At 71.4% G+C, this 114,402-nt stretch carries 101 protein-coding genes, 1 pseudogene and 2 riboswitches (1 of these 104 running past the window's edge); of the genes and pseudogenes, 59 read left to right on the plus strand and 43 right to left on the minus strand.

Going from position 1 to position 114,402, the window contains the following annotated elements; translation table 11 throughout:
* Positions 1-155: 155 nt before the first annotated feature.
* From sucB to ACZ4VI_RS22040, 3 genes are all read right to left on the minus strand, one after another.
* Entirely contained in the window at positions 156-1,919 is a 1,764-nt protein-coding gene (gene sucB / locus ACZ4VI_RS22030; RefSeq protein WP_468001534.1) for a 2-oxoglutarate dehydrogenase, E2 component, dihydrolipoamide succinyltransferase, read from the minus strand.
* 61 nt (positions 1,920-1,980) lie between these two features.
* Complete coding sequence (lpdA, locus tag ACZ4VI_RS22035; protein ID WP_468001535.1) at positions 1,981-3,369, minus strand: dihydrolipoyl dehydrogenase; 1,389 nt, start codon at positions 3,367-3,369, stop codon at positions 1,981-1,983.
* Positions 3,370-3,659: 290 nt separating this feature from the next.
* Complete coding sequence (locus tag ACZ4VI_RS22040; RefSeq protein WP_468001537.1) at positions 3,660-5,174, minus strand: leucyl aminopeptidase; 1,515 nt, start codon at positions 5,172-5,174, stop codon at positions 3,660-3,662.
* Between the two features lie 319 nt (positions 5,175-5,493).
* On the opposite strand from ACZ4VI_RS22040, the gene ACZ4VI_RS22045 reads away from it, so the two are divergent.
* Genes ACZ4VI_RS22045 through ACZ4VI_RS22060 form a run of 4 tightly spaced genes read left to right on the plus strand, consistent with a single transcriptional unit; the run spans position 5,494 to position 11,226 of the window.
* Positions 5,494-7,554: a hypothetical protein gene (locus ACZ4VI_RS22045; RefSeq protein ID WP_468001538.1), complete on the plus strand. Its 2,061-nt coding sequence runs from the start codon at positions 5,494-5,496 to the stop codon at positions 7,552-7,554.
* Positions 7,555-7,585: 31 nt separating this feature from the next.
* Positions 7,586-9,106 carry a GT4 family glycosyltransferase PelF gene (gene pelF, locus ACZ4VI_RS22050; RefSeq protein WP_468001540.1) on the plus strand — a complete coding sequence of 507 codons (1,521 nt, stop codon included), beginning with the start codon at positions 7,586-7,588 and terminating at the stop codon, positions 9,104-9,106.
* Positions 9,103-10,584, plus strand: coding sequence for a hypothetical protein (locus ACZ4VI_RS22055; RefSeq protein ID WP_468001542.1), 1,482 nt, complete (start codon positions 9,103-9,105; stop codon positions 10,582-10,584). Before pelF ends, ACZ4VI_RS22055 begins: the two co-directional genes overlap by 4 nt.
* A gap of 9 nt (positions 10,585-10,593) precedes the next feature.
* Positions 10,594-11,226, plus strand: coding sequence for a spherulation-specific family 4 protein (locus tag ACZ4VI_RS22060; RefSeq protein WP_468001544.1), 633 nt, complete (start codon positions 10,594-10,596; stop codon positions 11,224-11,226).
* On the opposite strand, the gene ACZ4VI_RS22065 is transcribed toward ACZ4VI_RS22060, so the two are convergent.
* Complete coding sequence (locus ACZ4VI_RS22065) at positions 11,223-11,993, minus strand: adenosylcobinamide-GDP ribazoletransferase (protein ID WP_468001546.1); 771 nt, start codon at positions 11,991-11,993, stop codon at positions 11,223-11,225. The two genes, ACZ4VI_RS22060 and ACZ4VI_RS22065, sit on opposite strands and share 4 nt — an antisense overlap.
* 67 nt (positions 11,994-12,060) lie before the next feature.
* On the opposite strand from ACZ4VI_RS22065, the gene ACZ4VI_RS22070 reads away from it, so the two are divergent.
* Positions 12,061-12,855: a hypothetical protein gene (locus ACZ4VI_RS22070; RefSeq protein WP_468001548.1), complete on the plus strand. Its 795-nt coding sequence runs from the start codon at positions 12,061-12,063 to the stop codon at positions 12,853-12,855.
* Here the strand turns inward: ACZ4VI_RS22070 and ACZ4VI_RS22075 are convergent.
* The 4 genes from ACZ4VI_RS22075 to ACZ4VI_RS22090 form a co-directional block, all read right to left on the minus strand.
* On the minus strand, positions 12,768-13,505 hold the full coding sequence (locus tag ACZ4VI_RS22075) for a hypothetical protein (RefSeq protein ID WP_468001550.1): 738 nt from the start codon (positions 13,503-13,505) through the stop codon (positions 12,768-12,770). The two genes, ACZ4VI_RS22070 and ACZ4VI_RS22075, sit on opposite strands and share 88 nt — an antisense overlap.
* A complete protein-coding gene (locus ACZ4VI_RS22080; RefSeq protein ID WP_468001552.1) occupies positions 13,502-15,280 on the minus strand; it encodes a phosphatidylglycerol lysyltransferase domain-containing protein in 1,779 nt (592 codons plus the stop codon). The genes ACZ4VI_RS22075 and ACZ4VI_RS22080 overlap by 4 nt, the downstream gene beginning before the upstream one ends.
* 97 nt (positions 15,281-15,377) lie before the next feature.
* Positions 15,378-16,466 (minus strand): nicotinate-nucleotide--dimethylbenzimidazole phosphoribosyltransferase, encoded by a 1,089-nt coding sequence (gene cobT / locus ACZ4VI_RS22085; protein ID WP_468001554.1) that lies wholly within the window; start codon positions 16,464-16,466, stop codon positions 15,378-15,380.
* 48 nt (positions 16,467-16,514) lie between these two features.
* On the minus strand, positions 16,515-17,717 hold the full coding sequence (locus ACZ4VI_RS22090; RefSeq protein ID WP_468001556.1) for a bifunctional adenosylcobinamide kinase/adenosylcobinamide-phosphate guanylyltransferase: 1,203 nt from the start codon (positions 17,715-17,717) through the stop codon (positions 16,515-16,517).
* 91 nt (positions 17,718-17,808) lie between these two features.
* Between ACZ4VI_RS22090 and ACZ4VI_RS22095 the strand changes: the two genes are divergently transcribed.
* Complete coding sequence (locus tag ACZ4VI_RS22095; protein WP_468001558.1) at positions 17,809-18,018, plus strand: hypothetical protein; 210 nt, start codon at positions 17,809-17,811, stop codon at positions 18,016-18,018.
* Between the two features lie 565 nt (positions 18,019-18,583).
* Here the strand turns inward: ACZ4VI_RS22095 and ACZ4VI_RS22100 are convergent.
* The 3 genes from ACZ4VI_RS22100 to ACZ4VI_RS22110 form a co-directional block, all read right to left on the minus strand.
* Positions 18,584-19,648, minus strand: coding sequence for a S1C family serine protease (locus ACZ4VI_RS22100; protein WP_468001560.1), 1,065 nt, complete (start codon positions 19,646-19,648; stop codon positions 18,584-18,586).
* A gap of 144 nt (positions 19,649-19,792) precedes the next feature.
* Positions 19,793-20,569: a methyltransferase domain-containing protein gene (locus tag ACZ4VI_RS22105; protein ID WP_468001887.1), complete on the minus strand. Its 777-nt coding sequence runs from the start codon at positions 20,567-20,569 to the stop codon at positions 19,793-19,795.
* Positions 20,570-20,607: 38 nt separating this feature from the next.
* Positions 20,608-21,204, minus strand: a complete 597-nt coding sequence (locus ACZ4VI_RS22110; protein ID WP_468001562.1) for a DUF3043 domain-containing protein — start codon at positions 21,202-21,204, stop codon at positions 20,608-20,610.
* Positions 21,205-21,473: 269 nt separating this feature from the next.
* Between ACZ4VI_RS22110 and ACZ4VI_RS22115 the strand changes: the two genes are divergently transcribed.
* From ACZ4VI_RS22115 to ACZ4VI_RS22135, 5 genes are all read left to right on the plus strand, one after another.
* Positions 21,474-22,271, plus strand: a complete 798-nt coding sequence (locus tag ACZ4VI_RS22115) for a PspA/IM30 family protein (RefSeq protein WP_468001564.1) — start codon at positions 21,474-21,476, stop codon at positions 22,269-22,271.
* Positions 22,272-22,290: 19 nt separating this feature from the next.
* Positions 22,291-22,569 (plus strand): PspA-associated protein PspAA, encoded by a 279-nt coding sequence (pspAA, locus tag ACZ4VI_RS22120; RefSeq protein WP_468001566.1) that lies wholly within the window; start codon positions 22,291-22,293, stop codon positions 22,567-22,569.
* A 111-nt stretch (positions 22,570-22,680) separates the two neighbouring features.
* A complete protein-coding gene (locus ACZ4VI_RS22125) occupies positions 22,681-23,922 on the plus strand; it encodes a sensor histidine kinase (protein ID WP_468001568.1) in 1,242 nt (413 codons plus the stop codon).
* Positions 23,919-24,611 (plus strand): response regulator, encoded by a 693-nt coding sequence (locus ACZ4VI_RS22130; RefSeq protein WP_468001570.1) that lies wholly within the window; start codon positions 23,919-23,921, stop codon positions 24,609-24,611. The genes ACZ4VI_RS22125 and ACZ4VI_RS22130 overlap by 4 nt, the downstream gene beginning before the upstream one ends.
* A gap of 157 nt (positions 24,612-24,768) precedes the next feature.
* On the plus strand, positions 24,769-27,882 hold the full coding sequence (locus tag ACZ4VI_RS22135) for an efflux RND transporter permease subunit (RefSeq protein WP_468001572.1): 3,114 nt from the start codon (positions 24,769-24,771) through the stop codon (positions 27,880-27,882).
* 66 nt (positions 27,883-27,948) lie between these two features.
* Here ACZ4VI_RS22135 and nadA read toward each other — a convergent pair whose 3' ends face one another.
* Positions 27,949-29,130: a quinolinate synthase NadA gene (gene nadA / locus ACZ4VI_RS22140; RefSeq protein WP_468001574.1), complete on the minus strand. Its 1,182-nt coding sequence runs from the start codon at positions 29,128-29,130 to the stop codon at positions 27,949-27,951.
* A gap of 258 nt (positions 29,131-29,388) precedes the next feature.
* Between nadA and ACZ4VI_RS22145 the strand changes: the two genes are divergently transcribed.
* Entirely contained in the window at positions 29,389-29,745 is a 357-nt protein-coding gene (locus tag ACZ4VI_RS22145) for a HesB/IscA family protein (RefSeq protein ID WP_018848827.1), read from the plus strand.
* Between the two features lie 69 nt (positions 29,746-29,814).
* Here ACZ4VI_RS22145 and ACZ4VI_RS22150 read toward each other — a convergent pair whose 3' ends face one another.
* Positions 29,815-31,191 carry a hypothetical protein gene (locus tag ACZ4VI_RS22150; RefSeq protein ID WP_468001576.1) on the minus strand — a complete coding sequence of 459 codons (1,377 nt, stop codon included), beginning with the start codon at positions 31,189-31,191 and terminating at the stop codon, positions 29,815-29,817.
* Between the two features lie 70 nt (positions 31,192-31,261).
* On the minus strand, positions 31,262-31,468 hold the full coding sequence (locus ACZ4VI_RS22155) for a hypothetical protein (protein WP_468001578.1): 207 nt from the start codon (positions 31,466-31,468) through the stop codon (positions 31,262-31,264).
* A 132-nt stretch (positions 31,469-31,600) separates the two neighbouring features.
* On the opposite strand from ACZ4VI_RS22155, the gene ACZ4VI_RS22160 reads away from it, so the two are divergent.
* Positions 31,601-32,575 (plus strand): carbohydrate kinase family protein, encoded by a 975-nt coding sequence (locus ACZ4VI_RS22160; RefSeq protein ID WP_468001580.1) that lies wholly within the window; start codon positions 31,601-31,603, stop codon positions 32,573-32,575.
* A 30-nt stretch (positions 32,576-32,605) separates the two neighbouring features.
* Here ACZ4VI_RS22160 and ACZ4VI_RS22165 read toward each other — a convergent pair whose 3' ends face one another.
* Positions 32,606-33,991: an aminotransferase class V-fold PLP-dependent enzyme gene (locus ACZ4VI_RS22165; protein WP_468001582.1), complete on the minus strand. Its 1,386-nt coding sequence runs from the start codon at positions 33,989-33,991 to the stop codon at positions 32,606-32,608.
* Between the two features lie 289 nt (positions 33,992-34,280).
* Here ACZ4VI_RS22165 and ctaC point away from each other — a divergent pair, with 289 nt between their 5' ends.
* The 4 genes from ctaC to ACZ4VI_RS22185 all read left to right on the plus strand — a co-directional run bounded on the left by ctaC (position 34,281) and on the right by ACZ4VI_RS22185 (position 38,750).
* Positions 34,281-35,246, plus strand: coding sequence for an aa3-type cytochrome oxidase subunit II (gene ctaC, locus ACZ4VI_RS22170; protein ID WP_468001584.1), 966 nt, complete (start codon positions 34,281-34,283; stop codon positions 35,244-35,246).
* Entirely contained in the window at positions 35,243-36,979 is a 1,737-nt protein-coding gene (gene ctaD / locus ACZ4VI_RS22175; protein WP_468001586.1) for an aa3-type cytochrome oxidase subunit I, read from the plus strand. The genes ctaC and ctaD overlap by 4 nt, the downstream gene beginning before the upstream one ends.
* Positions 36,976-37,374: a cytochrome c oxidase subunit 4 gene (locus ACZ4VI_RS22180; RefSeq protein WP_468001588.1), complete on the plus strand. Its 399-nt coding sequence runs from the start codon at positions 36,976-36,978 to the stop codon at positions 37,372-37,374. Before ctaD ends, ACZ4VI_RS22180 begins: the two co-directional genes overlap by 4 nt.
* Before the next feature lie 122 nt (positions 37,375-37,496).
* Positions 37,497-38,750 carry a L,D-transpeptidase gene (locus ACZ4VI_RS22185; protein ID WP_468001590.1) on the plus strand — a complete coding sequence of 418 codons (1,254 nt, stop codon included), beginning with the start codon at positions 37,497-37,499 and terminating at the stop codon, positions 38,748-38,750.
* Between the two features lie 3 nt (positions 38,751-38,753).
* Here the strand turns inward: ACZ4VI_RS22185 and ACZ4VI_RS22190 are convergent, their stop codons facing one another.
* A complete protein-coding gene (locus ACZ4VI_RS22190; protein WP_468001591.1) occupies positions 38,754-39,155 on the minus strand; it encodes a hypothetical protein in 402 nt (133 codons plus the stop codon).
* A 177-nt stretch (positions 39,156-39,332) separates the two neighbouring features.
* Between ACZ4VI_RS22190 and ctaE the strand changes: the two genes are divergently transcribed.
* The 6 genes from ctaE to ACZ4VI_RS22220 all read left to right on the plus strand — a co-directional run bounded on the left by ctaE (position 39,333) and on the right by ACZ4VI_RS22220 (position 46,456).
* Positions 39,333-39,953, plus strand: coding sequence for an aa3-type cytochrome oxidase subunit III (gene ctaE, locus ACZ4VI_RS22195; protein WP_355109150.1), 621 nt, complete (start codon positions 39,333-39,335; stop codon positions 39,951-39,953).
* 67 nt (positions 39,954-40,020) lie between these two features.
* Entirely contained in the window at positions 40,021-40,830 is an 810-nt protein-coding gene (gene qcrC, locus ACZ4VI_RS22200; RefSeq protein ID WP_468001593.1) for a cytochrome bc1 complex diheme cytochrome c subunit, read from the plus strand.
* Positions 40,827-41,879 carry a cytochrome bc1 complex Rieske iron-sulfur subunit gene (qcrA, locus tag ACZ4VI_RS22205; protein ID WP_468001596.1) on the plus strand — a complete coding sequence of 351 codons (1,053 nt, stop codon included), beginning with the start codon at positions 40,827-40,829 and terminating at the stop codon, positions 41,877-41,879. The genes qcrC and qcrA overlap by 4 nt, the downstream gene beginning before the upstream one ends.
* Positions 41,876-43,501, plus strand: a complete 1,626-nt coding sequence (qcrB, locus tag ACZ4VI_RS22210; protein ID WP_468001598.1) for a cytochrome bc1 complex cytochrome b subunit — start codon at positions 41,876-41,878, stop codon at positions 43,499-43,501. The genes qcrA and qcrB overlap by 4 nt, the downstream gene beginning before the upstream one ends.
* Positions 43,502-43,629: 128 nt before the next feature.
* Positions 43,630-44,694 (plus strand): anthranilate phosphoribosyltransferase, encoded by a 1,065-nt coding sequence (gene trpD / locus ACZ4VI_RS22215; protein ID WP_468001600.1) that lies wholly within the window; start codon positions 43,630-43,632, stop codon positions 44,692-44,694.
* Between the two features lie 97 nt (positions 44,695-44,791).
* A riboswitch (SAM riboswitch) is annotated at positions 44,792-44,908 on the plus strand.
* Between the two features lie 183 nt (positions 44,909-45,091).
* Positions 45,092-46,456, plus strand: coding sequence for an aminotransferase class V-fold PLP-dependent enzyme (locus ACZ4VI_RS22220; protein ID WP_468001601.1), 1,365 nt, complete (start codon positions 45,092-45,094; stop codon positions 46,454-46,456).
* Positions 46,457-46,504: 48 nt separating this feature from the next.
* On the opposite strand, the gene ACZ4VI_RS22225 is transcribed toward ACZ4VI_RS22220, so the two are convergent.
* Together ACZ4VI_RS22225 and ACZ4VI_RS22230 are read right to left on the minus strand one after the other, a co-directional pair.
* On the minus strand, positions 46,505-46,786 hold the full coding sequence (locus tag ACZ4VI_RS22225; RefSeq protein WP_017238849.1) for an Lrp/AsnC family transcriptional regulator: 282 nt from the start codon (positions 46,784-46,786) through the stop codon (positions 46,505-46,507).
* A complete protein-coding gene (locus ACZ4VI_RS22230; RefSeq protein ID WP_468001603.1) occupies positions 46,783-47,532 on the minus strand; it encodes a rhomboid family intramembrane serine protease in 750 nt (249 codons plus the stop codon). The genes ACZ4VI_RS22225 and ACZ4VI_RS22230 overlap by 4 nt, the downstream gene beginning before the upstream one ends.
* Positions 47,533-47,688: 156 nt before the next feature.
* Between ACZ4VI_RS22230 and ACZ4VI_RS22235 the strand changes: the two genes are divergently transcribed.
* The 5 genes from ACZ4VI_RS22235 to ACZ4VI_RS22255 all read left to right on the plus strand — a co-directional run bounded on the left by ACZ4VI_RS22235 (position 47,689) and on the right by ACZ4VI_RS22255 (position 53,073).
* The gene (locus ACZ4VI_RS22235) at positions 47,689-47,931 is read left to right on the plus strand and encodes a hypothetical protein (protein WP_260228851.1); all 243 of its coding nucleotides are present in this window, start codon (positions 47,689-47,691) and stop codon (positions 47,929-47,931) included.
* Positions 47,932-47,966: 35 nt separating this feature from the next.
* Positions 47,967-49,331, plus strand: a complete 1,365-nt coding sequence (locus ACZ4VI_RS22240; protein WP_468001605.1) for an NYN domain-containing protein — start codon at positions 47,967-47,969, stop codon at positions 49,329-49,331.
* Between the two features lie 256 nt (positions 49,332-49,587).
* Positions 49,588-50,616: a C40 family peptidase gene (locus ACZ4VI_RS22245; RefSeq protein ID WP_468001607.1), complete on the plus strand. Its 1,029-nt coding sequence runs from the start codon at positions 49,588-49,590 to the stop codon at positions 50,614-50,616.
* Between the two features lie 185 nt (positions 50,617-50,801).
* Entirely contained in the window at positions 50,802-51,821 is a 1,020-nt protein-coding gene (locus ACZ4VI_RS22250; protein ID WP_468001609.1) for a C40 family peptidase, read from the plus strand.
* Between the two features lie 40 nt (positions 51,822-51,861).
* Entirely contained in the window at positions 51,862-53,073 is a 1,212-nt protein-coding gene (locus ACZ4VI_RS22255; RefSeq protein ID WP_468001611.1) for a hypothetical protein, read from the plus strand.
* Positions 53,074-53,163: 90 nt separating this feature from the next.
* Here the strand turns inward: ACZ4VI_RS22255 and ACZ4VI_RS22260 are convergent, their stop codons facing one another.
* Positions 53,164-54,435, minus strand: a complete 1,272-nt coding sequence (locus tag ACZ4VI_RS22260) for a glycosyltransferase 87 family protein (protein WP_468001613.1) — start codon at positions 54,433-54,435, stop codon at positions 53,164-53,166.
* An 87-nt stretch (positions 54,436-54,522) separates the two neighbouring features.
* Here ACZ4VI_RS22260 and ACZ4VI_RS22265 point away from each other — a divergent pair, with 87 nt between their 5' ends.
* Entirely contained in the window at positions 54,523-55,665 is a 1,143-nt protein-coding gene (locus ACZ4VI_RS22265) for a glycosyltransferase family 4 protein (RefSeq protein ID WP_468001614.1), read from the plus strand.
* Between the two features lie 61 nt (positions 55,666-55,726).
* Here ACZ4VI_RS22265 and ACZ4VI_RS22270 read toward each other — a convergent pair whose 3' ends face one another.
* Together ACZ4VI_RS22270 and ACZ4VI_RS22275 are read right to left on the minus strand one after the other, a co-directional pair.
* The gene (locus tag ACZ4VI_RS22270; protein ID WP_468001616.1) at positions 55,727-56,245 is read right to left on the minus strand and encodes a hypothetical protein; all 519 of its coding nucleotides are present in this window, start codon (positions 56,243-56,245) and stop codon (positions 55,727-55,729) included.
* Between the two features lie 126 nt (positions 56,246-56,371).
* Positions 56,372-58,168 (minus strand): AMP-dependent synthetase/ligase, encoded by a 1,797-nt coding sequence (locus tag ACZ4VI_RS22275; protein WP_468001618.1) that lies wholly within the window; start codon positions 58,166-58,168, stop codon positions 56,372-56,374.
* Positions 58,169-58,424: 256 nt separating this feature from the next.
* On the opposite strand from ACZ4VI_RS22275, the gene ACZ4VI_RS22280 reads away from it, so the two are divergent.
* The 6 genes from ACZ4VI_RS22280 to ACZ4VI_RS22305 all read left to right on the plus strand — a co-directional run bounded on the left by ACZ4VI_RS22280 (position 58,425) and on the right by ACZ4VI_RS22305 (position 63,601).
* Entirely contained in the window at positions 58,425-59,192 is a 768-nt protein-coding gene (locus tag ACZ4VI_RS22280; RefSeq protein WP_468001620.1) for a metallophosphoesterase family protein, read from the plus strand.
* Between the two features lie 105 nt (positions 59,193-59,297).
* Complete coding sequence (locus tag ACZ4VI_RS22285; RefSeq protein WP_468001622.1) at positions 59,298-59,741, plus strand: SRPBCC family protein; 444 nt, start codon at positions 59,298-59,300, stop codon at positions 59,739-59,741.
* 386 nt (positions 59,742-60,127) lie between these two features.
* Complete coding sequence (locus ACZ4VI_RS22290) at positions 60,128-61,243, plus strand: ArsA family ATPase (protein ID WP_468001624.1); 1,116 nt, start codon at positions 60,128-60,130, stop codon at positions 61,241-61,243.
* A 41-nt stretch (positions 61,244-61,284) separates the two neighbouring features.
* The gene (locus tag ACZ4VI_RS22295; RefSeq protein WP_468001625.1) at positions 61,285-61,776 is read left to right on the plus strand and encodes a DUF5304 domain-containing protein; all 492 of its coding nucleotides are present in this window, start codon (positions 61,285-61,287) and stop codon (positions 61,774-61,776) included.
* A 66-nt stretch (positions 61,777-61,842) separates the two neighbouring features.
* Entirely contained in the window at positions 61,843-62,784 is a 942-nt protein-coding gene (locus ACZ4VI_RS22300; protein ID WP_468001627.1) for an ROK family glucokinase, read from the plus strand.
* 73 nt (positions 62,785-62,857) lie between these two features.
* Positions 62,858-63,601, plus strand: a complete 744-nt coding sequence (locus ACZ4VI_RS22305) for an endonuclease/exonuclease/phosphatase family protein (protein WP_468001629.1) — start codon at positions 62,858-62,860, stop codon at positions 63,599-63,601.
* Between the two features lie 376 nt (positions 63,602-63,977).
* On the opposite strand, the gene ACZ4VI_RS22310 is transcribed toward ACZ4VI_RS22305, so the two are convergent.
* Together ACZ4VI_RS22310 and ACZ4VI_RS22315 are read right to left on the minus strand one after the other, a co-directional pair.
* Entirely contained in the window at positions 63,978-64,589 is a 612-nt protein-coding gene (locus ACZ4VI_RS22310) for a hypothetical protein (RefSeq protein WP_468001631.1), read from the minus strand.
* Positions 64,582-65,364, minus strand: a complete 783-nt coding sequence (locus ACZ4VI_RS22315; protein WP_468001633.1) for an alpha/beta hydrolase — start codon at positions 65,362-65,364, stop codon at positions 64,582-64,584. The genes ACZ4VI_RS22310 and ACZ4VI_RS22315 overlap by 8 nt, the downstream gene beginning before the upstream one ends.
* Before the next feature lie 210 nt (positions 65,365-65,574).
* Between ACZ4VI_RS22315 and ACZ4VI_RS22320 the strand changes: the two genes are divergently transcribed.
* From ACZ4VI_RS22320 to ACZ4VI_RS22340, 5 genes are all read left to right on the plus strand, one after another.
* Complete coding sequence (locus tag ACZ4VI_RS22320) at positions 65,575-66,321, plus strand: lysophospholipid acyltransferase family protein (protein ID WP_468001635.1); 747 nt, start codon at positions 65,575-65,577, stop codon at positions 66,319-66,321.
* A gap of 27 nt (positions 66,322-66,348) precedes the next feature.
* Positions 66,349-67,560 carry a MacS family sensor histidine kinase gene (gene macS, locus ACZ4VI_RS22325; RefSeq protein ID WP_468001637.1) on the plus strand — a complete coding sequence of 404 codons (1,212 nt, stop codon included), beginning with the start codon at positions 66,349-66,351 and terminating at the stop codon, positions 67,558-67,560.
* Positions 67,557-68,237 (plus strand): response regulator, encoded by a 681-nt coding sequence (locus ACZ4VI_RS22330; protein ID WP_468001638.1) that lies wholly within the window; start codon positions 67,557-67,559, stop codon positions 68,235-68,237. Before macS ends, ACZ4VI_RS22330 begins: the two co-directional genes overlap by 4 nt.
* Positions 68,238-68,325: 88 nt before the next feature.
* Entirely contained in the window at positions 68,326-69,354 is a 1,029-nt protein-coding gene (locus tag ACZ4VI_RS22335) for a 6-phosphofructokinase (protein ID WP_468001640.1), read from the plus strand.
* 443 nt (positions 69,355-69,797) lie between these two features.
* On the plus strand, positions 69,798-71,540 hold the full coding sequence (locus ACZ4VI_RS22340; protein ID WP_468001642.1) for a hypothetical protein: 1,743 nt from the start codon (positions 69,798-69,800) through the stop codon (positions 71,538-71,540).
* A 6-nt stretch (positions 71,541-71,546) separates the two neighbouring features.
* On the opposite strand, the pseudogene ACZ4VI_RS22345 reads toward ACZ4VI_RS22340, so the two are convergent.
* A pseudogene (locus tag ACZ4VI_RS22345) lies at positions 71,547-71,753 on the minus strand (transposase); the annotation flags it as partial.
* Positions 71,754-72,006: 253 nt separating this feature from the next.
* Between ACZ4VI_RS22345 and ACZ4VI_RS22350 the strand changes: the two are divergent.
* Positions 72,007-73,053 carry a hypothetical protein gene (locus ACZ4VI_RS22350; protein ID WP_468001644.1) on the plus strand — a complete coding sequence of 349 codons (1,047 nt, stop codon included), beginning with the start codon at positions 72,007-72,009 and terminating at the stop codon, positions 73,051-73,053.
* Between the two features lie 15 nt (positions 73,054-73,068).
* Here the strand turns inward: ACZ4VI_RS22350 and ACZ4VI_RS22355 are convergent, their stop codons facing one another.
* The 3 genes from ACZ4VI_RS22355 to ACZ4VI_RS22365 all read right to left on the minus strand — a co-directional run bounded on the left by ACZ4VI_RS22355 (position 73,069) and on the right by ACZ4VI_RS22365 (position 77,998).
* On the minus strand, positions 73,069-74,940 hold the full coding sequence (locus ACZ4VI_RS22355) for an anthranilate synthase family protein (RefSeq protein WP_468001646.1): 1,872 nt from the start codon (positions 74,938-74,940) through the stop codon (positions 73,069-73,071).
* Between the two features lie 100 nt (positions 74,941-75,040).
* Positions 75,041-75,097 (minus strand): trp operon leader peptide, encoded by a 57-nt coding sequence (locus tag ACZ4VI_RS22360; RefSeq protein ID WP_071528813.1) that lies wholly within the window; start codon positions 75,095-75,097, stop codon positions 75,041-75,043.
* A gap of 90 nt (positions 75,098-75,187) precedes the next feature.
* Positions 75,188-77,998 carry an N-acetylmuramoyl-L-alanine amidase gene (locus ACZ4VI_RS22365; protein ID WP_468001648.1) on the minus strand — a complete coding sequence of 937 codons (2,811 nt, stop codon included), beginning with the start codon at positions 77,996-77,998 and terminating at the stop codon, positions 75,188-75,190.
* 166 nt (positions 77,999-78,164) lie between these two features.
* On the opposite strand from ACZ4VI_RS22365, the gene ACZ4VI_RS22370 reads away from it, so the two are divergent.
* Together ACZ4VI_RS22370 and ACZ4VI_RS22375 are read left to right on the plus strand one after the other, a co-directional pair.
* Positions 78,165-79,514 (plus strand): class II 3-deoxy-7-phosphoheptulonate synthase, encoded by a 1,350-nt coding sequence (locus tag ACZ4VI_RS22370; RefSeq protein ID WP_468001650.1) that lies wholly within the window; start codon positions 78,165-78,167, stop codon positions 79,512-79,514.
* A gap of 138 nt (positions 79,515-79,652) precedes the next feature.
* Positions 79,653-79,910, plus strand: a complete 258-nt coding sequence (locus tag ACZ4VI_RS22375; protein WP_468001652.1) for a (2Fe-2S)-binding protein — start codon at positions 79,653-79,655, stop codon at positions 79,908-79,910.
* A 5-nt stretch (positions 79,911-79,915) separates the two neighbouring features.
* Here ACZ4VI_RS22375 and bfr read toward each other — a convergent pair whose 3' ends face one another.
* Positions 79,916-80,392, minus strand: coding sequence for a bacterioferritin (gene bfr / locus ACZ4VI_RS22380; RefSeq protein WP_468001654.1), 477 nt, complete (start codon positions 80,390-80,392; stop codon positions 79,916-79,918).
* Positions 80,393-80,568: 176 nt separating this feature from the next.
* On the opposite strand from bfr, the gene ACZ4VI_RS22385 reads away from it, so the two are divergent.
* On the plus strand, positions 80,569-81,201 hold the full coding sequence (locus ACZ4VI_RS22385) for a sulfite oxidase-like oxidoreductase (protein ID WP_468001655.1): 633 nt from the start codon (positions 80,569-80,571) through the stop codon (positions 81,199-81,201).
* Between the two features lie 35 nt (positions 81,202-81,236).
* Here ACZ4VI_RS22385 and ACZ4VI_RS22390 read toward each other — a convergent pair whose 3' ends face one another.
* The 6 genes from ACZ4VI_RS22390 to thiO all read right to left on the minus strand — a co-directional run bounded on the left by ACZ4VI_RS22390 (position 81,237) and on the right by thiO (position 87,094).
* The gene (locus tag ACZ4VI_RS22390; RefSeq protein WP_468001657.1) at positions 81,237-81,866 is read right to left on the minus strand and encodes a DUF4396 domain-containing protein; all 630 of its coding nucleotides are present in this window, start codon (positions 81,864-81,866) and stop codon (positions 81,237-81,239) included.
* A gap of 83 nt (positions 81,867-81,949) precedes the next feature.
* A complete protein-coding gene (locus tag ACZ4VI_RS22395) occupies positions 81,950-82,801 on the minus strand; it encodes a deoxyribonuclease IV (protein WP_468001658.1) in 852 nt (283 codons plus the stop codon).
* A 6-nt stretch (positions 82,802-82,807) separates the two neighbouring features.
* Positions 82,808-84,727 carry a Stk1 family PASTA domain-containing Ser/Thr kinase gene (pknB, locus tag ACZ4VI_RS22400; RefSeq protein WP_468001660.1) on the minus strand — a complete coding sequence of 640 codons (1,920 nt, stop codon included), beginning with the start codon at positions 84,725-84,727 and terminating at the stop codon, positions 82,808-82,810.
* A gap of 182 nt (positions 84,728-84,909) precedes the next feature.
* Positions 84,910-85,704, minus strand: coding sequence for a thiazole synthase (locus ACZ4VI_RS22405; protein ID WP_468001662.1), 795 nt, complete (start codon positions 85,702-85,704; stop codon positions 84,910-84,912).
* A 5-nt stretch (positions 85,705-85,709) separates the two neighbouring features.
* Positions 85,710-85,922, minus strand: coding sequence for a sulfur carrier protein ThiS (thiS, locus tag ACZ4VI_RS22410; RefSeq protein ID WP_468001664.1), 213 nt, complete (start codon positions 85,920-85,922; stop codon positions 85,710-85,712).
* Entirely contained in the window at positions 85,919-87,094 is a 1,176-nt protein-coding gene (gene thiO / locus ACZ4VI_RS22415; protein WP_468001666.1) for a glycine oxidase ThiO, read from the minus strand. The genes thiS and thiO overlap by 4 nt, the downstream gene beginning before the upstream one ends.
* A riboswitch (TPP riboswitch) is annotated at positions 87,092-87,204 on the minus strand. Its footprint overlaps the gene before it by 3 nt.
* A 177-nt stretch (positions 87,205-87,381) precedes the next feature.
* Here thiO and ACZ4VI_RS22420 point away from each other — a divergent pair.
* The 5 genes from ACZ4VI_RS22420 (at position 87,382) to ACZ4VI_RS22440 (ending at position 91,746) form a co-directional block, all read left to right on the plus strand.
* Positions 87,382-88,596, plus strand: a complete 1,215-nt coding sequence (locus ACZ4VI_RS22420; RefSeq protein WP_468001668.1) for an NAD(P)/FAD-dependent oxidoreductase — start codon at positions 87,382-87,384, stop codon at positions 88,594-88,596.
* A 44-nt stretch (positions 88,597-88,640) separates the two neighbouring features.
* Entirely contained in the window at positions 88,641-89,006 is a 366-nt protein-coding gene (locus tag ACZ4VI_RS22425) for an Rv2175c family DNA-binding protein (RefSeq protein ID WP_158986532.1), read from the plus strand.
* Positions 89,007-89,091: 85 nt separating this feature from the next.
* Positions 89,092-89,760 carry a thiamine phosphate synthase gene (gene thiE, locus ACZ4VI_RS22430; RefSeq protein WP_468001670.1) on the plus strand — a complete coding sequence of 223 codons (669 nt, stop codon included), beginning with the start codon at positions 89,092-89,094 and terminating at the stop codon, positions 89,758-89,760.
* Positions 89,761-89,937: 177 nt separating this feature from the next.
* A complete protein-coding gene (metF, locus tag ACZ4VI_RS22435) occupies positions 89,938-90,855 on the plus strand; it encodes a methylenetetrahydrofolate reductase [NAD(P)H] (protein ID WP_468001672.1) in 918 nt (305 codons plus the stop codon).
* Positions 90,856-90,906: 51 nt separating this feature from the next.
* Positions 90,907-91,746 (plus strand): hypothetical protein, encoded by an 840-nt coding sequence (locus ACZ4VI_RS22440; protein WP_468001674.1) that lies wholly within the window; start codon positions 90,907-90,909, stop codon positions 91,744-91,746.
* Between the two features lie 6 nt (positions 91,747-91,752).
* Here ACZ4VI_RS22440 and ACZ4VI_RS22445 read toward each other — a convergent pair whose 3' ends face one another.
* From ACZ4VI_RS22445 to ACZ4VI_RS22465, 5 genes are all read right to left on the minus strand, one after another.
* Positions 91,753-93,165: a phytoene desaturase family protein gene (locus ACZ4VI_RS22445; RefSeq protein WP_468001676.1), complete on the minus strand. Its 1,413-nt coding sequence runs from the start codon at positions 93,163-93,165 to the stop codon at positions 91,753-91,755.
* Positions 93,166-93,196: 31 nt separating this feature from the next.
* The gene (locus ACZ4VI_RS22450) at positions 93,197-93,826 is read right to left on the minus strand and encodes a DUF4126 domain-containing protein (protein WP_468001678.1); all 630 of its coding nucleotides are present in this window, start codon (positions 93,824-93,826) and stop codon (positions 93,197-93,199) included.
* 277 nt (positions 93,827-94,103) lie between these two features.
* Positions 94,104-94,712 carry a TetR/AcrR family transcriptional regulator gene (locus tag ACZ4VI_RS22455; RefSeq protein WP_468001680.1) on the minus strand — a complete coding sequence of 203 codons (609 nt, stop codon included), beginning with the start codon at positions 94,710-94,712 and terminating at the stop codon, positions 94,104-94,106.
* Positions 94,713-94,755: 43 nt separating this feature from the next.
* Positions 94,756-96,843, minus strand: a complete 2,088-nt coding sequence (locus tag ACZ4VI_RS22460) for a YhgE/Pip family protein (protein ID WP_468001682.1) — start codon at positions 96,841-96,843, stop codon at positions 94,756-94,758.
* Positions 96,815-97,615, minus strand: coding sequence for an ATP-binding cassette domain-containing protein (locus ACZ4VI_RS22465; RefSeq protein ID WP_468001684.1), 801 nt, complete (start codon positions 97,613-97,615; stop codon positions 96,815-96,817). Before ACZ4VI_RS22465 ends, ACZ4VI_RS22460 begins: the two co-directional genes overlap by 29 nt.
* Positions 97,616-97,780: 165 nt before the next feature.
* Between ACZ4VI_RS22465 and ACZ4VI_RS22470 the strand changes: the two genes are divergently transcribed.
* From ACZ4VI_RS22470 to ACZ4VI_RS22480, 3 genes are all read left to right on the plus strand, one after another.
* Positions 97,781-98,311 carry an SAV_6107 family HEPN domain-containing protein gene (locus tag ACZ4VI_RS22470; RefSeq protein WP_468001685.1) on the plus strand — a complete coding sequence of 177 codons (531 nt, stop codon included), beginning with the start codon at positions 97,781-97,783 and terminating at the stop codon, positions 98,309-98,311.
* A 79-nt stretch (positions 98,312-98,390) separates the two neighbouring features.
* Positions 98,391-99,179 carry a class I SAM-dependent methyltransferase gene (locus ACZ4VI_RS22475; RefSeq protein WP_468001687.1) on the plus strand — a complete coding sequence of 263 codons (789 nt, stop codon included), beginning with the start codon at positions 98,391-98,393 and terminating at the stop codon, positions 99,177-99,179.
* A 269-nt stretch (positions 99,180-99,448) separates the two neighbouring features.
* Entirely contained in the window at positions 99,449-99,853 is a 405-nt protein-coding gene (locus ACZ4VI_RS22480; RefSeq protein WP_468001688.1) for a DUF3040 domain-containing protein, read from the plus strand.
* Positions 99,854-99,994: 141 nt separating this feature from the next.
* On the opposite strand, the gene ACZ4VI_RS22485 is transcribed toward ACZ4VI_RS22480, so the two are convergent.
* The 4 genes from ACZ4VI_RS22485 to ACZ4VI_RS22500 form a co-directional block, all read right to left on the minus strand.
* Positions 99,995-102,409, minus strand: a complete 2,415-nt coding sequence (locus tag ACZ4VI_RS22485; RefSeq protein WP_468001690.1) for a transglutaminase TgpA family protein — start codon at positions 102,407-102,409, stop codon at positions 99,995-99,997.
* Positions 102,406-103,779, minus strand: a complete 1,374-nt coding sequence (locus ACZ4VI_RS22490; protein WP_468001692.1) for a DUF58 domain-containing protein — start codon at positions 103,777-103,779, stop codon at positions 102,406-102,408. Before ACZ4VI_RS22490 ends, ACZ4VI_RS22485 begins: the two co-directional genes overlap by 4 nt.
* On the minus strand, positions 103,779-104,798 hold the full coding sequence (locus ACZ4VI_RS22495; RefSeq protein ID WP_468001694.1) for an AAA family ATPase: 1,020 nt from the start codon (positions 104,796-104,798) through the stop codon (positions 103,779-103,781). Before ACZ4VI_RS22495 ends, ACZ4VI_RS22490 begins: the two co-directional genes overlap by 1 nt.
* A gap of 170 nt (positions 104,799-104,968) precedes the next feature.
* Entirely contained in the window at positions 104,969-105,517 is a 549-nt protein-coding gene (locus ACZ4VI_RS22500) for a beta-class carbonic anhydrase (RefSeq protein WP_468001696.1), read from the minus strand.
* Positions 105,518-105,828: 311 nt separating this feature from the next.
* Between ACZ4VI_RS22500 and rsmH the strand changes: the two genes are divergently transcribed.
* The 7 genes in view from rsmH to murD are tightly spaced (at most 15 nt apart) and all read left to right on the plus strand, a layout consistent with a single transcriptional unit that may run on beyond the window.
* On the plus strand, positions 105,829-106,788 hold the full coding sequence (gene rsmH, locus ACZ4VI_RS22505) for a 16S rRNA (cytosine(1402)-N(4))-methyltransferase RsmH (protein WP_468001698.1): 960 nt from the start codon (positions 105,829-105,831) through the stop codon (positions 106,786-106,788).
* The gene (gene ftsL, locus ACZ4VI_RS22510; RefSeq protein ID WP_468001700.1) at positions 106,785-107,345 is read left to right on the plus strand and encodes a cell division protein FtsL; all 561 of its coding nucleotides are present in this window, start codon (positions 106,785-106,787) and stop codon (positions 107,343-107,345) included. The genes rsmH and ftsL overlap by 4 nt, the downstream gene beginning before the upstream one ends.
* Positions 107,346-107,350: 5 nt before the next feature.
* Entirely contained in the window at positions 107,351-109,330 is a 1,980-nt protein-coding gene (locus ACZ4VI_RS22515; RefSeq protein ID WP_468001889.1) for a peptidoglycan D,D-transpeptidase FtsI family protein, read from the plus strand.
* A 15-nt stretch (positions 109,331-109,345) separates the two neighbouring features.
* Positions 109,346-110,995: a UDP-N-acetylmuramoyl-L-alanyl-D-glutamate--2,6-diaminopimelate ligase gene (locus ACZ4VI_RS22520; protein WP_468001702.1), complete on the plus strand. Its 1,650-nt coding sequence runs from the start codon at positions 109,346-109,348 to the stop codon at positions 110,993-110,995.
* Between the two features lie 3 nt (positions 110,996-110,998).
* Entirely contained in the window at positions 110,999-112,423 is a 1,425-nt protein-coding gene (locus tag ACZ4VI_RS22525) for a UDP-N-acetylmuramoyl-tripeptide--D-alanyl-D-alanine ligase (RefSeq protein ID WP_468001703.1), read from the plus strand.
* Positions 112,420-113,490, plus strand: coding sequence for a phospho-N-acetylmuramoyl-pentapeptide-transferase (gene mraY / locus ACZ4VI_RS22530; RefSeq protein WP_393497435.1), 1,071 nt, complete (start codon positions 112,420-112,422; stop codon positions 113,488-113,490). Before ACZ4VI_RS22525 ends, mraY begins: the two co-directional genes overlap by 4 nt.
* Positions 113,472-114,402: the 5' portion of a UDP-N-acetylmuramoyl-L-alanine--D-glutamate ligase gene (murD, locus tag ACZ4VI_RS22535; protein WP_468001705.1), read on the plus strand. Its footprint extends 497 nt past the window's final position; only the first 931 of its 1,428 coding nucleotides appear in the window; its start codon is at positions 113,472-113,474; its stop codon lies off the right edge, out of view. Before mraY ends, murD begins: the two co-directional genes overlap by 19 nt.

Genomic DNA, 114,402 nt, shown 5'->3' on the forward strand with positions numbered 1-114,402 from the left:
GGACGGGACCGATAGGGCGACCCCCTCCCCGTCCCCCCCCTCCCGGGGGGGGGGGCCCCCCCCCCCCCCCCCCCCACCCCCCCCCCCCCCCCCCCCCCCCCCCCCCCCCCCCCCCGCCGCAGGTGAGGCTTGTTACGTTGCCAAGCCCACGTGCCTTACAGGCCGAGCTCGACCTCGAACTCGCCGGCCTCAAGGATCTCCTTGACGGCCGTCAGGTAACGGGCCGCGTCGGCGCCGTCCACCAAGCGGTGGTCGTAGGACAGCGTCAGGTACGTCATGTCGCGGACGCCGATGACGGTGCCCTCCGCGGTCTCGATGACGGCCGGGCGCTTGACGGTGGCGCCGATGCCCAGGATGGCGACCTGGTTCGGCGGCACGATGATCGTGTCGAACAGCGCACCGCGCGAACCGGTGTTGCTGATGGTGAAGGTCGCACCGGCCAGCTCGTCCGGGGTGATCTTGTTGCCGCGGACCTTGCCGGCCAGCTCGGCCGTGGCCTTCGCGATACCGGCGATGTTCAGGTCGCCCGCACCCTTGATGACCGGCGTCATCAGACCCTTCTCGGAGTCCACGGCGATGCCGATGTTCTCCGAGTCGAAGTACGTGATGGTGCCCTCGTCCTCGTTGATCCGGGCGTTGATGACCGGGTGGGCCTTCAGCGCCTGGGCCGCCGCCTTGACGAAGAACGGCATCGGGGAGAGCTTGACGCCCTCGCGGGCGGCGAAGGAGTCCTTCGCCTGGCCGCGCAGCTTCATCAGCTTGGTGATGTCGACCTCGACGACCGAGGACAGCTGCGCCTGGCCGTGCAGCGCCTTCATCATGTTCTCGCCGATGACCTTGCGCATGCGGGTCATCTTGACGGTCTGACCGCGCAGCGGGGAGACCTCCAGGGCCGGGGCCTTCGCGGCGGCAGCCGGAGCGGCAGCGGCGGGGGCCGGGGCGGCCTTCTTGGCCTCGGCGGCCGCGAGGACGTCCTGCTTGCGGATACGGCCGCCGACGCCGGTGCCCTTGACGGACGCCAGGGCGACGCCGTGCTCGGAGGCGAGCTTGCGGACCAGCGGGGTGACGTACGCGCCCTCGTCCTCCGGGGCGGCCGGGGAGACGGCCGGAGCGGCGGGCGCGACCGGGGCCGGAGCGGCCACGGGGGCCGGAGCCGGGGCGGCAGGGGCGGCAGGCGCCGGGGCGGCGACCGGAGCAGCCGGAGCCGGAGCGGCCGGGGCGGCGACCGGAGCCGGAGCCGGGGCGGCGGGGGCCGGAGCCGGGGCAGCCGGAGCCGGGGCGGCGGCCGGAGCGGCACCCGGGGCGCCGATGACGGCCAGCTTGGCGCCGACCTCGGCGGTCTCGTCCTCGGCGACGACGATCTCCAGGAGGACACCCGAAGCCGGGGCCGGGATCTCGGTGTCGACCTTGTCCGTGGAGACCTCGAGCAGCGGCTCGTCGGCCTCGACGGTCTCGCCGACCGACTTCAGCCAGCGGGTGACGGTGCCCTCGGTGACGGACTCGCCGAGCGCCGGCAGGACGACGTCCGTACCGGTGGCGCCACCGGCCGGGGCGGCGGCCGGAGCGGCGGCGGGGGCCGGAGCCGGAGCGGCCGGGGCAGCGGCGGCGGGGGCCGGAGCGGCGGCAGCCGGAGCCGGAGCGGCCTCGGCGGCCGGCGCCGGGGCAGCCGCCGGGGCGCCCGTGCCGTCGTCGATGATCGCCAGCTCGGCGCCGACCTCGACGGTCTCGTCCTCGGCGACCTTGATGGAGGAGAGGATGCCCGAGGCGGGGGCGGGGATCTCGGTGTCGACCTTGTCGGTCGAGACCTCGAGCAGCGGCTCGTCGGCCTCGACACGCTCACCCTCGGCCTTGAGCCAGCGGGTGACGGTGCCCTCGGTGACGCTCTCGCCGAGCGCCGGCAGGGTTACGGAAACCGACATGGTTTCAGTTGCTCCTAACGAATTGCGGAAAGTGGTCGTCGCGCCCGTGATGACGTGAGCGTCAGTCGTGGGAGTGCAGAGGCTTCCCGGCCAGCGCCAGGTGCGCCTCGCCGAGCGCCTCGTTCTGCGTCGGGTGGGCGTGGATGAGCTGCGCGACCTCGGCCGGCAGCGCCTCCCAGTTGTAGATCAGCTGCGCTTCGCCGACCTGCTCGCCCATGCGGTCACCGACCATGTGGACGCCGACCACGGCACCGTCCTTGACCTGGACGAGCTTGATCTCGCCCGCGGTCTTGAGGATCTTGCTCTTGCCGTTGCCCGCGAGGTTGTACTTCAGGGCGACGACCTTGTCCGCGCCGTAGATCTCCTTGGCCTTGGCCTCGGTGATGCCGACGGAGGCGACCTCGGGGTGGCAGTACGTCACCCGCGGCACGCCGTCGTAGTCGATCGGGACGGTCTTCAGACCGGCCAGCCGCTCCGCGACCAGGATGCCCTCGGCGAAGCCGACGTGCGCGAGCTGGAGCGTCGGGACGAGGTCACCGACCGCCGAGATCGTGGGCACGTTGGTCCGCATGTACTCGTCGACGAGGACGTAGCCGCGGTCCATCGCGACACCCTGCTCCTCGTAGCCGAGACCGGACGAGACCGGGCCGCGGCCGATGGCGACGAGCAGGACCTCCGCCTCGAAGGTCTTGCCGTCGGCCAGGGTGACCTTGACACCGCTCTCGGTGTACTCGGCGGACTGGAAGAAGGTGCCGAGGTTGAACTTGATGCCGCGCTTGCGGAAGGCGCGCTCAAGAAGCTTGGAGCTGTTCTCGTCCTCGACCGGGACCAGGTGCTTCAGGCCCTCGATGACCGTCACGTCGGTGCCGAAGGACTTCCACGCGGACGCGAACTCGACGCCGATGACACCGCCGCCGAGGATGATCGCGGACTCCGGGACACGGTCCAGGGTCAGCGCGTGGTCCGAGGAGATGATCCGGTTGCCGTCGATCTCCAGGCCCGGCAGTGACTTCGGTACGGAGCCGGTGGCGAGGAGGACGTGACGGCCCTCGACGCGGCGGCCGTCCACGTCGACGGAGGTCGGGGAGGAGAGGCGGCCGTGGCCCTCGATGTACGTGACCTTGCGGGAGGCGACGAGACCCTGCAGACCCTTGTAGAGGCCCGAGATCACATCGTCCTTGTACTTGTGCACGGCCTTGATGTCGATGCCCTCGAAGGAGGCCTTGACACCGAACTGCTCCGCCTCACGGGCCTGGTCCGCGACCTCGCCGGCGTGGAGCAGGGCCTTGGTGGGGATGCATCCGTTGTGCAGGCAGGTGCCGCCGAGCTTGTTCTTCTCGATCAGTGCGACGTCCAGGCCCAGCTGCGCTCCGCGCAGCGCCGCGGCGTAACCGCCGCTACCGCCGCCGAGGATCACTAGGTCGAAAACGGTGCTGGCGTCGTTCGCCACGTCACGTCCTCCATGCATGTGCGCCGGTCGCCGGTCCGATGACCGGGCGGCGGCTGGTGTTCGGCCGCTTTATATTCGGCCCTGTGGTGGGGGCCCTGTCCTGCCGAGAACCCATCTTCGCACTTGTTGCCGGAAGGCGGGACGCGGGGCCGCCCAGTGAGACCGGTTGATCGTCCGTACGCACCGGTAATCCGGGTGTACGAACGTACGGATTTCGTTGCGGGTGAACGCGTACGGCCCCGGAACCGGGTCCCGGGGCCGTACACGGATCACCGACGGATCACCGACGGTCAGAGCTCGCCGTCCGCCGTCCGCTCCGCCAGCTTCACCAGCGTGCGGACCGCGGATCCCGTGCCGCCCTTCGGGGTGTAGCCGAACGGCGCGCCCTCGTGGAAGGCCGGGCCCGCGATGTCGAGGTGGGCCCAGGTGATGCCCTCGCCCACGAACTCCTGGAGGAAGAGACCGGCGACCAGGCCGCCGCCCATCCGCTCGCCCATGTTCGCGATGTCCGCGGTCGGCGACTCCATGCCCTTGCGCAGGTCCGCCGGGAGCGGCATCGGCCAGGACTGCTCGCCGACCTGCTCGGCGATCTCGTGGATCGCGGTGCGGTAGTCGTCGTCGTTGGCCATGATGCCGAAGGTCCGGTGGCCCAGGGCCAGCACCATCGCGCCGGTCAGGGTCGCCACGTCGACGATCGCGTCCGGGTTCTCCTCCGAGGCCCGGGTCAGCGCGTCGGCCAGGACCAGCCGGCCCTCGGCGTCGGTGTTCAGGACCTCGACGGTCTTGCCGCTGTACATGCGCAGCACGTCGCCGGGGCGGGTGGCGGAGCCCGACGGCATGTTCTCGGCCAGGGCCAGCCAGCCGGTGACGTTGACGGCCAGGCCGAGGCGGGCGGCGGCGACCACCGCGGCGAACACGGCGGCCGCGCCGCTCATGTCGCACTTCATCGTCTCGTTGTGGCCGGCCGGCTTCAGGGAGATGCCGCCCGAGTCGTAGGTGATGCCCTTGCCGACCAGGGCGAGGGTCTTCTCCGCCTTCGGGTGGGTGTAGGCGACGCGGACCAGGCGCGGGCCGCGCACCGCGCCGTTGCCGACGCCGAGGATGCCGCCGAAGCCGCCCTTGGCGAGCGCCTTCTCGTCGAGCACCTGCACCTTGAGGCCGTGCTCCTTGCCGGCGGCGGTGACGATGCCGGCGAACGTCTCGGGGTAGAGGTCGTTCGGCGGCATGTTGATCAGGTCGCGGGCGCGGTTGATCTCCTCGGTGAGCGCGAGCGCGCGCTCCGCGGCGGCCTTGTAGGCCTTGTCGCGCGGCTTGGCGCCGAGCAGGGCCACCTCGGCCAGCGGCTTCTTCGCGCCCTTGCCGTTCGTACTGTCCTGGTACTCGGTGTAGGCGTACGCGCCGAGCAGCGCGCCCTCCGCGATCGCCTCGGCGTCCTCGGGTGCGGTGACCGGCAGCGCGAACGCGGCCTTCTTCGAGCCGTTCAGGGTGCGGGCGGCGGTACCGGCGGCACGGCGCAGGGCCTCTGCCTTGTACGCCTCGCCGTCCTCGGGGGCGGAGCCCAGGCCGACGGCGAGCACGACGGGGGTCTTCAGACCGGCGGGGGCGGGGAGCTTGGTCGCCTCACCCTCGGCACCCGCGGCACCCAGGGTCTCCAGAACGGCGGCGAGCCGGCCGTCGAACGCCTTGTCCACGGCCTCGGCGCCGGGGGCGACGACCAGGCCCTTGCCGGACTTCGCGACACCGACGACGAGGGCGTCCGCGCGCAGCGTCGCGGCGCCGGCTGTGCTGAGAGTGAGAGCAGTCACGGTGGTGAAATCTCGCTTCCATTGAGTTCTGTGGCGGTCGAGGGTTGGGCCGACCGTGCCCGCCGCATCGTATTTCGGCCCGAGGAGCGCAGAGAACGAGCCTACGCTCGCTCTTCGTGTTCGCTCACGGCGACGGTGATTCACTCATCCGTGGTGTCTCTTTCATGTTTACCGCACGGGGCCCGGGCGCTCGTCCACACTCGCCTCATTCGCGCAAGGGCGGCACCCGCCCCTTTGCATCATCCGCATCATCTCCACAGGTCCTCCGTGCCCGGCTCCTCCGTGTCCGGCGAGGCCTGTCGAGGGGGGACACCACCCGATGGACTCTGCCGGATCCCGCCTGCCCAGAACGGTCAGGACCGCCGCCCTGTGCGCCGCCGCGCTCCTCGCCACCGTCGTCCCGTCCGCCGGCGCGAGCGCCGCCGAGACGGTGCCGCGCGTCGACCTCACCGTCCTGGTGATCGACGACGGCGGCAGCGCCGTGGCGGCGATCACCGCCGAGCTGCGCTCCACCGGCGTCCCGTACCGCCGGATCGATCTGGCCGATTCGGGCCGCCCGGTCATCGACGCCGCCTTCCTCGGCGACACGGTCTCCGGGCGCCCCCGGGCCAAGTACCAGGGCGTCGTCGTGCCCCACGAGTCCGCCTTCGGACCCGACTCCGCCGAGCAGGCTGCCCTGAGCGCGTACGAGAGGACCTACCGCATCCCGCAGGTCGACGCGTACACCTGGTCCCACCCCGGGGTCGGCCTCGACTACACCAGCGAGGGCGGCTTCTCCGGGCCCCTGGACGGGGCCACCGCCTCCGTGACCGCCGTCGGCAAGGCCGGTCCCTTCCGCTACCTCGACGGGCCGGTGGCCTTCGAGGACAACGACCCCTCGATCTCCGAGAGCTACGGCTACGCGGGCCGCCCCCGCGAGGGCTTCACCAGCTATCTCGACCTCCCCGTCCAGGGCGGCGGCCGGGCCAGTCTGATCGGCGAGTACGCCCACGACGGGCGGCGCGAGCTCGTCGTCACCTTCGCGTACAACCAGCACCAGCGACAGTTCCGGGCGCTCGCCCGCGGCATCGTCGAATGGCTCACCCAGGGCGTCCACCTCGGTCAGAGCCGGAACTACTTCTCCGTCCACGTCGACGACGTCTTCGCCCCTGACGCCCGCTGGGACACCGAACGCGACTGCACCCCCGGCGACTTCGACTGCCCCGGCGGCGACAGCGGGGCGGCCGAGAACCCGGTCCGGATGACCGCCGACGACGCCGCGTACGCCGCCGCCTGGCAGAAGTCCGCCGGCTTCACCCTCGACATGGTCTACAACGGCGGCCAGGGCGAGCAGTGGAGGACCGAGCACGGGGGCACCGACCCGCTCGCCGCGCGGCTCCTCGCCGACCGCGCCCAGTACCGCTGGATCAACCACACCTACACGCACCCCTTCCTCGGCTGCGTCCAGGACACGACCACCGTCCCCTGGCAGTGCGCGAAGAACGCCGCCGGGGCCACCCTGTGGATGAGCCGCGCCGAGATCGCCGCCCAGATCCGCGACAACCACGACTGGGCCGTCCGCAAGGGCCTCTCCGTCGACCGCGCCGAACTCGTCACCGGCGAGCACTCCGGTCTGAAGACCCTGCCGCAGCAGCCCGTCGACAACCCGAACCTGGACGGCGCGCTCTCCGACAACGGCGTGAAGTGGACCGCGAGCGACAACTCGCGCGAGCCCCAGCAGCGTGCCCTCGGAACCGCGACAGGCGCCGCGAAGACCGTCCCGCGCCACCCCATGAACGTGTACTACAACGTGGGCACGGCCGCCGAGATGGCCGACGAGTACAACTGGATCTACACCTCGCGCGCCGACGGCGGAAGCGGGATCTGCGAGTCGAACCCGGCCTCCACCTGCCTGCCCGCCCCGCTCGACACGGCCACCGGCTACGCCACCCACATCGTCCCGCAGGAGGCCCGCACCGCCCTCTCCCACGTGGTGGCGAACGACCCGCGCCCGCACTACGTCCACCAGTCCAACCTGGCCGAGGACCGCATTCTCTACCCCGTCCTCGACCGGGTCCTCGCCGACTACCGGGGCCTCTTCGCCGACAGCACCCCACTGGTGAACCCGCGTCAGCGCGACGTCGGCATCGAGCTGGACCGCCGTACCGCCTGGGACCGGGCGCTCGCGGCCGGCCAGGTCACCGCGTACCGCGTCGGCGCCACGGTCACCGTGAAGGCGCCCGCCGGGGTGACCGCCCCCGTCACCGCCCCCGAGGGGACGCGCAAGCAACTCCTGCTCGGTACGGCGGTGTTCGGGACGCCCTACGCGGGAGCCCGCTCGGCCTGGACGGCCCCGGAGGCGCTGCAGTCCGCGATCACCCTCAAGCTCCCGACCGCCTGACCAGCACGTCACTTCTGGGGGAGAGGCACCCATGCCGAGCAGTGGCCGTCGTCACGTCACCATGCTCACCGAAGGCACCTATCCGCACGTCCACGGGGGAGTGAGCACCTGGTGCGACCAGCTCGTCCGGGGCATGCCCGAGGTCGACTTCGCCGTCCTCGCGCTCACCGGCAGCGGGCGTGAGCCCGTGACCTGGGAGCTTCCGCCCAACGTGTACCGCCACACCGCGTTCCCGCTCTGGGGCGCCACCCCGGAGCGGGGCCGTGCCCCTCGCGGGCGTGAGCGCCGCCGCTTCATCGACACGTACGAGCGCTTCCTGCTCTCGATCCTCGACCCCGACGCCGGCTGCGACTTCGGCGAGGGCCTCTACGCCCTGGCCGAACTCGCCCGGCGCGGCGGGCTCACCGCGGCCCTGCGCTCCGAGTCCGTGCTGCGCTCCCTGATGTGGATCTGGACCATGCCGCATCTGCCGACGGTCCCGGCCCGGCCCACCGTCCACGACGCCCTCACCGCCACCGACCTCCTCGAACACGCGCTGCGCCCGCTCGCCGCACGGATACCCGACGACTGCGTCGCGCACGCGGTCTCCAGCGGACTCGCGACCCTGCCGGCGCTCGCCGCCCAGCACTTCGAAGGAGTGCCCTTCCTGCTCACCGAACACGGCATCTATCTGCGCGAGCGCTACCTCGGCTACCGCACCGAGGCCCAGCGTCGGCCCGTCAAGGCCCTGATGCTCGGCTTCTACCGGGAGCTCAACACCCTCGGCTATCGCAGGGCCGACCTCATCACCCCCTGCAACCAGTACAACCGGCGCTGGGAGGAGCGCGGCGGCGCCCCCGCCGACCGCATCCGGACCGTCTACAACGGCGTCGACCCGGCCGCGTTCCCCTGGGCGGGCCCCGAGCCGGAGGTCCCCACGCTCAGCTGGTGCGGCCGTGTCGACCCGATCAAGGACCTGGAGACGCTGATCAGGGCGTACGCCATCGTCCGCGCCGAACTCCCCGAGCTGCGGCTGCGGTTGTTCGGCCCGGTCCCGGCGGGCAACGAGGACTACCGGACCGGCCTGGAGAAACTCGCCGCCGAGCTGGGCGTCACCGACGGCGTCACCTTCGAGGGCCGGGTCTCGGATGTGGCCGGCGCCTATGCGGCGGGGAGCGTGGTGGTGCTGTCCTCCATCAGCGAGGGGTTCCCCTTCTCCCTGATCGAGGCGATGTCGTGTGGCCGGGCCACGGTCTCCACGGATGTGGGTGGGGTACGGGAGGCCGTCGGCGACACCGGGCTCGTCGTCCCGCCGCGCGAACCCGCGGTGATGGCCGCGGCCGTCACCGAGCTGCTGCGCGACGGGGAGCGCCGGGCCGAACTGGGGCGTATGGCCCGGCAGCGGGTCGTGGACCGGTTCACCCTGCACCGCTCCGTGGACGGCTTCCGCCGGATCTACGGCGAGCTGGCCGGCGATCCCGTCGGCACGGTGCCCGCCGAAACGACGGACTGGACGGTGCTCCTCACCGACCCCTGGCGCCAGGACCTCGTCGGCGGAGGCTCCCTTTCATGAGCGGCTCGCTCTGGCTGAAGAACGGCACGATGCGCGACACCCTGCCGGTGATCCCACGCCCGCGCGTGCACGGCGTTTCGCTGTGTGCCGTGCGCGGCGGGCGGGGCTCGCCGTCCGCCGAACCCGGAAGGCCCGGGCCTGAGGGGGCGCCGACCGAGGCAGGCGCCTGCACCACGTGTGCCCCGGACCCCCTCGACGAACTCGCCGATCGGCTGCACGCGTTGGCCGCCGACGCCGTGCACCCGGACGAGATAGCCGCGATCCTCGAGTCCGACGGGATGACCGACGACCACATCCGCCTCACCTACGGGCGGGCCGACTCCTTCGCCCTCGCCGAGGACCTCTACGCGCGCGTGGAGCGCCGCCACCCCGAGCCGGAGGCCGCGCCCGCCGGGCCCTGGCACCACGGGCTGGCCGGCTGTCTGCTGCGCGGCCTCGTCTTCGCCCTGCCCGGCCTCGGGTACGTCCTGGGGGCTCCGCTGCTCGGCGGGCGGGGTACGGCTCCGCTGCTCGCGGGGGCCGTGGCCGGGTGGGTGTGGAACCAGGCCCTGGCCCACCGTGCGTACTCCTGGCTCGGCCTCGGCGACCGCGGGGCCGCCACCCGCGCCCTGGCCCTCGGCGCCCCGGCGGGCGCGCTCGCCGGCTCGGCGGTCGCCTTCGCGGCCGCAGGCCCCGGCCAGTGGCCGGTCGTGGCGTTCGCGTCCGGACAGTCCCTCTACCTGGGCGCCGCGACCGTCCTCCTCGTCCTGGGCCGCGAACGCGCCCTGCTCTGCGCGCTGATGCCGCTCGCCGGCGCAGTGCCCGGCTTCTGGTACGACACCCCGCTCCCGCTCCGACTGGCCCTGCTCGCCCTCTCCCTCACGACCACGCTCGCCGTGGCATCAACCGCACTACGCCCGGCCCCCCGCCCCGGCTCGGGCTCCCGCCCCGGCCCCCCGCTCGTCGCGTCCCTCCCGTACGGGCTGTTCGGGCTTGGTACCGGGTTGCTCGTGTTGTACGCCGGAGGCGGGGACGTGCTTGGGGCGGGGGCCGGGCCCGTGGTGGCGGTCACGTTGTCCATGGGGCCCGCCGAGTGGCTGCTGCACCGGTTCCGGAGCGAGAGTCTCGCCGGGTTGCGGAGGCTCACCAGCGCCCGGGCGTTCCGGCGGGCGGCGGCCGGGACCCTCGCTCGCTGCCTCGGGGGCTATCTCGCCGTGCTGCTCGTCCTGGCCACCCTCGGCACCCTGCTGTGGCCCGGGACCGAGGCGCTGGACGGCGTACGGATGCTCGGGCTGCTGCTCGTCGGGGTCGTGCTCTGGCTCGGGCTGCTCCTCCAGGCCTTCGGCGCGGTGCGCAGCGCGGCCGCGGTGTGCACCCTCGCGGCGGCGGCCCAGACCCTCACACCCACCTCCGGCCCGGCCGTCGCCGCCGCGGCCGCCGCCGTGCTCACCGTCCTGACCTGCGCGCTACTCGTCCGCCCGACCGCCCACCGTGCCTGAGGAAGGCCCGTGAACCCCTCCAACCCCTCCCTCCTCGTGCCTTTCTATGAGCATCCCGCCGAGCGGCCCGAGGCGTGGGACGCCGTGGTCGAGGCGGCGCCGTCGCTGTACGGCGTCGTCCTCAACCCCGCGAACGGCGCGGGGGCGGCCCCCGACCCCGCCTTCGCCGCCGTCGCCGAGCGGCTCCGCTCCGCCGGGACCCGCGTGCTCGGCTACACCGACACCGCGTACGGCCGCCGCCCGCACGGCGAGGTCGTCGCCGAACTGCTGCGCCACCGCGACTGGTACGGGGCCGACGGGGCGTTCCTCGACCAGGTGCCGACCACCCCCGAGGCGCTCGCCCACGTCCGCCGCCTCGGCGTCGCCGCCCGCACCGCCGGAGCCCGCACCCTGGTCCTCAACCACGGCGCCCACCCGGACCCGGGCTATGCCGAACTCGCCGACCTGCTGGTCACCTTCGAGGGCCCCTGGGACTCCTACCGCGCCCTCGACCTGCCGGTCGCCGACCACTACTGCCACCTGGTCTACGCGGCCCCCCACGACGCCCGCCCGACCACCCGCGTCCACTGCGCGGTCCCGGGCACGGGCGCCCACCCCTGGGGCACCCTCCCGCACGCGCTGGAGCAGTACGTGTCCGGTTAGCTGACGCCCAGCGTCAGCGCCACCAGCACCACCGTGCCCGCCACTTCCTCCACGGCCCCGAACACATCGCCCGTCACCCCGCCGAACCTCCGTACGCAGCGCCGGAGAAGCAGCGACGCCGCGCCGAGCCCCGCGCCCGCCGCGAGGACGTGACGCAGCGCGTCGTACGGGGAGAACAGCGCGCCCGCCACCGCGCAGCCGGCCAGGACGCCCGCGGTGACCAGGAACGCGGCGCGGGCCGGGACCGTGGCGGCGACCATCGCGCCCAGGCCCTCGGGGCGAGCGGCCGGGATGCCCTCGCGGGAGGCGTGGGTGAGGGCGAGGCGGGCGACGGCCGCGGCGAGGACGGCGCCGACCGTCCCGTACGCCCAGCCCTCCCCGTACAGCCGGTACAACGCGGCGACCTGGGCGAACAGGACGAAGAGCAGCACGATCACACCGAACGGGCCGATGTCCGACTGCTTCATGATCCGCAGCGCGTCCGCGGCGGGCTTCGCGCTGCCCAGCCCGTCGGCCGTGTCCGCGAGCCCGTCCAGGTGCAGGCCCCTGGTCATCAGCGCAGGGACCGCCGCCGTGGCGACCGCCGCGAGCAGCGGCCCGGAGCCGAGGAGCAGGAACACCCCGCCGAGCGCGGCGGCGAGCAGGCCCACGACGAGGCCCGCGAGCGGGGCCCAGAGCATGCCGGCCCGCGCGGCGTCCCGGTCCCAGCGGGTGATGCGGGCGGGGAGCACGGTGAGGGTGCCGAAGGCGAAACGCAGGCCGTCCATCCGGGGAGCGTACGGCAGCGCCTGACGTTGTAAATTGCGCATCACGCGCATATCGGAAGCGGGTGGCATGGGTCACTGGTTCTACCGCAACTTCGTCGAGCCGGGGAAGCTCCCGCTGCTCATCGCCCTGTTCGCCTTCGTCGTGACCTTCCTGGTCACGCGGATGATCGTGCGGATGATCCGGGCCGGGAAGGGCCCGTTCGGCAATGTGAAGTCCGCCGGCGGACTTCACATCCACCATGTCGTGCCGGGCGTCGTCCTCACCGTCGTCGGCGGGTTCGGCGCCGTCGCCAGCGGCCGGGTGGGGGTCACCGCCTGTGTCTTCGCCGCCGTCTTCGGGATCGGCGCGGGCCTGGTCCTCGACGAGTTCGCACTGATCCTCCACCTCGACGATGTCTACTGGAGCGACGAGGGGCGCAAGAGCGTCGAGGTGGTCGTCCTGACCGCCGCCCTGGTGGTGCTGACCCTCGGCGGCTTCTCGCCGTTCGGCGTCGACGAACTGACCGCGGACGAGCGGCAGAACCGGGCCGCCGTCATCCTCACGCTGCTCGTGAACTTCCTCTTCGTCCTGGTCACCCTGGTGAAGGGGAAGTTCCGGCTGGCGGTGATCGGAGCCCTGGTGCCGTTCGTGGCGCTCGTCGGAGCGGTACGGCTCGCCCGGCCCGGCTCCTGGTGGTCCCGGCACTTCTACGGCCGACGCCACCGGGCCCGCGCGAGGTCCCGGCTGCGCACCTACCGGCACGACCGGCGCTGGGACCGGGTGCGCCGACGCTTTCAGGACGTGATCGGCGGCTTCCAGGAACGGGTGCCGGGGCGCACCCCCGGCTCGGGGCCCGATGGGTCCGACGACGGCGGCGGCTGACGGCGCTCGCGCCACGCCGTGACCGCCACGAGCACCAGCACCGCGGCGATCGCCGCGATGTGCTCCTTGCCGGCCAGGTTGCTCTTGACCAGCACCTCCACCACCATCGCGACGACCACGAGCGTGCCGGTCCACCAGGCCCGGTAGCGCCGGCAGACGTAGACGGCGAGGCCGACGACCGCCGCCGAGGGGCCGGTGTCGACGACCTGCGCGTCGGCGGCGGGCAGACCCAGCGGGCTGTCCGGGCCGAGCGCGATGCCGACCCGGGCGTACAGCGTTCCGGCCAGCGTCGCCAGATAGGCGATGGCGAGGGTCCGCCACCGCCCCAGACAGATCTCGGCGATGCCGAACACCAGCAGGATCTGCGCGAGGGCGCCCCACACCGGCAGGTCGAGCGCGGGCACGAAGAGCGAGAGCGGGGTGCGCAGGAGGGCGAGCCACAGCGGGTCCTCCGCCCGCACCGAGCCGATGTTCTGGACCGGCTGGTAGCCCCAGTCCTGGTTCTGCACCAGCTGGAAGAGCGCCGTGAGGCAGACGGCGGCCAGCGTCATCGGTATCGCGCGCCACCGCCGGGTGACGAGCGCGGTCCGTACGGCGGTGTACAGCGGCCCCCACTCGCGGCGCGCGAAGCCCTGGAGAGCGGACCTCACCGCCGGCCCTCCAGATGCTTGCGGTGCAGCCACTTCGGCAGGCCCGGGGCCTCCAGGAAGCCCTCGGCGCGGCCGGCGGCGAGGCCGATGCGCAGCAGGTCGGCGCTCTTCTCGAAGAGCATGAAGCGGGGCTCCCAGATCGGTCGGTACTTGGCATTGGCGCGGTACAGCGACTCGATCTGCCACCAGCGGGAGAAGAAGCTGAGCAGTGATCGCCACATCCTCAGCACGGGCCCCGCCCCGAGCTTCGAGCCACGTTCGAAGACGGACCGGAACATGGCGAAGTTCAGCGAGACCTGAGTGATCCCGATCTCCTTGGCGCGCTGGAGGAGCTCGATGACCATGAACTCCATCAGGCCGTTCTCGGAGTCCCGGTCACGGCGCATCAGGTCCAGCGAGAGCCCCTTGGGGCCCCAGGGGACGAAGGAGAGCAGCGCCCGCAGGTCGCCCTGCTCGTCCGTGCACTCCAGCATCACGCACTGCCCGTCGCGCGGGTCGCCGAGCCGGCCGAGCGCCATCGAGAAGCCCCGCTCGGTGGCCCCGTCCCGCCAGTCGTCGGCCTTACGGAGCAGCTCGTCCATCTCGTCGGCGGGGATGTCGTCGTGGCGCCGGATCCGGACCTCGTACCCGGCCCGCTTCACCCGGTTGTACGCCTGCCGCACCGTGCGCATGGCCCGGCCGTCGAGCGTGAACTCGTCCGTCTCCACGATCGCCTCGTCGCCCAGCTCCAGGGCGTCCAGGCCGTGCCGGGCGTAGACGGTGCCGGCCTCCTCGCTCGCGCCCATCACGGCCGGGATCCAGCCGTGCTCGCGGGCCTCGGCCAGCCACGGCTCGATCGCGCCCGGCCAGGCCTCGGGGTCGCCGATCGGGTCCCCGGAGGCGAGCGAGACCCCGCCGACGACCCGGTAGGCGATGGCGGCCTTCTCACTGGGGGACCACACCACGCTCTTCTCGCGGCGCAGCGCGAAGTAGCCGAGCGAGTCGCGGTCGCCGTGCTTGTCGAGCAGCGTCCGCAGCTTGTCCTCGTCCTCCTCGGTGAGCGGGTCGACCGCCCGGCGGGAGCGGAACGCGGCGTACAGCACGGCGATGATCAGCAGCGTGGACAGCACGTTGATGGTGACGTCGACCCAGCCGGGGGTGGCGATCCCGTCGAAGCGCGAGTCGTCGGCGGCCACGGTGACGAGGCGCATCACGCCGTACCGCCAGCGCTCCAGGAAGGTGGAAGTACCGGTGGTGGAGGTGTTGGTGACGGTGACCAGGACGGCGGCGAGCAGCGAGGTGACCAGGAGGCCGCCGACGGCCACGACGGCGGCGAGCAGCGGGTTGGAGCGGTCGCCCTTCGCGTAGAACTCCTTGCGGCCGAGGATCAGCGCGAGGACGAACGCGGCGGTCAGGACGAGCGAGATCCAGTTCTGCGCGTGCTGCCGGATCTCCGGGAAGGACATCGCGAAGGCGAAGAGGAGCAGGAAGAGCCCGCTGAGGACGACGTTGAGGATCCACGCGGCGCGCTTGCGGCGCCGCATGGTGATCGCCAGGAAGAGGGTGAAGACGCCCGAGGCGAAGCCCGCGGTCAGCATGTACGGCGTGAAGTAGTCGTCCGTGTTGTGCCGACGGAGGTCCTGGCCGAACGAGACCCAGACGGCGCTCAGGAAGTTGATGAACGTGACGGCGCGCAGGTACCAGACGGCGAACGCGGCGCCGCGGCGCGAACGGACGGTGCCACGGGGCGTTCCTTCGGTGGACGAACGGACGGTGGACAAACGGACCTCTCCCATGAAAAGCGATCATATGGGGCATCGCTTGCCATGGCGGGGCGCCGGAAGCGGTCGGCCAATCGTGGCGAGGACCGCGTTCGGTGCCGTGATCCGCGCTCTAGCTCTCCTCGTCCGGAGCGCCGTCCGGCGCGTCCTCCGGAGTGGTCGGTTCCGGTCGCTCGGGCAGCTCCGCCGCCAGTGCGGCCGCGGCCTGGACGAGGGGAAGAGCGAGCAGTGCCCCGGTTCCCTCGCCCACAGTGACGCCGTGGTCGAGCAGCGGGTTGAGTGCCATCCGGTCCAGCGCCTTCGCCTGCGCCGGCTCACCGCTGACCTGACCCGCCAGCCACCAGTCCGGCGCCCGGAACGCCGCCCGCTGCGCCACCAGCGCACAGGCCGCCCCCACCACACCGTCCAGGATCACCGGCATCCGGCGCACCGCGCTCTGCAGCAGGAATCCGGTCATCGCCGCCAGATCCGGCCCGCCGACCGCGGCGAGCAGCTCCAGCTGGTCGCCCAGGACCGGCCGGGCGCGCCGCAGCGCGTCCCGGATCGCCGCGCACTTGCGCATCCAGGCCAGATCGTCGATGCCCGCGCCGCCCCGGCCGGTGACCACGGAGGCGTCGGTCCCGCACAGGGCCGCGATCAGGGTCGAGGCCGGCGTCGTGCCGCCCACGCTCAGATCGCCGAGCACGACCAGATCCGTACCGGAGTCGGCCTCCTCGTCGGCGATCGTCATGCCGAGCCGGATCGCCGCCTCGGTCTCCTCCGCGCTCATGGCGTTCTCGATGTCGATCCGGCCGCTGCCGCGCCGCACCCGGTGCCGTACCACCTCGGCGGGCAGCAGCTCCGGCTCGCAGTCCAGACCGGCGTCCACCACCCGTACCGGCACCCGCGCGCTGCGGGCGAGCACCGCCACCGGGCTCGCCCCGTCGAGGACCGAGCGGACCAGCTCGTACGCGGTGCCGGCCGCGCGGCCCGACACCCCGAGCGAGGCCACCCCGTGGTCGCCCGCGAAGAGCACCACCTTCGGCTGCTCGATCGCCCGCACCTTGACCGAACCCTGCGCCGCCGAGAGCCACTCGCCGAGCTCGTCGAGCCGGCCCAGCGCGCCGGGCGGAACGATCAGCCGCTCCCGGCGTTCCTCGGCGTCACGCCGCACCCCGCCGTCGGGGCGCTCGATCAGATCGGAGAAGTCGTCCAGGTTCAAGGCTCTTCCTCGTGACGTCCGCAGTGGCCATGGTGATCGCCTCGCACCCTACCCGCGCAGCACCAGGGCCTGTCCCGCGACGACGAGGAGCACCTGCTCGCACTCGTCCCCGAAGGCCGCGTTCAGCCGGCCGAGCTCGTCCCGGAAGCGGCGCCCCGCTGCGGTCGCGGGCACCACCCCCGACCCCGTCTCGTTCGTGACGGCGACGACCGTGCGGGACGTGGCGCGGACCGCCGCCACCAGCTCCGCGACCCGCTCCCACAGCGCCTCCTGCCCGCCGTCCGCCCACCGCTCGTCGTCCCAGGCCCCCACCCGGTCCATCGCGTCCGTCAGCCACAGGGACAGACAGTCGATCAGCAGCGCGGGTCCCTCGGCCTCCAGGAGCGGTACAAGATCGGTGGTCTCCTCCGTACGCCAGGAGCCCGGCCGCCGGTCCCGGTGCAGGGCCACCCGCTGGTCCCACTCCGGGTCGCCCTCCCGGGTCCCGCTCGTCGCCACGTACAGCACCTCGGGGAACGTCTCCAGGCGCCGCTCGGCCTCCACCGACTTGCCCGACCGCGCCCCGCCGGTCACCAGCGTGCGACGCGGCACGTCGGGCACGGCGTGGTACTCGCCGACGTACAGCGTCGTGCCGTCCGGCACCGCCCGCGCCCCGGCCGCGGCGAGCCGCCGGTCCAGCTCCGGACCGTTCGGGGCGTCGTGGTCGAGATGGACGGCGATCACGTCCGTCTCCGCCCCCGCCGCCCCGGTCGCCCGGAGGCGCGCCAGCGCGTCGGGCCGGCCCGTGACGTCCGCGACGACCATGTCGTACGGGCGGCGGTGATCCTCCGGCAGACCGGCGGGGGAGCCGCCCGGCGGCAGATAGAGCAGCCGCTCGCCCTCAGGCGACGTCACGGCATACCCCGTACCGGGCGAGTCCATCGGCACGGCCCGCACCCGGTGCCCGCTGATCAGCGTCAGCTCCCGGCCGTCCGGCACCCGCCCCGCCGCAGGCAGCCCGGCCGGCACCTCCACGGCGGGCCCGCCGTGCGGATGCGTGAGCAGCACCTGCCGTACGCCGACCAGCGAGTGCCCGGCCCGGGCGGCGGCCAGCGCGGCCCCCGGCGTCAGGTCGAGCAGCAGCGCCTCGTCCACGAGCAGCGCGGTGGCGGCCCGCGCCCGGTCACCACGGGACGTCGCGCACACGGCGCAGGGGCAGTCGGGGCGGGGGAGCCCGAGGGGGGCGCCGGTGCCGAGCAGAGTCAGTTCCACCCATTGATCCTCCCGCGTCCCCGCGAGCGGTGCGCGCCCGGCTACGCTGCGGGCAGGAAACCGATCATCCGGTGAGCCTCAGGAGGCGGACATGGCATGGACGTGGCGGTTCGAGAAGGCCGACGGCACGGAGACCTCTCCCGCGGTGGAACCGGAGGACTGGACGACCCAGGGCGACGCCGAATCCTGGATCGGTGAGGTCTGGAAGGACCTCCTGGAGGGCGGCGCGGAACAGGTCAGGCTCTTCGAGGACGACACGGAGATCTACAAGATGTCCCTCCGCGAGGCGGCGGAGAGCTAGAGCGCTCGGCGAGGGGGGCGGGTTCCACCGACACGGCGCCCGCCGCTGGGCCGGGGCCCACCCCCCTTCCCTCCGTTGTGGACCCCGCGCCCCGCTGTGGCGGTGCCCACCCACCCCCACCCCCGTTGTGGGCCCCGCGCCCCGCTGTGGCGGTGCCCACCCCACCCCCGTTGTGGGCCCCGCGCCCCGCTGTGGCGGTGCCCACCCACCCCTACCCCCGTTGTGGGCCCTGCGCCCCGCTGGGCGTTGCCCACCCCCGCTACCCCCGTTGTGGGCATACGTTCCGCTGGGGCGGAACGGGTGGGCACAACGGACGGCGCCCTTGCCGGGCCCAGGCTCCCCGTGCCTGCGGTGCCCACGGGTGCGGCGCCGTCGTGGGGTTGTGCCCACCCGTCCCGCCCTGCGGGACGATTGCCCACAACCCGCGTGCGGGTTGAGGGTGGGTGCCGCCGCAGCGGGACGGGTGCCCACAACCCCGGGGGGTGAGGGTGGTGCCGCCGCCTGCGGAGCGGCTGCCCACGATCCCGGGGGGCGAGGGTGGGTGCCGCCCACAACCCGCGCCGCCCTAGATCTCCCCCAGCGTGACCTCCGCCTTCGCCTCGCGCCCACCCCGCTCGTACACCACCACCACCTCGTCCCCCGGCTTCAGTGACGCCAGCGCCTCCTGGAGGGAGGTGATCGTCGTGACCGGCGCGTCCCCGATCCGGGTGATCACGTCCCCGGGCCTGATCCCGGCCCTGCCCGCCGCCCCGTCGGCCGGCGCCTCGACCACCGCGACCCCGGCCGGCTCGTAGTTGTCGTCGAGAACGGTCCGGCCGGTGATGTTCAGGGCCGCCCGGCCCGAGTCGGTGACCTTGCCGTCCTTGATGATCTGGTCGGCGACCGTGCGCACCATCGACGCCGGGATCGCGAAGCCGATCCCGGGCGCCGAGCCGCCGCCCAGCTCCGGATTGGTCGCCGCCAGCGTGGGGATACCGATGACCTCGCCGTCCAGGTTGACCAGCGCGCCCCCGCTGTTGCCGGGGTTGATCGCGGCCGACGTCTGGACCATGTTCCCGATGGTCGCCCCCGTACCGCCGCCTGCACGGCTCTCGCTGACCGTGCGGCCGGTCGCCGAGACGATGCCCTGGGTGACGCTGCCCGACAGACCGAGCGGGGAGCCCATCGCGAGGACGATCTGCCCCATGTCGACCTCGGCCGAGTCGCCGAACCTCGCCGGCTTCAGCCCGTCCGGCACGGAGTTCAGCCTGATGACGGCCAGATCCTGCTCGGGATAGGTGGCGACCAGCCTCGCCGCCATCGGCGCCTTGCCCGTCGCCGCCGTGACCCGGAAGGTTCGCTCCTCGCCGATCACATGCGCGTTGGTGACGATGTGCCCCTTGCCGTCGTAGACGACCCCCGAGCCGAGACCGGTCTGGGCGTCGATCTGGACGACCGACGGCAGGACGTCCTTGATCACGGCCTGGTAGTCGTCCTCGAGCTCGTTGGCGGCGAGCGGGGCCGCGGCCTGCGTGGAGCGCTCGGCCCGTGGCGCGGCGCCGGAGGAGCATCCTCCGAGGAGGACGAGCACCGCCGCGCAGGCGCCTGCGGTCAGGGGGAGGAGAAGGCGTCGGGCACGGGAGGCGTCCATGTCCGGAGTATCACGTTCACCCGATCCGTCCGGCTCGGTGAAGTCGGCCGAATGGAGACGGCCGATCACGGCAAGACGGCCGATCAGGGCAAGACGGCCGATCAGGGGCAGACGGCCGATCAGGGGGCCCCACGGCCCAGGGCCTCAGCCCCGCACCCCGCACAGATGCAGCAGCGCCGCGACCCTCCGGTACGGCTCCGTCCGCCCGGCCCGGTCCTCGGCGGCGAGCAGCCGCTCCAGCTCGTCGGCGGCCGGCAGCCCCACCTCACCCGGCACACCGTCCGTGAAGACCCGCACCCCGTACCAGGCGTGCAGCGGGGCGGCGATCCCCGCCAGCGTCGACGTCAGCGCGTCGAGCCGGTCGGCCCGCACCTTGACCCCGCGGTGATCGGTGTACGTGTCCGAGTCGAAGCCGGTCAGCGCGTCCGACCAGTCCCCGGCCAGGCCCGGCCGCATGGCCAGGGCGTCGGCGTTCCGTACGACCAGGGAGAGCAGACCGCCGGGCGCCAGCATCCGGGCGAGGCCCGCGAGGAGAGCGTCCGGCGCGTCCGCGTACATCAGCACGCCGTGGCAGAGCACGACGTCGAAGCTGCCCGGCAGGAAGTGCACGCCCGTCTCGCGGCCGTCGCCCTCGATCAGCCGGACCCGCTCACGGATCCCGGCCGGTTCGGTGGCCAGCGAGTCACGGGCGGCCTTGAGCAGCTCGGGATCGGCCTCCAGACCGGTCACCGTGTGACCGGCCCTGGCCAGCCGCAGCGCCTGGGTGCCCTGCCCCATGCCCGCGTCCAGGATCCGCAGCCGCTGCCCCACCGGGTAGCGGCCGGCTATCTGCTCGTCGAGCTGGCGCGCGACGAGCTCCTGGCGGACGGTCTCGCGCAGCCCGCCGTACCCGCTCGGCCACGGGGAGGCGGCGGGCAGCAGCGGACGCCCACCCGTACCGGACTCGGAGCTGTCCGCGCTCAGGGCCGCTCTCCGCGCTTGACCTGCGGCTTCGGCAGTCGCAGTCGGCGCATCTGGAGCGTACGCATCAGGCCGTAGGCCACGGCACCGCGCTTCGGCTCGTTCGGGAAGCGCTCGGCCAGCTGCTTCTTCAGACGGAGCCAGATACCGATCGAGTCGATGATGATCATCACGATCACACCGAGCCAGAGCAGCAGCGAGATGTTCTGCAGCGCCGGCACGCGGATCATCGAAAGCACGAGGATCACGACGGCCATCGGCAGGAAGAACTCGGCGATCGCGAAGCGCGAGTCGACGAAGTCGCGCACGAAACGGCGCACCGGACCCTTGTCACGGGCCGGCAGGTAACGCTCGTCGCCGCTGGCGAGGGCCTCGCGCTGACGGGCGAGGTCCGTGCGGCGCGCCTCGCGCTGGCGCTTGGCGGCCTCCTTGCGGTCGGTCGGCACGGTCGTGGCACGACGGCGCTGGGTCTGGGCCTCACTCCGCTTCGGGGTCGGGCGGCCCTTGGGGGCCTCGGGGTCGCGGGGCTGCTTGGAGAGGTCCACGCTCACCTTGTCGGTGGCGGCCTTCTCTTCCTTGGAACGGCTACGGAACACAAAGCCCAGGGTACGTGGTGGGGGGTGTGGACCCCAGAGCGGGCGGGAACGATCTGGTATCGGCCCGCGTCTGTGGGGGTACGTACGGACGACACGCACGGTTTCCCCGAGGTCCATCTACTCCCTGGGCCTGAGGGAGCCCGCTCGCACTCGTCCTTGGGGAGGAGCGCATCCGGCCCCGAACAGTGCGTCAATAGAGACAGGGACCGTAGTGTGGATCCTGTTGGAGTGCTTGAGCCGAGTCCGTCAGAAGGGGGCGCGCGAAGCCCATGAGCGGTGTCATGAAGCGTATGGGGATGATCTTCCGCGCGAAGGCAAACAAGGCCCTTGACCGGGCCGAGGATCCGCGCGAGACCCTCGATTACTCCTACCAGAAGCAGCTGGAGCTCCTGCAGAAGGTCCGGCGGGGCGTCGCCGACGTGGCGACCTCGCGCAAGCGGCTCGAACTGCAGCTGAACCAGCTCCAGGGCCAGTCCGCGAAGCTGGAGGACCAGGGCCGCAAGGCGCTGGCGCTCGGCCGCGAGGACCTGGCCCGTGAGGCGCTCTCCCGGCGGGCGGCCCTCCAGCAGCAGGTGAGCGACCTCGAGGTGCAGCACCAGACGCTGCAGGGCGAGGAGGAGAAGCTCACGCTGGCCTCGCAGCGTCTCCAGGCCAAGGTCGACGCCTTCCGTACGAAGAAGGAGACGATCAAGGCGACCTACACGGCCGCTCAGGCGCAGACCCGGATCGCCGAGTCCTTCTCCGGCATCTCGGAGGAGATGAGCGACGTCGGCGTGGCCATCCAGCGCGCCGAGGACAAGACCGCCCAGCTCCAGGCGCGGGCCGGCGCGATCGACGAGCTGCTCGCCTCGGGCGCGCTCGACGACCAGTCGGGCCTGGCCAAGGACGACATCCAGGCCGAGCTTGACCGGCTGTCCGGCGGTACGGACGTCGAGCTGGAGCTCCAGCGGATGAAGGCGGAGCTGGCCGGAGGGCCCTCGGCCTCGAAGCAGGCCATCGAGGGCGGCACCGCGACGCCTCAGGACCAGCAGCAGCAGTCCTCCCAGCCCCGCTTCGACAAGCAGTAACGAGCCCGAAGGACGCGTCATGATCGTACGGATCATGGGGGAGGGCCAGTGGAAGCTGGCCGACAGTCACTTCGTCGAGCTGAACAAGCTGGACGACGAGCTGCTCGCGGAGATGGAGTCGGGGGACGATGAGGGCTTCCGCCGGACGCTGTCCGCGCTCCTCGAAGCGGTCCGCCGGATCGGCGAACCCCTCCCCGACGACGCCCTCGAACCCTCGGAACTGATCCTTCCGGCGCCGGACGCGACCCTCGAAGAGGTCCGCGAGATGCTCTCCGACGACGGCCTGATCCCTGGCTGAGCCGCACTCCCCGACGCACCCGGTGCCCCGCCCCCTCATCGCAGGCCTCATCGCAGGCCTCATCGCAGGGAGCGGGGCACCGCCGCGACCCACCCCGTACCGTTGCCTGTCGTGACCTCCCTCGACAGCGGCTTCCTGCGAGGCCGGCAGTGGCTGCGGGCGCACCCCCTCGCCTTCGACGGGGCCCTCGCGCTCGGCGTGCTCGCCTGCATGATCACGGCCTCCTTCGCCGACCCCCACGGCAGCCCCAACGGCCCCACCTTCGGCGACCGCACCCCCGACGCGAGCAGCGTGCTCCTCATGGTGCTCGGCGCCGCGGCCCTCGTCCTGCGCCGCCGCGCCCCCCTCGCCGTGCTCGCCTTCACCGGGGCCGTCACCCTCATCGAGCTGCTCGCCGACGACCGCCCCGCCCCCGTCGCGATGAGCGCCGTGATCGCGCTCTACACCGTCGCCTCCCGGACCGACCGCCCCACCACCTGGCGGGTCGGCCTCATCACCATGACCGTGCTCACGGCCGCCGCGATGCTCTTCGGGCCCACCCCCTGGTACGCCCAGGAGAACCTGGGCGTCTTCGCGTGGACCGGGATGGCCGCAGCCGCCGGTGACGCCGTCCGCAGCCGGCGCGCCTTCGTCGACGCCATACGGGAGCGGGCCGAGCGCGCCGAGCGGACCCGGGACGAGGAGGCCCGCCGCCGGGTCGCCGAGGAGCGCCTGCGGATCGCCCGCGATCTGCACGACGTCGTCGCCCATCACATCGCGCTGGTCAACGTCCAGGCCGGGGTCGCCGCCCATGTCATGGACAAGCGGCCCGACCAGGCCAAGGAGGCCCTGGCGCACGTCCGGGACGCCAGCCGCTCCGCCCTCAACGAACTGCGCGCGACCGTCGGCCTGCTGCGCCAGTCCGGCGACCCCGAGGCCCCCACCGAACCGGCCCCCGGCCTCACCGTCCTGGACGAGCTCCTCGCCACCTTCCGCAACGCGGGCCTCCCGGTCGAGCTGGCGCGCGCCACCGACGACACCGCGCTGCCGGCGGCCGTCGACCTCGCCGCGTACCGGATCATCCAGGAGGCGCTGACCAATGTGCGCAAACACGCGGGCCCGGATGCCAAGGCCGAGGTGAGCGTCGTCCGGGTCGGCCGTACCGTCGAGATCACCGTCCTCGACAACGGCACCCCCCAGCCCGAGGCCGACACCGACACGGGCCCCGGCGGGCACGGCCTGATCGGCATGCGCGAGCGCGTCACCGCCCTCGGCGGCACGCTGACCACGGCACCCCGCTACGGCGGCGGCTTCCGCGTCCAGGCGATACTGCCCGTAACGGCCGCAACGGCCCGTACGGGGGAGGACACATGACCATCCGGGTGCTGCTCGCCGACGACCAGGCCCTGCTCCGCAGCGCCTTCAAGGTGCTCGTGAACTCCGAGCCCGACATGGAGGTGGTCGCCGAGGCCGCGGACGGGGCCGAGGCCGTCGCCCTCGCCCGTACCACCAAGGCCGACGTCGTCCTGATGGACATCCGGATGCCCGGCACGGACGGGCTCGCCGCGACCCGGCTGATCACCGCGGACCCGGAGCTGTCCGGCATACGGATCGTCATGCTGACCACCTTCGAGGTGGACGAGTACGTCGTGCAGTCGCTCCGCGCAGGCGCCTCGGGCTTCCTCGGAAAAGGGGCGGAACCGGAGGAACTGCTCAACGCCATCCGGATCGCGGCCGCCGGAGAGGCCCTGCTCTCGCCCGTCGCGACCAAGGGTCTGATCGCCAAGTTCCTGGCCCAGGGCGGACGTTCGGACGGCGAGGACGGCCAGGACTCCGCCGCGTACTCCGAGCGTCTCGCCGCCCTCACCACCCGCGAGCGCGAGGTCCTCGTCCTCGTCGCGGGCGGCCACTCCAATGACGAGATCGCTGAACGCCTCGAGGTCAGCCCTCTTACGGTGAAGACGCACGTGAACCGGACCATGGCCAAACTGGGCGCCCGCGACCGCGCCCAGCTGGTGGTCACGGCCTACGAGTCGGGGCTGGTACGTCCAAGGGTGGAGTGAGGTCGTACTCCGGCGTACTCCAGACGCGGTATGCGCGGACAAGGAATTGGACCCGGGGGCCGAGGACCCGGCGCTCCTCATGGCTGATCGTGTAGTCGGGCACCCCTGGAACCGTCCTGGCGCCCGCCTCCCGAGCACGCCACAGAAACGAGACCCCATGTCCTGGCTGTCCAGATTCAGCCTCGCGCAACGGGCCCTGATCGGGCTGATGTCCATCGTCGCCATCGTCTTCGGGGCGATAGCCATCCCGCAGCTGAAGCAGCAACTGCTGCCGTCGATCGAGCTCCCGATGGTCTCGGTCCTCGCTCCGTACCAGGGCGCGTCCCCCGACGTGGTCGAGAAGCAGGTCGTCGAACCGCTCGAGAGCACGATCAAGGCCGTCGACGGCATCAAGGGCGTCACCTCCACCGCCTCCGAGGGCAACGCCGTCATCATGGCGACCTTCGACTACGGCGACGAGGGCACCAAGCAGCTCGTCGCCGACGTCCAGCAGGCCGTGAACCGGGCGCGCGTGGCGCTGCCCGACGGCGTCGACCCGCAGGTCGTCGCCGGTTCCACCGACGACATCCCGACCGTCGTCCTTGCCGTCACCTCCGACAAGGACCAGCAGGCGCTGGCCGCCCAACTGGAGCGCACGGTCGTCCCAGCCCTGGAGGACATCGACGGCGTCGGCCAGGTCTCCGTCGACGGCGTGCAGGACCTCCAGGTCTCCGTCACCCCGGACGAGCGGAAGCTCGCGGCTGCCGGACTGAACACGATGAAGCTCGCCCAGGCCCTCCAGGCGGGCGGAGCCACCGTTCCCGCCGGCTCGTTCTCCGAGGACGGCAAGAGCCGCACCGTCCAGGTCGGCGGCGGCTTCACCTCGCTCCAGCAGATCCAGGACCTGCGCATCAAGCCCGAGAAGGGCAAGGCGGTGCGCCTCGCCGACGTGGCCACGGTGGAGCAGGAGGAGTCCTCCCGGGTCTCCATCACCCGTACGAACGGCAAGCCGAGCCTCGCCGTGATGGCCACCATGGACAACGACGGCAGCGCCGTCGCCATCTCCGAGGCGGTCACGGACAAGCTGCCCGAGCTGCGCAAGGACCTCGGCGCGGGCGCCGAGCTGACCGTCGTCTCCGACCAGGGCCCGGCCGTCTCCAAGTCGATCTCCGGTCTGACGACGGAGGGCGCGCTCGGCCTCGTCATGGCCGTCCTGGTGATCCTGGTCTTCCTCGCCTCGATCCGCTCCACCCTGGTCACCGCGGTCTCGATCCCGCTCTCGGTCGTCCTGGCCCTGATCGTGCTGTGGACGCGTGACCTCTCGCTCAACATGCTGACCCTGGGCGCCCTCACCATCGCCATCGGCCGGGTCGTCGACGACTCGATCGTGGTCCTGGAGAACATCAAGCGGCACCTCGGCTACGGCGAGGAGCGCCAGGCGGCGATCCTCACCGCGGTACGCGAGGTCGCGGGCGCCGTGACCTCCTCCACGCTCACCACGGTCGCGGTCTTCCTGCCGATCGGGCTGGTCGGCGGCATGGTCGGTGAGCTGTTCGGCTCGTTCAGTCTGACCGTCACCGCGGCCCTGCTCGCCTCGCTGCTGGTCTCGCTCACCGTCGTCCCGGTCCTCTCGTACTGGTTCCTGCGCGCCCCCAAGGGCACGTCGGAGGACCCGGACGAGGCCCGGCGCCGCGCGGAGGAGAAGGAGAGCAGGAGCCGGCTCCAGCGTCTGTACGTCCCGGTCCTGCGGTTCGCGACCCGGCGCCGCCTCACCAGCGTGGCGATCGCGATCGTCGTCCTGGTCGGCACCTTCGGCATGGCCCCGCTCCTGAAGACGAACTTCTTCGACCAGGGCGAGCAGGAGGTCATGAGCATCAAGCAGGAGCTGGCGCCGGGCACCAGCCTCGCGGCGGCCGACGAAGCGGCGGCGAAGGTCGAGAAGGTCCTCTCCACCACCGACGGGGTGAAGGACTACCAGGTCACCGTCGGCTCCTCGGGCTTCATGGCCGCCTTCGGCGGTGGCACGGGCGCCAACCAGGCCTCGTACCAGGTGACGCTGGAGGACTCGGCGTCGTACGAGAAGACCCGCGACGCCATCGACGCGGCCCTCGGCAAGCTCGACGGCATCGGCGACACGACGATCGCGGCGGGCGACGGCTTCGGCAGCCAGGACCTCAGCGTGGTGGTCAAGGCCTCCGACGCGGACACCCTGAAGCAGGCGTCCGAGGCGGTCAAGGCCGAGGTCGCGAAGCTCGACGACGTCACCGACGTCCAGAGCGACCTCTCGCAGTCCGTCCCGCGGATCTCCGTCAAGGCGAACGAGAAGGCGGCGGAGCTCGGCTTCGACGACACGACGCTCGGCATGGCCGTCGCGCAGGCGGTCCGCGGCACCCCGGCGGGCAAGGCGATCCTCGACGACACCGAGCGGGACATCGTCCTGACCTCGGCGCAGCCCGCCACCACGATGGCCGGTCTGAAGGCGCTGCCGCTCGGACCGGTCACGCTCGGCGACATCGCCGACGTGAAGCTGGTCCCGGGCCCGGTCTCGATGACGCGGATCGACGGCGCGCGGGCTGCGACGATCACGGCCAAGCCGACCGGTGACAACACCGGCGCGGTGAGCACCGCGCTCCAGTCGAAGATCAGCGCGCTCGACCTCCCGGAGGGCGCGACCGCGTCCATCGGCGGTGTCTCCGAGGACCAGTCCGAGGCGTTCGTCAACCTGGGGCTGGCGATGCTCGCGGCGATCGCGATCGTCTTCATGCTCCTGGTCGCGACGTTCAGGTCGCTGGTCCAGCCGCTGATCCTGCTGGTGTCGATCCCGTTCGCGGCGACCGGCGCGATCGGTCTGCTCGTGGTCACGGGCACGGCGATGGGTGTCCCGGCGATGATCGGCATGCTGATGCTGATCGGCATCGTGGTCACCAACGCGATCGTCCTGATCGACCTGATCAACCAGTACCGCTCGCAGGGCCTGGGCATCGTCGAGGCGGTTGTCGAGGGCGGCCGCCACCGACTCCGCCCGATCCTGATGACGGCGCTCGCGACGATCTTCGCACTGCTCCCGATGGCGCTCGGCATCACCGGCGAGGGCGGCTTCATCGCGAAGCCGCTGGCGGTGGTGGTGATCGGCGGCCTGATCACCTCGACCCTGCTGACCCTGCTCCTCGTCCCGACGCTCTACGCAATGGTGGAGCTCCGCAAGGAGCGCCGCGCGCAGAAGAGGATGGCGAAGCGGGCGAAGAAGACGGTCACCCCCGCCCCGGCGCCCGAGGAGCCGGTAAAGGTGTGACCACCGGCCCCGCACGCCGAAGGGGCGCCCCCAAGTGGGGGCGCCCCTTCACACGTGCCCCGTTGCCTACGGCAGCGCCAGCATCCGCTCCAGCGCCAGCTTCGCGAAGCTCTCCGTCTCCTTGTCGACCTGGATGCGGTTGACCAGGTTGCCCTCGGCCAGCGACTCCAGTGCCCACACCAGGTGCGGCAGGTCGATCCGGTTCATCGTCGAACAGAAGCAGACCGTCTTGTCGAGGAAGACGACATCCTTGTCCGGGTGCGCGTTGGCCACGCGGCGGACCAGGTTCAGCTCCGTGCCGATGGCCCACTTCGAGCCGGCCGGGGCCGCCTCGAGCGTCTTGATGATGTACTCCGTCGAGCCGACGTAGTCCGCCGCGGCCACGACCTCGTGCTTGCACTCCGGGTGCACCAGCACGTTCACGCCCGGGATCCGCTCGCGCACGTCGTTGACCGAGTCCAGCGAGAACCGGCCGTGCACCGAGCAGTGACCCCGCCACAGGATCATCTTGGCGTTCCGCAGCTCCTCGACGGTCAGGCCGCCGTTCGGCTTGTGCGGGTTGTACAGGACGCAGTCGTCGAGCGTCATGCCCATCTCGCGCACCGCCGTGTTCCGGCCCAGGTGCTGGTCGGGCAGGAAAAGGACCTTCTCGCCGTGCTCGAAGGCCCAGTCCAGCGCGCGCTTGGCATTGGACGACGTACAGATCGTGCCGCCGTGCTTGCCGGTGAAGGCCTTGATGTCGGCCGAGGAGTTCATGTACGAGACGGGCACGACCTGCTCGGCGATGCCCGCCTCGGTCAGCACGTCCCAGCACTCGGCGACCTGCTCGGCGGTGGCCATGTCGGCCATCGAGCAGCCGGCCGCGAGGTCCGGCAGTACGACCTTCTGGTCGTCCGTGGTCAGGATGTCGGCCGACTCGGCCATGAAGTGCACACCGCAGAAGACGATGTACTCGGCCTCCGGGCGCGCCGCCGCGTCGCGGGCGAGCTTGAACGAGTCGCCGGTGACGTCGGCGAACTGGATGACCTCGTCGCGCTGGTAGTGGTGGCCGAGGACGAAGACCTTGTCCCCGAGCTTCTCCTTGGCCGCGCGGGCACGCTCCACGAGGTCCGGGTCGGAGGGCGACGGAAGGTCGCCGGGACACTCCACTCCGCGCTCGCTCTTCGGGTCGGCCTCGCGGCCGAGCAGCAGGAGGGCGAGCGGCGTCGGCTGGACGTCCAGGGGCTGGGCGGTGGTCACGTCACGCACCCTTTCTTTCTGCGGAAGACCTTTTCGTCTAAATGACGCTATCTATCATAACCGCTTCACGTCAGTTTGACGATGTCCATAGTGTCGATGTGACGAATTCGCCCTCCACGCGGCGGCACTTGCCGGTCCTGGTTCGCGAGAGGGTGTGCGAGCATGAAAGGGAAAGACTAGGGCTCGCCCGGAATGAATCCCGGGCCCCGCCGGTTGCAACCGTCGGCAAGCAGTCTCCGTTCTCCGTACAACCCGGGAGAGAAGCAGATGTCCGTATCGGACGAGAAGACCACTGTCAGCGACGGCATCCTCCTGTCTGACGCCGCCGCGGCCAAGGTCAAGGCCCTGCTCGACCAGGAAGGCCGCGACGACCTGGCGCTGCGCGTCGCCGTACAGCCCGGCGGCTGCTCCGGCCTGCGCTACCAGCTCTTCTTCGACGAGCGTTCGCTCGACGGCGACGTCGTCAAGGACTTCGACGGCGTCAAGGTCGTCACCGACCGCATGAGCGCCCCGTACCTGGGCGGCGCCTCCATCGACTTCGTCGACACCATCGAGAAGCAGGGCTTCACGATCGACAACCCGAACGCCACGGGCTCCTGCGCCTGCGGCGACTCGTTCAGCTAAGTCGCCTGCAGTACGTACGAAGGCGGCCGCCCCGGATCCCCGGGCGGCCGCCTTCGGCCGTAAAGGGGATCACTTCCTCGGTACGGGCTGCCCGCTCGCCGCGTCCACGACCGTCCGGCCGCCCAGTGGCTGCTCCAGGGTGACCGTCCTGGTCACCTCCACCGCGATCGCGATGCACGCCCTGCCCGGGTCGATCGGCTTCTCCGTGATCCGCACGGAGACCTTGTCGGCGCTCTCCCGTGCCGTCGCCGTGTACTCGCTGCACACCCCGCCCCAGAAGGTCACCGACAGCTTCGTGCCGGCGCCGTCGACCCGGTACGACTCGATGCGCCGCTCGGGCGCCGTGCCCTCGTCCGGATCCGGCGTCGGGGTCGGGCTCGGCTTCACCGGGGGCGCCAGATGCTCCGGGGCCACCGCCGTCTGTACGACGGTGTACGGCTTCGCCCCGGCCTCCGTCTCCACCTGGAACAGCCAAGACGGCACGAGTGCCCGCTCGCCGTCCACGAACTGCGCCGCGAGACCGAAGACCGCGCCCGTGACCGCCAGCTCCCGCGGCTTCGCGTCCGGCTTGCAGGTCATCATCGGCATGTCCGAACCCGCCGGCGGAGCCGTCGCACAGCCGCCGATGCCGATCGTGCCGGCCGACTTGTTCAGCTCCTCAAGGGCCTTCTCGGCGCTGATCACCGGATAGCTGTCGCCCTTCACCGGGTCCTTCAACTGCCCGCTGCCCGCGACCGGTTCACCGTCCGGACCGACATGGATCCCGGTCGACCAGCCGTACGTCGGCAGCCCGCCCACGACCGGGTCCGCGTTGACGACCCGTACCGAACCCATCAGCTGGCTCGCGTCCAGCTTCGCGTCCTCCTGGCCGATCGCCTTCAGTACGGGAGTGGCCGCCGCCCTCGCCGCCGCCTCGCTCACCGGCCCACCGGCCGGGGGCTTCACCTCACCCGGGGGCGGGCACGCCTTGCCCTTCAGGCAGGTGTCGCCGGCCGGGCCGCCGTCGTACTGCGAGAACGTCCAGCTGCCCGGGGCCTCGGAGGCCACATCGAGCCGCAGCCCCGACCCGTCCTTCTCCGGCGCGATCTTCCAGACCTCGCCCTCGAGCCTCGGCGCGCCCTCGATGCCCAGGGCCTTGGCCAGCCGGGTCACCTCCGCGGAGGTGACCCGGCCCTCGGGCCGGTGGACCGCGGCCGAGGAGGGGCCCTGGGGGAGGGGGCCCCTGGCCTTGTAGACGGCGCCGTCGCCGCTGGGGTCGGGCTCGCCCGGCGCGATGCCCGGCCCGCCGGCCTTGCTGTCGAGGCTCAGCGGCGGGGGAGCGGTGGTACCGCTGTCCGCCGTGGTGGCGAGATACACCCCGCCGCCCCCGGCGAGCAGGACACTCGCCGCCACCGAGGCGACGAGCAGCGGTCGGTGCCGCATCCGCCGGTTCTCCGTACCGCTCACCGCATCGCTCCTTCACTCCTGTCCGCGAGACATCAGTGGGACGGAACGGGGGAGCGGGTGGTTCCGTCCCTCAGGCGCCGTATTCGGAGGTGGCGTCGATCAGCCGCGCCGAGTCGGGCGGGACGACGACACCGTGGATGCGTGCGGGGGAGACCGGAGCGGGCGCCGCGACCGCGGGCACCACCCAGTGCGGAGCCATCCGCGCACTGTCGCCGCGGAGCTGGGCCAGGCTGAACTCGGTCTCCTGATGCTCCCGGGGAGCGGGGTACGTGGACATAGGCGCACCGTACGCACGCCACGGCTCCGGGGAAAAGGCCTACTCTGGGGTAGTTTCCACTGTTCGGCAGGGCGCTTCCCACCCGGTAGCGTGAACTGTCAACCCCTTTCCGTCCCGCAGGAGCGCCCAGCCGTGCGTATCGCAGTCACCGGCTCCATCGCCACTGACCACCTCATGACCTTCCCCGGCCGGTTCGCAGACCAGCTGGTCGCGGACCAGCTGCACACGGTCTCCCTCTCCTTCCTCGTCGACAACCTCGACATCCGGCGGGGAGGCGTGGGCCCGAACATCTGCTTCGGCATGGGCCAGCTCGGCGGCAACCCGATCCTCGTGGGTGCGGCCGGTTACGACTTCGACGACTACCGGGCCTGGCTCGACCGCCACGGCGTCGACACCGGCTCCGTGCGGATCTCGGAGGTCCTGCACACCGCGCGCTTCGTCTGCACCACGGACAAGGACCACAACCAGATCGGCTCCTTCTACACGGGCGCGATGAGCGAGGCCCGGCAGATCGAGCTGAAGGCCGTCGCCGACCGCGTGGGCGGCCTCGACCTCGTCCTGATCGGCGCCGACGACCCCGAGGCGATGCTGCGCCACACGGAGGAGTGCAAGACGCGGGGCATCCCGTTCGCGGCCGACTTCTCGCAGCAGATCGCCCGGATGGACGGCGAGGAGATCCGCACGCTCCTGGACGGGGCGACGTACCTCTTCTCCAACGAGTACGAGAAGGGCCTCATCGAGTCCAAGACGGGCTGGACCGACGAGGAGATCCTGGGCCGGGTCGGCCACCGGGTCACCACGCTCGGCTCGCGCGGTGTGCGCATCGAGCGGGTGGGCGAGGAGAGCATCGAGGTCGGCTGCCCCGAGGAGGAGGCCAAGGTCGACCCGACGGGCGTCGGCGACGCGTTCCGCGCCGGCTTCCTGACGGGCCTGTCGTGGGGCGTCAGCCTGGAGCGCGCGGCCCAGGTCGGCTGCATGCTCGCCACGCTGGTGATCGAGACCCTGGGCACCCAGGAGTACGAGCTGCGCCGCGCGAACTTCATGGACCGCTTCACCAAGGCGTACGGCGACGAGGCCGCGACCGAGGTAAAGACCCACCTGAGCTGACACCTGGGGGCTCCGCCCGGCGCGGAGCCCCTACGCCACCCGCCGCACCACGTACGCCACGCCGCCCTTCGGGGATGGCTCCTCGCCCATGTACTCCTGGCCGCGCATCTCGCACCAGGCCGGGATGTCCAGGCGGGCCGCCTCGTCGTCGGCGAGGACCGTGACCGTGCCGCCCAGCGGAACGTCGCCGATCACCTTCGCGAGCTCGATCACCGGGATCGGGCAGCGCTTGCCCAGGGCGTCGACCACGAGGGAGCCCGAGGGCCCCGGCTCCGTCGCCGCCTCCGGGGCGCCGAGCCGCTCCCGTACCCGCGCGACCACCCCCGGCAGCACCGTCAGGAAGCGGTCCACGTCCTCCTCCGGCGTGCCCGCCGGCAGGGACACCCGGACGTTGCCCTCGCTCAGCACCCCCATCGCACGCAGCACATGGCTGGGGGTCAGCGTCGAACTCGTACACGACGAACCGGACGAAACGGAGAAACCCTCCCGGTCCAGCTCGTGCAGCAGCGTCTCTCCGTCGACATAGAGACAGGAGAACGTGACGAGATGCGGGAGCCGGCGCACCGGATCGCCCACCACCTCCACGTCCGGCACCAGCTCCGGCACCCGCGCCCGGATCCGGTCCACCAGGCCCCGCAGCCGCGCCCCCTCGGCCTCCGCCTCCGCCCGTACCGCCCGCAGCGAGGCCGCCGCGGCCACGATCGCCGGCAGGTTCTCGAAACCGGCCGCCCGCCCCGACTCCCGTTCGTCCGCCGGGCCTTGGGGAGAGAAGCGGACGCCCTTGCGGACCGCGAGCAGACCCACACCCGCAGGCCCGCCCCACTTGTGCGCGCTCGCCGCGAGCAGCGACCAGGGCCCCGTCACCGGTCCCCACCCCAGCGACTGGGCCGCGTCGACGAGCAGCGGCACCCCCGCCGCCCCGCACGCCTCCGCGGCCTCCTCCACCGGCTGCACCGTGCCCACCTCGTGGTTGGCGGACTGCAGACAGGCCAGCGCCGTCCCCGGCTCCCGGACCGCCGCCGCGAAGGCCCCGGCCTCCACCGCCCCGGACCGGCCCACCGGCACCTCCGCCAGCGACCCGCCCGCCGCCGCGTGGGCCTCGCCCGCGTGCAGGACGGAGGAGTGCTCGACCGCCGAGACCACCAGCCGGGCCCCGACACGCCGACGCCCCGCGAGCGCGCCGGAAATTCCGGAATGGACCGCCCGTGTCCCCGAAGGAGTGAACACCAGCTCGTCGGGGCGGCACCCCACGGCCTCCGCCATGGCCTCCCGCGCCGCGTCGAGGAGCATCCTGGCCCGCCGCCCCTCGCGGTAGAGGCGGGCGGGGTCGGCCCAGCCCTCGTCCAGGGAGGCAAGCAGCGCCTGGCGGGCGACGGGGTGGAGCGGGGCGGAGGAGGCGGCATCGAAGTAGGGCACCTCTCCACGCTAACTCCCACTCCTTAATCCCCCGTCAGATGCCCCGCCCGCACCGACGATCGCCCCACGTCCGGGGGGTCGAGGCCGGCCCGCGGAGGCCCGGACTCCACCCCTTCGGGGTGTCGGACGGCGCGTTGGGCACCCTCCCCGCGCGACCCCAAATAGCGTCCAGTAGGGTTTGGTCCGCATAAACATCCAAACCCCTGCCCGCGGCCGGGGCGGCGACCGACCACCGAGACGGACGGCCGTGGCCGACCAGCGCGGGCCGAGACTCTCGGGAAGGCGCTACGTGAGTCCCAACGGCTCCGACCGCTCGTCGCGGCGCCCGATGCGGCGGAAGCTGCCGCAGGTGCTGACTGCGGGCCTGATCCTGGCGACAGCCACGGGCTGCTCGTACAACTGGGAAGACTTCCCCCGCCTTGGTATGCCCACTCCGGTAACGGAAGAGGCGCCTCGGATCCTCTCCCTCTGGCAGGGCTCGTGGGCGGCTGCGCTCATCACGGGCGTCCTGGTCTGGGGACTGATCCTGTGGTCCGTCGTCTTCCACCGGCGCAGCCGCACCAAGGTCGAGGTACCTCCGCAGACGCGGTACAACATGCCCATCGAGGCGCTGTACACGGTCACTCCGCTCATCATCGTGTCGGTGCTCTTCTACTTCACCGCGCGCGACGAGTCGAAGCTCCTCGAGCTCTCCACCAAGCCGGCCCACACCATCAACGTGGTCGGCTACCAGTGGAGCTGGGGCTTCAACTACATCGAGAACGTTCCCGGTGTGACCGGTGACGCCAGGACGGCGCCGAACCTCGACGCCATTCCGGACAAGTACCAGGACCAGTTCCCGGACAACGCCGGCGGTGTCTACGACGCCGGCATCCCGGGCACCCGGAACCCGCAGAACGGCAACCCGGGCCCGACCCTGTGGCTGCCGAAGGGCGAGAAGGTCCGGTTCGTCCTGACCTCGCGTGACGTCATCCACTCCTTCTGGGTGCTCCCCTTCCTCATGAAGCAGGACGTCATCCCGGGTCACACCAACGCCTTCGAGGTCACGCCGACGCAGGAAGGCACCTTCCGCGGCAAGTGCGCCGAGCTGTGCGGTGTCGACCACTCCCGGATGCTCTTCAACGTCAAGGTGGTCTCTCCGGAGCGCTACCAGCAGCACCTGAAGGAGCTGGCGGAGAAGGGGCAGACCGGCTACATCCCGTCGGGCATTGAGCAGACGGACCCGGCCAGGAATGCGGAGAAGAACCAACTGTGAGCATCCTCAACGAACCCAAGGGTGCGGCCGCGGCTGAGGACTCGTACGAGAACGAGCTCCCGGTACGCGGCAGGCAGCCCGGCAATGTCGTGGTGAAGTGGCTGACGACCACCGACCACAAGACGATCGGCACGCTGTACCTGGTGACGTCGTTCGTCTTCTTCTGCGTCGGCGGCGTCATGGCGCTCTTCATGCGCGCCGAGCTGGCCCGTCCGGGTACGCAGCTCATGTCGAACGAGCAGTTCAACCAGGCGTTCACGATGCACGGCACGATCATGCTGCTGATGTTCGCGACGCCGCTGTTCGCCGGATTCGCGAACTGGATCATGCCGCTGCAGATCGGCGCGCCCGACGTGGCGTTCCCGCGGCTGAACATGTTCGCGTACTGGCTGTACCTCTTCGGCTCGATCATCGCGGTGGCCGGCTTCCTCACCCCGCAGGGTGCGGCCGACTTCGGCTGGTTCGCCTACTCCCCGCTGTCGGACGCCGTCCGCTCGCCGGGTGTCGGCGCCGACATGTGGATCATGGGTCTGGCCTTCTCCGGCTTCGGCACGATCCTCGGCTCGGTCAACTTCATCACCACGATCATCTGCATGCGCGCTCCGGGCATGACGATGTTCCGCATGCCGATCTTCACCTGGAACGTGCTGCTGACCGGTGTCCTGGTCCTGCTCGCCTTCCCGGTCCTCGCCGCCGCGCTCTTCGCGCTGGAGGCCGACCGCAAGTTCGGCTCGCACATCTTCGATGCGTCCAACGGTGGCGCGCTGCTGTGGCAGCACCTCTTCTGGTTCTTCGGCCACCCCGAGGTGTACATCATCGCGCTGCCGTTCTTCGGCATCGTCTCCGAGATCATCCCGGTCTTCAGCCGCAAGCCGATGTTCGGCTACATCGGTCTGATCGCCGCGACGATCGCGATCGCCGGTCTCTCCGTGACGGTGTGGGCCCACCACATGTACGTCACGGGCGGTGTACTGCTGCCGTTCTTCTCCTTCATGACGTTCCTCATCGCCGTACCGACCGGTGTGAAGTTCTTCAACTGGATCGGCACGATGTGGAAGGGCTCGTTGTCCTTCGAGACACCGATGCTCTGGACGATCGGCTTCCTGGTCACCTTCACCTTCGGTGGTCTGACCGGCGTCATCCTGGCCTCGCCGCCGATGGACTTCCACGTCTCCGACTCGTACTTCGTCGTCGCGCACTTCCACTACGTCGTCTTCGGCACCGTGGTCTTCGCGATGTTCGCCGGCTTCCACTTCTGGTGGCCGAAGTTCACCGGCAAGATGCTGGACGAGCGGCTCGGCAAGATCACCTTCTGGACGCTGTTCATCGGCTTCCACGGCACGTTCCTGGTGCAGCACTGGCTCGGTGCCGAGGGCATGCCGCGTCGTTACGCGGACTACCTCGAGGCCGACGGCTTCACCCTGCTGAACACGATCTCGACGGTCTCCTCGTTCCTGCTCGGCCTGTCGATCCTGCCGTTCCTCTACAACGTCTGGAAGACCTCCAAGTACGGCGAGAAGATCGAGGTCGACGACCCGTGGGGCTACGGCCGTTCGCTGGAGTGGGCCACCTCCTGCCCGCCCCCGCGGCACAACTTCCTCACCCTGCCGCGGATCCGCTCCGAATCCCCGGCGTTCGACCTGCATCACCCTGAGATCGCGGCGGTCGACATGCTCGAGAACAAGCCGCACGAGGCCCCGGCCCTCTCCGGTGGCAAGGAGGCCGGCAAGTGAAGATCCAGGGCAAGCTCTTCATCTGGCTGAGCGTCTTCATCCTCGCCATGGCGATCCTCTATGGCGTGTGGTCGAAGGAGCCGGTCGGCACCACGGCGCTCTTCCTGGCCTTCGGCCTCTCCATCATGATCGGCTACTACCTGGCCTTCACGGCCCGGCGGGTCGACGCGATGGCGCAGGACGACAAGGAGGCCGACGTCGCGGACGAGGCCGGCGAGGTGGGCTTCTTCGCCCCCCACAGCTGGCAGCCGCTCTCGCTGGCCATCGGTGGCGCGCTCGCCTTCCTGGCGATCGCGATCGGATGGTGGCTGCTGTACTTCTCGGCTCCGCTGATCCTGGTCGGTCTGTTCGGCTGGGTGTTCGAGTTCTATCGCGGTGAGAACCAGAACCAGTAGCACCACCCGCACCACCCCGTGACACCCCGAGGGGCCCGGACACTTCGTCACCCGAAGCGTCCGGGCCCCTCGTTTGCAGTACTAGGCGCGCTGGCCGGATGGAATGTTCTTACGGTGATGTCATGAACGACACGCCGCGCATTCGGACTCTTCTGTGCTGCACCCTTCTGGCCTCCCTCCTCACCGCCGGCGTCTCCGCCTGTGCGGGCTCAGGGGGCCACCCGCTGTCGGCGAAGCCGTACGACGCGGCGCAGCAGGTCTCCTTCAGCGCCCCGGACGACGGCAGGAAGGCCGACCCGGACAAGGCGCTGGAGATCACGGCCAAGGGCAACGACGGCCGTATCACCGACGTGACGGCCGTCGACGCGACCGGGCACCACCTGGCCGGCGAGCTCACCGCGGACGGCCGTCTCTGGCGCTCCACGGGCTCCCTGACGGCCGGTGCCCGCTACACCGTCAAGGTCTCCACGGAGGACGAGGACGGCGCTCCCGGCGCCCGTACGTTCACGTTCGAGACCGCCCCGGCCAAGCGGGCCCTGACGGTCGAGTTCGGCCCGGAGGCGGGCAAGTACGGCGTCGGACAGCCCATCACGGCCGAGCTCAGCCTCCCCGTCAAGGACCGAAAGGCCCGCGCGGTCGTCGAACGGGCCCTCAAGGTGCGTTCCACGCCGTCCGTCGAGGGCTCCTGGCACTGGGTGGACGACAAGAAGCTGCACTTCCGCCCGAAGGAGTACTGGCCCACGGGCGCGGCGATCACGGTCACCGGCAACCTCGCGGGCGTCAAGGTCGGCGACAAGCTCTACGGCGGCGATTCGAAACCGCTCAAGCTGACCATCGGCGACCGGATCGAGGCGGTCGCGGACGCCGGCTCGCACTACATGACCGTGAAGCGCAACGGAAAAGTGATCAACACCATTCCGGTGACCACCGGCAAACCGGGCTTCTCCACACGTAACGGCGTCAAGGTCGTGCTGGGCAAGGAGTACTTCGTCCGCATGCGCAGCACCACCGTCGGCATCGCGGCGGGCAGCTCCGAGTCGTACGACCTGCCCGTCTACTACGCGACGCGGGTCACCTGGAGCGGTGAATACGTGCACGCCGCGCCCTGGTCCGTCGGCTCGCAGGGTTACGCCAACGTGAGCCACGGCTGTGTCGGCATGTCGACCGGGAACGCGGCCTGGTTCTACGAGAACGTCCGCCCCGGCGACATCGTGAAGACCGTCAACAGCCTCGGCGAGACAATGGACCCCTTCGGGAACGGCTTCGGCGACTGGAACATGCCGTGGGACAAGTGGCGCCTGGGCAGCGCCCTGGTGGCCGACACCAAGAGCGCCGCCCACCAGCCCGACCCGAACCGCCTGAAGCCGTCGATCTAGCCGTTACGCGTCGATGGAGAGGCGCTCGCGCAGCAGCCCCGCCAGGGACGCCGCGAACTCGACCGGTTCCACCGGAAGGGTGACCGCGGCGTTCGCGCGGCTCCAGGTGGCCAGCCAGGCGTCCTGCGGGCGGCCGATCAGGAGCAGCACCGGCGGGCAGCGGAAGACCTCGTCCTTGATCTGGCGGCACACGCCCATGCCGCCGGCGGGCACCGCCTCGCCGTCCAGGACGCAGGCGTCGATCCCGCCCTCCTCCAGCCGCTTGAGCACGGCCGGGAGCGTCGCGCATTCGACGATCTCGACCGGTGGAACGTCGGCCGCGGGCCTGCGCCCGGCAGCCAGCCGCACCTGTTCCCGCGTGTTCGCGTCGTCGCTGTAGACCAGGACCGTGGCGCTCGACTGCATCGTTCCTCCGTGAAGGTCATCAACCGATGCGCGGGATGCTACTCCGTCCCACACCCCGTCAACACCGGTACGACACCGGCTGGGAGGCCGCCCCGATGGGCCGTTCGGGCTGGACAGAGGCCCCTGACACTCCGAACGGCACCCCCGGGAGTGAGGGCGGGATAAGCGACCGACATAATGTCGGTCGTGGCGACAGTAACGACAGTAGAAACCGGGCACGCGCACCCGTCGGTCAATCGACCGAACCTCACCAGCGTCGGAACCATCATCTGGTTGAGTTCCGAGCTGATGTTCTTCGCGGCCCTCTTCGCGATGTACTTCACCCTGCGATCGGTGACGGGTGCCGAGTTCTGGGCGGAAAAGGCCGACGCCTTGAACTTCCCGTTCTCGGCGACCAACACCACGATCCTGGTGCTCTCCTCCCTCACCTGCCAGCTCGGCGTCTTCGCCGCGGAGCGGGGCGATGTGAAGAAGCTCCGGACATGGTTCATCATCACGTTCGTGATGGGTGCGATCTTCATCGGCGGCCAGGTCTTCGAGTACACCGAGCTGGTCAAGCACGAGGGGCTCTCGCTCTCGTCGGACCCGTACGGCTCGGTGTTCTACCTGACCACCGGCTTCCACGGCCTGCACGTGACGGGCGGTCTCATCGCCTTCCTGCTGGTCCTGGGCCGGACGTACGCCGCCAAGAGGTTCACTCACGAGCAGGCAACCGCCGCCATCGTCGTGTCCTACTACTGGCACTTCGTCGATGTCGTCTGGATCGGCCTCTTCGCCACGATCTACATGATCAAGTAATCGGGTCCCGGGACCCGAGCACATCCAGCAAGCATCGACGCAGAAGATCCTGACACCGGGGTAATCCGTGAAAAAGCTCTCCGCACGACGACGCCATCCGCTGGCGGCGGTCGTCGTCCTACTCCTCGCGCTGGCGGCCACCGGGGGGCTGTACGCCGCGTTCGCGCCCGCGGGCACGGCGAAGGCCGATGAAACCGCCCAGTCCCTCGCCATCGAGGAGGGTCAGAAGCTCTACGCCGTCGGCTGCGCCAGCTGCCACGGAACCGGCGGTCAGGGCACCTCTGACGGCCCGTCCCTGGTCGGCGTCGGCTCCGCCTCCGTCGACTTCCAGGTCGGCACGGGCCGCATGCCGGCCCAGCAGCCGGGCGCCCAGGTGCCGAAGAAGAAGGTCATCTACTCGCAGGCTGAGATCGATCAGCTCGCGGCGTACATCGCCTCCCTCGGCGCCGGCCCGATCACGCCGACCGAGAACCAGTACGACACCGCCGGTGCCAACATCGGCCGCGGTGGCGAACTGTTCCGCAACAACTGCGCCCAGTGCCACAACTTCACCGGTGAGGGCGGCGCCCTGACGCACGGCAAGTACGCCCCGAACCTCGCAGGCGTGAGCCCGAAGCACATGTACGAGGCCATGCAGACCGGCCCGCAGAACATGCCCTCCTTCCCGGACACGACGATGCCGGAGAAGGAGAAGAAGGACATCATCGCGTACGTCCAGGCTGTCAACAGCGACAAGTCCGACAGCCCCGGCGGACTCAAGCTCGGTGGCCTCGGCCCCGTCAGCGAGGGTCTGTTCGGATGGATCTTCGGTCTGGGTGCCCTGATCGCAGTTGCCGTCTGGGTCGCGGCCCACACCGCTAAGGCCAAGAAGTCATGAGTAGCCAAGAGATTCCAGAAGAGAACCTGCCCGCAGAGCAGGACACCGCGCACGGCGCGGTGAAGGTCCTCGACGACCCGTTCGCGGACCCGGGCCTCCCGCCCCACAAGCCGCGCATCCAGGACATCGACGACCGGGCCGCCCGGCGCTCCGAGCGCACGGTCGCCTTCATGTTCACGCTGTCGATGCTGGCCACCGTCGGCTTCATCGCCTCGTACGTGATCTTCCCGGTCGACAAGATCGTCTACATCTTCCCGTTCGGCCGGGTGAGCGCGCTCAACTTCGCCCTGGGTCTGACCCTCGGCGCGGCGCTCTTCTTCATCGGCGCGGGCGCGGTCCACTGGGCCCGCACCCTGATGTCCGACGTGGAGATCGCCGACGAGCGTCACCCGATCCAGGCATCGCCGGAGACCAAGGCGAAGGTCATGTCGGACTTCGCGGCCGGCGCCGCCGAGTCCCAGATGGGCCGCCGCAAGCTGATCCGCAACACGATGTTCGGCGCGCTGACGCTCGTACCGCTCTCCGGTCTCGTGCTGCTGCGTGACATGGGCCCGCTGCCCGAGAAGAAGCTCCGGTCCACCCTGTGGGCCAACGGCAAGCAGCTCATCAACATGAACACGCACGAGCCGCTGCGTCCCGAGGACGTCCCGGTCGGTTCGCTGACCTTCGCGATGCCCGAGGGCCTCTCGGAGCACGACCACGACTTCCAGGTCCAGATCGCCAAGGCCGCCCTGATGATCGTCCGGATCCAGCCGGAGGACATCAAGGACAGGCAAGAGCTCGAGTGGTCGCACGAGGGCATCGTCGCCTTCTCGAAGATCTGCACCCACGTGGGCTGCCCGATCTCCCTGTACGAGCAGCAGACGCACCACGTGCTCTGCCCGTGCCACCAGTCCACCTTCGACCTCGCCGACGGCGCCCGCGTCATCTTCGGCCCGGCCGGCCACGCCCTTCCGCAGCTGCGGATCGGTGTGAACGACAAGGGCAACCTGGAGGCGCTCGGCGACTTCGCGGAGCCCGTCGGCCCTGCCTTCTGGGAGCGCGGATGAGCACTGTGACCGATACGCAGAAGAAGGCACCCGCCGGTGAGCGGGTCGCCGACTGGGCCGACGGCCGCCTGGGGATCTACTCCCTGGCCAAGGCCAACATGCGGAAGATCTTCCCGGACCACTGGTCCTTCATGCTCGGTGAGATCGCCCTCTACAGCTTCATCGTCATCATCCTCACGGGTGTGTACCTGACGATGTTCTTCCACCCGTCGATGAACGAGGTGGAGTACCACGGCAGCTACGTCCCGCTGCAGGGACAGCTGATGTCCGAGGCGTTCAACTCGACCATGCGCATCTCCTTCGATGTGCGCGGTGGTCTGCTCATCCGGCAGATCCACCACTGGGGCGCGCTGATCTTCCTCGCCGCGATGTTCGTGCACATGATGCGCGTGTTCTTCACGGGCGCGTTCCGCAAGCCGCGTGAGATCAACTGGCTGTTCGGCTTCCTGCTGTTCTTCCTGGGCATGTTCACCGGCTTCACCGGTTACTCGCTCCCGGACGACCTGCTCTCCGGCACCGGTGTCCGCTTCATGCAGGGCGCGATCCTGTCCGTCCCGGTCATCGGCACGTACCTGTCGATGTTCCTGTTCGGCGGCGAGTTCCCCGGCGGCGACTTCGTGGCCCGGTTCTTCGCGGCGCACGTCCTGCTGCTGCCCGGCATCATGCTCGGCCTGGTGGTCGCCCACCTGATCCTGGTCTTCTACCACAAGCACACGCAGTTCGAGGGCCCCGGCCGTACGAACAACAACGTCGTGGGCATGCCGCTGCTGCCGGTGTACATGGCCAAGGCCGGAGGCTTCTTCTTCCTGGTCTTCGGTGTCATCGCGATCATCTCGGCGATCGCCTCGATCAACCCGATCTGGGCCCTCGGCCCCTACCGGCCGGACATGGTCTCCACCGGCGCCCAGCCCGACTGGTACATGGGCTTCGCCGAGGGGCTGATCCGTGTCATGCCGGGCTGGGAGATCAACCTCTGGGGCCACACGCTCGTCCTGGGCGTGATGATCCCGCTGGCGATCTTCCCGCTGGTCCTCGCGGCGATCGCGGTCTACCCGTTCATCGAGTCCTGGATCACCGGCGACAAGCGCGAGCACCACATCGCGCAGCGCCCGCGCAACGCTCCGACGCGCACCGCCTTCGGTGTCGCCTGGATCACCGCGTACATGGTCATGCTCGTCGGTGGTGGAAACGACCTCTGGGCCACCCACTTCCACCTGTCGCTGAACTCGATCACCTGGTTCGTCCGGATCTTCTTCTTCGTCGGACCGGTCCTCGCGTTCATCTTCACCAAGCGGATCTGCCTCGGCCTCCAGCGCCGGGACAAGGACAAGGTGCTGCACGGACGCGAGTCCGGCATCATCAAGCGCCTGCCGCACGGTGAGTTCGTCGAGGTCCACCAGCCGCTCAGCCAGGGTGAGCTGTACAAGCTCACGGCGCACGAGCAGAACAAGCCGGCCGAGCTCGGCCCGCTGGTCGACGAGAACGGTGTGGAGCGCAAGATCGGCCGCATGGAGAAGCTCCGCGTCAGGCTCAGCAAGAGCTACTACGGCGAGGAGAACCAGATCGCCAAGCCGACCGCCGAGGAGTACAAGGAGATCACCAGCGGCCACGGCCACCACTGATCACCTGATCCACTCGACCTGAGGTCGCCACGGCAGGAGCCCCGTCCATTCGATGGACGGGGCTCTTTGCCGTCCCCGTGGATCGATAGGGTGGTGGTGTAACCGTCACGTGATGACCAGGAGCTGCCATGAGCGCTGTGACCCCCGCTGGAGGACCTACCACGGCGGACCGCTCCTGGCCCGTCGTCCTGGACGGTCTGCTGACCGGCCGCGATCAGAGCGCCGAGGACACCGCCTGGGCGATGGACCGGATCCTGCGCGGCGAGGCCACCGACGCCCAGATCGCCGGATTCGTCGTGGCCCTGCGGGCCAAGGGCGAGACCGTCGAGGAGATCACCGGCCTCGTCCGCACCATGTACGAGCACGCCAACACGATCGAGGTGCCCGGGGCCACCGTCGACATCGTGGGCACCGGCGGCGACGGCGCCAAGACCGTCAACATCTCCACCATGTCGGCGATCGTGGTCGCCGGCACGGGTGCCAAGGTCGTCAAGCACGGCAACCGGGCCGCGTCCTCCGCGTCCGGCGCCTCGGACGTCCTGGAGAAGCTCGGCGTCAACCTGGAGCTGACCCCGAAGCGGGTCGCCGAGGTCGCCGAAGAGGCCGGGATCACCTTCTGCTTCGCCGTGAAGTTCCACCCGGCGCTGCGCCATGTGGCGATGGCCCGCAAGGAGCTGGGCATCCGCACGGTCTTCAACTTCCTCGGCCCGCTCACCAACCCGGCCCGTGTCAGGGCCCAGGCGACCGGTGTCGCGGACGCCCGGATGGCCCCGATCGTCGCGGGCGTGCTCGCCGAGCGGGGTTCCTCCGCGCTGGTCTTCCGCGGCGACGACGGCCTGGACGAGCTGACGACGACGGCCACGTCGCGGGTGTGGGTGGTACGGGACGGGGCGGTGCGCGAGGAGGCCTTCGACCCGCGGGACGTCGGCATCGAACTCGTACCGGTGGAGGCGCTGCGCGGCGCCGACGCCTCGTACAACGCGGACGTGGCCCGTCGCCTGCTCGCGGGCGAGACCGGTCCGGTACGGGACGCGGTGCTGCTGAACTCGGCGGCGGCGCTGACGGCGCTCGAGCCGGGGAGCGGCACTCTCGTGGAGCAACTGCGCGAGGGGATCGCGAAGGCGGCCGAGTCGATCGACTCGGGGGCGGCGAGGCAGGCGCTTGAGCGTTGGATCGCGGTCAGCAACGCGTGATTCCAGGAGAGGGCCCCGCTGCGGCGGGGCCCTTTCGCGTCCCGGATTCCGGACTCGGGTTGCGCGTCGGCGATCACGTGGCATACGTTCTGTGCCAGGTCATGAGTGACAGCTACGAAGCCCCGGCTTGCTGTCCGGCAACCCTCCGTCCGTGGCGGGGTGCCCCGGGTGAAGACCAGGCTGTAGGCAACAAGGTCTACGGCAAGCGCGGACCCCTGCGACACCCTGGGGTCCTGGTCCTCAAGGGAGCAGTCTCGTGAGCAAGCGAATGCGTTAGGGCTTCGAAGCCCCTTCTTCGTACCCCCTTTTCCTTTTCCGTGTGCCTCCGCACCCACGCACCCGTGCGTCCCGGTCGCGTTGAGGCACCGAATTCGCCTGCCTTGTACGGGAGTTCGCCATGTCTGTCTCCACCGTTGCCGCCGACCAGTCCCTTTGTGCCCCGCTGCCCGTTCTCGGGCGGGATGTCACCGTTCCGCTCGTGACCGGGGGCGAGGTGACCTACGCCGCGCTCGACTACGCCGCCAGCGCGCCGGCCCTGCAGCGGGTGTGGGACGACGTCGCCGCGTACGCCCCGTACTACGGCAGCGTCCATCGTGGTGCCGGGTACCTCTCGCAGCTCTCCACCGACCTGTTCGAGAGCAGCCGCGTCACCGTCGCCGAGTTCCTCGACTGCCGCCCCGGCGACCAGGTCGTCTTCACCCGCTCCACCACCGACTCGCTCAACCTGCTCGCCGCCGTGATCCCCGCGGACTGTCAGGTCTTCGTCTTCGAGACCGAGCACCACGCCTCGCTCCTGCCCTGGAAGGACGCCCGGGTCACCTACCTCAACGCCCCGCGTACGCCCGCCCAGGCCGTCGAGACCCTGGAGCGCGCCCTCGCCGACCGCGACCCGTACGGACCTGCGCTCGTCTGCGTGACCGGTGCGTCGAACGTCACCGGTGAGCTGTGGCCGGTCAAGGAGCTGGCCGCCGCCGCGCACGCGCACGGCGCCCGGATCGTTCTCGACGCCGCCCAGCTGGCGCCCCACCACCCCGTCTCCGTACGGGAGTTGGACGTGGACTGGGTCGCGTTCTCCGGGCACAAGCTGTACGCCCCGTTCGGTTCGGGTGTCCTTGCCGGCCGCGCCGACTGGCTCCAGGACGCCGAGCCGTACCTCGCCGGCGGCGGTGCGTCCAAGAAGGTCGCCCGCCGCGCCGACGGGGGAGTGGACGTCGAGTGGCACACCACCGCCGCCCGCCACGAGGCCGGTTCGCCGAACGTCATCGGCGTCTACTCCATCGCCTCCGCCTGCAAGGCGCTCACCGAGGCCGGGTTCGACCAGCTCGTCGCCCGCGAGCAGCACCTCGTCGCCACCGTCCGCGAGGGCCTCGCCGAGGTGCCCGAGGTGAAGGCGCTCTCGCTCTTCGGCGACGACGCACCCCGCGTCGGTGTGATCTCGTTCGTCGTCGAGGGCTGGAACAGCTCCCACTTCGCCGCCGCGCTCTCCGCCGAGTACGGCATCGGCGTCCGCGACGGTCTCTTCTGCGCCCATCCGCTGGTCCGCACCCTGCTCGGCAGCGACCCGCAGACCCAGGGCGCGTGCGGGGCCCCCGAGGCCGCGCCCGGCGAGAAGTCGCTCAACGCCATCCGCGTGAGCTTCGGCGCCGGTACGCCCGACGAGCACGTGGAGCGTTTCGTACGGGCCGTGAAGGAGCTCGTCAGGGACGGCGCGCAGTGGAAGTACCGCACCGAGGACGGCCGTTGCGTGCCGGACCGCGGCTGAGCACCCACTCGTACGGGTGAAGGGGGCCTCCTCGCGGGGCCCCCTCCGTCACGACTCCAGGCCGATGGCGAAGGCCGCTTCCAGGTCGTGCTGGGAGTACGTACGGAACGCGACGTGCGTGTCCGTCGCCTCGACGCCGGGGATCTTGCTGATCCGGCCCGGGATGACGTCCGCCAGGTCGTCGTGCCGGGGCACGCGGACCATGGCGATCAGGTCGTACGTACCGGTCACCGAGAAGACCTCGCTGACGCTGTCGAGCGCGGCGATCGACTCCGCGATCTCGGGGATGCGGTCCACGCTGGTCTTGATGAGCACGATCGCGGTGATCACGGCTGGCTATCTCCCTCGGTCGCCGCGGCTGAGGACTTCACTGTATCCCCACCTCGGTGGCGGCCCCAGGCGTAGAGGAAGCCGACGGCGAAGCCCACCACATGCGCCAGATAGGCCACGCCGGGACCCGCACCGGCCGAACGGGCCGCGAGCCACTGGAGCACGAACCAGAAGACCAGCACGATCCAGGCGGGAAACCGCAGCGGCAGGAAGAAGAGGAACGGGAACAGGCTGGTCACCCGGGAGCGCGGGAAGAGATACAGGAACGCTCCCAGGAGGCCCGAGATCGCCCCCGACGCCCCCACCAGCGTCTGCTCGCTGTCCGCGTACGCCGCCGCGTAGCCGAGCAGCGCCAGATATCCGCAGCCCAGGTAGAACAGGGCGAACGCGACGCGCCCCATCCGCTCCTCGGCCATCGCGCCGAAGACGAACAGGAACAGCATGTTCCCGAGCAGGTGCAGCCAGCTGCCGTGGACGAAGAGGGCGGTCAGCGGGGTGAGCAGGGTGCGCGGCTCGCCGCCCATCAGCTCGTCCGGTACGACTCCCCAGCGGTGGAAGTACGCGCTCTGCGCCGCCAGGGCCGTGTCCTCCGTCCCGTACACCGGCTGGAGGCCCGACACCGGGCTGATCAGGAACGTGAGGCAGCAGGCGGCGATCAGGGCGTAGGTCACCGTGGGGCCGCTCCGTGCGCCCCGCCATGCCCCGAGGGCCGCTCCTCGCCAGTTCGTCTGCCGCCAGTCGATCATGGACAGATCATGGCGTAACGGGGCCGACCTGGACAGAGTGCCTCGCCGCGACACGGGGTACCCGCGAAGCCGTAGGGTACGGGGCAGTACCTCCGCAGTTCGACGGCGCACCGCGGCACCCGCATCCGCTTCACGTACATGAAAGAGGACGGCACGATGACGACGGTTCCCCTGCCGACCGCCGAGACCCGCTGGCGCTGCACCCTCTGCGGCAATCTGACCCGGTTCGATGTGACCCGCTCCTCCAAGGTCGTCGAGTACGTCCATCTGGATCTCGCGGGCGAGCCGAAGGTCGAGGAGCGCGAGGTGGTCAGTGAGACCATCGAGTCGGTCCGCTGCCGCTGGTGCAACGCGGTGGATCAGATCGAACTGGTGGACAGGCCCGGCACCGCCTCCTGACGGAGGCGACGCGGACGACAATGGGGTGACGCAACGTGGAGCAGCCCGCGCACGGTGGTGAGCCGGCCGGCGCGGCAGGTGACGCTGCCGAGGCGCTCGACCGCCCGCTGCCTGACGGCGTGCGGCGGAGGGTCGTCGCGCTCGTCTCGGACGCCTTCGGCGGGCTGACCGTCGCGGAACTTCCGGCACCCCTGCGGCAGTACGCCCGCTTCACCGCGAGCCGGCGGGCCAAGTTCGCGGGCAACGCCATGGCCGCCGCCCTGGAGAGCGACCCGGTGTTCCGGCAGCGGATCGGCGAGCGGTTCAAGGAGGCTCAGCCCGAGCTGGCCGGGGCCGTCGAGACCGGCGCCCCGCCGGCCGCCGCCGACCCCGTCGACGTCGCCGCGGCCGCCTATGTGCTGCGCCCCGCCGGCTGGGTCAAGCTGGTCGCCGCCGCGGGCGAGGAGGCCCAGCGGGCGGACGCCGAGCGGGCCGACGAGGCGGGCAGGCGCGAGCTGGAGCGGCTGCGCGAGGAGGTCGCCGCCGCCCGGGAGCGCGGCCGCGCGGAGACCGAGGAGCTGCGCCACGACCTGGAGGCGGCGCGCCGGGAAGCCGAATCGCTTCACCGCAAGCTGCGCAGCGCCCAGAGCGATGTGAAGCGCGGTGAGGCGGCGCTGCGCCGCGCCCATGCCGAGATCGACACGGTCAGGGCGGAGGCGGCGGCGCAGGTCTCGGCCGCCGAGAGCGAGACCCGGCGCCTCAGGGCCCGGCTCGGTGAGGTCGAGGCCGCCCTGGAGGCCAGCCGCCGGGCCGCCCGTGAGGGGCGCTCGGTGGAGGACATGCGGCTGCGGCTGCTGCTCGACACGGTGCTCGACGCCGCTCAGGGGCTGCGCCGCGAACTGGCGCTGCCGCCCGTCTCCGTCCACCCCGCCGACTCCGTCGACGCGGTGCGGCCCGGCCAGATGTCGCCGAAGGACATCGCGGCCCGCGCGCTGTCCGAGACCGACCCGGCGCTCCTGGACCAGCTCCTCGCGCTGCCCCAGGCCCATCTGGTCGTGGACGGCTACAACGTCACCAAGACCGGCTACCCGACCATGCCGCTGGAGAAGCAGCGGCTGCGGCTGCTCGGCGGTCTCTCCGCGCTCGCGGCCCGCTCGGGCGCCGAGGTCACCTGTGTCTTCGACGGGGCGGAGCTGGCCGCCCCGGTGCTCCTCGCGCCGCCGCGCGGGGTGCGGGTGCTCTTCTCCAAGCCGGGTGTCACGGCCGACGAGTTGATCCGTCAGCTCGTGCGCGCCGAGCCGCCGGGCCGCCCCGTCGTGGTGGTCTCCACCGACCGCGAGGTGGCCGACGGCGTCGCCAAGGCCGGTGCGCGGCCCGTCGCGTCCGCCTTGTTGCTCAAGCGGCTTTCGCGCATGTCGTGACACCTTGCAACTCCTGGGCGTAATGCCCGAATTCTGGAGGGCGCACGGTCAAGTGCTCATTACTGCCCGTGTGGTGTGCGGAAATAAAGTGCTCTGTGGGCGAGATTTTGCTCATGAGGATTTGAACTGATCACAAGATGGTCACTAGGGTCGGGCCTCGAACCTTCGCGCGGTTGATCATCCATCGGGGATGGCAGCGGAGGAACCGCCTGACGCAGTTCGGTTGGGCGGCTCGAGGAAGAAGGAGCTCGCCTTCGTGGCGTCCCACCGTCGACCCAAGCAGCCGAGCCGCACCCGTGTGACCGTGCTCACCGCGACCGCCGCCGCTGCCGTTGCGCTCTCCGCCCAGACCGGTGCCCAGGCGGCTCCCAAGCCGAAGATCGACGAGGTCAAGTCGAAGGTCGACAAGCTGCACCACGAGGCCGAGGAGGCCACGGAGCAGTACAACCTGGCCGAAGAGCGCCGCGGCACGCTCCAGAAGGAGATCGGCGCGCTCCAGGACAAGGTGGCGCGCGGCCAGCAGGAGCTCAACACCCTGCGGGACAACATCGGTTCGGTCGCCAGCGCGCAGTACCGCTCCGGTGGCATCGACCCGGCCATCCAGCTCTTCCTCTCCTCCGACCCGGACACCTACCTCGACAAGGCGTCCGCGATCGACCAGCTCGGCGCCAAGCAGGCCGACGTCCTGCAGTCGATCCAGGCCAAGCAGCGCACCCTCGCCCAGCAGCGGGCCGAGGCGACGACGAAGCTCACCGACCTCGAGGACGTCCGCAAGACGCTCGGCGAGAAGAAGAAGCTCTACCAGGGCAAGCTCGCCGAGGCGCAGAAGCTGCTCAACAGCCTGACCGCCGCCGAGCGCGCCAAGATACAGGCCGAGGAGCAGCGCGCCAGCCGCGCCGCCGGCGACCGCGTCGAACTCGGCAACGAGGTCCCGGCCTCCGCCCGTGGCAAGACCGCGCTCAACGCCGCCGCCACCCAGATCGGCAAGCCCTACGTCTCCGGCGCCGAGGGCCCCAACTCGTACGACTGCTCGGGTCTGACGCAGTGGGCCTACCGCCAGGCCGGCGTCCAGCTCAGCCGCACCACCTACACCCAGCAGAACGACGGCGTGAAGATCGGCCGCAGCCAGCTCAAGCCGGGCGACCTGGTCTTCTTCAACAGCCTTTCGCACGTGGGTCTGTACGCGGGCAACAACACGATCCTGCACGCTCCCAAGCCCGGTGCGTCGGTGCGCTACGAGTCGATGGACTACATGGGCACGTTCCAGTTCGGCGTGCGCATCTGACGCGTCCCGACGTGACGCCCGATCGGGTGGTTTGTCGCATCCTTGGCTGACGTGACGCCCCGCCGGTGACCTGTGGTCTCCGGCGGGGCGTCACTTTGGGTGCCCGAAGGCTTCGTTGGACGGGGAGTGATCAACGGCTACTGTCTGCCGCGCCAGCCCGGGCCACACCGAACGGAGCGCGATACGTGGCGTCCCACCGACGACCTGCGAGGGTCACCGTCCTGACCGCCGCCGCGGCCACCGCGGCCACGGCCTTCGGCGCCGTCCCCGCGAGCGCCGACCCGAGCGGCACCCCGGAGACGACGCGCGCCACCGTCGACCGGCTCTTCCAGGAGGCCGAACAGGCCACCGAGGGCTACAACAAGGCCGACGAGCGGGCCGACGCGCTGCGCAGGACGGTGACCCAGGCGCAGGACAGCGTGGCGCGCGGCCAGGAGCGCATCAACCGCATGCGGGGCGCGCTCGGTTCGGTCGCCGGAGCCCAGTACCGCTCCGGCGGCATCGACCCGGCCCTCGCACTGCTGCTCTCCGCCGACCCCGACTCGTACCTCGACCGGGCCTCCCTCCTCGACCGGGTGGCCTCCCGGCAGGGCGTGGCGCTCGGCCAACTCCAGCACGAGCAGCGCCGGCTGAACCAGGAGCGGACCGAGGCCGGCCGGCTCCTCGCCGAGCTGGAGCGCAGCCGCACCCAGGTCGCCCGGCACAAGCGCACCGTCGAGCGGAAGCTCGCCGAGGCCCGCCGGCTGCTCCAGTCGCTCACCGAGGACGAGCGCGCGGACTTCGAGGGCCGCGCCTCCCGTTCGGGCCGGGACACACTCGACGGCGAGCTGCCGCCGCTCGCCGACCTCGGCCCCGCCTCCTCGCGGGCCGCCGCCGCGGTGATCGCCGCGCGCAGCGCCATCGGCAAGCCCTACGTGTGGGGCGCGACGGGACCGTCCGCCTTCGACTGCTCGGGCCTGATGGTCTGGTCGTACCGGCAGGCCGGGATCAGCCTGCCCCGGACCTCGGCGGCGCAGCGGGCCGCGGGCCGCCGGGTGCCGCTCTCGCAGGCGCAGCCGGGCGACCTCGTGACGTACCGCAGAGACGGGAGCCACGTCGGGATCTACGCGGGCAACGGGCAGGTCATCCACGCCCCGTATCCCGGCGCGCGGGTGCGCTACGACCCGGTCGGGATGATGTCCCACGTGACGGTGACGCGGGTCTGACCGGACGCCCGTCCGCTCGTCTGCCCGTACGATCGGGAGCGTGGCAGGTCAGGGGCGTGGGGTAGGGCGAGGGGCGGCAGCCTGTCTGACCGTGCTGCTCGCGTTCGCCGGGTGCGCGGCCCCGGAGCCCGCCGATCCCGCGCCCCAGGAGATCCGGACGCTCCTCGACCGCCACGCGCGGGCGCTGCTTGCCCGCGACGAGGCGGCGTACGCCGTGGATCTCGACCCCGCGCACGCGCCCACCGCGATCGAGGAGTTCGACCGGCTGTCCGAGGTGCCGCTCGCCTCGTGGGGATACCGGCTGAAGGGCGTCGACCGGGCCGGGGACGACCGGGCGACGGTCCGCGCCGACCTGAGCTACCGGATCGCCGGCTACGACTCCGGACCGGTCACCACCGAACGCGTCCTGGACCTGACCGAGCGGGACGGCCGGTGGTACGTGACCGGCGACCGGCCCGTGAAGGGCGCCGCCCAGCAGCTGTGGCAGCAGGGCGAGGTGGAGGCGGTACGGGGAGGGCGCAGCCTCGTCCTCGGCGTCGGGCAGCCGGAGGAGCGGCTCAGGGCGATCGCGGCGGCCGCCGACCGGGCTGTGCCCGCGGTCTCGGGGGCCTGGCCCGGGGACTGGGCGGGCCGGGTCGTGATCCTCGTCCCGGCCTCGCTGGAGGCCATGGGCGGGCTGCTCGGGGCGCCGGCCGCCTCGTACCGGGGGATAGCGGCCGTCACGACGGGGGAGGTCGACGGCGGCCCGGACGCGCCCGCGGACCGGGTGATCGTCAACCCCGAGGCGTACGGGGTCCTGGGCGACTTCGGGCAGCAGGTCGTCCTCACCCACGAGACGACCCACGTGGCCACCCGCACCGCGACCTCCGCGTCCACCCCGGTCTGGCTCTCCGAGGGCTTCGCGGACTGGGTCGCGTACCGCGGCACGGGCCGCACGGCCGCCCAGGCGGCCCCCGAACTGCGCCGCGCGGTCCGCGCGGGCGACCTCCCGCCGGCCCTCCCGGACGACAGGGCCTTCACCTTCGGCAGCGACGCGGACGCCCTGGCCCGGGCGTACGAGGGCGGCTGGCTCGCGTGCGCCCTGATCGCGGAGCGCTGGGGCGAGCAGGAACTCAGGGACTTCTACCGCGCGGTGGGCGCCCATCCGCAGCGCGAGGGCGCAGTGGAGAAGGCCCTCTCCGAGGCCCTGGACACCACCCCGGAGGCCTTCACGGCGGACTGGCGGGACTACGTGCGGGAGCGGCTGGGGTAGGGCGCCTGGCTGCGCCGTACGCCCACGCAAGGTTGGGGTAGCGCGGCCTGGCGGCGTCGCACTGGGGTAGTCACGGGTGGCCGCACCGCCTCAGGCGACCGGCAGGCGCCTCGCGGGCTCCGGCTCCTTCGTCTGCTGAGCCGGGATCTTCACCGGAGTGAGCCGCGGCTCGGTCACCGTCTGCTGCCACAGGATGCGGCAGGCCGAGACCGATGCGGCGACCAGGAGACCGTTGCGTATGAGCAGCAGCCCTATGCCCAGCGGGTCGCTGTCCGTCACGTGCGAGAACCAGACCGGGAACTCGAACTGCGTCACCGCCGTCGCCCACACCACCAGATGCGCCGGCCGCCGCATCCGGCTCGCCCGGTACGCCATGCACACGGCGGCCAGACCGACCAGCCAGAGCATGTACTGGGGGCTGATCACCCGGCTCGTGGTGGTGAACAGCAGCACCGCCACGAACGCCGCGTCCGCCGGAGTCGTCGTCGAGAACGCGCGGGCCCGCACCCGCCACACCAGCAGCCAGCAGAACGCGGCGATGGACAGCATCATGGTCGCCGTGGCGACGGTGGAGACGTACGGGCCGAGGAACTCGATCGAGCCGTAGTTCATCTGTGCCACGCCGTCCCAGCCGAGGTGGCGCGCCACATGGAAGAGCATCGCGCCGAGTGACTCCAGCTCGAGGCCCCGGTCGCGCTGGAAGCCCAGGAAGGCCAGCGCCCCGGGCGCCGCGAGGACACAGAGCAGCAGCAGCCCGGCCGCCGCGCCCGCCGCCGTCGACCACGAGCGGAACGTCGCACGGCCGCGTGGCGTGCCCGCAAGCAGCAGCGCCGGCCAGACCTTCAGCATCGCCCCGAAGCCCGCCAGGGCGCCGAGCACGCGCGGCCGATGCAGACCGGCGAGCAGCGCGGCCACCGCGACCGCGGTGACCATCAGGTCGTACCGGGCGTACGCGGTCGGGCCGAGCAGCGGCACGCCCGCGATCCATATCCAGGCACCGTGCGGGCTCCGGCCCCGCCGCCGTCCCGTGTACAGCAGCAGCCCGAAGACGAGCGCGTCGCACAGGAAGGCGAGGACGAAGAAGGCCGCGGAGTACCCCAGGAACGGCAGCAGCGCGGGGGCGAGGATCGCGAGCGCGGCGAGCGGCGGATACTGCCAGGTCACGTCGTCCAGCGGGTACGTGCCGGTCTTCAGGACCTCGTACCACCCCTGGTAGATCTGCTCGATGTCACTGGTGATGTCCGGCCCGGGGACCGTGACGACCTTGAAGACGCAGAGGAGCAGGATGATCCGGGTGAGCCCCCACAGGAGGACGGGGTTCCTTTTCGCGCGCTCGGCAGCCGTACCCAGTACGCCCGTCATTCCTACCTCGTCCAATCCTGCTAGGTCCGCGCATGCGGAGGGGTGGTGTTGCCGGGCGGGGGGTGCCGTCACGTACATTCGGCGGCGATGCACAAGACCCTGATCGTAACCAACGACTTCCCGCCCCGCCCCGGTGGAATCCAGGCCTTCCTGCACAACATGGCGCTGCGTCTGGATCCCGAGCGGGTCGTGGTCTACGCCTCCACGTGGAAGCGCAGCCGCGAGGGGATCGAGGCGACCGCCGCGTTCGACGCGGAGCAGCCTTTCATGGTGGTGCGGGACAGCACCACCATGCTGTTGCCCACACCTCGGGTCACCGCGCGGGCGACGGCGCTGCTGCGCGAGCACGGCTGCGAATCGGTCTGGTTCGGGGCGGCCGCGCCGCTCGGTCTGATGGGGCCCGCGCTGCGCCGCGCGGGCGCGCGACGGCTCGTCGCGACGACGCACGGGCACGAGGCGGGATGGGCGCAGCTGCCCGCCTCCCGGCAGCTCCTGCGCCGGATCGGCGAGGGCACGGACACCCTCACGTACCTCGGCGAGTACACGCGCGCGCGGATCGCCGCCGCGCTGACCCCGGCCGCGGCCGGGCGGATGGTGCAGCTCCCGCCGGGCGTGGACGAGAAGACCTTCCACCCGGACTCGGGCGGCGACGCGGTACGGGAACGGCTCGGGCTCAGCGACCGGCCCGTGGTCGTGTGCGTCTCGCGGCTCGTTCCGCGCAAGGGCCAGGACACGCTGATCCGGGCCCTGCCGGAGATCCTGCGCCGGGTGCCGGACACGGTGCTGCTGATCGTCGGGGGCGGCCCGTACGAGGCCGACCTGCGGCGCCTCGCCGCCGCGACCGGAGTGTCCGATTCCGTACGTTTCACGGGAGCGGTGCCGTGGGAGGAGCTGCCGGCCCACTACGGCGCCGGCGACGTCTTCGCGATGCCCTGCCGCACGCGCCGGGGCGGCCTGGACGTCGAGGGCCTCGGCATCGTCTACCTGGAGGCCTCGGCCACCGGCCTCCCGGTCGTCGCGGGCGACTCGGGCGGCGCGCCGGACGCGGTCCTGGACGGCGTGACGGGCTGGGTGGTGCGCGGCGACGCCCCCGAGGAGTCGGCGGACCGTATCGCGACCCTCCTCCTCGACCCGGACCTGCGCCGCCGCATGGGCGCCCGCGGCCGCGAGTGGGTCGAGGACCGCTGGCGCTGGAACCTGCTCGCCGAGCAGCTCAAGGAGCTGCTGTAGCCCGCGGGAGACCCCAGGGACCGGCCGTGCCGGCACGCGTGGACGTGCCGGCGGGCCGGCGTCAGACCGGGACGTAGTCGGTCAGCGCGCAGCCGTCGACCAGGAGCTTCTCCTGCCGGTACCCCTCGGGGATCTTGAAGCCCTTCTCGCAGGTGAACAGAAGGGTGCCTGAGTCCATCAGCTCCGCGGCGACCAGCTCTCCGTTCGGGACGAGCGCGAAGTCCTGCCCGATGAAGAACCTGCCGCCCGCCCCCGCGGCCGCCGCCTTCTTGTTCGCCTCCTGGAACTTCTCCATGTCGGCTATGGACAGCAGCGTGATGGTGATCTCGCGGTCGTTCCCGCACACCGCGCGCTGCGCGATGCCCCAGTCCGGGTCCTTGGACTCCCGGCTCATGGCGCCGTTCTCGGCGTCGGTACGCAGGTCGCTGCACATCGTGTGCTTGCTGACCAGCCGCTCGACGCCCGCCATGTCGCCGGTCTTCGGCAGTCCGGCGTCCTCGCCCCAACTGCTGCAGCCCGTGACGGTGATCAGCGTCGCGGTGAGGGCCGCCCCAAGGCCGGCGGTGTGCTTGAGCCGCATGAAACCCCTGCTCCTCGTTATGTGTCGTTGTGCCTGTTGCGCCTGTTGTGCCGGAATCCGCCGACAGCGCGCGAAAGCCCCCGGCGGCCCGTGTCGCGGGCCTGCCGGGGGCGCTCCGAGTGGCCGTCAGGCCCGGTAGATCGCCTCGATCTCGTCCGCGAAGTCCTTCGCCACCACGTTCCGCTTCAGCTTCAGCGACGGCGTGATGTGGCCGGCCTCTTCCGTGAACTGGGCAGGCAGGATGCGGAACTTCCGTACCGACTCCGCCTTGGACACCGCCGCGTTGCCGTCGTCCACCGCCCGCTGGACCTCCGCGAGCAGCTCCGCGTCCTCGCGCAGCGACGCCGCCGTCGAGCCCGCCGGCTTGCCGTGGTCGGCGGCCCAGCGGCCCAGGAACTCCTCGTCGAGCGTGACCAGCGCGCCCACGAACGGCCGCCCGTCGCCGACCACCATGCACTCCGCGACCAGCGCGTGCGCCCGGATCCGGTCCTCGATGACCGCCGGGGCGACGTTCTTGCCGCCCGCCGTCACCAGGATCTCCTTCTTCCGGCCGGTGATCGCGAGGTAGCCGTCCTCGTCGAGCGTGCCGATGTCGCCCGTGTGGAACCAGCCGTCCGCCAGCGCCTCGGCCGTCGCCGCCTCGTTCTGCCAGTAGCCCGAGAAGATGTGCTCGCCGTGCAGCAGCACCTCGCCGTCGTCGGCGATCCGGACCACCGAGCCCGGCAGCGGCTGCCCGACCGTGCCGATCTTCTGCCGGTCCCACGGGTTGAACGCCGTCGCCGCGCACGACTCCGTCAGGCCGTAGCCCTCCAGAACCGTGAAGCCGATCCCGCGGAAGAAGTGGCCGAGCCGCTCACCCAGCGGCGCGCCGCCCGAGATCGCGTACTCGCCGCGCCCGCCGAGCACCGCCCGCAGCTTGGAGAAGACCAGCTTGTCGAAGAGCCTGTGCTTGAGCCGCAGGCCGAGGGACGGGCCCTCGGGGGTGCCCAGGGCACGGCTGTACGCGATGGCCGTGTGCGCGGCCTTGTCGAAGATCTTGCCCTTGCCGTCCGCGTGGGCCTTCGCCCGCGCCGAGTTGTAGACCTTCTCGAAGACGCGCGGCACACCGAGGATCATCGTCGGCCGGAACGAGGCCAGTTCGTCGGTGAGGTTCTTGATGTCCGGCAGGCAGCCGAGCCGGATCGGAGCCATCACCGAGGCGATCTCGACCATGCGGCCGAAGACGTGGGCGGCGGGCAGGAAGAGCATCACGGAGCTCTCGCCCGTACGGAAGAGCGGCTTCAGGCGCTCGACCAGGTTGCCGCACTCCGCGAAGAACGCCCGGTGCGTCAGCACACAGCCCTTCGGGCGGCCGGTGGTGCCCGAGGTGTAGACGATCGTCGCCGGGTCGTCCGCGTTCGCCGTCGACATCCGCTCGTCGAGCAGCTCGTCCGAGACGTCCTCGCCGGTCGCCGTGAGCTGCGCGACGGCGTCCGCCTCGATCTGCCAGACGCCCTTGAGGGCCGGCAGGTCCGCCCGTACCGACTCCACCGACTCCTGGTGTGCCGCCGACTCGACGATGACCAGCGAGGCGCCCGAGTCGCCGAGGATCCACTGGATCTGCTCCGGCGAACTCGTCTCGTACACCGGCACGGTCACCGCGCCCGCGCTCCAGATCGCGAAGTCGAGGAGGACCCACTCGTAACGGGTCCGGGACAGCAGCGCCACCCGGTCACCCGGCTCGACACCGGCGGCGATCAGCCCCTTCGCGGCCCCGCGGACCTCGGCGAGGAACTGCTCGGCGGTGACGTCCGTCCAGACGCCGGCCTCCTTGCGCGCCATCACGCCGACTTGTGGGTGCTGGGAGGCGTTGCGGCGGATGAGATCCGTCAGATTGCCGTCCGAGGGGACCTCGTACAGGGCCGGAAGGCTGAACTCGCGCAAGACTGCTGCTCCTCATCGGGCGCCGGCGCCACGGCTCTGTGTGATGCACCGGTGTGGTCCAAGATCGGGCAGGTGCTCAGTGGGGGTGAGCACGACTGGACTGCCCGGACGTTACCCATCAGTACTGGGTTCCCGATAGGGGGTCCTGGCCAGATGTTCCGTGCGTCACACAGCTGTGGCGGTGCTTCGCGCACAGTAGTCCACAGCTTTGACGACTCGGAAGTAACCGCAGGTCCGACGCCCTACGCTGAACCGCATGAGGATCAACGTGGTCAGTGACGTACACGGGAACGCCGGTGCCCTCGCGAAGGCGGGCCAGGGCGCGGACGCCCTCGTCTGCCTCGGCGACCTGGTGCTCTTCCTCGACTACGCCGACCACAGCCGCGGCATCTTCCCGGACCTCTTCGGCGTCGACAACGCCGACCTGATCGTCGAACTGCGGACCGCCCGCCGCTACGACGAGGCCCGTGACCTGGGGCGACGCCTCTGGTCCGAGCTCGCCGTCGACCGCGACACCGCCATCGAGTCCGCGGTGCGCCGCCAGTACGAGGAGCTCTTCGCGGCCTTCCCGAACCCGACGTACGCGACGTACGGAAACGTCGACATCCCGGCGCTGTGGAGCGAGTACGCCCGCCCCGGGACGACGGTCCTGGACGGTGAGCGGGTCGAGCTCGGCGGCCTGGTCTTCGGCTTCGTGGGCGGCGGACTGCGGACGCCGATGCGGACCCCGTACGAGATCTCCGACGAGGAGTACGCGGCGAAGGTCCAGGCGCTCGGCGAGGTCGACGTGCTGTGCAGCCACATCCCGCCGGACGTGCCGGAACTGACGTACGACACGGTCGCGCGGCGCTTCGAGCGCGGCAGCCGGGCCCTGCTCGACGCGATCCGGCGCACGCGGCCGCGGTACGCGCTCTTCGGCCACGTCCACCAGCCGCTGGTGCGGCGGATGCGGGTCGGGAGCACGGAGTGCGTGAACGTGGGCCACTTCGCGGCGACGGGGAGGCCGTGGACGCTGGAGTGGTGACGGGCCTCTGGTGACGGGCCGCCGGTGAGGGCGCGATAGCCTTCGGGTCGGCACGCTCGTGCCCCTATGACTTCCGCCGGACCGCACAGTGGAGGAACCACCGCGATGGCCGAACACACCAGCTCGAGCATCACCATCGAGGCGGCACCGGCCGACGTCATGAACGTCATCGCCGACTTCGCGCGCTACCCGGAGTGGACGGGCGAGGTGAAGGAGGCCGAGGTCCTGGAGAAGGACGCGGCCGGCCGCGCCGGGAAGGTCAGGCTGGTGCTCGACGCGGGCGCGATCAAGGACGACCACACGCTGGCGTACACGTGGACCGGCGACAACGAGGTCTCCTGGACGCTGGTGAAGTCCCAGATGCTCCGCGCGCTCGACGGCTCCTACCGGCTCGCCCCGGCGGGCGGCGGGGACCGCACGGAGGTCACGTACCAGCTGACGGTGGACGTCAAGATCCCGATGCTCGGCATGATCAAGCGCAAGGCGGAGAAGGTCATCATCGACCGCGCACTGGCAGGCCTGAAGAAGCGCGTGGAATCGGGCGCGTAAGCCTTTTCGCCGGGGGACGCCGCCCTGCCGAGGGCGCTTCCACGTGGGGCGGTGCCCGCCCTACCTCCACCCCGTTGTGGGCATCTGTTCCGCTGGGGCGGAACGGGTGGGCACAACGGACGGTGCCCTTGCCGGGCCCAGGCTCCCCGTGCCTGCGGTGCCCACGGGTGCGGCGCCGTCGTGGGGTTGTGCCCACCCGTTCCGCCCTGCGGATCGATTGCCCACAACCGGGGGGCGGGTGAGGGTGGGCACCGCCCGGAGCGCAGCCCAGCCCGGGGCCAGGGTGGGCACCGCCCGGAGTGCAAGCAGGGTGGGGCGGCGGTCCTAGGGAATGCGGGCCCCGGGGCGGGTCGAGGCGTGCGCCCGGCGGGGTAACGTTCCCGGGCATGGGGATCATGCTCGTCACTGGGGTCGGCGGGGCCGGCCGGACCACCGTCGCTGCGGCCGCCGCGCTCGCCGAGGCGCAGGCCGGGCGCCGCGTCCTGCTCGTTTCGGCCGATGCCGACGAGGGCCTCGGGGTCGACGTCCTCCGCCCCACCCCCGCCGCCGACTTCCGGCGCGAGTTCCTCGCCCTGCAGGAACGCTCCGCCACCGCCCTCGACCTCCTCGGCGCCACCCCCTTCGAGGACGCCGAGCTCACCGAACTCCCCGGCAGCGCCCCCTTCGCCCTGCTCCGCGCCCTGCGCGACGCCGCCGCGCAGGACCGGGACCTCGTCGTCGTCGACCTGCCCCCGCTGCTCGACGCCCTCGCCCTCCTCGCCCTGCCCGAACAGCTGCGCCGCTACCTCCGCCGCCTCCTGCCGCCCGAACGGCAGGCCGCCCGCGCCCTGCGCCCCATGCTGGCCCAGCTCGCCGGCGTCCCCATGCCCGCGCAGTGGCTCTGCGAGACCACCGCCCGCTGGGAGGCCGAGCTCGCCGCCGTCCAGGCCGTCGTCGACGCCCCCACCACCACCGTCCGCCTTGTCGTCGAGCCCGGACCCACCGCCGCCGGCACCCTGCGCACCGCCCGCCTCGGGCTCGCCCTCCACGGCCTCACCCTCGACACCGTCGTCGCCAACAAGGTCCTCCCCGCCGACTCGCCCGACCCCTGGTTCGCCGCGCTCACCGCCCAGCAGCACGAGCACCTGGCCCGGCTCCGTACCGGACACGACGGAGCCGTACACGCACTCCCGCACCTCGGCCGGGACCCGCGCGGCCCCGAGGACCTCGCCCTGCTCGCCGTCGACACGAAACCCGCACCGGCCCCCGAGTGGACCGTCGAGGACCGGCGCGCCGAGGACGGCATCCTCGTCTGGCACATCCCCCTGCCCGGCGCCGTCAAGGACGAGCTCTCCCTCGTCCGCCGCGGAGACGAACTCCTCCTCACCGTCGGCCCGTTCCGCCGCAACGTCCCGCTGCCCGCCGCCCTGCGCCGCTGCACGGTCGTCGGCGCCGGTCTCGTCGACGGCGACCTCAGGATCAGGTTCGCCCCGGACGCCGGTCTCTGGCCGAAGACCCCCTGACGCCGTGTACCGTCGACGGTATAAGCCGTAAGGAGTACGCCATGAGCGATTCGGACGCCTGGGCCAAGGCGTGCGCCGAGGACCTGGAGGCCGAGAAGGCCCGCCGCCGCGCCGCCGCCGGGGAACCCGGCTCGGCGGCCGAGGAGTTCCGCAAGCTCTTCGACGCCGTCGCCGAGAAGGTCTCCACCCTGCGGAACCCGCTGACGGGCATGGCCGCCCAGGGCACCGTGCAGCAGCTCGTCAACCAGGCGAAGGCGGCCGTCGAGCCGATCATCGAGCGCAACCCGCAGGTCTTCGACCACCTCGCGGCGGCCGGCAACGAGCTGCTCGCCGCATACCGCTCGGCGGTCGAGGGCCACGAGACCCGCTGGACGCGCGACGAGCCGGACGACCCACGACGCGACGCGACCCCGAAGAGCCCCGCCCAGGACCGTGGCCAGGACTCCGGCCAGGACCCCGGCAAGGACCCCGGCCAAGACCCCAAGCGCGACGAGGACGGGCCCGGAACCGGGCACCACATCGACCTGGACTGATCAGGACGGTCGCCCCCCTCGGGTACGGTTGGGCCTAGCGGGGCTCGACCGAAAACTGAGGGACACATGGGACTCACCATCGGCGTCGACATCGGCGGCACGAAGATCGCGGCCGGCGTGGTCGACGAGGAGGGCAACATCCTCGACACGCACAAGGTGCCCACCCCGCCGACGCCCGAAGGCATCGTCGACGCGATCTGCGCCGCCGTGTCCGAGGCCGGCAAGGGTCATCAGATCGAGGCCGTCGGCATCGGCGCCGCGGGCTACGTCGACGACAAGCGCGCCACCGTCCTCTTCGCGCCGAACATCGACTGGCGGCACGAGCCGCTGAAGGACAAGGTCGAGCAGCGGGTCGGCCTGCCGGTCGTCGTCGAGAACGACGCGAACGCGGCGGCCTGGGGCGAGTACAAGTTCGGTGCGGGCAAGGGCCACGAGGACGTCATCTGCATCACCCTCGGCACCGGCCTCGGCGGCGGCATCATCATCGGCAACAAGCTGCGCCGCGGGCGGTTCGGCGTCGCGGCCGAGTTCGGCCACATCCGGGTCGTCCCGGACGGGCTGCTGTGCGGCTGCGGCAGCCAGGGCTGCTGGGAGCAGTACGCCTCCGGGCGCGCGCTCGTCCGGTACGCGAAGCAGCGCGCCAACGCCACGCCCGAGCGCGCGCAGATCCTGCTCGGGCTCGGCGACGGCACGCCCCAGGGCATCGAGGGCAAGCACGTCAGCGCGGCGGCCCGGCTGGGCGACCCGGTGGCCGTGGACTCCTTCCGCGAGCTGGCCCGCTGGGCGGGCGCGGGTCTCGCGGACCTCGCCTCGCTCTTCGACCCGTCGGCTTTCATCGTCGGCGGCGGGGTCTCCGACGAGGGCGAGCTGGTCCTCGACCCGATCCGCAAGTCCTTCCGGCGCTGGCTGATCGGCGGCCAGTGGCGTCCGCACGCGCAGGTGCTCGCGGCCCAGCTCGGCAACAAGGCCGGCCTGGTGGGCGCGGCGGACCTGGCCCGCCAGGGCTAGCTTTCCCGGCACACCTCCACCCGCCCGCCGCGTCCTCCGGGGAGCGGCGGGCGGGTGTCGTATGTTGCTTGCCATGGCGATCACTCCGCTGCCCAACTCCCGTACCGAGGCGGACGGTTCGGCCGTCGTCCGGGTCCTGAGCTACAACATCCGCTCGATGCGCGACGACGAGGACGCCCTTGCCCGGGTCATCCGGGCCTGCGCGCCGGACGTCGTCTTCGTCCAGGAGGCGCCGCGGTTCTTCCGCTGGCGCAAACACGCGGCCCGGCTGGCGGCCAAGTCGGACCTGGTGGTCCTGACGGGCGGGGCGACGGCTGCGGGACCGCTGCTGCTGTGCTCACTGAGGGCTCATGTGGAACAGACCGAGGACGTCCTCCTCCCCCTGACCCCCGGCCTGCACCGGCGCGGTTTCGCCACCGCAGTCGTACGGTTCGGGGGCGCCCGGGTCGGCCTGATCAGCTGTCATCTGAGCCTGCGCAGCGACGAGCGGTACGCCCAGGCCGGGATGCTCCTCGACCGGGTGGCCGCCATGGACGCCCCGCACACGATCGTCGCCGGTGACCTCAACGAGCGCCCCGGCGGCCGGAGTTTCACCCGCCTGGCGAAGGAACTCCAGGACGGCTGGGCGGTGAGCCCCTGGGGCGGCGAATACACCTCGACCCCCACGGACCCGCACCAGCGCATCGACGCGATCCTGGCCACGCCGGGCATCGAATTCCTCGCCTGCGGCGTCCCCCAAGACCTACCCCCGACGGACCTCCGCACAGCCACGGACCACCTCCCGGTCGTGGCGGCGGTCCGCATCCCATCGTCCTGACCCGCGAGCCGGGCCCGGGGGAGGGCCCGAGGCCTGGGGCCGGTAGCCCGCGGCCCGGCCCCTGCTGCCGCTAGCCTGCGGCCGGTCGGGCGGGAGCCTTGGGCGGGAGCCCGGGCGGGTGCCCGGGGGAGGGGCCGTGACCGTGGCCGATGGGCCGACGGCCTCCGGCCGGCAGCCAGCGGCCCTTCGGCCCGGAGCCCGCGCCTGCCCCCAGGCCTGCGGCCCTTCGGCCGTTAGCCCCCGGCCCCGGGCCCTGCGGCCGTTAGCCCCCGGCCCCGGGCCCTGCGGCCGCTAGCCCGCGGCCGGGCGGGCCGCAGCCCGCGCCCGGGCGCTGGCCGCGGACGGTTCGTGTGGCAGGGGCCGTCACCCCGCGCGGCTAGACCACCGCGCCGCGGCCCGGGTCGTCGGGGTCGTCATCGTCGTCGTGCTTCATGCGGGCGACCAGCGTGGCGAAGCCGCCCAGGAAGCCGCCTACGCAGAGCGTCGTCAGCCACCACGTCATGTCCCACTGGAGCAGCACGGCCAGCAGCATCAGCACCGGGCCGCCGGCCACGCCCAGCCAGGCGAACTTCGTCGTCGCGTCCGCCTCCGGCAGGGGCGGCGGCTCCGGCGGGACGAAGTGGCCCTCGCCGTCGTCGCTCTTCTTGTCCTCCGCCTCGCCGGACTCGGCGTCCGGGTCCGCCAGCTCGTAGTCGCGCGGGCCGCCGCCTCCGACACCCACCCCGGGGGCGAAGACGATCGAGCTGCCAAGGGCGGGCTTCGCCGGCCCGTCCTCCTCCTCGGAGGCCTCATCGGAAGCCTCGTCGGAGTCCTCGTCGGAGTCCTCGTCCTCCACCGGCTCCGGCAGCGCCAGATCCTCCACCGACCGGAACGGCCTCGCCCCCGGCGGGTCCGCCGGCTCCTCGCCGTACCCGGCGACGATCGCGGCCCAGGCCGCCTGCTCGTCGATGGGCTGCGGCTCGCGCTCGCCGTCCTGCTGCTCAGCCACCGCTCGTGCTTCCCTTCTCACCGACCACGTCCGGAGCGAGCCGGCCGACGAACGCCCAGCTCTCCTCGAAGATCCGCTCCGCGTCATGGTCCAACGTCGCCACGTGGTAGCTCTGTTCCAGCAGGAGCTCCCGTACGTCCGTGGACGAGATCCGGCTGAGCACCCGCGCCGAGTCGGCCGGCGGCACCACGTGGTCCTGCGGGCTGTGCAGCACCACCACCGGCTGCGTGACCTGCGGAAGCTCCGCATCCACGGTCCGGAAGAACTGCCGCAGGGAGTGCGCCGCGTGCAGCGGCACCCGGTCGTAGCCGATCTCCTCCCTGCCCTCCTTGGCGATGTCGCTCGCGATGCCGTTCGTCGACCGGACGAAGTGCCGCACGACCGGCAGCGCGTGCGCCGCGAGCCCGTGCACCTTGTTGGCCGGGTTCACCAGGACGAGACCCTTCACCGCGTCCCCGTGCCTGGCCGCGAGCCGCAGCGCCAGCGCCCCGCCCATCGACAGGCCGAAGACGAAGACCTGCTCGCAGCGGGCGAGGAGATCCCGGAGCTCGCGGTCCACCTCCGCGTACCAGTCGTGCCAGGTCGTGAGCGCCATGTCCTCCCAGCGCGTGCCGTGCCCGGGCAGCAGCGGCACCGACACCGTCAGTCCGCGCTCGGCCAGGTACTCGGCCCAGGGGCGCAACGACTGCGGGGAACCGGTGAATCCGTGACAGAGAAGGACGCCGACCTTGCCGCCCTCGTGGCGGTACGGCTCAGCTCCAGGAAGGACCGGCACCTGGATCTCCTGTTCGGGGGTTCGGCTTCGAGGAGGGCGAGGCTTCGACGAAGCGACGGCGAAAAAGGGGAAGGCCTTCACGGTACGCGACCGGACCGACACACGACCAGGGCCGTTCGCACGAAGGTGCCCGCCCACGGCCGCACCGGCGCGGGCAGGCGGGAAAAGGCGGGATAAGGTCAGTCTCACAGCACACGGAAGGTACTCGAGTTGATCTACGGCGCAATGAAGTTCTCCATCGGAGGGTCACTGAAGCTCGCCTTCAGGCCGTGGGTGGAGGGCCTCGAGAACATTCCCGCCGAGGGGCCGGCGATCCTCGCGAGCAACCACCTGTCCTTCTCGGACTCCTTCTTCCTGCCCGCCGTCCTCGACCGCAAGGTCACCTTCATCGCCAAGGCCGAGTACTTCACCTCGCCCGGTGTGAAGGGCAAGCTCACCGCCGCCTTCTTCAAGGGCGTCGGCCAGCTCCCCGTGGACCGCTCCGGCGCCCGCGGCGCGGGCGAGGCGGCGATCAAGGCCGGTATCGAGGTCATCGAGAAGGGCGGGCTCTTTGGGATCTACCCCGAGGGCACCCGCTCGCCCGACGGCCGCCTCTACCGCGGCAAGCCCGGCGGCCTCGCGCGCGTGGCCCTGGCCACCGGCGCGCCCGTGATCCCGGTCGCCATGATCGACACCGAGAAGATCCAGCCGCCCGGCAAGGTCGTCCCCAAGCTGATGCGCCCGGGGATCCGGATCGGCAAGCCGCTGGACTTCACCCGTTACCAGGGCATGGAGGGGGACCGCTTCATCCTGCGCTCGGTGACCGACGAGGTCATGTACGAGATCATGAAGCTGTCCGGCCAGGAGTACGTCGACATCTACGCGACCGCCGCCAAGCGGCAGATCGCGGAGGCGGAGAAGGCGGCCAAGGAGGCCGTGAAGGAAGAGATCGAGGAACGGCAGAAGTCCGGCTACTGAGCGCCGCGTCTGTTCGGGGTGGGGGAGATGGCCAAGCGCGAGCGTGTCGTGCGCATGTCGGTCGAGCAGCCGCTGTGGCGTGCGCTCATGGCGTACCGCGTCGGGACGATGATCTACGCCGTCCTGATCTTCGTCTTCGGCCGGGACCGCTACGAACGGCCCTCGGTCGCCATCGCCTTCCTCGCCGTCATGTGCGTCTGGACCCTGGCGACCCTCCCCAAGGTGGCGAACGCGGCGGGCTGCACCAAGCGCTTCCTCGTCGCCGACCTCACCCTCGCCCTCACCGGCATCCTGCTGACGCCGCTCGCCGACGAGCACGCGCGGACGATGGACAGCCCCACCCTGCCGTCGATATGGACCGCCGGAGCCGTCCTCGCGTACGCGATCAAGGGCGGCTGGCGCTGGGCCGGCTTCGCCTCCTCGCTGGTCGCCGTCGCCAACATCATCGAGCGGGGCAACCCCACCCGGGACACACTCCACAACGTGCTGCTCGTCTGGGTGGCGTCGATCGCCATCGGGTACGTCGTCGAGGTCGCCCGGGCCTCCGAGCGTACCCTCGCCCGCGCCCTGGAGATCGAGGCCGCGACCCGGGAACGGGAACGCCTCGCGCGGGACATCCACGACAGCGTCCTCCAGGTCCTGGCCATGGTGCAGCGGCGCGGCACCGCCCTGGGCGGCGAGGCCGCCGAGCTGGGCCGGATGGCGGGGGAGCAGGAGGTCGCGCTGCGCACCCTGGTCGCCGGCGGTCTCACCCGGCCGTCGCTGGTCTCCGAGGACGAGTCCGAGGGAGCGGTGGTCCGCGTCGTCGAGGAGCCGGACGACGACTCCCCGGTCGATCTGCGCGCCCTCCTCGCCCCGCGCGCCGGGGCGAGGATCACGCTCGCGGACCCGGGCGCCCCCGTCCTGCTGCCGCCGCCCGCCGCCCGTGAACTGGCCGCCGCGGTCGGCGCCGCCCTGGACAATGTCCGGGTGCACGCGGGCGACGAGGCCCAGGCGTGGATCCTGGTCGAGGACTGGCCGGACGAGGTGATCGTGACGGTACGGGACGACGGCCCGGGCATCCCGGAGGGGCGGCTCGCGCAGGCCGAGGGCGAGGGGCGGATGGGCGTCGCGCTCTCCATCCGCGGCCGGCTGCGGGAACTGGGCGGCACGGCCGAGCTGATCTCGGTACCGGGCCAGGGCACGGAAGTCGAACTGAAGGTCCCGAGGGACACACGGGGGAAGGCGGGAACGAGATGAGCGAGCAGGAACAGCAGCAGATCAAGGTGATGGTCGTCGACGACCACCCGATGTGGCGGGACGCGGTCGCCCGCGACCTCGCCGAGGCCGGTTTCGACGTGGTGGCCACCGCGGGCGACGGCGAGCAGGCCGTGCGCCGGGCCGGGGCGGTCGGCCCCGACGTCCTCGTCCTGGACCTCAACCTGCCCGCCAAGCCGGGGGTCCAGGTCTGCAAGGAGCTGGTCGGCGCCGACCCCTCGCTGCGGGTCCTGGTGCTCTCCGCGAGCGGCGAGCACGCCGACGTCCTGGAGGCGGTCAAGTCCGGCGCCACCGGCTATCTGCTGAAGTCGGCCAGCACGGCCGAGCTGATCGACGCGGTACGCCGCACGGCCGTCGGCGACCCCGTCTTCACGCCCGGCCTCGCGGGCCTGGTCCTCGGCGAGTACCGACGGCTCGCCTCCGAGCCCTTCCCGGCCGCCGGCGCCGACGAGCCCAAGGCGCCACAGCTGACCGAGCGCGAGACCGAGGTGCTGCGGCTCGTGGCCAAGGGCCTGAGCTACAAGCAGATCGCCGAGCGCCTGGTGATCTCGCACCGGACCGTCCAGAACCACGTCCAGAACACGCTCGGCAAGCTCCAGCTGCACAACCGGGTGGAGCTCGTCCGGTACGCCATAGAGCGCGGCCTCGACGACGCCTGACAATTCACTCTTCATGCCGTGTCGGAGTGACCCACGTCACTACTAGCGTGGGCCGGACACCCCGTCCGTCACGGCGAAGGAGAGCTCCATGCACGTCGGCGTACTGACCGGGGGCGGCGACTGCCCCGGTCTCAACGCGGTCATCCGCGCCATCGTCCGCAAGGGCGTCCAGGAGTACGGCTACGAGTTCACCGGGTTCCGCGACGGCTGGCGCGGTCCGCTGGAGGGTCACACCGTACGGCTCGACATCCCCGCCGTCCGCGGCATCCTGCCGCGCGGCGGCACCATCCTCGGCTCCTCCCGCACCAACCCCCTGAAGGCCGAACACGGCATCCGCCGCATCAAGGAGAACCTCGCCAAGTGCGAGGTCGACGCCCTGATCGCGATCGGCGGCGAGGACACCCTCGGCGTCGCGGCCCGGCTGGTCGACGAGTACGGCATCCCCTGCGTCGGCGTCCCGAAGACCATCGACAACGACCTCTCCGCCACCGACTACACCTTCGGCTTCGACACCGCCGTCGGCATCGCCACCGAGGCCATCGACCGCCTCCACACCACCGCCGAGTCCCATATGCGGGTCCTGGTGGTGGAGGTGATGGGCCGTCACGCCGGCTGGATCGCGCTGCACTCCGGTCTCGCGGGCGGCGCCAACGTCATCCTCATCCCCGAGCAGCGCTTCGACCTCGACCAGGTCTGCGCCTGGGTCACCTCGCGCTTCAAGGCCTCGTACGCCCCGATCGTCGTGGTCGCCGAGGGCGCGATGCCCAAGGACGGTGACTTGGTCCTCAAGGACGGCACGCTCGACTCGTACGGACACGTCCGGCTCTCCGGCGTGGGCGAGTGGCTCGCCAAGGAGATCGAGCGGCGGACGGGCAAGGAGGCCCGGACCACCGTGCTCGGGCATGTGCAGCGCGGCGGCACACCGAGCGCCTTCGACCGCTTTCTCGCCACCCGCTTCGGGCTGCACGCCATCGACGCGGTGCGGGACGGCGACTACGGCAAGATGGTCGCTCTGCGAGGCACCGACATCGTCCGCGTCCCGATCTCCGAGGCCACGGCCCGGCTCAAGACGGTGAACCCGGCGCTGTACGCGGAGGTGGGCGTCTTCTTCGGCTGAGCGGACCGCTCCCCGGGGTCGTACAGTCGCCGGAATCGTCTGGTTCCGGGCCCGTCATGCGGAGGGCGTCGTCGGTCACATCGGCGACGCCTGGAGGAGTCGGATCAGGTGGGTGACGTCGTTGGGGTTGCCGCCGGTCAGGGTGGCGGCCCGGTGGCGTTCGCCCACCTTCTGCTGGAGGCGCCTGGCGTCACACGAGGTACAACTTCAGCCCCCAGTGGAAGGCGCACATCACTTCAAGAAAATAATTTCGCTGAGGAAAACCTCGCTCGGCTGATTGGGCGGTACCCGGCGCCAAGAGACTGATTCTTTTGATCCGTCGTTAGCCCGAGCACGACGGAGCCGAAGAATTCAGGCAGTCCTAGAGAGAGGTGACTGCCGTGGGTTTCTGTGGTCGGAGTACTGGTGGGCTGCCGCACAGACTTCGTGCGGCTGGTATCGGCGTGCTCGCCTTGTGCGTCGGCCCCTTGCTTGCCTCGCCGGCGGCCGCGGACGTGAAGGTCTCCGATCGCGCCTACGTCCGCCATGACGGTGGCACCGACCCGACAATCGCCTCGTGCTCGGTCAACAACCGCCAGCAGAACGAGCCGGCAGCCTCCGTTGCCCCGCACAACCCGCAACTGATGACGGCCGGCGCCAACGACTCCTGCGCGGGAGCGACGACCGGCGGAGACACGTGGGCCGGGTTCTACTACTCCGCCGACGGCGGACAGACATGGACCAACAGCCTGGTGCCCGGCTACCCGACCGACACCTCGGCCGAGGGTCAGGCATCGCCGTTGTTCGTACGTCGCTTCAACCACTTCGCAGACCCTGCTCAGGCCTGGGACAACGCCGGCCACCTCTACTACGCAGGCGCCGCCTCACGAGGCCCGGACAGTCCCAACCTCTCGTTCTGGGTCGCACGCTACGACTGGCTTTCGGGACCAAGTCCCGATTACCGCCACACGACTGTCGTCGCGCAAACCCCGAACCCGAGCGGCGGCGGCCTCGTCCACCACAAGCCTCAGATCGAGGTCGACCGGGGCGCCGACAGCCCGCACGAGGGGAACGTCTACGTCTGCTGGACTCGCTCCACCCGTAGCGGATCCAACAGCGCGGTGTACCTCTCGCGCTCGACCGACCAGGGGCGCACGTTCACCCACACCAGGATCTCCGACTCGGCGCACGGCAACCAGTTCTGTGACGTCGCGGTGACGCGCGATGGCAGTGTCCATGCCGCCTGGCGCCAATTCGAGTTCGACGCCGAGAACGGCCAGACGCAGGACAACGCGGTCGCTTGGGTGAAGTCGACCAACGGTGGCCGCTCGTTCACCAGACCGCAGGTCGCCACGCCGTTCGTCGCCTGGGAGCCCACGGACCGACCAGTGTCAGCGACCGGAAGCCCCCGCAACTGCGGCGACGGCGCTTTCCTTTGTCAGTCCGGCTACGTGTTCTCCCGGGGCAGCAGCCAGGTGCGCATCACGGCCGATCCCACAGCATCTGGCAATCCCGACGAGGCGTTCATGGTCTACGACGGGTCGGTGCCCGGTTCGCTGACGGCTACCGGCACGACCTATGGAACGGTCGGCAGTGGCACCGGCAGCCAGTCGGCCGTCTACTTCCTGCGGACGAGCGACGGCGGAAACAGCTGGAGCGCGCCGCAACGGCTCGATGCGCAGGCCGTCGGCCACCAGATCTTCCCCGACATCGCGGCCGACTCAGGCCGTCTGCACGCCGTCTGGCAGGACAGCCGCGCCGACACCGCGAGCGGACCCAGCGGCGGCGACTTCCGTACCGTGCCGATCTCGAACCGGTGGGTGAGCGCCAACCCGCCAGGTGCGGTTTCGACCGGAACCGGACTCCACAGCTTCTACGCGACCTCCACGAACAGCGGGGCGAATTGGACCGTCAGCCAGGTCTCCACGCAGTCGACGATGCCCCAGTACGAGCAGTTCTTCGACACCGATCTGCCGTTCTTCGGCGACTACAACTACATCGCCGCCTCGGGCACGACCGTGCTGATGGCCTGGACCGATCAACGCGACACAGTCGCTGGCATCGATCCGAGATACCAGGAGGACGGCACGGACGGCTTTGATGTGCACCAGTGCCGCACGCAGAGTCCCGACGGGACGTGGGGACCGGACGCCTGCCCGGACGTCGGTGGGCGGGACCAGAACATCTACGGCGCGGTCATGCCCTAAGAATTCCTCATCCAATGACTCCAGGCGCCTCCAGCAGATGAGTGCGCATCCGAGGGTGAGGAAGGCTTCGCGGATGTCGTCGCGGACCTCCCAGCGGATGCGCAGGCGGCTGAACCCATGAAGGTGGGCGAAGACGCGTTCAGCGACCCAGCGTTGGGCGCCCAGGCCGGAGCCGTGCTCGGTGCCACGGCGGGCGATCAGCGGTTTCACTCCGAGCGCCCATACGAGCCGTGCGCCGGTGGTTCTTGGAGTGCTTGGTCTGCGACTGGTCCTCAACGGGGATGAGTGTGCCATCCACGACCCACAGGTCCGAGCGGGGGCCGCCCCGTGGTTCGCGGAGCCCGGCGACCAGCGGAGTGAGCCGGTCGAGGATGCGGTCCAGTGCGGCAGCGAGCGGGGCCGCAGGCTGGTGATGTCGATCTTCGCCGCGGACGAACACGACAACCCATGAGGTCACCTACTTCCCGTGCGGGAAGGGTCGGTTGATCCCCCCGCCAGGCGTCCAGTCGGTCAATGGGCACAGCGGGGCGCGCCCGACCTGCACGGCCTTGGGGAAGTCGTCGCGGCTGCGCTCACCGACGCCGAGCAGGCGCTGATCGAGAAGCAGGCGAAGAAGCGGCGCGGTCGAGCCAGGGCGCTGGAGCGCTCCCGCAGGGCGACGAACGCCGGACAGTACGGGCTGTCGAAGAAGCAGGCCAAGCGCGCCGCCCAGCGCGCCGAGAAGGGCCTCAAGCCCAAGACGGTGACGGTTCCCGGCGGTGCCCGCGCCGCACGGTCCGATGGGGTGCCGAAGCAGGCGTTCCGCCGTGACCGGCTGTCCGCCAACTACCGCGACCAGCGTGCCCGCCAGGCCGAACATGCCGCCTCGATCGCCGAGCACCGCCGTCACCGCGCCCGCCTGGTGGCGCGGGAGATCATTACCGCCCACGGCCCCGTGCTGGTGGCCGAGGACTGCGACATCCGCACCTGGTACCGGCTGTGGGGCAAGCGCCTGTCCCAGACCACGCCGGGCATGCTGATCTCCGCGCTCAAGGTGGAGTGCGAAGCGGCGGGCGGGCGGCTGGTCCGGGCCTCAACGTGGAGTACGGCCCTGTCCCAGCACTGCCTGTGCGGCGAGCGCGTCAAGAAGACCCTCCGGGACCGCGAGCAGAAGTGCATCGCGTGCGGCCTCGTCGGCAAGCGGGACCTCGTATCCGCAGCCCTCGCCGCCTTCGTCCGCTTCGAAGACGTGGACGACCCGAAGACCGCGTTCCTGGACACCACCGCGTCCAGGAACGCCCAGATCACATACTCAGAAGCGCTGGAAGAAGCGCTGTGGGAGTCAACCACACAGAGCCAGAACACCCCTCGGGGTCCTGGCCGCGCGGCAGTACCACGGCAACGTGGTGCCTCTGCTCCCCGAACCGCCGGACAGCCGAACCGAGCAACCCCGGATGAGACGCGCCCCGTGCGCGACCACGCCGGAACGCCCGGTCCCCGCACCGCGTGCAGTCCACAGCTCACCCTCTGGTGAATTGCGGATCAAGTCTTAGACGAGCACCCCCGCCAGCAGGGAGGCCGTCAGGGCCGCGCCGTCCATCGTCAGCACGGACTCCGGGTGGAACTGCACGCCCGCGAAGCCCGGCCCGCGCAGCGCGTGGACCTCGCACGTTTCCTCGTCCCGGCTCACCTCGATCCGGTGCAGGGCGAGTTCGGTGGCGGTCCGGTCGTCGCAGCGGGCCGTGAAGCTGTTGTAGAAGCCGACCGTCTGCTCCTGCCCGAAGAGATCGATCCGCACCTGCGCGCCCTGGAACGGGGTGCGCTTGCGGACGATCTCCAGGCCCAGTTCGGCCGCGATCAGCTCGTGGCCGAGGCAGACGCCGAGCAGGCCCTGCCGGTGGTCACGTACGAGATCGGCCGTGAGACCGCGCAGGAAACGCATCTTCGGATCGGCGGCGTCCGACGGATCCCCCGGCCCCGGGCCGAGCACCACCGGCCCGTCGTGGGCGAGCGCGAGCTCCCGTACCCCCGGCTCGTCGTAGCGGACCACCGAGACCTCCAGGCCGGAGGAGCGCAGCAGGTGCGCGAGCATCGCGGTGAAGGTGTCCTCGGCGTCGATCACGAGCGCGTGGCCGGTCAGCTCCGCCGAACGGACCTGCATCCGCAGCCAGAACGGCGCCAGGTCGGCCCGCCGGGCGTCCAGCGCCGCCCGCACCCGCGGATCGTCCGCGAGCCGGGGCGCCGCCACCGGGGACTCGTCGCGCGGCCGCCCCTCCCGTACCCCCAGGGCCGCGAGGACACCCGCCGCCTTGGCGTGCGTCTCGGCGACCTCGCCCGCCGGGTCGGAGTGCCGGACCAGGGTGGCGCCGACCGGCACGCGCAGCGCCCCGTCGCCGGAGATGTCGGCGGTCCGGATGAGGATGGGGGAGTCCAGGGTCTGGACGCCGTTCTCGTTTGTGCCGAGCAGGGCCAGCGCCCCGGCGTAGTAGCCCCGGCCGCCGGACTCGTGCCGCTCGATGACCCGGCAGGCGTTCTGCACCGGCGAGCCGGTGACCGTCGCCGCGAACATCGTCTCCCGCAGCACGTCCCGTACGTCGAGGGACGAGCGGCCCCGCAACTCGTACTCGGTGTGCGCGAGATGGGCCATCTCCTTGAGCCGCGGCCCGATCACCACCCCGCCCATGTCGCCGACCGTGCACATCATCTTGAGCTCCTCGTCGACCACCATGGAGAGCTCCTCGGTCTCCTTGCGGTCGGCCAGGAAGGCCAGCAGGTCCTCGGGGGTGGGCGCGGCGCCGGCCGGGTAGCGGTAGGTCCCGCTGATCGGGTTCATCACGACCGTCCCGCCGGCCATCCGCACATGCACCTCGGGGCTCGCCCCGACCAGGGTCCGCTCGCCGGTGTGGACGACGAAGGTCCAGTACGCGCCCCGCTCGCCCGCGAGGAGACGGCGGAAGAGGGCGAGGGCGTCGGCGCGCCTGAAGCCCGGGATCTCGCCGGTGTAGGTGCGGCGGATGACGAAGTTGGCACCCTCACCGGCGCCGATCTCCTCGTCGATCACGCGGCGCACGGTCTCGGCGTAGGCCTCGTCCGACACGTCGAACGAGCCGCTGCTGACGTGTACGTCATGGGCGGGCAGCTGCTCCATCGCGGCGGCGAGCGGCAGTTCGTACGCCTCCTCGGCGACGAGCACGGAGAGCGGCGTGCCGTCGTCGCGGACGTCGAAGCCGCGCTCGCGGATCTGCCGGAACGGCACGAGGGCGAGGGTCGGCAGGGCGCCGACGGGCAGCTCGGCCAGCCGCCCGGCCTCGTGGACGGCGCCGATCAGCACCTCGACGGTGTCGTGGTCACGACCGGGGGTGCGGCGGCGCAGCAGCGCGAACGGCGGGCAGGAGTCGTCGAGGAGACGGGAGAGGTGCATACGGGGTCTGTTCCTTCCGGGTGGAAGAGGAACGGCCCCGTGAAACGGGAGAAGGCCGCCCCTCGGGCGGCCTTCGCGTGTCGTCTGGGTGTACGCGCAGTCAGTGGGCCGCCGGATGAGCGGTCCACCACCAGTTCTGGGTCGAGTGCGCGAACATGCGAGCACTGTAACGCAGCCGGGCACGCGCAAGGGGCCCGGTTCCACACCGTGGACGGTGTGAGCCGGGCCCCTCGGGCGCTCGGACGGATCAGAAGATCAGGTTGTAGATCTGCCAGCCGCTGCCGATGCTCGTACGTGCGCTGAACGGGCCGGTGGCGCTGCCGGTGCCCTTGTAGTACCACAGGGTCCCGGCGCCGTCGCGGGCGACGAGGTCCACCCTGCCGTCACCGTTCAGATCGCTCGGCCCCACGATCGTGTTGTAGATCTGCCAGCCCGTGCCGATCTTCACCCGCGGACCGTACGGCTTGGTCGCCACGCCGGTGCCGTTGTACAGCCACAGCGCGCCGGACGGCTCGCGGGCGATCAGGTCCGCCTTGCCGTCTCCGGTCACGTCACCGGTGCTGACCAGCGTGTTGTAGATCTGCCACCCGGTGCCGATCTTCACCCGCGGCCCGAACGGGGCGCTCGGGGTGCCGGTGCCGTTGTACAGCCACAGCGCACCGGACGAGTCCCGCGCGATCAGATCGGCCTTGCCGTCACCCGTGACGTCCCGGACGCCGTGCACCTGGTTGTAGATCTGCCAGCCCGTCCCGGCCTTGATCCGCGTCTTGAACGGCGAGGAGGGGTTGCCGCTGCCCGTGTAGTACCAGAGGTTGCCGTTCTGCTCACGGGCGACGACGTCACCGATGCCGTCGGCGCGCAGGGCGGTCATCGGGGTGACGAGGTTGTAGATCTGCCAGCCGCTGCCGACGCGGTAGCGGTCGAGGAAGGGAGCACTCCCGCTGCCGGTGCCCTGGTACTGCCACAGGGTGCCGGAGGAATCGCGGGCGATCAGGTTGTAGCGGTTGTTCGCGGCGACGGGGGCGGCGCCGGGCGCCTCCACGATGTCGCTCTGCTTCACCCAGGTGATCTTGTGGTGGAAGCGGATCGGCACGAACATCGTGCTGCCGATGACGTTCTTCTGGGCGGAGCCGAACCAGTCGTCGCCCTTCACCGCGGGGCCGGCCTTCACATAGGCATGACCGGCGGCGAGGGAGAACTTCGTCAGGGAGGCGTTCTCGTCGCCCGGCGGGTTCAGGCCCGCGGCGGTGTACGCGGCGGTCTCCGGGAACGAGCGCCCGTAGATCTTGGCCGAGGTCAGCCCCGCCGCAAGCTTCACGGTCGTGGCGCCGCTCACCGGCACGGTGTACTGGCCGCCGGGGTTGTAGAACCAGGCCTTCTTGCCCGCGTACCAGATCGCTGTCCAGTTGTACGTGGCCTCGGCGACGACGTAGCTGCCGCCGGCGCGGACCTTGTTCGCGTAGTTCGAGCCCTGGGACCAGACGGACGAGAAGTACGGGTCCGTCAGGGTCGTCGAGCTGGTCGACGGCTGGGTGTAGAGGTAGCCGAAGTTCGACGGCCGCGGAGTCACGGATGTGCAATTGCCGCTGGAATCACACGGCGAGATGGTCAGCTTCGGCTGGTTCGCCGTGGTGAACGGCGGCACCACGCGGACCACCTGGCCGGCGCTGAGCAGGCCGCCCGCGCCCTTGTCGCCCTGCGGGGCGCCCAGGAGGGCCATGTAGTGGTTCCAGTCCCAGTACGGGCCCGCGTCCCAGTGGAGCTTGCTGAGGCCGGCGTCCGTCTGGAGCGCCACCTCGTCATGGCCGATGATGTGCTCCCGGTCCAGCGGCACGCCGTACTTGGCGGCCAGGAACTTCACCAGATCGGCGGAGGACTGGTACTGGGACTCGGTGTACCAGCTGCCCTCCTTGATGGCGAAGCCCTCGTGCTCCACGCCGATCGAGTGCATGTTGTGGGTCCAGTTGCCCGCGTGCCACGCCAGGTGCTTGTTCTCGATCATCTGGGTGACCAGACCGTCCGAGGCGCGGATCAGGTAGTGGGCGCTGCCCGGGACATTCGGGTTGGTGAGTGCGTCGAGCGACCCGTCGTAGCCGCCCTCGGTGTCGTGGATCACGATCTGGCGGATGTCGACGCCCTGGTTGGGGCGGTCGGCGAGCGTGTAGTTGCGCTTGTTGGGGTTCGCGGGATCCGTGCGGACCGGCACGAAGTTGCAGTTCAGGCCCGACGGGCACTCGGGCGTCGGCGTTGCCGTCGTGCTGGCGAAGGTCACCGCCAGCGGCACGTTCGACGGCTTGACCGGCTCCACCGACGGGTCGGCCGGCAGGGAGACCTGCTCGCCGTCCAGGGTCAGCTCCCGCTCACCCGTCTTGATGGACTCGAAGACGCGCTTCGCGAAGAGGTAGGCGCCCTTCCTGTCGGGCGACTCGCTGTAGCGCGCGACGGCCGGATACCAGGCACCCGGGTCGTCGGACAGCTCGGCGCCGGCCTGCTTCTGGTACTCCGCGAGCAGCGCCGCACCGGCCCGGATCGACTCGGCGGTGTCGTTCTGGACAGCCTCGGCGGAGCTGTCGATCAGCTCGGCGGCCTTGTCCACGGTGTGCAACCGCGGGTCGGTGGTGTCGACGGCGGCCTTGTCCAGGATGGCCTTGACCTTGGCGGGGTCGAAGGTCTTCTCGATCTCCGGCTTGCCGCTGCCGTTGAAGTGGGAGATGGCCTCCTCGTCGTGCTCCTCGGACGCGATGTCCTCCGGGTCGACGTCCGTCAGCCCCATGACGTTGTACGCGCCGGTCACGCTCGGCTGCCCGTCGTGCGACTCCCACCGCGTCTGCCGGTACGACACCGCCATCAGCACGCTCTGCGGTACGTCGAACTCCTCCGCCGCCGCCGCGAACTGCGACTGCAGCGAGGCGTCCGCGCCCCCCTTGCTGTCGGACGAGCCCAGCATGCCCGGCGACGCCACGGCGATCGTCCCGATCGTCGCGGTCGCGACGACAGCCGCCGCCGCACCGTAAAGCAGCCGTCTCTTCTTGCGGTCCCTGCGGTGCCCTTGGCTCACGCCCACCCCTGTGAAGTATTTAGGCCTCAGATGTTTAAAGTGCTCAAACGCGCGTGAGGGTAACACCACTCGAAGGCGTGACGATCACCACCGGACAATCCGGGCGCGCGTCTCAGCCATTGGGCGTCGCGATGGACACGGCGCCGGACACCGTAATGTGGTGGTTGTGACCGTGAACGCTAAGACCACCGCAACCGGTGGCAACACCTGGCGAGACCTTCCCGCGGCGCAGCAGCCCGAGTACCCCGATGCCGAGGCTCTGCGCGATGTGATCGCGGACCTCGAGTCGTATCCGCCGCTCGTCTTCGCGGGCGAGTGCGATCAGCTGCGCGCCCGTATGGGAGCCGTCGCCCGTGGCGAGGCGTTCCTGCTCCAGGGCGGCGACTGCGCCGAGGCCTTCGACGCCGTGTCCGCCGACCACATCCGTGCCAAGCTCAAGACGCTGCTCCAGATGAGCGCCGTCCTGACGTACGCGGCCTCCGTGCCCGTCGTCAAGGTTGGCCGGATCGCGGGGCAGTACTCCAAGCCCCGCTCCAAGGGCACAGAGACCCGCGACGGCGTGACCCTGCCGACGTACCGCGGCGACTCCGTCAACGGCTTCGACTTCAACGAGAAGGCCCGCATCCCGGACCCCGAGCGCCTGAAGCGGATGTACAACGCGTCCGCCTCCACGCTCAACCTCGTGCGCGCCTTCACCACCGGCGGCTACGCCGACCTGCGCCAGGTGCACGCCTGGAACCAGGACTTCGTGAAGTCGTCCCCCTCGGGCCAGCGCTACGAGCAGCTCGCGCGCGAGATCGACAACGCGCTGAACTTCATGAAGGCCTGTGGCACCGACCCGGCCGAGTTCCGCGCGGTCGAGTTCTACGCCTCCCACGAGGCGCTGCTGCTCGACTACGAGGGCGCCCTCACCCGTACGGACTCGCGCACCGGCAAGCTGTACGACACCTCCGGCCACATGGTCTGGATCGGTGAGCGCACCCGCCAGCTCGACCACGCCCACATCGAGTTCGCCTCGCAGATCGCGAACCCGATCGGCATCAAGCTCGGCCCGACGACCACGGTCGACGAGGCGCTGACGTACATCGACCGGCTCGACCCGGACCGTGAGCCCGGCCGGCTGACCTTCATCGTCCGCATGGGCGCCGACAAGGTCCGGGACAAGCTCCCGGAGCTGGTCGAGAAGGTCACCGCCTCCGGCGCGACCGTCGCCTGGGTCACCGACCCGATGCACGGCAACACCTTCGAGGCGGCCTCCGGCCACAAGACCCGCCGCTTCGACGACGTGCTCGACGAGGTCAAGGGCTTCTTCGAGGTGCACAAGAGCCTCGGTACGCACCCGGGCGGCATCCACGTCGAGCTCACCGGTGACGACGTCACCGAGTGCGTGGGCGGCGGCGACGAGATCTTCGTCGACGACCTGCACCAGCGCTACGAGACGGCCTGCGACCCGCGGCTCAACCGCAGCCAGTCGCTGGACCTGGCGTTCCTGGTGGCGGAGCTCTACCGCGACTAGCAGGCGTGATCAGTAGGTAGCTTCCTACGACTGTGGGGCGCGGATCCATGTGATCCGCGCCCCATCGTCGTATCGAGGGCTTTTGGGCCTCGTAGGTGCCGGGTAAGGTTAGGTTAGCCTTATCGATCTCGGCGGGAGGTGAACCGCGTGTACGTCTGCTCATGCTTCGGTGTCACGGAGAAGCAGGTCAAGGAGCACGCGGACGCGGGCGCCTGCACGCCTCGCCAGATCGCCTCGGCCTGTAAGGCCGGAACCGACTGCGGCTCGTGCGTACGACGTATTCAGGCCATTCTCGGGCGCGGCAACTGCCCGCGGCGGGAGCTCCTGGACCAGGGGCTGCCCGCGCTCACCTCGGATCCTGAGGATCTGTCCGAGGATCTCTCCGAAGCTGCCTGACTCGCCTAGCTCGGCTGCTCGATCAGCGTCGAGATGTAGAGCGCCTCGCCGAGGTTCTCGATCAGCTCCAGCTGGGTGTCGAGGTAGTCGATGTGGTGCTCCTCGTCGGCCAGGATCTCCTCGAAGAGGTTCGCCGAGGTGATATCGCCCTTGGACCGCATGACGTCGATGCCGCGCTTGAGGCGGTCGATCGCCTCGACCTCCACCTGGCGGTCCGCCTCGAACATCTCCTTGACCGTCTGGCCCACCCGCACGTGGAAGAGCCGCTGGTAGTTCGGCAGGCCTTCCAGCAGCAGGATGCGCTCGGTGATCTTGTCCGCGTGCTTCATCTCATCGATGGACTCTTCGCGGGTGTACTTGGCGAGCTTGGTCCAGCCCTTGTTGTCCTGGATGCGGTAGTGCAGCCAGTACTGGTTGATGGCCGTCAGCTCGCCGGTCAGCTGCTCGTTGAGGAACTCGAGGACCTCGGGGTCGCCCTGCATCGCAGAGGCTCCTTCCACGCATGTCTACGCCGTGACTGGGCAGGATGGCCGCATCCTTGCACCGCGGATGAGGGCCGTCCAGTAAGTACAGGCTTAGTGGGAGTTGCCCCGAATCGAGCTGAAGTGCGAGGTTGGCTGGTCATGACCACCCCTCGCGGTCTGTCACCATGGATGACATGGGTCAGCCGGAGAGCGGGGTATACCGGGAAGCAGGGGAGTCGGATCTTCCGCCGGGGCAGCGGCTGCAGCGCGGCTGGCCGGTCACCCACTACGGCCCCGTCCCCAAGTTCAAGCCCGACCGCTGGGAGTTCCGGGTCTTCGGGGCGACGGCGGACGGCGAGAAGCACTGCTGGAACCACGAGGAGTTCTCGGCGCTTCCGTTCGCCACGGTCGAGGCCGATCTCCACTGCGTCACGAAATTCAGCATGCTCGGGGCCGAATGGGGTGGGGTGCCCGCCCGGACGATCCTGGAGCTGGCCCCGCCGGCCGCCAATGTCACGCATGTGATGGTCTGGGCCGAGTACGGCTTCAGCGCGAACCTGCGGCTCTCCGACTTCGCCGCGGAGCGCACGATCTTCGCCACCCACAAGGACGGTGAGCTGCTCACCGCCGAGCACGGCTTCCCGCTGCGGCTCGTGGTGCCGCATCTGTACGCCTGGAAGGGGCCCAAGTGGGTCCGGGGCGTGGAGTACATGACCGCCGATCGCCGCGGCTTCTGGGAGGAGCGCGGCTATCACAACATCGGCGATCCCTGGAAGGAGCAGCGGTACTCGTACCAGGAAGAGCCCGGGGACGGCCCCGAGCTCTGACTCCTGGTACTCCGTACGGCTCAGCCCCGTACGGCTCAGTGGTGGTACTGGTGGACCACCGCGTGGCCCTTGCCGCGGCCGATCATCCACTTGTTGACGGGTGTGGTGATCAGGAAGGCGACCAGGAAGGCGAAGGCCAGGGCGCCCCAGAAGAGCGCGTCCGAGAGGTGCGCGTCCATGGCTCCCGGCACCAGCAGCAGGACTCCGTTGTCGACGATCTCCATGACGGTGATGGAGAGGGTGTCGGCGGCGAGCGCGACGCCGATGGCGGCCTTCATGCTCAGTCCGGCACGGACGACCGCCCACAGGGTCAGCGAGTAGCCGAAGAAGAAGGCCAGGGCGATGGCGAGGACCATCGTCGGGGCGTTGCCCCAGGCGAGCGCGGTGCCGATGATCATGCCGAGGATCTCGCCGATGGCGCATCCGGTGAGGCAGTGCAGAGTGGCCTTCATCGCCATGGACCAGCTGACCGGGCCGGGGGTGTGGCCGTGGTGGCCTTCGTGGCCCGCGTGGTCGGTGTGGTTGGTGTGGCCTTCGTGGGTGCCGTGGCCTGCGTGGCTGCCGTGGTCGGCGTGGCCCACGTGAGCCTGGTGGCCCACGTGACCCTCGTGGCCGGCGTGACCCTCGTGCTCGGTGTCGTGGTGGGCGTGCGCTTCGTGCTGCATGGGGTCCCCCAGTGACCGGTATCGGCTCCTGCTGTCTCTCACCGGAACCGTATACCCCCTGGGGGTATTCCTCAATGGAATTGTCAGCCCCTGAGCTTCTTCAGCCTCTCCACGTCCGCAGTGTGGCCTTCCTTCCCGCCCGGCGTCTCGATGATCAACGGTACGCCGTCGGTCGCGTGGTGCCTCATGAGTTCCCGGAACGGCTCCTCGCCGATGTGGCCCGCCCCGATGTTCGCGTGCCGGTCCTTGTGCGCGCCGACGACGTCCTTGGAGTCATTGGCGTGGATCAGTTTCAGCCGGCCCTCGCCCACGGTCGCCACCAGCTGGTCGAGCATCTGCGTCATGCCGTGCGGCCCGGTCAGATCGTGGCCCGCCGCGAAGATGTGGCAGGTGTCGAGGCAGATCCCGAGCTTGGGATGGCGGTCGAGGGCCTCGAAGTACGGGCCGAAGTCCTCGGCGCGCGAGCAGAGCGAGGAGCCCTGCCCGGCCGTCGACTCCAGGAGCAGGAACGGGTCGTCCGGGTGCGTCAGCTCGTCGAGCAACGGCCGCATCCGCTCCCGTACCTGCGCCAGCGCCTCAGCGCGCGGACGGCCGCCGGTCGCCGAACCGGTGTGCACCACCACGCCCTTCGCCCCGATCTCCCGCCCCCGCCGCAGCGAGTGCCGCAGTGACTCGACCGACTTCTCGACGGTGGCCTCGGTGTGGGAGCCGAAGTTGATCAGGTACGGGGCGTGGACCCAGGCCGACAGGGACTCGGCCTCGCACGCGGCGCGGAACAGCTCGTCCTGCGCCGGGTTGCCCGGTGGGGTGGCCCAGCCGCGCGGATTGGCCACGAAGACCTGGACCGTCTCCGCGCCCAGGTCACGGGCGTAGCCCAGACCGACCGTGGCGAGGCCGCCGGCCACGGGGACATGGCCGCCGACGGGGTTGCGCATGAGTCTCTACAGTCCCTTGATCGTGATGGTGATGGTGGAGCCCTCGGGGGCCGTGCTGCCGCCCTCGACCGACTGGCCGGAGACCTTGTCGCCGAGGAAGGGGAAGGTCTTCTCGACCTTCACCTCGAAGCCCGCCCCTTCCAGCTTCGCGCGCGCGGCGTCGGTCGACTCGCCGGTCACGTCCGGGACCTCGATCATCCGCGGGCCCTTGGAGAGGGTGAGGACGATCCGGTCGCCCTTCGCGGCGCGGCTGCCCTCCGCGAGGGACTGGGCCGCGATCGTGCCGGCCTCCTCGGCGGAGTGGATCTGCTCGCTCGCGATCTCGACGGTGAGCCCGGCGTCCTGAAGCGTGCTGGTGGCGTCGGCCACCGTCTCGCCGGCCACGTCCGGGACGTCGATCGGGCGGCCCTTGCTGACGACGAGCGCCACGGCCGAGTCCGGGCTGCGCTCGGTGCCGGGCTCGGGGTCGGAGCTGATCACGGCGCCCTGCGCGATGTCCTGGCTGAACGCGCGGGTGATCACTCCGGCGGCCAGGCCCTCCTCGGCCAGGAGCCGCTTGGCCTCCGCCAGCGGCTTCCCCTTGAGGTTCGGGACCTTCACGATCTCGGGGCCCCGGGAGATCGTGAGCGTGACCGTGCCGTTGCCCCGGATCCGCGCGCCGGAGGCGGGGTCGGTGGCCATGACCGTGCCGCGCTCGTACGCCTCGCTGAACGCCCGCTTCGTCGCGCCGACCTCGAGCCCCGCGTCCTGGAGCCGCTTCGTCGCCTCGGCCTCCGACCGGCCGAGGACGGCCGGGACGCGGGTGAACTGGCCGGAATTGATGTACCAGACGCCCGCCCCGAGTCCGAGGGCGAGCAGGACGGCGGCGACGATCAGGAGCGGCCCGCGTGGTCGGCTTTTGCCGCCGTTCCGGCGCTGTGGCCCCGAATCGGGCGGCGGCACGGCCAGCCGGCTGGTGTGCTGCACGGTGTGCGCCTGCCGGGCCTCCGCGGGCAGGGCCCGGGGGATCACGCTGGTCCGGTCCTCGGACCCCGTGCGGTCCTCGGGGTGCGCCTGTGGCGGTACGGCGTCCAGCTGCTCGTCCCCGAGCGCGGCCCGCGCGTCCCGGGTCTGCGCGAGCAGCGCGACGGCGTCGTGCGGGCGGACGTCCGGGTTGCGGGCGGTGGCGCTCGCCACCAGCTCGTCCAGTTCGAGGGCGAGCCCGGGGACGGCCGCCGAGGGGGCCGGGACGTCGGTGTTCAGGTGCTGGAAGAGGACCTGGGCGGGGGTGTCCCCTGAGTGCGGCTTGCCGCCGGTCAGCATCTCGTACAGGGCGACACCGCAGGCGTACACGTCGGCACGGGTGTCCGCGGTGCCGTGCTCGATCTGCTCGGGGGCGAGGTACGAGACGGTGCCGAGAACGGAGCCGGTGGTGTTCGTGGCCGAGCCGACGGCCCGTACGAGACCGAAGTCGGCGACTTTCACGCGGCCGTCGTCCCCTATCAGGACGTTCTCCGGCTTCATGTCCCGGTGCACGAACCCGGCCCGGTGCGCGGCGCCCAGCGCGGCGAGCACGGGCTCCAGGATGTCGAGCGCCGCCCGCGGCTGGAGCGCCCCGCGCTCGCGCAGCACGTCGCGCAGGGTGCACCCGGCGACGTACTCCATGGCGAGGTAGACGTACGCGCCGTCCGCGCCCTGGTCGAAGACGCCGACGACGTTGGGGTGCGAGAGCCGGGCGACGGACTTCGCCTCACGGATGAAACGCTCGACGAACGTGGCGTCGGCGGCGAGGGCCGGGTGCATCACCTTGAGCGCGAGCACCCGGTCGAGGCGGATGTCGACGGCCCGGTAGACCGTGGCCATCCCGCCGACGGCGATGCGCGCGTCGACGCGGTAGCGGCCGTCGAGCAGCTGCCCGACGAGGGGGTCCTGAAGGGTCGTGTCCACGGCCCTGAGTTTACGAGCCCGGACGGCCGCCTCGGCCCGTCCCCCCGGACTGCAGCCCACCTGTGACGGGCAGCGGCTCCGTGGGTGCCGGGGGGGGCGAGGCGGAGGCGCCCGCAAGGGCGCCGTTCCGTTGTGCCCACCCGTTCCGCCCCAGCGGAACGAATGCCCACAACGGAGTGGGGTCAGAACGCCGGGCGTTCCGGGTCCAGGGCTGCGCGGCCCTCCGTCGGGGAGGAGGCCTCCGCGAAGTGGCGGCGGGGGATCCGGCCCGCCCGGTGGGCCAGGCGGCCCGCTTCCACCGCGTGGCGCATGCCCTCGGCCATCAGCACCGGGTCCTGCGCCCGCGTCACCGCGGAGGCCAGCATGACCGCCGAGCACCCCAGCTCCATCGCGAGCGCGACGTCCGAGGCCGTCCCGGCCCCCGCGTCCAGGATCACCGGCACGCCCGCGCGCTCCACGATCAGCTGGAAGTTGTGCGGGTTGCGGATCCCGAGCCCGGAGCCGATCGGCGAGCCCAGCGGCATGATCGCCGCACACCCGACGTCCTCCAGCTTCTGCGCGAGGACCGGGTCGTCGCTGGTGTACGGCAGGACCGTGAAGCCGTCGTCCACCAGCGCCTCCGCCGCGTCGAGCGTCTCGACCGGGTCCGGCAGCAGGGTCCGCTCGTCGGCGATGACCTCCAGCTTGATCCAGTCGGTGCCGAGCGCCTCGCGGGCCAGGCGCGCGGTCAGGACCGCCTCGCCCGCCGTGAAGCAGCCCGCCGTGTTCGGCAGGACGCGGATCGAGAGCCGGTTCAGGACGGACAGGACCGAGCCCCGCACGGTCGGGTCCAGGCGCCGCATGGCGACGGTCGTGAGCTCCGTACCGCTGACGGCCAGCGCGCGTTCGAGGACGTCCAGGCTCGGGGCCCCGCCCGTTCCCATGATCAGCCGGGAGGAGAACTCCGTACCGCCGAGGAGGAGGGTGTCGTCGGACATCGCGCTCAGCCTCCCTGTACGGCGGTGAGGACCTCGACCCGGTCGCCCTCGCCGAGGACGGTCGCGGACCACTGGCCGCGCGGCACGACGGTCTCGTTGACGGCCGCGGCCACGCCCGAGGGGGCGGCCGTCAGCGTCGCCACCAGGGCGTCGAGGGTCGTGGGCCCGGCGAGGACACGGGCCTCGCCGTTGACGGAGACGTTCAGGGAGAGGGTCATGCGGGCTGCTCCTGACGGACGGGGGAGAAGCGGCGGGGAGTGAAGGGGCGGGCCTCGTCCGGAAGCACGCCGGTGGTGAGGAGAGCGGCCATGACGTCGCCGGTGACCGGGGTGAGCAGGACCCCGTTGCGGTAGTGCCCGGTGGCCAGCTGGAGGCCGGGCAGCGCGGTCGGGCCGAGCAGCGGCGCGTTGTCCGGCGACGCGGGCCGCAGACCCGCCCGCGTCTCGGTGAGCGGCAGCTCGGTGAGGCCCGGTACGAGTTCGTGGGCGTCGCGCAGCAGCTCGTAGACGCCGCCCGCCGTGACGGTGGTGTCCCAGCCCAGCTCCTCGCTGGTCGCGCCGACCACCAGCTCGCCGTTCTCGCGCGGCACCAGATAGACGTGGCTGCCGCGGACGACGGCCCGGACGGTCCGGGACAGGAACGGCGCGAACGCGGGCGGCACGGTGAGCCGCAGCACCTGTCCCTTGACGGGCCGTACGGGAGGCAGGACCTCGTCGGGTACGCCCGCGAGCCGCCCGCTGAGGCTGCCCGCGGCGAGCACGACCTGGTCGGCCTCCAGCGCGCCCCCGTCCGCGAGCACGACGCCCGCCGCCCGGTCCCGTACCACCGTCAGCCGCTCGGCGCGGGCCCGGTGGAAGATCACCCCGGCCCGTTCGCAGGCGGTGACGAGGGCGGCCGCGAGCCGCCGCGGGTCGACCTGGTGGTCCCCGTCGACCCGCAGTCCGCCGCGCACGCCCGGGGCCAGCATCGGCTCCAGGCGGCGGCAGTCGCGCCCGCTGAGCCACTCCGACTCCAGGCCGCTGCGGACCTGAAGGGCGTGCAATTCGCGCAGATGCGCCCGGTCGTCGGCGTCGAGCGCGACGGCGAGCGTGCCGCAGGCGCGGTAGCCGACGTCGTGACCGGTGGCGTCCGTCAGCTCGGCGACGAACTCCGGATAGCGGCGCGCGGAGGCGAGGTTGAGGGCGAGCAGCGTCTCCTCGCCGTAGTGCAGTTCGGTGACGGCGGCCAGCATCCCGGCAGCCACCCGGGCGGCCCCGCCGCCCGGCTCTGGGTCCACGACCGCGGTGCTCAGCCCGCGCTGCGCGGCCCGCCAGGCCGTGACCAGGCCGATGATTCCGCCCCCGATGACGAGAACGTCAGATGTACTGCATGTACTGCATGTACGCGACATGGGCGTCCAGCCCCTCCCTTCGCCGGCATGACCCGGATCAGGTTCGTACGGTCGGAGGCCGGCCAGCCTCCCTCTCAGCCCGGTGCGTCCGGGCTCCCGCGAGTGCTCTACGTTGACGGTCAGACTAACCCCCGCCTCCGACGCCCAGTAAGGGAGCCTCCGCCGTGGCCCGACGGGGCGCGTTCGGCGGGAGGAGAGCTGGGCAGGGGAGTCCCGGGAGGGCTCCGGCGCCGGCGTCGTGGAGCAGCCGCCTTCCTGACGGTGCGTCAGATCGTTAAGGTGATCGGGTGAGCGAGCAGAAGCAGGCACAGCAGCGGGTCGTCGTCGTGGGCGCCGGGATGGCGGGGGTCCAGACCGCCGTCGCCCTGCGCGAGCAGGGCTTCACCGGACCGGTCACCCTCATCGGGGCCGAGCCCCACCAGCCCTACGACCGCCCGCCCCTCTCCAAGGCGGTCCTCCTCGGCAAGGCCGAGGACTCCGCCTTCGACGTCGACTTCGAGTCCCTCTCCATCGAGCTGCGCCTCGGCCTCGACGTGACCGGCCTGCGCGCCGACGACCACGAGATCGACACCGAGGCCGGGCCCGTCCCGTACGACGTCCTGGTCCTCGCCACCGGCGCCGAACCGGTCACCCTGCCCGGCACCGAGGGCGTCCCCGGGGTCCATCTGCTGCGCACCCTGGACGACGCCGCCCGCCTCAAGCCCGTCCTGGAGCAGCGCCACGACATCGTGGTCGTCGGCGCCGGCTGGATCGGCGCCGAGTTCGCCACCGCCGCGCGCGAGGCCGGGTGCGCGGTCACCGTCGTCGAGGCCGCCGACCGCCCGCTCGCCGGCGCGCTGCCCGCCGAGGTCGCCGCCCCGATGACCAGCTGGTACGCGGAGAGCGGCGCCGAACTCCTCACCCACGCGCGCGTGGACCGGATCGAACCCGGTGCGGTCCACCTCGCCGACGGCCGGCGGCTGCCCGCCGACGCGGTCGTCGTCGGCATCGGCGCCCGCCCCGCCACCCGCTGGCTCGCCGGCTCCGGCATCGCCCTCGACGCGGACGGCTCCGTCACCGCCGACGACCGGCTGCGCACCTCCCTCCCCGACGTGTACGCCGTCGGCGACTGCGCCTCCTTCCCCTCCGCCCGCTACGGCGCCCGGCTCCTCGTCCACCACTGGGACAACGCCCTCCAGGGCCCCCGGACCGTCGCCGCCGACATCATCGGCGAGGCGCCCCAGCCCTACGACCCCGTGCCGTACTTCTGGTCCGAGCAGTTCGGCCGCTTCGTCCAGTACGCCGGACACCACACCGGCGCCGACGGGCTGGTGCACCGCGGCGACCCGGCCGAGCCCTCCTGGTCCGTGCTGTGGCTGCGCGAGGGCGTCCTGGTCGCCCTGCTCGCCGTCGGCCGCCCCCGCGACCTGACCCAGGGCCGCAAGCTGATCGAGTCCGCCGCGCGGCTCGACCCGGAGCGCGCCGCCGACCCGTCCGTCCCCCTGAAGGCGGCAGTCCTGTAGGGCCCGACTACCGACTGTCAGTCCGGGATGGCAGGCTTGTCCACGTGACCGAGATTGACGCAAGAATCGATGCTCTCGTCCCCGCCTGGCTCTACCTCCCCGACATCGCGGAAATGCTCGATGTCGAGGTGACGCGCGTGCGGCAGCTGGTCAAGGAGGGCCAGCTCATCGCCGTGCGCCGTGGGGAGAACAAGGCGCTTCAGGTGCCCGCCGCTTTCATCGACGGCGACAAGGTGGTCAAGGGGCTCTCCGGCACCCTGACCCTCCTGAAGGACGACGGCTTCACCGACGAAGAGATGCTGGAGTGGCTCTTCACTCCTGACCCGACCCTGCCGGGCACGCCCGCGCAGGCCCTCAGCGAGAATCGCGGCACGGAGGTGAAGCGCCGCGCCCAGGCGCTCGCCGTCTGACGTACCGAAGACACCACAGGAGGCCCTTGGGGGCCGGGCCCGCCCGGCCCCCAGGGACCACCGCACCCAACGGGGGGAACCACGCATGCCCACGCCCACGCCTCGCGAGCAGCTCGCCGACGCCCGGCTCTACCTGTGCACGGACGCCCGCAGGCGCCAGGGTGACCTCCCCGCCTTCCTCGACGCCGTGCTCTCCTCCGGCGTGGACATCGTGCAGCTGCGCGACAAGGGCATGGAGGCTGCCGAGGAGCTGGAGCACCTCGCGGTCTTCGCCGAGGCGTGCCGCCGGCACGGCAAGCTCCTCTCCGTGAACGACCGGGCCGACGTCGCCCACGCCATCGGCGCCGACGTGCTGCACCTGGGCCAGGGCGACCTGCCCGTGCCCGCCGCCCGGGCGATCCTCGGCGACGAGGTGTTGATCGGGCGCTCCTGCCACGCCGAGTCCGAGGTGGCCGCGGCCGCCGCCGAGCCGGGCGTGGACTACTTCTGCACCGGCCCCTGCTGGCCCACCCCGACCAAGCCGGGGCGGTACGCACCCGGCCTCGGCCTCGTGCGGTACGCGGCCGACCTGGAGGCCTCCCAGGGCCAGGACCGGCCCTGGTTCGCCATCGGCGGGATCGACGAGACGAACCTGGACGAGGTCCTGGACGCGGGCGCCCGCCGGATCGTCGTCGTCCGGGCGATCACCGAGGCCGACGACCCCGCCGCGGCGGCGGCCCGCCTGGCCAAGCGGGTCCGCGAGCGCCTGGCCTAGGCCGTCCGCGAGCGCCTGGCCTGCGGCTGGGCCGGTGCCTGCCTTGTCGTAAACGTCCGAGGCCGGCACTGTCGTAACGTCCGAGCATCCCGCCCCGCCTCTGGGATGTTGTCCAAAAACGTGTCCATCACCCGGACACCGCTTCGTTGGCCGTGGGACCCCGTCTAACCTGCCGGTATGGCCCTTGGAACCGCCTCCACCCGCTCGGACCGCGCGCGAACGGTCCGCGACATCCTCGCCTCCGGCAGGCCTTCGTACTCCTTCGAGTTCTTCGCCCCCCGGACCGAGAAGGGCGAGCGGAGCCTGTGGAACGCCCTGCGCCGCGTCGAGGCGGTCGGCCCGAGCTTCGTCTCCGTGACCTACGGCGCCGGCGGCTCCACCCGCGGCGGCACGGTCAAGGCCACCCAGAAGATCGCCGGCGACACCACCCTCACCCCCGTCGCCCACCTCACCGCCGTCGACCACTCGATCGCCGAGCTGCGCAACGTCCTGGGCCAGTACGCCGACGCCGGCATCCGCAACATGCTCGCGCTGCGCGGCGACCCGCCCGGCGACCCGCTCGGTGAGTGGATCGAGCACCCCGAGGGCGTCCGGTACGCCGCCGACCTCGTCCGGCTGATCAAGGAGTCCGGCGACTTCTGCGTGGGCGTCGCCGCCTTCCCCGAGATGCACCCGCGCTCCGTCGACTGGGACACGGACATCCGTCACTTCGTGGACAAGTGCCGGGCCGGCGCGGACTACGCCATCACCCAGATGTTCTTCGACCCCGAGAACTATCTGCGGATGCGCGACAGCGTGGTGAAGACCGGCTGCGAGACGCCGATCATCCCCGAAGTCATGCCCGTGGTGAACGTGAAGACCCTCGACCGGCTGCCCCAGCTGAGCAACGCGCTCTTCCCCGCCGCCGTGAAAGACCGCATCCTCGCCGTCAAGGACGATCCCGCCGCTGTACGCTCCATTGGCATCGAGTTCGCGACGGAGTTCTGCGCACGTCTGCTCTCCGAGGGTGTCCCCGGACTGCACTTCATCACGCTGAACAACTCCACCGCGACGCTGGAGATCTACGAGAATCTCGGACTGCACGTGCAGTCGTGACCGGCGTACCCGCCCCAGACCCGCGGCGGTGGCCGTAGGAGAGGGGCGGGCATGGGGTGGACGGTCCTCTACATCGCGTTCGGTGTCGTCGCGTTGTGGCTCCTGGGTGAAGTCCTCCTGCAGTACAAGGCGAGGCTGCGCTGGCGCCTCCTCGCCTTCGGCGGCTTCCTCGGGGTCGTGCTCGGCGTTCTGCTGACGTCCGTCGCGCTGATCATCGTGGGCGCGGTGGCCTTCGCCGTCGGTCAGACCTACGTGACCCTGTCCTTCCGCCGCGGCTTCTCAACGGGCTGGGCGCTCGGCGGTAGCCCCGGCGCGAGCCGGCGCCGCAGGTCGGCCCCGCCGGCCGAGACCGGCCCCACGCTGGAGGTCAGCGACCTCTCCTACGAGTCGGCCGAGTACGAGCCGGCCGACCCCACGCCCGCCGAGACCACCGCGGTCTACGAGCCCCAGCCGATGCCCGAGGACACCGGCCAGTACGGCGTCTACACCGGCGCGTACGACCACTCCCAGGCCCACGCCCAGGCCCAGCCCGAGACCCCGCAGCCTGCGTACGGCGGCTATGACGGCTACGACGGCTATGGAGCGCCTGCTTACGGGCAGCAGCCCGGCTACGAACAGCCGGCGTACGAGCAGCCCGCCTACGACTACGGCACCGGCCAGCAGCAGTACGCCGCCTACTCCGACCCGTACATCGGCCCCAGCACGGACGGCCAGCAGTACGCCGCGTACGACTACGGCACCGCGGGCCAGCAGCCCTACGCGGACCCGTACGCGCCCTCGTACAGCTACGACACGCCGCCCGGCGGGGTGTGGGTGCCGCAGCAGCGCGACGACGAGCCGCAGGGCCAGGAGTACTACGGCTACGGCAACGACCAGCAGTACCGGTACTGATCGCGGTTACTGGGAGCCGCGGAAGCTGTCGCCCTCCACGATGAGGCCCGCGACCAGCGCGCCCGACATGCCCGCGTGGGCCAGCCCGCCCCCGGGGTGGGACCAGCCGCCGGCGAAGTACAGGCCGGGGAGCGGGGAGCGGTTGGACGCGGGGAGGAACACGCCCCGGCCGCCCGCGAGCGCGGGGCCGGGCACCTCGGCGGTGCCCGTCTCCCGCAGCGTGTCCTCCGGGGTACGGACCTGCTGCCAGAGCAACCGCTCCCGGAGCCCCGGAACGGCCGACTCCGCCGCCGCGACCATCTCCTCGGCGATCTCGTCCCAGTCGTACTCGGGGTGGATCCGCACCGTCGCGGAGACCGTCACCGACTCGTGCGCGTCATCGGGGCGCAGCTCCGGATCGTCCGGCCGCAGCACGGTCACGGTGGGCAGGTCCCCGCTCGCGTGGACGACCGTGCGGTGCGCCGCGTCCGCCTCCCGGGCCCCGCGAAGGGCCAGACAAACCGTCAAACGGCCTGTCAGGTCAAGCTCTTCCCCCTGGGCGACCACATGGTCCCGGTAGAGCGCGGGGACGGGCGCGCCCGCCACGACGTGGTCCGCCTCGATGACGTCGCCCCCCTCCAGCCGGATGCCCGTCGCCCGGCCGTCCTTCTCCACCACATCGACGACGGGCGCGTCGAAGACGAACTCCACCCGCCGCTTCACGCACCGCTGATACACCGCGTCCGCGAGCGCCCGGATGCCACCACGCACGTACCAACTCCCGAAGGTCTGCTCCATGTACGGCAGGACGGCGGCGGACGCGGGGGCGGTGGCCGGATCGAAGCCGTACGCCCAGGCGTACGCGTCGAGGAGCGCGACGAGCCGGGGGTCGCGCAGCTCCCGCGCGCCGACCTGCGCCAGCGTGGTCGTGGGGCGCCGCAGCAGCCCCGCCTTCAGCGCCGGGTACGGCTCACGGGCGAGCGGCGCGGTGTCTGCCGGCTGCGGCTCTTCGAGGAGGGGACGGCGCGTGCGGTCCCAGGCCTCGCGGGCCCGGACCAGGAAGTCGCCCCAGCGCTCGCCCGCGCCCGCCCCGAGCGCCGCGTCCAGGGCGGAGACCGTGCCCGCCCGCGAGGCGTTCGGCAGGTCCACGCGGGTGCCGTCGGCGAAGACATGACGGCTCGCCGGGTCGACCTGCGTCAGCTCGACGCAGTCCTCCAGAGGCTCCTTGCCGGTCTTGACGAACAGATCGCGGTAGACCGCGGGCAGATGCAGCAGCCCGGGGCCGGTGTCGAAGCCGAACCCGTCCCGCTCGAAGCGACGCACCGCACCGCCGTACGTCCCGCCGCGCTCGTACACCGTCACCCGGTGGCCCGCCACGGCCAGCCGGGCGGCCGCCGCCATGGCGCCCATGCCCGCGCCGATCACCACAATCCGTGCCATGTCAGCGACCCTATCGGCCGCCACCGACAGATCAGTCGGGTGGTGGGCTCGCCTCCGCGGTCGCCAGGCGGCGCCCCTCCCGCCGCTCTTGCCGCCGCTGCGCCCTGCGGCGCAGGAAGCGGCGGATGCTGTGGGCGAGGAAGCCCAGTATCACCAGGCCGAGCACGAGGAGGACGGCCGCGATGATCGCCGCCGCCTCCGGGTTGAAGACCGCGAAGGTGATGATCCCGGCGACCCCGAGGTCCTCGGCCAGGCTCATGGCGACGTTGGAGAACGGCTCCGGCGAGGTGTTGATCGCCATCCGGGTGCCGGCCTTGACGAAGTGGCTCAACAGGGCGGTCGTACCGCCGACCGCGCCGGCGGCGAGTTCCGGCAGCGAACCGGACTGCCCGGCGAGCAGGGCGGCGACCACGGCGCCGGAGATCGGCCGGATCACCGTATGGACGGAGTCCCAGACGGAGTCGACATAGGGGATCTTGTCCGCCACCGCCTCGCAGAGGAACAGCACCCCGGCGGCGATCAGGACGTCGGTGCGCTGCAGCGACTCGGGCACCTCGTCGGTGAGGCCGGTCGCGCCGAAGATGCCGAACAGCAGAATCACCGCGTACGCGTTGATCCCGCTCGCCCAGCCGCTGGTGAAGACCAGAGGGAGTACGGACACGCCCGCGATCGTAACCAGGTCTGAGTACCCGTACCTAGACGATGAGATGAGTAGATACGCGGATGGGCTCCCACCTGCGATGACGAGAGAGTGGGGAGCACGGAAGGGGCGTGGCTCCGGGACCGCCGACACGGGGTGGCGGAACGGGGCCGCGCGCCTGCCGGCACGGGGGTGCACAACGGGGGCACGGGGGTGCACGGGGGTGCGAAACGCCGGACGGCGAGGCTCGGGGGGATCGAGCCTCGCCGTCCGGTGTTTTCCGTTGTCCGCACCAGGCCTAACGGCCGCTCACGCGCCCGTGCAGCAGCCGCGACAGGGCGCTGTGCACGTCGTCGATCGAGCGCTCCCGCTGGAAGGCCTGCCAGTCGAGCGCGGCCACCAGGACCATCCCGACCAGCGCCGCCGCGGTGAGCGGGATGTCGATCTCCTCGCTCAGCTCGCCCTCCTCGACCCCCTCGCGCAGCACGCCCTCCACCACCGCGACCGCCTGCTGACGGACCACCAGGAGGGTCGAGTTCCAGGCCCGGTTGGTGCGCCAGAGCTCGGCCACGTACAGCTGGGTGAAGGCCGGATAGCGGTCGATGAAGACCAGGCCGGCCCGGATCATCGCGTCCAGCGCGTCGACCCGGCTCCCGCCCCGCTCCGCCGTCTCCTCGGCCGCCGCCCGCAGGGAGGCGGTGAGCAGCCCGACGCCGTGCCGCAGCAGCTCCTCGAAGAGCTCGGTCTTGCTCTTGAAGTTGTAGTAGACCGTGCCCTTGGCGACACCCGCGCGCTCGGCGATCTCGTCCACCGTCGTCGCCGAGAAGCCCTGCTCGGCGATGAGGGTGACGGCGGCCTCGTAGAGCTTCGCGCGCGTGGCCTGGCGTCTGGTGCTGCTGCTGTCCATGTGCTCGATTCTCACAGGTCTCGCGGGCGTCTCAGGCGCGGGTTCACAGGGTCAGTTCCGGGTGGAGGCGGTCCAGGGTCCACACCTGCCTGCGCCGCGCGGAGACGGCCGTCAGCGCCAGCGCGCCCACCGTGAACGCGACCAGGACCGCGCACGCCTGCCAGACCGGACCGATCCCGCCGCCCGAGATGAGCCGGCGCAGCGACTCGACCACGTAGCTCATCGGCAGGAAGGGGTGGATCGCGTTGAAGAAGCCCGGGCTGGTCTGTACGGGGTACGTGCCGCCCGCCGAGGTCAGCTGGAGCATGAGCACGGCGAGCACCAGGATCCGGCCGGCCGCGCCGAAGCGGGCATTGAGCCACTGGATGATCGCGGCGAAGCAGCAGGTCACCAGGGCCAGGAAGCCGACCGTCCCGGCGGCCCTGGCCATCTGGAGGCCGAGCCCCCAGTGCAGCACCGACATCAGCGCGGCGACCTGGAGCAGCCCGATGGCCGCGACGGGCAGCCAGCCGGCCAGGGCGATCCGCCAGGCGGATGCGCCGGCGGCGAGGGCGCGCCGGTTGAGCGGCTGGATGATCATGTACGCGACCATCGCGCCGACCCAGAGGGAGAGCGGGATGAAGTACGGGGCGAAGCCGGTGCCGTAGTTGGGCGCCTTGTGGAGCGACTGGGAGGCGAGTTCGACCGGGTCGGCCATGACCTCCGTACGCCGGTCGCGGTCCTGCTTGTCGTAGTCGGGGATCCTGTCGACGCCGTCCTTGAGGCCGGTGGCCAGCTCGCCGGATCCGTCGGCGAGTTTGAACAGTCCGCCGTCGAGGTCCCCGGCGCCCTTCTTCAGCTTGCCGACCCCGGTGTCGAGGCTCGAAGAGCCGGTCTTGGCGCCGGTGAGGCCGGTGTGGAGCTCGTCGGCACCCTTGGCGACCTTCTGGGCGCCCTCGTTCAGCTTGTTGATCTTCTTGACGGCGCCTTCGAGGTCGTCGTCCAGGTGCGGGGCGGCCTTGGCGAGCTCGTTGGCCTGCTTCTGCACGGCCGCGAGCCGGGTGTCCAGCTTCTTCAGGTCGCCGTCGCTGTCCCTGGCCAGCTCGTGGAGATCGTCGGCGATTCTGGCCACGTCGTCCGCCGAGACCTTGGCCTCCTTGAGGACCGGGCAGGTCTTGGGGTCGGGCAGTGGGTTGTCGACGCACTGCTTCTTGTGGAGGGCCTCCAGCTTGTCGTCGGCCAGGTGCGCGGCGGTGCGCGCCACCGGGGCGCGCCGGACCACATCCTCGAGGTCGTGGCGGACGGCCGCGGCGGAGTCGGCGACCAGCCGGGCGGTGTCGCCGATCGTCTTGCCGTTGTTCTTCAGGTACGGGCGGACCTTGTCGGCCGTCCCGTTGACCTTGTCGGCGAGCGCCTTGGTTCCGTCCGCGACCTGCCGGGAGCCGGTCTCCAGGTCGCCCGCGCCCTTGTCGAGCTTCTTCAGGCCGGAGGCCAGGTTCCCGCTGCCGGCCTTGGCGTCCTTCAGCCCGTCGGCCAGGCTCTTGGAGCCCTTCTTGGCCTTGTCCACGCCCTCCTTGAGGTCACCCGCGCCCTTGGCCGCCTCGGCGGTGGCGTCGTGGATGTCGGAGAAGGAGATGAAGATCTTGTCGAGGAAGGAGCGCGAGGACTTGGTGGAGGCGGCGGTGCGCACCTCGGAGAAGACCGTCCGCGAGATCTGCCCGACGATGTAGTTGTTGGCGTCGTTCGTACGGACCTTCAGCGCGCCCGTCTCGGGGGAGTCGCCCGAGCTGGAGGCGATGCGGGCGCTGAGGTCGCCCGGCATGGTCAGCGACAGGTAGTACGTGCCGTCCTCCACGCCCTCGCGGGCCTCGGCGTCGCTCACCTCGTGCCACTCGAAGACCTTGCTGTCCAGCAGGCCCTCGGTGATGTCGTCACCGGCGTTGATCTTCTTGCCGTCGGCGGTGGCGCCCTTGTCGTCGTTGACGAGCGCGACGGGTATCCGGTCGAGCCTGCTGTACGGGTCCCAGAAGGACCACAGGTACAGCGCGCCGTACAGCAGCGGCAGCAGCAGGATCGCGACGAGTGCGGCGCGCGGCAGCTTCCCCCTGCCGAACCGCTTCAGCTCAAGCGCAGCCAGTTTCGGCGAGCGCATCGGCTTCCCCCTCCTCGGTCGTGGTCGTGTCTTCGGTGGCGTCGTCGGCGTCGTTGTCGGCGCCGTCCGCGGCGGTGGTGACTTTCAGGGCGCCCTCAGGGGCCTCGCTGCACACGGCGAGCACGGTCGTGCCGGCGTCGGCGATCGAGCGCAGCAGGGCCCAGGCCTCGGCCCGGTCGGCTGCCGAGAGCTTGAGGTCGGTGTCGTCGAGGGCGAGCAGCCGGGGCCGGCCGATCAGGGCCAGGGCCACGGACAGGCGCAGCGCCTCCAGCCGTTCCAGGTCCCGTACGGAGGTCCGCTCGGCCTTCGGCAGGGCGTCCAGGTCGAGCCCCGAGGCCTCCAGGGCCGCGTCGATCCGGGCCTGGGTGGCGGCGGCCCGCTCGGAGGGCGGGCGGAGCAGGGCCCGCACGGCGCCGTCGTAGCGGCGCTGGAGCAGGGCGCGCTCGCGCAGATGCTCGGCGACGGTGAGGGCGGGGTCCAGGTCGCTGACCCCGGGCACCGGACCGAGCGCGCTGATCCGGCGCACGGCGGCCATCCTGCGGGGCAGCGGGAGCCCGGCGACCTCGGCGTGGCCCTCCTGGGGCTTCATCCGGCCGGTCAGCGCGAGCAGCAGACAGGTGCGGCCCGATCCCGAGGGTCCCTCGATCGCGACGAGCGAGCCGGGTTCGGCCCGGAAGGCGACCTCGCGGAAGACCCAGCCGCGCGGCCCCTTCAGCCCGAATCCGTCCGCGACGACGGCGGCGCCGTGCGGCTCCTCCGGCTTCGCTTCCACCGGTCCACCCCCCACATTCCCCTTTTGAACTGACCAGTCAGTGCAAAAACTTACCCCGCTCTCGCCGATCTCGGCAAAACCCCAGGTCAGCTGGATTGTCAGTGGTGCCCTTCACGATGGACACATACGGACACAGAGCCGTCACACGACGACAGGAGGCTCGTCATGACCAGCTCCTCCGCAGCAGCCGCACCCCGGCGCCGCTCAGGTGGCCGGCCTGCCCCCGCACTCGCCGGACCGCCCACCGACGTCCACCCCGTGCCGCGCCGCTCGACCGCGCCGCCCGCGGCTCTCGACCTGCTCGCCCAGGCCCGTGCCGGCCTCGACGAGGCCGCCGGCTTCGACCGCCCCAACGAGCGGTACGCCACGGCCCACCTCGCCGCCCTGCGCACGGCCGCCGCCGTGCTCGCCGTCCGGGGCAGGCCCGAGACCGATCCCCGTAAGCGGACCAGGATCCGGAGCGCCTGGGAAGTGCTGCCCGAGATAGCGCCCGAACTCACCGAGTGGAGCGCCCTGTTCGCCTCCGGCGCCGCCCGCCGGGCGCGGGCCGAGGCCGGGATGCCGGGCGCGGCGAGCCCGCGGGACGCCGACGACCTGATCCGGGACGCAGCGATGTTCCTGCGCCTCGTGGAGCGCCTCCTCGTCCTCCAGCCCGTGCTGCCAGGCCAGACCGGGGCCGGTGAGGCCACGGGGTGAGCGAAGGCTGAGCGGGGGAGTGCGCCCGAGGCCATAGGGTGGGAAGCGTTCGTACACCGTCACCGAGGAGTCAACAGCCGTGTCGGACCCTTCCCCTGTCTTCGGTCGAGAGGCGTCGTCGCGCCCGTCGCGCGCCTCCCTTCGTACGGCCGTCGTCTGGGACGTCCTCAAGGACGCCCTCGATCGCCGGGTCAAGGCCACCGGGAAGGACAGCCTCGATGTCCTCGACACGGGCGGCGGCTCCGGGATCTTCGCGGTGCCGGTGGCCCGCCTCGGCCACCGGGTCACGGTCGTCGACCCCAGCCCCAACGCCCTGTTCGCGCTGGAGCGCCGGGCCGCCGAGGCCGGCGTCGCCGACCGCGTCACCGGAGTCCAGGGCGACATCCGCGGGCTCTTCGACGTGGTCGGGCGCGACGGGTACGACGTGGTTCTCTGCCACGGCGTCCTGGAGTACGTGGACGACCCGGCCGAGGGTGTACGGAACGCGGCCGCCGCGCTGCGGGACGGCGGCGCGCTCAGCCTGCTCGCCGCGGGCGTCGGCGGCGCCGTCCTGGCCCGCGCGCTGGCCGGTCACTTCACCGAGGCCAGGAACGCCCTCAGCGACCCTGACGGCCGCTGGGGCTCCGGGGACCCGGTTCCCCGGCGCTTCACCGCCGACCAGCTCACCGAGCTGGCGGGCGCGGCCGGTCTGGACGTGGGCGCGGTGCACGGCGTACGGGTCTTCGCCGACCTGGTCCCCGGCGTCCTGGTCGACACCGAGCCCGGCGCGGCGGAGGCTCTGCTCAAGCTGGAGGCCGCGGCGGCGGAGCTGCCGTCCTTCCATGCCATCGCCACCCAGTTGCACGTCCTGGGCGAGAAGCCGGCCTGATGCCCGGCGGTGGCGCGCTGATCAGCGGCGCAACCGCACATGGAGTACGCCACAGGACCCCCGGTCGCGGGCTTTGCCCCGTATGATCGGGGGACACTGTCCGGCATGACAGGCAAGGCGCTGGGGAATCAACGCCTCAGCAACCCGAACCGCATGGCGGCCCGGATTGGCGATTGGCGTTGAGGGCGGGTTTCACGGGGGCGATTCCCTGCCTATCCTGAAAGGGCCGCATCCCGGTCGCCCCCGCGACCGACGACTAGGAGGACTCCGTGCCGCTCTCGGAGCACGAGCAGCGAATGCTCGAGCAGATGGAGCGAGCGCTGTACGCCGAAGATCCCAAGTTCGCGACAGCGCTCGAGGGAAGCGGACTGCGTACGTACACCCGGCGACGGGTCTACCAGGCAGTCGCCGGCTTCCTGGTGGGTATCGCGCTCCTCATGGCTGGAATGGTCGCTCAGCAGATCTGGATCAGCGTGGTGGGGTTCCTCGTCATGCTGGGCTGCGCGGTACTGGCGGTCACCGGATGGCGCAAGGCGCCCAAGCCGGGTGAGCAGCCGACGACAGGTGGCGCGGCGGCGGGGGGCCGTCAGGCCCGACAGCGTCGCTCGATGATGAACCGGATCGAGGAGCGGTGGCAGCGCCGCCGCGACGAGCAGCAGGGCGGCGGCCACTGACCCGCCCCTGAGGGCCCAGCCCTCTCCCCACGACCCCGAGCCCCGCGGGCCCGCGTTTCGACGCGGTCCAGCGGGGCTCGTTGCGTTTCGGGCCCGCCCACCCCGCCCCCGCGTGGGAGGGGGCGGGGTGCCCCCTCCCCGTCAGCCCTGCTGGCGGCGGCGGAACGAGTCCGCAAGCCGTGCCGCCAGGTCGCCGTACCGCGTGCCCCAGCGCGCCGTCGTGGACGACCACCAGGACGACGCCGCCCACGCCACCCGGGCGGTCGAGCGGGGAGCCAGGAGGGCTCGTAGGCGCAGCCTCCGGGAGGAGACCGTTGCGAAGCCGGATCTGATCAGGGTCACCTCGTCCGCGAGGCCCGTGGCCGGGCGGGGGCGCGGGGCGTAGAGGACCTGCTCGACCGCCCGGGCCACCCGGTGCACCGCGTTCGCCGGCTCGCCCTCCAGGGCGGCAAGGCGGACGATCCGCGCCGCCGTCCTCCGGGGCGTCTGCGACTCGTCCGGCACCACCCCGTGGTCCCAGGCCGTGTCGATGATCTCCCGCCACGCCGCCAGGGTCCTGACCACCGCGTCCTCGGCGGTGCGGCCCGAGGAGCCAAGGCGCCCCGCCCGTACCCGCGTACGCCACAGCAGAGGCGTCAGCGGCAGCAGAAACACCACCACCCCCAGGCACACCAGCACCACCGTCAGCGGAGACACCCCGCCGTCGTCCGACGAGGCACCGCCCGCCGCCGCGTCCGGACCGCACTCGCCGAGGCGGCGCAGCTGCGGCGGGCAGCTGTCCGAGGCGCTCGGCGCCGCGGACGGCGCCGCCGCGCTGCTGGCCGAGGGCCGCGCCGACTCGGTCGGCGTACCCGTCGGGGACTGCTCACGCGTGTACTCAGGCGTCGAACCCCGCGTCGGCGTCGGCTCGAACCGGGTCCACCCCGCGCCCTCGAAGTACAGCTCGGGCCAGGCGTGCGCGTCCCGGATGCCCACCGACATCGAGCCGTCGGACTGCGGCCCACCCGGCATGAAGCCGACCGCCACCCGCGCCGGGATGCCCAGGGTCCGCGCCATCGCAGCCATCGAGAACGAGAAGTGGACGCAGAAGCCCTCCCGCCGCTCCAGGAAGCGCGTGATCGCCTGGACTCCCGTACCCGACTCGACCTCGACGTCGTAGCGGAAGCCGCCGTCGTGGGCGAACCAGTCCTGGAGCTTCACGGCCCGCTCGTAGTCGTTCCGGGCGCCCCTCGTGACCTGCAGCGCCGTCGACCTGACGTCGGGCGGCAGCGCGTCGGGGACCTTGGTGTACTCGGCGCGGAGCTTCGCCGGGGCCGGTGCGGCCGCCGCCAGCTGGGCGGCCGTCGGCCGCACGTCCAGGCTCTGCACCGTGTACCGGGCGCCGCGCGTGGTCTGCCCGTCGTCGCCGACGAGCATCCGCCCGGCCGGCTCGTACCGCCAGCGTCCGCCGATCTCCACGTCGGCCGCCGGATACGGCATCGGCAGCCACTTCTGCTCGTACGTCGTGGCGGCGACGAAGTTGCCCGTCACCTCGGTCGTGCGGACCTGCTCGCTCAGGCCGTCCGGCCGCGGCAGCCGGTCGGGCACGTCCTCGATCGGGCGGACCGAGGACTTCCACGAGGTGCCGTCGAACTGGTCGAGCGCGACGAGCCGCAGATACATCCCGCTGGTCTCGGGCGCGTTGGTCCGGTACCTGAGCACCTCGCGGTCCTCGGGCTGCCGCAGGTTGTCCTGGAGCGAGACCAGCGGGTTCACCGCCGAGATCGTCCCGCCCTTGCCGCCCTCGCCCGATCCCCCGCCCGGACCGCCGAGCAGGCCGCCGGAGAGCGTGGGCAGCACGGCCGGCACCGCCAGCGCGATCCCCATCGCGACCACGCCGATGCGTCGGCCGGTCCGCACCGGGGCGAGCGCCTGCCCGCTCCCGGACGCCGCGCCCGTTCCCGTACGGCCCGCCCGTGGCGCGCCGCCGAAGACCCGTCCCCACTGGGAGAGCCGGTCCCGGCCCTCCGCGAGGAGCAGCAGGAGATAGCCGGTGGCCGCAAGCAGGAACCACATCCAGTCCGCGCCGCCCTCGGAGAGCCCCGCGGCCACCGAGTACAGCGCGAGCAGCGGCAGACCGGCCGGGGCCGCGCTGCGGAAGGTCACCGCGAGGGTGTCCACGAGCAGCCCGATCACGAGCACGCCGCCGACCACCATGAGCCGGATGCCCTCGGTGTCCGGGGCCGGGCTCGCGTAGGTGCCCACGTCGTCGGCGCCCGCCTGGAACAGCGCGCCGAACCGCCCGAGGGCCTGCGGCCCGGGCAGCACCCCGAGCAGCGCGTGCTCCCGGGCGAAGACCAGGGTCAGCGCCAGCAGGCTCACGACGGCCTGGGCCGTGACCGTCACCGGCCTGGCCAGCGGCACGCGCCGGGTCAGCGCGCCGACCCCGCTCTGCACCGCGAGCAGGATCGCGGCCGTGAAGATCCAGGTCGCCGGCTTCACCAGCGGAAGGAGCGCGCCCGCCGCCATCAGCGTGGCGGCGTAGGCGCCCAGTGTCAGCCGCCCGCGGCCGCTCATGACCAACCTCCGTACGTGTCACCCGCGGCGCTCTCCGCGCGGATTCCGCCCGCCTGCCGCCACAGTTCGGCGAGCCCGGCCCCCGGCGGCACGGCCAGCGCCGTCCAGCCGGCCTCCCGCAGCTGCCGCAGCCGCTCGTCGACCGCCCCGGCCGTCGCGCCGCCGGTCAGCCAGCTGCCGGAGTCCAGGACGAAGGCCACGGCCGCGCCGCTGCGCTGCCGCATCCGGGCGGCCAGCGCCGCCTGCTCCTCGTCGATGTCGCCGACGAACGCGATCAGCAGGCCCTCGTTCCCGCCCCGCAGCACGTCGTACGCGCGCGAGAGTCCGGCCCCGTCGGAGTGGTCCACGACCGCGAGGGTGTCCATCATCAGTCCGGCCGCCTCGGCCGAGTCCTGCGAGGTACCGGCGAAGCCCTCGGCGCCCTCGCCGGGCACCGCGGTGCCCGTGTCGGTGAGGAGCCGTACCGCATAGCCCCGCTCCAGCATGTGCACCAGGGCGGAGGCCGCGCCCGAGACCGCCCATTCGAAGGCCGAGTCGGGTCCGGCGCCCTCGTAGGCGATCCGGCGGGTGTCGAGCAACACCGTGCAGCGGGCCCGCTGCGGCTGCTCCTCACGGCGCACCATCAGCTCGCCGTACCGCGCGGTGGACCGCCAGTGGACCCGGCGCAGATCGTCGCCGTGCCGGTAGGCGCGCGGGATGATGTCGTCGTCCCCGGCGAGCGCCAGCGAGCGCAGGCTCCCGTCGCCGTACCCCGCCGCCTCGCCGGCCAGCTTCACCGGCGGCAGCGCTTCGGTCCGCGGGACCACCGTCAGGGTGTCGTACGCGCTGAAGGAACGGGTCAGCTCGCACATGCCGAACGGGTCGTTCAGCCGCATCTGGAGCGGGCCCAGCGCGAAGCGGCCGCGCAGATCGGAGCGGACCCGGTACGACACCTCGCGCCGCCCGCCCGCCTCGACCCGGTCCAGCACGAAGCGGGGCCGCGGCCCGAGCATGTACGGGACGTGGTCCTGGAGCATGAGGAGCCCGGTGGGCATCCGGGACACGTTGTCCATCCGCAGATGGACCCGGGCCTCGGAGCCGACCGGCACCCGCTGCGGGGAGAGCCGGCGGCTGCCCGCGACCTGGTGCCGGGTGCGGTGGAGCACGCCGACGCAGATCAGCGGCAGCACGGCGAGCAGCAGCCCGACGCGCAGCAGATCGCCCTGGCCGAGGACGTAGGCGCAGATCGCGGCGGCGACACCGGCGGCGAGGAAGGACCGGCCGCGCGTGGTGAGACCGTCCAGGGCGGCCCGCAGACCGCCCCGGTCCTCACCCGGGCCGCCGTCCCGGTCCTCACCCCGCTGCCCCTCCGGCGCGGCGGAGGTCGTCATCACAGCGGCCGGACGCCGGGCTGCTGCTGGCCGTAGTGCGGGCCGACGGGCGGCGCCGTGGCCGGGACGGGCGTGCGCTGCAGGATGTCGAGGACGACCTGCTCCGCGGTACGCCGGTTCAGCTGGGCCTGCGCCGTGGGCAGCAGTCGGTGGGCGAGGACCGGCACGGCCAGCGCCTGGAGGTCGTCCGGCAGGACGTACTCGCGGCCGCTGAGCGCGGCGGACGCCTTGGCGGCGCGCAGCAGGTGCAGCGTGGCACGCGGGGAGGCGCCCAGTCTCAGGTCCGGGTGGCTGCGGGTCGCGGACACGACGTCCACGGCGTACCGGCGCACGGAGTCGGCGACGTGGACGTTCCGTACCGCCTCGATCAGCTTCACGATGTCGTGGGCGTGCGCCACCGGCTGGAGGTCGTCGAGCGGGTTGACCGCCCCGTGGATGCCGAGCATCTGGAGCTCTGCCTCGGGGCTGGGGTAGCCGATCGAGACGCGCGCCATGAAGCGGTCGCGCTGGGCCTCGGGGAGCGGGTACGTGCCCTCCATCTCCACCGGGTTCTGCGTGGCCACCACCATGAACGGGCTCGGCAGCTCGTACGTCTGCCCGTCGACCGTGACCTGCCGCTCCTCCATGGACTCCAGGAGAGCGGACTGGGTCTTCGGCGAGGCACGGTTGATCTCGTCGCCGATCACGATCTGGGCGAAGATCGCGCCCGGCTTGAACTCGAAGTCCCGCCGCTGCTGGTCGAAGATCGACACGCCGGTGATGTCCGACGGCAGCAGGTCGGGCGTGAACTGGATACGGCGCACCGAACAGTCGATGGACCGCGCCAGCGTCTTGGCCAGCATCGTCTTGCCGACGCCGGGGACATCCTCGATCAGAAGATGTCCCTCGGCGAGCAGCACGGTCAGCGAAAGCCGTACGACCTCAGGCTTGCCCTCGATCACACCCTCCACCGACCTGCGGACACGCTCCGCTGTGGTGGTCAGATCTGTGAGGCTCGCTCGATCGTCATAGGTCGTCACCCGGCCCTCCTCGGCCCCTCCGAAAAACACCGACACCTGCCCCCGCGGTTCTTTCGGGGGGTGTCACCCGAGCATTGTTGTTGCCCGTGCCGGGTTGTGTCACTTGCCTGTGGACAAGTGCGGGCGATATGCCGGGGTTTGCTGTGTTGCGCCCAGCGGATCGGGGTGGATCAGGCCGGGTCGATCTCACGGAGCAGACCGGTGGTCACGTCGAAGACGAAGCCCCGGACGTCGTCGGTGTGCAGCAGGAACGGCGAGGTCCGCACGCGCTGCATCGACTGCCGGACGTCCTGGTCGACATCACGGAAGGCCTCGACGGCCCACGACGGCCGCTGCCCGACCTCGTCCTCCAGCTCGTGCCGGAAGTCCTCGGTCAGCGACTCGAGACCGCAGTTCGTGTGGTGCACGAGCATCACGCTGCGGGTGCCGAGGGCGCGCTGGCTGATGGTGAGGGAGCGGATCACGTCGTCGGTGACCACACCGCCTGCGTTACGGATGGTGTGGCAGTCGCCGAGCTCCAGGCCGAGCGCGGCGTGCAGGTCGAGACGGGCGTCCATGCAGGCGACCACGGCGACGCTCAGGACGGGCCGCGCGTCCATGCCGGGGTCGGTGAAGCCGGCGGCGTATCGCTCGTTGGCCTCGACGAGTCGGTCAGTGACCGTTCCGCCGCTGCGTATCACGTCGGCGGCGTCGGCGGAGGGGTGCGCGGAGGTCGACATGTCTATGACGGTACTGGTCACGGGCGCTCGGGGCCCGCTGTGAGAGCGGACAAAGAACGTCAATGAGCCTTTGTGTGAGGTAACCCACAAGCATGAGAAGTGCGCGCCCGTACGGGTGAGTCGCCCGGATTGTCTGCCTCCGTCCGACGGCCCGCGCGACGCGCCAGCCGGTTGATTGACCGCTGCGGCCAGTGGACTAAAGTGACGCGCAGATCACGGAGACATTGAGCGATATCCGCAGTTTCTCCCCGCGTGTGCGGCGGATGCGTAGCGGCCGCGCCGAATCTGAGCCGAATTCTGAGAGGGCGCAATTGAGCAACGACCGACACGTCCCGGTGATGCTCCAGCGGTGCCTGGACATGTTGGCCCCTGCCCTGGAGCGCCCCGGCGCGGTCGTCGTCGACTGCACCCTCGGCCTCGGCGGCCACAGTGAGGCGCTGCTCCGGCGGTTCCCCGAGGCGCGGCTCGTCGCCCTCGACCGGGACAAGGAGGCGCTGCGGCTCTCCGGCGAGCGGCTCGCCCCGTACGGGGAGCGCGCGACGCTCGTCCACGCGGTGTACGACGAGCTGCCCGAGGTACTCGACCGGCTCGGTATCCCGCGCGTCGACGGCATCCTCTTCGACCTGGGCGTCTCCTCCATGCAGCTCGACGAGGCCGACCGCGGCTTCGCGTACGCGCAGGACGCGCCGCTCGACATGCGCATGGACCAGACGACCGGGGTCAGCGCGGCGGAGGTGCTCAACACCTACCCGGCCGGCGAGCTGGTCCGCATCCTGCGCACGTACGGCGAGGAGAAGCAGGCCAAGCGGATCGTCTCCGCGATCGTGCGCGAGCGCGAGAAGGAGCCGTTCACCAACAGCGCCCGGCTTGTCGAGCTGATCCGCGACGCGCTGCCGCAGGCGGCCAAGCGCACCGGCGGCAACCCGGCCAAGCGCACCTTCCAGGCCCTGCGCATCGAGGTCAACGGCGAGCTGACGGTCCTGGAGCGGGCGATCCCGGCGGCGGTGAAGGCGCTCGCGGTGGGCGGCCGGATCGTGGTCCTGTCGTACCACTCCCTGGAGGACCGGCTGGTCAAGCAGGTCTTCGCGGCGGGTGCGGCGAACACCGCCCCGCCGGGCCTGCCGGTGGTCCCGGAGCAGTACCAGCCCCGCCTGAAGCTGCTCACCCGCGGCGCCGAACTCCCCACGGAGGAGGAGATCGCCGAAAACCGCCGCGCGGCCCCGGCCCGGCTCCGGGGGGCGCAGCGCATCCGGGAGGATGTGCACGCATGATGACGAAGGGGCCGCTCAAAGGGCGGGCCGCGCGGTTGGGGCGGCTCATGCCGTCGGGGCCCAGCAGCGCCGCCCGTACCCCCTTCGTCCTGCTCGTCGTGGTGCTCCTCGGCGGCGGGCTCATCACCCTCCTGATGCTGAACTCCGCCCTCAACCAGGGCTCCTTCAAGCTGCGCGATCTCAAGAACCGCACCACGGAGCTGACCGACGAGGAGCAGGCCCTCCAGCGGGACGTGGACGACTACTCCGCGCCCGACGCGCTGGAGCGGCGGGCCCGGGAGCTCGGCATGGTGCCGGGCGGCAGCCCCGCCTTCCTCGACCCGGACGGCACGGTCCGCGGCGAGCCGTCCACGGCGGTCGCACCCAAGCCCAGCCCGACGCCGACCCCGACGTGGACCCCGCCCCCGCCCCCGCCCCCGACGGCGACGGCGACGGCGACGAGCACACCGACCGGGTCCGCCGCGCCGCCCCCGCAGACCCCCGAAACCGCGCCGCCCCCGCAGACCCCCGACACGTCGACGACGACCGCGCCCGCCCCGACGAACTCCGGCAGGTGACCGCAGTGCCCCCCAAGGAGCCCCCGCGCCGCCGGGTGCCCGGCCCCGCCCGGCCCGCGCGCCCCGCCACCCGCCCCCGGCCCGCCGCAGCAGGCGCCCGCTCCGGCGCCTCGCGCAGGCCCTCGCCCCGGCCGCTCGCGCGGCCGAAGGCACGCACCATCCGGCTCGGCAGCCCCAAGCCCCGGCTCCGGCTCGTCTCCCTCGGCCTGACGCTCGTGATGCTGGTCTTCGTCGTCCGGCTGCTCCAGGTGCAGGCCGTCGACGCCGGCGCGCTGGCCGCCAAGGCCGAGGCGCACCGCTACCAGGAGTACACGCTCTCCGCGGACCGCGGCGAGATCACCGACCGCTCCGGGATCGCGCTGGCCGCCAGCGTCGACGCGTACGACATCACCGCCGACCCCAAGCTCTTCACCCCCGAAGAGAGCCGGATCCAGGACGCCCCCGAGCAGGCCGCGGCCCTCCTCGCGCCGCTCCTGGGCAAGGAGCCCGCGGACCTCGCCAAGAAGCTCCGCACCCCCAAGTCCCGGTACACCCTGCTCGCCCGCAAGCAGACCCCGCAGGTCTGGAACCAGATCAAGGACCTGAAGAAGGTCTACGCGCAGAAGGCCAAGCTCTCCGAGGGGGGCAACGGCATCAACCTCCTCGCCGGCATCCTCAGCGAGCCGAGTACCAAGCGCGTGTACCCCAACGGGGAGCTGGCCGCCGGGATACTGGGCTACGTCAACGCCGAGGGCCGCGGCGCCGGCGGCCTGGAGTCGATGCTCGACAAGGAGCTCGCGGGCCAGGAGGGCAAGATCCGGTTCGCCCAGTCCGGCGGGCGCCAGGTGCCGACCGCGGGCTCCCAGGGCACCCCGGCCGTGCCCGGCTCCGACATCGAGCTGACCATCGACCGGGACATCCAGTGGGCCGCCCAGCAGGCCATCACCGAGCAGGTGCGGAAGTCCAAGGCCGACCGCGGCTACGTCATAGTGCAGAACACGAAGACCGGCGAGGTCCTCGCCATGGCCAACGCCCCCGGCTTCGACCCCAACGACCTGTCCGCGGCCAACGCCGCCGCGATGGGCAACGCGGCCCTCCAGGACGCCTACGAGCCCGGCTCGACCAGCAAGGTCATGTCCATGGCCGCCGTCCTGGAGGAGGGCGTGGCGACCCCCGGCACCCATGTCACCGTCCCCAACCGGCTGCACCGCGGCGACCGGCTCTTCAAGGACGACGTCGACCACCGGACCTGGTACCTGACGCTCAACGGCGTCCTCGCCAAGTCGAGCAACATCGGCACGATCCTGGCCACCGGCCAGCTCGGGAAGACCCAGGCCGAGTCCAACCAGATCCTCTACTCGTACCTGCGCAGGTTCGGCATCGGCAGCCCCACCGGGCTCGGCTACCCCGGTGAGACCCCGGGCATCCTCGCCAAGCCCCAGGACTGGTCGACCTCGCAGCAGTACACGATCCCCTTCGGCCAGGGCCTCTCGGTCAACGCCATGCAGGCCACCTCGGTCTACTCGACCATCGCCAACGGAGGCGTACGGATCGAGCCCACGCTCGTCCGCGGCATCAGGGGGCCCGACGGCCGGTTCACCCCGGCGCCCGCGCCCGAGCAGAACAGGGTGGTCAGCGAGAAGACCGCCAAGACCCTCGCGCAGATGCTGGAGTCCGTCGTCGGCGACGAGGAGGGCACCGGCACCAAGGCCCGTATCCCCGGCTACCGGGTCGCGGGCAAGACCGGAACCGCCAACCGCGTCGACCCCGAGCTCGGCCGCTACAAGGGGTACACCGCCTCCTTCGCCGGCTTCGCGCCCGCCGACGACCCGCGGATCACCGTCTACTGCGCCATCCAGAACCCCACCAAGGGCGACTACTGGGGCGGCAAGCTCTGCGGACCCATCTACAAGAAGGTCATGGAGTTCGCCCTCAAGACACTCCATGTCGCACCGACGGGAAGCGAGCCCGCCCGCCTGCCGGTGACGTTCGAGAACAACGAGTGACACCCGGGAGCACCAGTGAGCACGATCACCCCCGATTCCGGGAACCGGAAATCGAACGCCGGCGACGCCCGGGACTCTTTTGGCCCCGCGGCGGGTGGGCCCGGTACGCTCACCGCCGTGCCACACGCTGATCAGTACCGAACCACCCCGCCCCGCCCGGAGCAGGCCCGCCCGACACCCCTGGGTGACCTGGCCGCCCGGCTCGGGGTCGAGACGCCAGGCGACACCGACGTCACGGGCATCACCCACGACTCGCGGGCGGTACGCCCCGGCGACGTGTACGCGGCCCTCCCCGGCGCCCGGCTGCACGGCGCCGACTTCGCGGACCAGGCCGCGGGCCTCGGCGCCGCCGCGATCCTCACCGACCCGGCGGGCGCCGAGCGCGCCGCCGCGACCGGCCTGCCGGTCCTGGTCGTGGAGAACCCGCGCGGACGGATGGGCGAGCTGGCCGCCGAGATCTACGGACGGCCGGGCGAGGACCTCCTCCAGATCGGTATCACCGGCACCTCCGGCAAGACCACCACGGCCTACCTGGTGGAGGGCGGCCTGAAGGCGGCCGGACGGAAGAGCGGCCTCATCGGCACGGTCGAGATGCGGATCGGCGACGAGCGCATCAAGTCGGAACGTACGACCCCCGAGGCCACCGACCTCCAGGCCCTGTTCGCCGTCATGCGCGAACGCGGCGTCGAGGCGGTCGCCATGGAGGTCTCCAGCCACGCCCTCGTGCTCGGCCGGGTCGACGGCTGCGTCTTCGACGTCGCCGTCTTCAACAACCTCAGCCCGGAGCACATGGAGTTCCACTCCGGCATGGAGGACTACTTCCAGGCCAAGGCGCGGCTCTTCACGCCCGAGCGCAGCAAACGGGGCGTGGTGAACCTCGACGACCCCTACGGCCGCAGGCTCGCCGCGGACGCGGCCGTCCCGGTCGTCACCTTCTCCGCCGAGGGCCACCCGGACGCCGACTGGCGCGCCGAGGCCGTCGAGATCGGCTCCCACGGCTCCACGTTCACGGTCATCGGCCCCGGGGGCGAGCGGATCTCCGCCGCCGCCCCGCTGCCCGGCCCGTTCAACGTCGCCAACACCCTCGCCGCGATCGTCACCCTCGCCGCCGCCGGTCTCGACCCGCAGACCGCCGCCGACGGCATCGCCGCCGTCCCCGGCGTCCCGGGCCGCCTGGAGCGCGTCGACGCGGGCCAGCCGTACCTCGCCGTCGTCGACTACGCCCACAAGACGGACGCCGTCGAATCGGTCCTGCGCTCGCTGCGCAAGGTCACCGAGGGGAAGCTGCACATCGTCCTCGGCTGCGGCGGCGACCGGGACACCACCAAGCGCGGCCCGATGGGCGCCGCCGCGGCCCGCCTCGCCGACACCGCCGTACTGACCTCCGACAACCCCCGCTCCGAGGACCCTCTCGCGATCCTCGCCGCGATGCTCGCGGGCGCCGCCGAGGTGCCCGCCCACGAGCGCGGCGAGGTCGCCGTCTTCGAGGACCGCGCCGCCGCCATCGCCGCGGCCGTGGCCCGCGCCCAGCCCGGCGACACCGTGCTCGTCGCCGGAAAGGGCCACGAGCAGGGCCAGGACATCGCCGGCGTGGTCCGCCCCTTCGACGACCGCCAGGTCCTGCGTGAAGCGATTGAACGCAGCCTCAAGAACAGTCAGGGATAAGTTGTGATCGCCCTCTCCCTCGCCGAGATCGCCGAAATCGTCGGCGGGCAGTCGTACGACATACCGGATCCGGCCGTCCGGATCACCGGTCCCGTCGTCATCGACTCCCGTGAGGTGAAGACCGGCAGCCTGTTCGCCGCCTTCGCCGGCGAACAGGTCGACGGCCACGACTACGCGGCCCGTGCCGTCGAGGCGGGCGCGGCGGCGGTGCTGGCCGCCCGGCCCGTCGGCGTGCCCGCCATCGTCGTGGACGACGTCCAGGCGGCGCTCGGCGCCCTCGCCCGCGCCGTCGTCGAACGCCTCGGCACCGATGTCGTCGCGCTCACCGGCTCGGCCGGCAAGACCTCCACCAAGGACCTGATCGCCCAGGTCCTCCAGCGCCACGCACCGACCGTGTGGACGCCCGGCTCGCTCAACAACGAGATCGGGCTGCCGCTGACGGCGCTGCGCGCGAGCGACGAGACGCAGCACCTGGTCCTCGAGATGGGCGCCCGCGGCATCGGTCACATCCGCTACCTCACCGGACTGACCCCGCCGCGCATCGGACTCGTCCTCAACGTGGGCACCGCCCACATCGGCGAGTTCGGCGGCCGTGAGCAGATCGCCCAGGCGAAGGGCGAACTCGTCGAGGCGCTTCCGCCGGCCGACCAGGGCGGTGTGGCGGTCCTCAACGCCGACGACCCGCTCGTCCGGGCCATGGCCGAGCGGACCCACGCGCGCGTGACCCTGTTCGGAGAGTCGGACGAAGCGGTCGTACGTGCCGAGAATGTCCGGCTCACAGCGAACGGACAGCCCTCTTTCAAGCTCCACACACCCACCGGGTGCAGTGACGTGACCTTGCGCCTGTACGGTGAGCACCACGTGTCGAACGCGCTCGCCGCGGCCGCCGTCGCCCATGAGCTGGGCATGCCCGTGGAGGAGATCGCCACCGCGCTCTCCGAGGCGGGCTCCCTGTCGCGCTGGCGCATGGAGGTCACCGAGCGTCCGGACGGCGTGACGATCGTCAACGACGCCTACAACGCGAACCCCGAGTCCATGCGAGCCGCTCTGCGCGCGCTCGCGGCCATGGGCCGGGGAGCACAGGCCCAGGGGGGCCGCACGTGGGCGGTGCTCGGCAAGATGGCCGAGCTCGGAGACGCATCGCTCGCCGAGCACGACGCGGTCGGACGGCTCGCCGTCCGGCTCAACGTCAGCAAGCTCGTGGCGGTCGGGGAGCGGGAAGCGTCCTGGCTGCAACTGGGCGCATATAACGAGGGTTCGTGGGGTGAGGAGTCGGTGCACGTGTCCGACGCGCAGGCGGCGGTCGACCTGTTGCGCAGTGAGCTGCGCCCGGGGGACGTCGTCCTTGTGAAGGCTTCCAGGTCGGTCGGTCTGGAGCAGGTCGCCCTGGCACTGCTCGACGCCGAGAGCGAGGTCGCCGGCCGATGAGGCAGATCCTCTTCGCGGGAGCCATCGGGCTCTTCCTGACCCTGATCGGCACCCCGCTGCTCATCAAGCTCCTTGCCCGCAAGGGGTACGGACAGTTCATCCGCGACGACGGCCCGCGCGGCCACGCCGGCAAGAAGGGCACGCCCACCATGGGCGGTATCTCCTTCATCCTGGCCACGGTCATCGCGTACGTGCTCGCCAAGGTCATCACCGGTGAGGACCCGACGTACTCGGGTGTGCTCGTCCTCTTCCTGATGGCCGGCATGGGCCTCGTCGGCTTCCTCGACGACTACATCAAGATCGTCAAGCAGCGTTCGCTGGGCCTGCGGGCCAAGGCGAAGATGGCCGGCCAGCTGATCGTCGGCATCGCCTTCGCCGTGCTCTCGCTGCAGTTCGCGGACCTGCGCGGGCTCACTCCCGCCTCCGAGAAGCTCTCCTTCATCACCGACTTCGGCTGGTCCATCGGGCCCGTCCTGTTCGTGGTCTGGGCGCTCTTCATGATCCTGGCCATGTCCAACGGCGTGAACCTGACGGACGGTCTGGACGGCCTGGCCACCGGCGCGTCGGTGATGGTCTTCGGCGCGTACACCTTCATCGGCCTGTGGCAGTTCCAGGAGTCCTGCGCCAACGCGGTGACCCTGACCAACCCCAACGCCTGCTTCGAGGTCCGCGACCCGCTCGACCTCGCGGTCGTCGCCTCCGCCCTCATGGGTGCCTGCTTCGGCTTCCTGTGGTGGAACACCTCGCCGGCCAAGATCTTCATGGGCGACACCGGCTCCCTCGCCCTCGGCGGCGCGCTCGCCGGTCTCGCCATCTGCTCCCGTACCGAGCTGCTGCTCGCCCTGCTCGGCGGCCTGTTCGTGCTGATCACCATGTCGGTGGTCATCCAGGTCGGCTCGTTCAAGATGACCGGCAAGCGCGTCTTCCGGATGGCCCCGCTCCAGCACCACTTCGAACTCAAGGGGTGGTCGGAGGTCCTGGTCGTCGTCCGGTTCTGGATCATCCAGGGCATGTGCGTCATCGTGGGCCTTGGACTCTTCTACGCGGGATGGGCATCCGAAAAGTGAGCTGGAACGGCAAGAGGGTCACCGTCGCGGGTCTCGGCGTCTCCGGGATCCCGGCCGCCCGCGTCCTGCACGGCCTCGGCGCGGTCGTGACCGTCGTCAACGACGGCGACGACGAGCGCTCCCGGGCGCAGGCCGCCGAGCTGGAGGCCCAGGGGATCACCGTCCGCCTCGGCGACGGGGCGACCCTGCCCGAGGGCACCGAGCTGGTCGTCACCACGCCCGGCTGGCGCCCCGACAAGCCGCTCTTCGCGGCCGCCGCCGAGGCGGGCGTGGAGGTCTGGGGCGACGTCGAGCTCGCCTGGCGGCTCCGTGGCCCGGACGCCGCCCCCTGGCTCGCCGTGACCGGCACCAACGGCAAGACCACGACCGTACGGATGCTCGCCTCGATCCTGGAGGCCGCCGGACTGCGCACCGCGGCCGTCGGGAACATCGGCGTCTCGCTCCTCGACGCCGTCCTCGGCGAGGAGACGTACGACGTGCTCGCCGTCGAGCTCTCCAGCTACCAGCTCCACTGGGCGCCCTCGCTGCGCGCCCACTCGGCCGCCGTGCTCAACCTGGCCCCCGACCACCTCGACTGGCACGGCTCCATGGAGGCGTACGCCGCCGACAAGGGCCGGATCTACGAGGGCAACCAGGTCGCCTGCGTCTACAACGTCGCCGACAAGGCGACCGAGGACCTGGTCCGCGAGGCCGACGTCGAGGAGGGCTGCCGCGCCATCGGCTTCACCCTCGGCACGCCCGGACCGTCCCAGCTCGGTGTCGTCGAGGGCATCCTCGTCGACCGCGCCTTCGTCGAGAACCGGCAGAAGCAGGCCCAGGAGCTCGCCGAGGTCGCCGACGTCCAGCCGCCTGCCCCGCACAACATCGCCAACGCGCTCGCCGCGGCCGCCCTCGCCCGCGCCTTCGGCGTCG

Source organism: Streptomyces sp. NPDC029169 (assembly GCF_055563935.1).

Bases quoted from the DNA above. Each gene is read 5' to 3' on its own strand.
- ctaE (WP_355109150.1), top strand. From the start codon at position 39,333: ATGTCGGTCGTGGCGACAGTAACGACAGTAGAAACCGGGCACGCGCAC.
- ACZ4VI_RS22100 (WP_468001560.1), bottom strand. From the start codon at position 19,648: ATGGACGCCTCCCGTGCCCGACGCCTTCTCCTCCCCCTGACCGCAGGC.
- ACZ4VI_RS22355 (WP_468001646.1), bottom strand. From the start codon at position 74,940: ATGCACCTCTCCCGTCTCCTCGACGACTCCTGCCCGCCGTTCGCGCTG.
- ACZ4VI_RS22300 (WP_468001627.1), top strand. From the start codon at position 61,843: ATGGGACTCACCATCGGCGTCGACATCGGCGGCACGAAGATCGCGGCC.
- thiE (WP_468001670.1), top strand. From the start codon at position 89,092: ATGCCCACGCCCACGCCTCGCGAGCAGCTCGCCGACGCCCGGCTCTAC.
- pspAA (WP_468001566.1), top strand. From the start codon at position 22,291: ATGATCGTACGGATCATGGGGGAGGGCCAGTGGAAGCTGGCCGACAGT.
- thiS (WP_468001664.1), bottom strand. From the start codon at position 85,922: ATGACCCTCTCCCTGAACGTCTCCGTCAACGGCGAGGCCCGTGTCCTC.
- ACZ4VI_RS22230 (WP_468001603.1), bottom strand. From the start codon at position 47,532: ATGATCGACTGGCGGCAGACGAACTGGCGAGGAGCGGCCCTCGGGGCA.
- ACZ4VI_RS22280 (WP_468001620.1), top strand. From the start codon at position 58,425: ATGAGGATCAACGTGGTCAGTGACGTACACGGGAACGCCGGTGCCCTC.
- bfr (WP_468001654.1), bottom strand. From the start codon at position 80,392: ATGCAGGGCGACCCCGAGGTCCTCGAGTTCCTCAACGAGCAGCTGACC.
- ACZ4VI_RS22055 (WP_468001542.1), top strand. From the start codon at position 9,103: ATGAGCGGCTCGCTCTGGCTGAAGAACGGCACGATGCGCGACACCCTG.
- ACZ4VI_RS22445 (WP_468001676.1), bottom strand. From the start codon at position 93,165: ATGGCACGGATTGTGGTGATCGGCGCGGGCATGGGCGCCATGGCGGCG.
- ACZ4VI_RS22185 (WP_468001590.1), top strand. From the start codon at position 37,497: ATGAACGACACGCCGCGCATTCGGACTCTTCTGTGCTGCACCCTTCTG.
- ACZ4VI_RS22490 (WP_468001692.1), bottom strand. From the start codon at position 103,779: ATGACGACCTCCGCCGCGCCGGAGGGGCAGCGGGGTGAGGACCGGGAC.
- macS (WP_468001637.1), top strand. From the start codon at position 66,349: ATGGCCAAGCGCGAGCGTGTCGTGCGCATGTCGGTCGAGCAGCCGCTG.
- ACZ4VI_RS22155 (WP_468001578.1), bottom strand. From the start codon at position 31,468: ATGTCCACGTACCCCGCTCCCCGGGAGCATCAGGAGACCGAGTTCAGC.
- ACZ4VI_RS22390 (WP_468001657.1), bottom strand. From the start codon at position 81,866: ATGCAGCACGAAGCGCACGCCCACCACGACACCGAGCACGAGGGTCAC.
- ACZ4VI_RS22135 (WP_468001572.1), top strand. From the start codon at position 24,769: ATGTCCTGGCTGTCCAGATTCAGCCTCGCGCAACGGGCCCTGATCGGG.
- ACZ4VI_RS22455 (WP_468001680.1), bottom strand. From the start codon at position 94,712: ATGGACAGCAGCAGCACCAGACGCCAGGCCACGCGCGCGAAGCTCTAC.
- mraY (WP_393497435.1), top strand. From the start codon at position 112,420: ATGAGGCAGATCCTCTTCGCGGGAGCCATCGGGCTCTTCCTGACCCTG.
- ACZ4VI_RS22065 (WP_468001546.1), bottom strand. From the start codon at position 11,993: ATGGACGGCCTGCGTTTCGCCTTCGGCACCCTCACCGTGCTCCCCGCC.
- ACZ4VI_RS22145 (WP_018848827.1), top strand. From the start codon at position 29,389: ATGTCCGTATCGGACGAGAAGACCACTGTCAGCGACGGCATCCTCCTG.
- ACZ4VI_RS22385 (WP_468001655.1), top strand. From the start codon at position 80,569: ATGGGTCAGCCGGAGAGCGGGGTATACCGGGAAGCAGGGGAGTCGGAT.
- ACZ4VI_RS22265 (WP_468001614.1), top strand. From the start codon at position 54,523: ATGCACAAGACCCTGATCGTAACCAACGACTTCCCGCCCCGCCCCGGT.
- thiO (WP_468001666.1), bottom strand. From the start codon at position 87,094: ATGTCGCGTACATGCAGTACATGCAGTACATCTGACGTTCTCGTCATC.
- ACZ4VI_RS22295 (WP_468001625.1), top strand. From the start codon at position 61,285: ATGAGCGATTCGGACGCCTGGGCCAAGGCGTGCGCCGAGGACCTGGAG.
- qcrA (WP_468001596.1), top strand. From the start codon at position 40,827: ATGAGTAGCCAAGAGATTCCAGAAGAGAACCTGCCCGCAGAGCAGGAC.
- ACZ4VI_RS22080 (WP_468001552.1), bottom strand. From the start codon at position 15,280: ATGGGAGAGGTCCGTTTGTCCACCGTCCGTTCGTCCACCGAAGGAACG.
- ACZ4VI_RS22270 (WP_468001616.1), bottom strand. From the start codon at position 56,245: ATGCGGCTCAAGCACACCGCCGGCCTTGGGGCGGCCCTCACCGCGACG.
- ACZ4VI_RS22190 (WP_468001591.1), bottom strand. From the start codon at position 39,155: ATGCAGTCGAGCGCCACGGTCCTGGTCTACAGCGACGACGCGAACACG.
- ACZ4VI_RS22045 (WP_468001538.1), top strand. From the start codon at position 5,494: ATGGACTCTGCCGGATCCCGCCTGCCCAGAACGGTCAGGACCGCCGCC.
- pelF (WP_468001540.1), top strand. From the start codon at position 7,586: ATGCCGAGCAGTGGCCGTCGTCACGTCACCATGCTCACCGAAGGCACC.
- ACZ4VI_RS22285 (WP_468001622.1), top strand. From the start codon at position 59,298: ATGGCCGAACACACCAGCTCGAGCATCACCATCGAGGCGGCACCGGCC.
- sucB (WP_468001534.1), bottom strand. From the start codon at position 1,919: ATGTCGGTTTCCGTAACCCTGCCGGCGCTCGGCGAGAGCGTCACCGAG.
- ACZ4VI_RS22440 (WP_468001674.1), top strand. From the start codon at position 90,907: ATGGGGTGGACGGTCCTCTACATCGCGTTCGGTGTCGTCGCGTTGTGG.
- trpD (WP_468001600.1), top strand. From the start codon at position 43,630: ATGAGCGCTGTGACCCCCGCTGGAGGACCTACCACGGCGGACCGCTCC.
- ACZ4VI_RS22470 (WP_468001685.1), top strand. From the start codon at position 97,781: ATGACCAGCTCCTCCGCAGCAGCCGCACCCCGGCGCCGCTCAGGTGGC.
- ftsL (WP_468001700.1), top strand. From the start codon at position 106,785: ATGATGACGAAGGGGCCGCTCAAAGGGCGGGCCGCGCGGTTGGGGCGG.
- qcrB (WP_468001598.1), top strand. From the start codon at position 41,876: ATGAGCACTGTGACCGATACGCAGAAGAAGGCACCCGCCGGTGAGCGG.
- ACZ4VI_RS22335 (WP_468001640.1), top strand. From the start codon at position 68,326: ATGCACGTCGGCGTACTGACCGGGGGCGGCGACTGCCCCGGTCTCAAC.
- ACZ4VI_RS22130 (WP_468001570.1), top strand. From the start codon at position 23,919: ATGACCATCCGGGTGCTGCTCGCCGACGACCAGGCCCTGCTCCGCAGC.
- ACZ4VI_RS22235 (WP_260228851.1), top strand. From the start codon at position 47,689: ATGACGACGGTTCCCCTGCCGACCGCCGAGACCCGCTGGCGCTGCACC.
- ACZ4VI_RS22305 (WP_468001629.1), top strand. From the start codon at position 62,858: ATGGCGATCACTCCGCTGCCCAACTCCCGTACCGAGGCGGACGGTTCG.
- ACZ4VI_RS22500 (WP_468001696.1), bottom strand. From the start codon at position 105,517: ATGTCGACCTCCGCGCACCCCTCCGCCGACGCCGCCGACGTGATACGC.
- ACZ4VI_RS22485 (WP_468001690.1), bottom strand. From the start codon at position 102,409: ATGAGCGGCCGCGGGCGGCTGACACTGGGCGCCTACGCCGCCACGCTG.
- ACZ4VI_RS22115 (WP_468001564.1), top strand. From the start codon at position 21,474: ATGAGCGGTGTCATGAAGCGTATGGGGATGATCTTCCGCGCGAAGGCA.
- ACZ4VI_RS22095 (WP_468001558.1), top strand. From the start codon at position 17,809: ATGGCATGGACGTGGCGGTTCGAGAAGGCCGACGGCACGGAGACCTCT.
- ACZ4VI_RS22405 (WP_468001662.1), bottom strand. From the start codon at position 85,704: ATGTCCGACGACACCCTCCTCCTCGGCGGTACGGAGTTCTCCTCCCGG.
- ACZ4VI_RS22220 (WP_468001601.1), top strand. From the start codon at position 45,092: ATGTCTGTCTCCACCGTTGCCGCCGACCAGTCCCTTTGTGCCCCGCTG.
- ACZ4VI_RS22395 (WP_468001658.1), bottom strand. From the start codon at position 82,801: ATGCGCAACCCCGTCGGCGGCCATGTCCCCGTGGCCGGCGGCCTCGCC.
- ACZ4VI_RS22330 (WP_468001638.1), top strand. From the start codon at position 67,557: ATGAGCGAGCAGGAACAGCAGCAGATCAAGGTGATGGTCGTCGACGAC.
- ACZ4VI_RS22460 (WP_468001682.1), bottom strand. From the start codon at position 96,843: ATGCGCTCGCCGAAACTGGCTGCGCTTGAGCTGAAGCGGTTCGGCAGG.
- ACZ4VI_RS22070 (WP_468001548.1), top strand. From the start codon at position 12,061: ATGGGTCACTGGTTCTACCGCAACTTCGTCGAGCCGGGGAAGCTCCCG.
- metF (WP_468001672.1), top strand. From the start codon at position 89,938: ATGGCCCTTGGAACCGCCTCCACCCGCTCGGACCGCGCGCGAACGGTC.
- ACZ4VI_RS22260 (WP_468001613.1), bottom strand. From the start codon at position 54,435: ATGACGGGCGTACTGGGTACGGCTGCCGAGCGCGCGAAAAGGAACCCC.
- ACZ4VI_RS22290 (WP_468001624.1), top strand. From the start codon at position 60,128: ATGGGGATCATGCTCGTCACTGGGGTCGGCGGGGCCGGCCGGACCACC.